114 protein-coding genes, 4 tRNA genes and 1 riboswitch (1 of these 119 only partly in view) are annotated in these 113,331 nt (G+C 63.1%); of the genes, 26 read left to right on the top strand and 92 right to left on the bottom strand.

Annotation, left to right across the window (positions count from 1 at the left end; genetic code table 11):
• Window positions 1-1,089: 1,089 nt before the first annotated feature.
• The 4 genes from CMASS_RS01980 to CMASS_RS01965 all read left to right on the top strand — a co-directional run bounded on the left by CMASS_RS01980 (window position 1,090) and on the right by CMASS_RS01965 (window position 8,575).
• Entirely contained in the window at window positions 1,090-1,395 is a 306-nt protein-coding gene (locus CMASS_RS01980) for a helix-turn-helix domain-containing protein (RefSeq protein WP_022862711.1), read from the top strand.
• Window positions 1,395-5,624 carry a DNA polymerase gene (locus CMASS_RS01975; protein WP_022862712.1) on the top strand — a complete coding sequence of 1,410 codons (4,230 nt, stop codon included), beginning with the start codon at window positions 1,395-1,397 and terminating at the stop codon, window positions 5,622-5,624. Before CMASS_RS01980 ends, CMASS_RS01975 begins: the two co-directional genes overlap by 1 nt.
• Before the next feature lie 92 nt (window positions 5,625-5,716).
• Window positions 5,717-5,998 carry a hypothetical protein gene (locus CMASS_RS01970; RefSeq protein ID WP_022862713.1) on the top strand — a complete coding sequence of 94 codons (282 nt, stop codon included), beginning with the start codon at window positions 5,717-5,719 and terminating at the stop codon, window positions 5,996-5,998.
• 903 nt (window positions 5,999-6,901) lie between these two features.
• Window positions 6,902-8,575: a hypothetical protein gene (locus tag CMASS_RS01965; RefSeq protein ID WP_240482764.1), complete on the top strand. Its 1,674-nt coding sequence runs from the start codon at window positions 6,902-6,904 to the stop codon at window positions 8,573-8,575.
• 258 nt (window positions 8,576-8,833) lie between these two features.
• Here CMASS_RS01965 and CMASS_RS01960 read toward each other — a convergent pair whose 3' ends face one another.
• The 13 genes from CMASS_RS01960 to CMASS_RS01900 form a co-directional block, all read right to left on the bottom strand.
• On the bottom strand, window positions 8,834-9,415 hold the full coding sequence (locus CMASS_RS01960; RefSeq protein WP_022862715.1) for an NADPH-dependent FMN reductase: 582 nt from the start codon (window positions 9,413-9,415) through the stop codon (window positions 8,834-8,836).
• 40 nt (window positions 9,416-9,455) lie between these two features.
• Window positions 9,456-9,725: a hypothetical protein gene (locus CMASS_RS01955; protein ID WP_156831771.1), complete on the bottom strand. Its 270-nt coding sequence runs from the start codon at window positions 9,723-9,725 to the stop codon at window positions 9,456-9,458.
• Window positions 9,709-10,734, bottom strand: coding sequence for a class 1b ribonucleoside-diphosphate reductase subunit beta (gene nrdF, locus CMASS_RS01950; protein ID WP_022862717.1), 1,026 nt, complete (start codon window positions 10,732-10,734; stop codon window positions 9,709-9,711). Before nrdF ends, CMASS_RS01955 begins: the two co-directional genes overlap by 17 nt.
• Window positions 10,735-10,785: 51 nt before the next feature.
• Entirely contained in the window at window positions 10,786-12,981 is a 2,196-nt protein-coding gene (gene nrdE, locus CMASS_RS01945) for a class 1b ribonucleoside-diphosphate reductase subunit alpha (protein WP_027018602.1), read from the bottom strand.
• A gap of 67 nt (window positions 12,982-13,048) precedes the next feature.
• Window positions 13,049-13,468, bottom strand: a complete 420-nt coding sequence (gene nrdI, locus CMASS_RS01940; protein ID WP_033399510.1) for a class Ib ribonucleoside-diphosphate reductase assembly flavoprotein NrdI — start codon at window positions 13,466-13,468, stop codon at window positions 13,049-13,051.
• Between the two features lie 146 nt (window positions 13,469-13,614).
• Window positions 13,615-14,295 carry a metal-dependent transcriptional regulator gene (locus CMASS_RS01935; RefSeq protein WP_022862719.1) on the bottom strand — a complete coding sequence of 227 codons (681 nt, stop codon included), beginning with the start codon at window positions 14,293-14,295 and terminating at the stop codon, window positions 13,615-13,617.
• A 369-nt stretch (window positions 14,296-14,664) separates the two neighbouring features.
• Window positions 14,665-15,084 carry a single-stranded DNA-binding protein gene (locus CMASS_RS01930; protein ID WP_022862720.1) on the bottom strand — a complete coding sequence of 140 codons (420 nt, stop codon included), beginning with the start codon at window positions 15,082-15,084 and terminating at the stop codon, window positions 14,665-14,667.
• An 85-nt stretch (window positions 15,085-15,169) separates the two neighbouring features.
• Window positions 15,170-15,313, bottom strand: a complete 144-nt coding sequence (locus tag CMASS_RS01925) for a hypothetical protein (protein ID WP_022862721.1) — start codon at window positions 15,311-15,313, stop codon at window positions 15,170-15,172.
• Window positions 15,314-15,477: 164 nt separating this feature from the next.
• Window positions 15,478-16,494: a DUF4192 family protein gene (locus tag CMASS_RS01920; protein ID WP_022862722.1), complete on the bottom strand. Its 1,017-nt coding sequence runs from the start codon at window positions 16,492-16,494 to the stop codon at window positions 15,478-15,480.
• A gap of 152 nt (window positions 16,495-16,646) precedes the next feature.
• Window positions 16,647-17,219 carry a recombinase family protein gene (locus CMASS_RS01915; RefSeq protein WP_022862723.1) on the bottom strand — a complete coding sequence of 191 codons (573 nt, stop codon included), beginning with the start codon at window positions 17,217-17,219 and terminating at the stop codon, window positions 16,647-16,649.
• Window positions 17,220-19,703: an N-6 DNA methylase gene (locus tag CMASS_RS01910; RefSeq protein WP_022862724.1), complete on the bottom strand. Its 2,484-nt coding sequence runs from the start codon at window positions 19,701-19,703 to the stop codon at window positions 17,220-17,222.
• A 326-nt stretch (window positions 19,704-20,029) separates the two neighbouring features.
• Window positions 20,030-21,505, bottom strand: a complete 1,476-nt coding sequence (locus tag CMASS_RS01905; RefSeq protein ID WP_022862725.1) for a recombinase family protein — start codon at window positions 21,503-21,505, stop codon at window positions 20,030-20,032.
• A 4-nt stretch (window positions 21,506-21,509) separates the two neighbouring features.
• Window positions 21,510-22,895: a hypothetical protein gene (locus CMASS_RS01900; protein WP_022862726.1), complete on the bottom strand. Its 1,386-nt coding sequence runs from the start codon at window positions 22,893-22,895 to the stop codon at window positions 21,510-21,512.
• Window positions 22,896-23,091: 196 nt separating this feature from the next.
• Between CMASS_RS01900 and eccD the strand changes: the two genes are divergently transcribed.
• Both eccD and CMASS_RS01890 read left to right on the top strand, forming a co-directional pair.
• Complete coding sequence (eccD, locus tag CMASS_RS01895) at window positions 23,092-24,522, top strand: type VII secretion integral membrane protein EccD (protein ID WP_169460798.1); 1,431 nt, start codon at window positions 23,092-23,094, stop codon at window positions 24,520-24,522.
• A gap of 6 nt (window positions 24,523-24,528) precedes the next feature.
• Window positions 24,529-25,872 (top strand): S8 family serine peptidase, encoded by a 1,344-nt coding sequence (locus CMASS_RS01890; protein WP_240482765.1) that lies wholly within the window; start codon window positions 24,529-24,531, stop codon window positions 25,870-25,872.
• On the opposite strand, the gene CMASS_RS01885 is transcribed toward CMASS_RS01890, so the two are convergent.
• From CMASS_RS01885 to rpsH, 18 genes are all read right to left on the bottom strand, one after another.
• Entirely contained in the window at window positions 25,835-26,263 is a 429-nt protein-coding gene (locus tag CMASS_RS01885) for a TIGR02611 family protein (protein WP_022862729.1), read from the bottom strand. The two genes, CMASS_RS01890 and CMASS_RS01885, sit on opposite strands and share 38 nt — an antisense overlap.
• A gap of 142 nt (window positions 26,264-26,405) precedes the next feature.
• Entirely contained in the window at window positions 26,406-27,689 is a 1,284-nt protein-coding gene (gene eccB, locus CMASS_RS01880; RefSeq protein ID WP_027018605.1) for a type VII secretion protein EccB, read from the bottom strand.
• Between the two features lie 78 nt (window positions 27,690-27,767).
• A complete protein-coding gene (gene truA / locus CMASS_RS01875; protein WP_022862732.1) occupies window positions 27,768-28,655 on the bottom strand; it encodes a tRNA pseudouridine(38-40) synthase TruA in 888 nt (295 codons plus the stop codon).
• A 123-nt stretch (window positions 28,656-28,778) separates the two neighbouring features.
• Window positions 28,779-29,348, bottom strand: a complete 570-nt coding sequence (gene rplQ / locus CMASS_RS01870; protein WP_022862733.1) for a 50S ribosomal protein L17 — start codon at window positions 29,346-29,348, stop codon at window positions 28,779-28,781.
• 103 nt (window positions 29,349-29,451) lie between these two features.
• On the bottom strand, window positions 29,452-30,462 hold the full coding sequence (locus CMASS_RS01865) for a DNA-directed RNA polymerase subunit alpha (RefSeq protein ID WP_022862734.1): 1,011 nt from the start codon (window positions 30,460-30,462) through the stop codon (window positions 29,452-29,454).
• Window positions 30,463-30,578: 116 nt separating this feature from the next.
• Window positions 30,579-31,184 carry a 30S ribosomal protein S4 gene (gene rpsD, locus CMASS_RS01860; protein ID WP_022862735.1) on the bottom strand — a complete coding sequence of 202 codons (606 nt, stop codon included), beginning with the start codon at window positions 31,182-31,184 and terminating at the stop codon, window positions 30,579-30,581.
• Between the two features lie 22 nt (window positions 31,185-31,206).
• Window positions 31,207-31,611, bottom strand: a complete 405-nt coding sequence (gene rpsK, locus CMASS_RS01855) for a 30S ribosomal protein S11 (RefSeq protein WP_022862736.1) — start codon at window positions 31,609-31,611, stop codon at window positions 31,207-31,209.
• Window positions 31,612-31,614: 3 nt separating this feature from the next.
• Window positions 31,615-31,983: a 30S ribosomal protein S13 gene (gene rpsM / locus CMASS_RS01850; RefSeq protein ID WP_022862737.1), complete on the bottom strand. Its 369-nt coding sequence runs from the start codon at window positions 31,981-31,983 to the stop codon at window positions 31,615-31,617.
• A 244-nt stretch (window positions 31,984-32,227) separates the two neighbouring features.
• Window positions 32,228-32,446: a translation initiation factor IF-1 gene (gene infA / locus CMASS_RS01845; protein WP_027018606.1), complete on the bottom strand. Its 219-nt coding sequence runs from the start codon at window positions 32,444-32,446 to the stop codon at window positions 32,228-32,230.
• 212 nt (window positions 32,447-32,658) lie between these two features.
• The gene (locus CMASS_RS01840) at window positions 32,659-33,504 is read right to left on the bottom strand and encodes a L,D-transpeptidase (RefSeq protein WP_022862739.1); all 846 of its coding nucleotides are present in this window, start codon (window positions 33,502-33,504) and stop codon (window positions 32,659-32,661) included.
• Between the two features lie 19 nt (window positions 33,505-33,523).
• A complete protein-coding gene (locus CMASS_RS01835) occupies window positions 33,524-34,069 on the bottom strand; it encodes an adenylate kinase (RefSeq protein WP_022862740.1) in 546 nt (181 codons plus the stop codon).
• Window positions 34,070-35,410, bottom strand: a complete 1,341-nt coding sequence (secY, locus tag CMASS_RS01830; RefSeq protein WP_022862741.1) for a preprotein translocase subunit SecY — start codon at window positions 35,408-35,410, stop codon at window positions 34,070-34,072.
• 289 nt (window positions 35,411-35,699) lie between these two features.
• Complete coding sequence (gene rplO, locus CMASS_RS01825; RefSeq protein ID WP_022862742.1) at window positions 35,700-36,161, bottom strand: 50S ribosomal protein L15; 462 nt, start codon at window positions 36,159-36,161, stop codon at window positions 35,700-35,702.
• A gap of 6 nt (window positions 36,162-36,167) precedes the next feature.
• Window positions 36,168-36,353 (bottom strand): 50S ribosomal protein L30, encoded by a 186-nt coding sequence (gene rpmD, locus CMASS_RS01820; protein WP_022862743.1) that lies wholly within the window; start codon window positions 36,351-36,353, stop codon window positions 36,168-36,170.
• 3 nt (window positions 36,354-36,356) lie between these two features.
• Window positions 36,357-36,968, bottom strand: coding sequence for a 30S ribosomal protein S5 (rpsE, locus tag CMASS_RS01815; RefSeq protein WP_022862744.1), 612 nt, complete (start codon window positions 36,966-36,968; stop codon window positions 36,357-36,359).
• Window positions 36,969-37,008: 40 nt separating this feature from the next.
• Entirely contained in the window at window positions 37,009-37,419 is a 411-nt protein-coding gene (gene rplR, locus CMASS_RS01810) for a 50S ribosomal protein L18 (protein ID WP_022862745.1), read from the bottom strand.
• Between the two features lie 3 nt (window positions 37,420-37,422).
• Window positions 37,423-37,959, bottom strand: a complete 537-nt coding sequence (rplF, locus tag CMASS_RS01805) for a 50S ribosomal protein L6 (RefSeq protein ID WP_022862746.1) — start codon at window positions 37,957-37,959, stop codon at window positions 37,423-37,425.
• 14 nt (window positions 37,960-37,973) lie between these two features.
• On the bottom strand, window positions 37,974-38,357 hold the full coding sequence (gene rpsH / locus CMASS_RS01800; protein WP_022862747.1) for a 30S ribosomal protein S8: 384 nt from the start codon (window positions 38,355-38,357) through the stop codon (window positions 37,974-37,976).
• Window positions 38,358-38,690: 333 nt separating this feature from the next.
• Here rpsH and CMASS_RS01795 point away from each other — a divergent pair, with 333 nt between their 5' ends.
• Window positions 38,691-39,026, top strand: coding sequence for a DUF6457 domain-containing protein (locus tag CMASS_RS01795; protein ID WP_022862748.1), 336 nt, complete (start codon window positions 38,691-38,693; stop codon window positions 39,024-39,026).
• The gene (gene fdhD, locus CMASS_RS01790) at window positions 39,027-39,866 is read left to right on the top strand and encodes a formate dehydrogenase accessory sulfurtransferase FdhD (protein ID WP_022862749.1); all 840 of its coding nucleotides are present in this window, start codon (window positions 39,027-39,029) and stop codon (window positions 39,864-39,866) included.
• A 2-nt stretch (window positions 39,867-39,868) separates the two neighbouring features.
• Here the strand turns inward: fdhD and CMASS_RS01785 are convergent, their stop codons facing one another.
• On the bottom strand, window positions 39,869-40,654 hold the full coding sequence (locus CMASS_RS01785; protein ID WP_022862750.1) for a formate/nitrite transporter family protein: 786 nt from the start codon (window positions 40,652-40,654) through the stop codon (window positions 39,869-39,871).
• 200 nt (window positions 40,655-40,854) lie between these two features.
• Here CMASS_RS01785 and CMASS_RS01780 point away from each other — a divergent pair, with 200 nt between their 5' ends.
• Together CMASS_RS01780 and fmdA are read left to right on the top strand one after the other, a co-directional pair.
• Complete coding sequence (locus CMASS_RS01780; protein ID WP_022862751.1) at window positions 40,855-41,142, top strand: FmdB family zinc ribbon protein; 288 nt, start codon at window positions 40,855-40,857, stop codon at window positions 41,140-41,142.
• A 10-nt stretch (window positions 41,143-41,152) separates the two neighbouring features.
• Entirely contained in the window at window positions 41,153-42,400 is a 1,248-nt protein-coding gene (gene fmdA, locus CMASS_RS01775) for a formamidase (protein ID WP_022862752.1), read from the top strand.
• Window positions 42,401-42,465: 65 nt separating this feature from the next.
• Here fmdA and rplE read toward each other — a convergent pair whose 3' ends face one another.
• The 3 genes from rplE to rplN are packed head-to-tail and all read right to left on the bottom strand — an operon-like array spanning window position 42,466 to window position 43,731.
• The gene (rplE, locus tag CMASS_RS01770) at window positions 42,466-43,044 is read right to left on the bottom strand and encodes a 50S ribosomal protein L5 (RefSeq protein ID WP_022862753.1); all 579 of its coding nucleotides are present in this window, start codon (window positions 43,042-43,044) and stop codon (window positions 42,466-42,468) included.
• Between the two features lie 3 nt (window positions 43,045-43,047).
• Window positions 43,048-43,362 (bottom strand): 50S ribosomal protein L24, encoded by a 315-nt coding sequence (gene rplX / locus CMASS_RS01765; protein ID WP_022862754.1) that lies wholly within the window; start codon window positions 43,360-43,362, stop codon window positions 43,048-43,050.
• The gene (gene rplN / locus CMASS_RS01760; RefSeq protein ID WP_022862755.1) at window positions 43,363-43,731 is read right to left on the bottom strand and encodes a 50S ribosomal protein L14; all 369 of its coding nucleotides are present in this window, start codon (window positions 43,729-43,731) and stop codon (window positions 43,363-43,365) included. It abuts the gene before it with no gap.
• Between the two features lie 441 nt (window positions 43,732-44,172).
• Here rplN and CMASS_RS01755 point away from each other — a divergent pair, with 441 nt between their 5' ends.
• Window positions 44,173-44,838, top strand: a complete 666-nt coding sequence (locus CMASS_RS01755; protein ID WP_169460799.1) for an ABC transporter ATP-binding protein — start codon at window positions 44,173-44,175, stop codon at window positions 44,836-44,838.
• 406 nt (window positions 44,839-45,244) lie between these two features.
• On the opposite strand, the gene CMASS_RS01750 is transcribed toward CMASS_RS01755, so the two are convergent.
• From CMASS_RS01750 to rpsJ, 13 genes are all read right to left on the bottom strand, one after another.
• Window positions 45,245-46,594, bottom strand: a complete 1,350-nt coding sequence (locus CMASS_RS01750) for an IS256 family transposase (RefSeq protein ID WP_273665896.1) — start codon at window positions 46,592-46,594, stop codon at window positions 45,245-45,247.
• 760 nt (window positions 46,595-47,354) lie between these two features.
• The gene (locus CMASS_RS01745) at window positions 47,355-48,116 is read right to left on the bottom strand and encodes a hypothetical protein (RefSeq protein WP_022863467.1); all 762 of its coding nucleotides are present in this window, start codon (window positions 48,114-48,116) and stop codon (window positions 47,355-47,357) included.
• A gap of 171 nt (window positions 48,117-48,287) precedes the next feature.
• Window positions 48,288-48,584, bottom strand: coding sequence for a 30S ribosomal protein S17 (rpsQ, locus tag CMASS_RS01740; protein ID WP_022863466.1), 297 nt, complete (start codon window positions 48,582-48,584; stop codon window positions 48,288-48,290).
• A gap of 2 nt (window positions 48,585-48,586) precedes the next feature.
• Window positions 48,587-48,817 (bottom strand): 50S ribosomal protein L29, encoded by a 231-nt coding sequence (gene rpmC / locus CMASS_RS01735; protein WP_022863465.1) that lies wholly within the window; start codon window positions 48,815-48,817, stop codon window positions 48,587-48,589.
• Window positions 48,817-49,233, bottom strand: coding sequence for a 50S ribosomal protein L16 (rplP, locus tag CMASS_RS01730; protein ID WP_022863464.1), 417 nt, complete (start codon window positions 49,231-49,233; stop codon window positions 48,817-48,819). The genes rpmC and rplP overlap by 1 nt, the downstream gene beginning before the upstream one ends.
• A 2-nt stretch (window positions 49,234-49,235) precedes the next feature.
• Window positions 49,236-49,982 carry a 30S ribosomal protein S3 gene (rpsC, locus tag CMASS_RS01725; protein ID WP_022863463.1) on the bottom strand — a complete coding sequence of 249 codons (747 nt, stop codon included), beginning with the start codon at window positions 49,980-49,982 and terminating at the stop codon, window positions 49,236-49,238.
• Window positions 49,982-50,344, bottom strand: coding sequence for a 50S ribosomal protein L22 (gene rplV, locus CMASS_RS01720; protein WP_022863462.1), 363 nt, complete (start codon window positions 50,342-50,344; stop codon window positions 49,982-49,984). Before rplV ends, rpsC begins: the two co-directional genes overlap by 1 nt.
• Before the next feature lie 3 nt (window positions 50,345-50,347).
• Window positions 50,348-50,626 (bottom strand): 30S ribosomal protein S19, encoded by a 279-nt coding sequence (gene rpsS, locus CMASS_RS01715; RefSeq protein WP_022863461.1) that lies wholly within the window; start codon window positions 50,624-50,626, stop codon window positions 50,348-50,350.
• 13 nt (window positions 50,627-50,639) lie between these two features.
• Entirely contained in the window at window positions 50,640-51,476 is an 837-nt protein-coding gene (rplB, locus tag CMASS_RS01710) for a 50S ribosomal protein L2 (protein ID WP_022863460.1), read from the bottom strand.
• Window positions 51,477-51,505: 29 nt separating this feature from the next.
• Entirely contained in the window at window positions 51,506-51,808 is a 303-nt protein-coding gene (rplW, locus tag CMASS_RS01705) for a 50S ribosomal protein L23 (RefSeq protein WP_022863459.1), read from the bottom strand.
• The gene (rplD, locus tag CMASS_RS01700; RefSeq protein WP_022863458.1) at window positions 51,801-52,460 is read right to left on the bottom strand and encodes a 50S ribosomal protein L4; all 660 of its coding nucleotides are present in this window, start codon (window positions 52,458-52,460) and stop codon (window positions 51,801-51,803) included. Before rplD ends, rplW begins: the two co-directional genes overlap by 8 nt.
• Entirely contained in the window at window positions 52,457-53,113 is a 657-nt protein-coding gene (gene rplC / locus CMASS_RS01695; protein ID WP_022863457.1) for a 50S ribosomal protein L3, read from the bottom strand. Before rplC ends, rplD begins: the two co-directional genes overlap by 4 nt.
• Window positions 53,114-53,145: 32 nt before the next feature.
• A complete protein-coding gene (gene rpsJ / locus CMASS_RS01690) occupies window positions 53,146-53,451 on the bottom strand; it encodes a 30S ribosomal protein S10 (RefSeq protein WP_022863456.1) in 306 nt (101 codons plus the stop codon).
• Between the two features lie 800 nt (window positions 53,452-54,251).
• Here rpsJ and CMASS_RS01685 point away from each other — a divergent pair.
• From CMASS_RS01685 to amaP, 6 genes are all read left to right on the top strand, one after another.
• Window positions 54,252-54,779 carry an Asp23/Gls24 family envelope stress response protein gene (locus tag CMASS_RS01685; RefSeq protein ID WP_022863455.1) on the top strand — a complete coding sequence of 176 codons (528 nt, stop codon included), beginning with the start codon at window positions 54,252-54,254 and terminating at the stop codon, window positions 54,777-54,779.
• 6 nt (window positions 54,780-54,785) lie between these two features.
• Window positions 54,786-55,136 (top strand): hypothetical protein, encoded by a 351-nt coding sequence (locus tag CMASS_RS01680; protein WP_022863454.1) that lies wholly within the window; start codon window positions 54,786-54,788, stop codon window positions 55,134-55,136.
• A 144-nt stretch (window positions 55,137-55,280) separates the two neighbouring features.
• Window positions 55,281-55,475 (top strand): DUF2273 domain-containing protein, encoded by a 195-nt coding sequence (locus CMASS_RS01675; protein ID WP_022863453.1) that lies wholly within the window; start codon window positions 55,281-55,283, stop codon window positions 55,473-55,475.
• On the top strand, window positions 55,475-56,794 hold the full coding sequence (locus CMASS_RS01670; RefSeq protein WP_022863452.1) for an Asp23/Gls24 family envelope stress response protein: 1,320 nt from the start codon (window positions 55,475-55,477) through the stop codon (window positions 56,792-56,794). Before CMASS_RS01675 ends, CMASS_RS01670 begins: the two co-directional genes overlap by 1 nt.
• Window positions 56,787-57,347 (top strand): DUF6286 domain-containing protein, encoded by a 561-nt coding sequence (locus CMASS_RS01665; protein ID WP_022863451.1) that lies wholly within the window; start codon window positions 56,787-56,789, stop codon window positions 57,345-57,347. The genes CMASS_RS01670 and CMASS_RS01665 overlap by 8 nt, the downstream gene beginning before the upstream one ends.
• Complete coding sequence (amaP, locus tag CMASS_RS01660; protein WP_022863450.1) at window positions 57,340-57,906, top strand: alkaline shock response membrane anchor protein AmaP; 567 nt, start codon at window positions 57,340-57,342, stop codon at window positions 57,904-57,906. The genes CMASS_RS01665 and amaP overlap by 8 nt, the downstream gene beginning before the upstream one ends.
• A gap of 9 nt (window positions 57,907-57,915) precedes the next feature.
• On the opposite strand, the gene CMASS_RS01655 is transcribed toward amaP, so the two are convergent.
• The 18 genes from CMASS_RS01655 to rplJ form a co-directional block, all read right to left on the bottom strand.
• Window positions 57,916-58,665: a hypothetical protein gene (locus CMASS_RS01655; protein ID WP_022863449.1), complete on the bottom strand. Its 750-nt coding sequence runs from the start codon at window positions 58,663-58,665 to the stop codon at window positions 57,916-57,918.
• 155 nt (window positions 58,666-58,820) lie between these two features.
• On the bottom strand, window positions 58,821-60,011 hold the full coding sequence (tuf, locus tag CMASS_RS01650) for an elongation factor Tu (protein ID WP_022863448.1): 1,191 nt from the start codon (window positions 60,009-60,011) through the stop codon (window positions 58,821-58,823).
• A gap of 388 nt (window positions 60,012-60,399) precedes the next feature.
• Window positions 60,400-62,529 (bottom strand): elongation factor G, encoded by a 2,130-nt coding sequence (fusA, locus tag CMASS_RS01645; RefSeq protein WP_027018760.1) that lies wholly within the window; start codon window positions 62,527-62,529, stop codon window positions 60,400-60,402.
• Window positions 62,530-62,989: 460 nt separating this feature from the next.
• Entirely contained in the window at window positions 62,990-63,457 is a 468-nt protein-coding gene (gene rpsG / locus CMASS_RS01640) for a 30S ribosomal protein S7 (RefSeq protein ID WP_022863445.1), read from the bottom strand.
• A 3-nt stretch (window positions 63,458-63,460) separates the two neighbouring features.
• Entirely contained in the window at window positions 63,461-63,832 is a 372-nt protein-coding gene (gene rpsL, locus CMASS_RS01635; protein ID WP_022863444.1) for a 30S ribosomal protein S12, read from the bottom strand.
• 323 nt (window positions 63,833-64,155) lie between these two features.
• Complete coding sequence (locus CMASS_RS01630) at window positions 64,156-64,605, bottom strand: DUF1801 domain-containing protein (protein WP_022863443.1); 450 nt, start codon at window positions 64,603-64,605, stop codon at window positions 64,156-64,158.
• A complete protein-coding gene (locus tag CMASS_RS01625; protein WP_022863442.1) occupies window positions 64,598-65,128 on the bottom strand; it encodes a nucleoside/nucleotide kinase family protein in 531 nt (176 codons plus the stop codon). The genes CMASS_RS01630 and CMASS_RS01625 overlap by 8 nt, the downstream gene beginning before the upstream one ends.
• Window positions 65,125-65,904, bottom strand: a complete 780-nt coding sequence (locus tag CMASS_RS01620) for an energy-coupling factor transporter transmembrane component T family protein (protein ID WP_022863441.1) — start codon at window positions 65,902-65,904, stop codon at window positions 65,125-65,127. The genes CMASS_RS01625 and CMASS_RS01620 overlap by 4 nt, the downstream gene beginning before the upstream one ends.
• A complete protein-coding gene (locus CMASS_RS01615; RefSeq protein ID WP_033399653.1) occupies window positions 65,901-67,349 on the bottom strand; it encodes an ABC transporter ATP-binding protein in 1,449 nt (482 codons plus the stop codon). Before CMASS_RS01615 ends, CMASS_RS01620 begins: the two co-directional genes overlap by 4 nt.
• Window positions 67,349-67,939 carry an ECF transporter S component gene (locus tag CMASS_RS01610; protein WP_022863439.1) on the bottom strand — a complete coding sequence of 197 codons (591 nt, stop codon included), beginning with the start codon at window positions 67,937-67,939 and terminating at the stop codon, window positions 67,349-67,351. Before CMASS_RS01610 ends, CMASS_RS01615 begins: the two co-directional genes overlap by 1 nt.
• Window positions 67,929-68,046, bottom strand: a riboswitch (TPP riboswitch). It overlaps the preceding gene by 11 nt.
• Before the next feature lie 29 nt (window positions 68,047-68,075).
• Window positions 68,076-68,447, bottom strand: coding sequence for a DUF202 domain-containing protein (locus tag CMASS_RS01605; RefSeq protein WP_022863438.1), 372 nt, complete (start codon window positions 68,445-68,447; stop codon window positions 68,076-68,078).
• Complete coding sequence (locus CMASS_RS01600; RefSeq protein WP_022863437.1) at window positions 68,444-68,818, bottom strand: YidH family protein; 375 nt, start codon at window positions 68,816-68,818, stop codon at window positions 68,444-68,446. Before CMASS_RS01600 ends, CMASS_RS01605 begins: the two co-directional genes overlap by 4 nt.
• Window positions 68,819-68,829: 11 nt before the next feature.
• On the bottom strand, window positions 68,830-70,062 hold the full coding sequence (locus tag CMASS_RS01595) for an ATP-binding protein (protein WP_027018759.1): 1,233 nt from the start codon (window positions 70,060-70,062) through the stop codon (window positions 68,830-68,832).
• Window positions 70,063-70,323: 261 nt separating this feature from the next.
• Window positions 70,324-74,322 carry a DNA-directed RNA polymerase subunit beta' gene (locus CMASS_RS01590; RefSeq protein ID WP_027018758.1) on the bottom strand — a complete coding sequence of 1,333 codons (3,999 nt, stop codon included), beginning with the start codon at window positions 74,320-74,322 and terminating at the stop codon, window positions 70,324-70,326.
• An 86-nt stretch (window positions 74,323-74,408) separates the two neighbouring features.
• Entirely contained in the window at window positions 74,409-77,906 is a 3,498-nt protein-coding gene (gene rpoB, locus CMASS_RS01585; protein ID WP_027018757.1) for a DNA-directed RNA polymerase subunit beta, read from the bottom strand.
• A 266-nt stretch (window positions 77,907-78,172) separates the two neighbouring features.
• Entirely contained in the window at window positions 78,173-79,570 is a 1,398-nt protein-coding gene (gene pgfA / locus CMASS_RS01580; RefSeq protein WP_022863433.1) for a cell envelope lipid trafficking protein PgfA, read from the bottom strand.
• A gap of 94 nt (window positions 79,571-79,664) precedes the next feature.
• Complete coding sequence (gene rplL, locus CMASS_RS01570) at window positions 79,665-80,054, bottom strand: 50S ribosomal protein L7/L12 (protein WP_022863432.1); 390 nt, start codon at window positions 80,052-80,054, stop codon at window positions 79,665-79,667.
• 81 nt (window positions 80,055-80,135) lie between these two features.
• Entirely contained in the window at window positions 80,136-80,657 is a 522-nt protein-coding gene (gene rplJ / locus CMASS_RS01565) for a 50S ribosomal protein L10 (RefSeq protein WP_022863431.1), read from the bottom strand.
• A 340-nt stretch (window positions 80,658-80,997) separates the two neighbouring features.
• Between rplJ and CMASS_RS01560 the strand changes: the two genes are divergently transcribed.
• The gene (locus CMASS_RS01560; protein WP_051126867.1) at window positions 80,998-82,446 is read left to right on the top strand and encodes a cryptochrome/photolyase family protein; all 1,449 of its coding nucleotides are present in this window, start codon (window positions 80,998-81,000) and stop codon (window positions 82,444-82,446) included.
• A gap of 39 nt (window positions 82,447-82,485) precedes the next feature.
• Here the strand turns inward: CMASS_RS01560 and CMASS_RS01555 are convergent, their stop codons facing one another.
• The 11 genes from CMASS_RS01555 to CMASS_RS01505 form a co-directional block, all read right to left on the bottom strand.
• Entirely contained in the window at window positions 82,486-84,018 is a 1,533-nt protein-coding gene (locus CMASS_RS01555; protein WP_022863429.1) for a phytoene desaturase family protein, read from the bottom strand.
• A 38-nt stretch (window positions 84,019-84,056) separates the two neighbouring features.
• Window positions 84,057-85,556, bottom strand: a complete 1,500-nt coding sequence (locus CMASS_RS01550) for a succinic semialdehyde dehydrogenase (RefSeq protein ID WP_033399651.1) — start codon at window positions 85,554-85,556, stop codon at window positions 84,057-84,059.
• Between the two features lie 161 nt (window positions 85,557-85,717).
• The gene (gene rplA / locus CMASS_RS01545; RefSeq protein WP_022863427.1) at window positions 85,718-86,422 is read right to left on the bottom strand and encodes a 50S ribosomal protein L1; all 705 of its coding nucleotides are present in this window, start codon (window positions 86,420-86,422) and stop codon (window positions 85,718-85,720) included.
• A gap of 107 nt (window positions 86,423-86,529) precedes the next feature.
• Complete coding sequence (rplK, locus tag CMASS_RS01540; protein WP_022863426.1) at window positions 86,530-86,967, bottom strand: 50S ribosomal protein L11; 438 nt, start codon at window positions 86,965-86,967, stop codon at window positions 86,530-86,532.
• 235 nt (window positions 86,968-87,202) lie between these two features.
• Window positions 87,203-88,207: a transcription termination/antitermination protein NusG gene (gene nusG / locus CMASS_RS01535; RefSeq protein ID WP_022863425.1), complete on the bottom strand. Its 1,005-nt coding sequence runs from the start codon at window positions 88,205-88,207 to the stop codon at window positions 87,203-87,205.
• Between the two features lie 158 nt (window positions 88,208-88,365).
• Window positions 88,366-88,701 carry a preprotein translocase subunit SecE gene (gene secE, locus CMASS_RS01530; protein ID WP_022863424.1) on the bottom strand — a complete coding sequence of 112 codons (336 nt, stop codon included), beginning with the start codon at window positions 88,699-88,701 and terminating at the stop codon, window positions 88,366-88,368.
• 26 nt (window positions 88,702-88,727) lie between these two features.
• Window positions 88,728-88,803: transfer RNA gene (locus CMASS_RS01525), tRNA-Trp, on the bottom strand.
• Between the two features lie 108 nt (window positions 88,804-88,911).
• Window positions 88,912-88,983 (bottom strand) — tRNA-Met (locus tag CMASS_RS01520).
• 44 nt (window positions 88,984-89,027) lie between these two features.
• Window positions 89,028-89,100: transfer RNA gene (locus CMASS_RS01515), tRNA-Thr, on the bottom strand.
• Between the two features lie 475 nt (window positions 89,101-89,575).
• Window positions 89,576-89,658 (bottom strand) — tRNA-Tyr (locus CMASS_RS01510).
• 76 nt (window positions 89,659-89,734) lie between these two features.
• Window positions 89,735-90,664: a polyprenyl synthetase family protein gene (locus tag CMASS_RS01505; protein ID WP_084684436.1), complete on the bottom strand. Its 930-nt coding sequence runs from the start codon at window positions 90,662-90,664 to the stop codon at window positions 89,735-89,737.
• Between the two features lie 218 nt (window positions 90,665-90,882).
• On the opposite strand from CMASS_RS01505, the gene CMASS_RS01500 reads away from it, so the two are divergent.
• Window positions 90,883-92,118, top strand: coding sequence for a geranylgeranyl reductase family protein (locus CMASS_RS01500; RefSeq protein WP_022863422.1), 1,236 nt, complete (start codon window positions 90,883-90,885; stop codon window positions 92,116-92,118).
• Here the strand turns inward: CMASS_RS01500 and CMASS_RS01495 are convergent.
• The 6 genes from CMASS_RS01495 to CMASS_RS01470 form a co-directional block, all read right to left on the bottom strand.
• Window positions 92,115-92,804, bottom strand: coding sequence for a demethylmenaquinone methyltransferase (locus tag CMASS_RS01495; RefSeq protein WP_022863421.1), 690 nt, complete (start codon window positions 92,802-92,804; stop codon window positions 92,115-92,117). The genes CMASS_RS01500 and CMASS_RS01495 overlap by 4 nt on opposite strands.
• Window positions 92,805-92,874: 70 nt before the next feature.
• On the bottom strand, window positions 92,875-94,074 hold the full coding sequence (locus tag CMASS_RS01490; protein WP_027018755.1) for a glycosyltransferase family 4 protein: 1,200 nt from the start codon (window positions 94,072-94,074) through the stop codon (window positions 92,875-92,877).
• Window positions 94,075-94,142: 68 nt separating this feature from the next.
• On the bottom strand, window positions 94,143-94,580 hold the full coding sequence (locus tag CMASS_RS01485) for a DUF3592 domain-containing protein (RefSeq protein ID WP_051126866.1): 438 nt from the start codon (window positions 94,578-94,580) through the stop codon (window positions 94,143-94,145).
• Window positions 94,581-94,648: 68 nt separating this feature from the next.
• Window positions 94,649-96,340 carry a 2-succinyl-5-enolpyruvyl-6-hydroxy-3-cyclohexene-1-carboxylic-acid synthase gene (gene menD / locus CMASS_RS01480; protein ID WP_022863418.1) on the bottom strand — a complete coding sequence of 564 codons (1,692 nt, stop codon included), beginning with the start codon at window positions 96,338-96,340 and terminating at the stop codon, window positions 94,649-94,651.
• A gap of 11 nt (window positions 96,341-96,351) precedes the next feature.
• Window positions 96,352-97,005 (bottom strand): hypothetical protein, encoded by a 654-nt coding sequence (locus CMASS_RS01475; protein WP_022863417.1) that lies wholly within the window; start codon window positions 97,003-97,005, stop codon window positions 96,352-96,354.
• 117 nt (window positions 97,006-97,122) lie between these two features.
• A complete protein-coding gene (locus tag CMASS_RS01470) occupies window positions 97,123-99,609 on the bottom strand; it encodes an excinuclease ABC subunit UvrA (RefSeq protein ID WP_022863416.1) in 2,487 nt (828 codons plus the stop codon).
• Between the two features lie 596 nt (window positions 99,610-100,205).
• Between CMASS_RS01470 and CMASS_RS01465 the strand changes: the two genes are divergently transcribed.
• Window positions 100,206-100,841, top strand: coding sequence for a hypothetical protein (locus CMASS_RS01465; protein ID WP_156831813.1), 636 nt, complete (start codon window positions 100,206-100,208; stop codon window positions 100,839-100,841).
• Window positions 100,842-100,857: 16 nt separating this feature from the next.
• Here the strand turns inward: CMASS_RS01465 and CMASS_RS01460 are convergent, their stop codons facing one another.
• On the bottom strand, window positions 100,858-101,877 hold the full coding sequence (locus tag CMASS_RS01460) for an o-succinylbenzoate synthase (protein WP_022863414.1): 1,020 nt from the start codon (window positions 101,875-101,877) through the stop codon (window positions 100,858-100,860).
• A gap of 11 nt (window positions 101,878-101,888) precedes the next feature.
• A complete protein-coding gene (locus CMASS_RS01455) occupies window positions 101,889-102,749 on the bottom strand; it encodes an endonuclease/exonuclease/phosphatase family protein (RefSeq protein WP_022863413.1) in 861 nt (286 codons plus the stop codon).
• Between the two features lie 126 nt (window positions 102,750-102,875).
• Here CMASS_RS01455 and CMASS_RS01450 point away from each other — a divergent pair, with 126 nt between their 5' ends.
• The 3 genes from CMASS_RS01450 to menE all read left to right on the top strand — a co-directional run bounded on the left by CMASS_RS01450 (window position 102,876) and on the right by menE (window position 105,502).
• Entirely contained in the window at window positions 102,876-103,835 is a 960-nt protein-coding gene (locus CMASS_RS01450; RefSeq protein ID WP_027018752.1) for a 1,4-dihydroxy-2-naphthoyl-CoA synthase, read from the top strand.
• 61 nt (window positions 103,836-103,896) lie between these two features.
• Entirely contained in the window at window positions 103,897-104,331 is a 435-nt protein-coding gene (locus CMASS_RS01445) for a DoxX family protein (protein WP_022863411.1), read from the top strand.
• A gap of 37 nt (window positions 104,332-104,368) precedes the next feature.
• Window positions 104,369-105,502 carry an o-succinylbenzoate--CoA ligase gene (gene menE, locus CMASS_RS01440; protein WP_027018751.1) on the top strand — a complete coding sequence of 378 codons (1,134 nt, stop codon included), beginning with the start codon at window positions 104,369-104,371 and terminating at the stop codon, window positions 105,500-105,502.
• Here the strand turns inward: menE and CMASS_RS01435 are convergent, their stop codons facing one another.
• Complete coding sequence (locus tag CMASS_RS01435) at window positions 105,503-106,471, bottom strand: aldo/keto reductase (protein WP_022863409.1); 969 nt, start codon at window positions 106,469-106,471, stop codon at window positions 105,503-105,505. It lies immediately after the preceding gene.
• Window positions 106,472-106,554: 83 nt separating this feature from the next.
• On the opposite strand from CMASS_RS01435, the gene CMASS_RS01430 reads away from it, so the two are divergent.
• A complete protein-coding gene (locus CMASS_RS01430; protein ID WP_027018750.1) occupies window positions 106,555-107,007 on the top strand; it encodes an SRPBCC family protein in 453 nt (150 codons plus the stop codon).
• Between the two features lie 86 nt (window positions 107,008-107,093).
• Window positions 107,094-108,017, top strand: coding sequence for a 1,4-dihydroxy-2-naphthoate polyprenyltransferase (locus CMASS_RS01425; RefSeq protein WP_022863407.1), 924 nt, complete (start codon window positions 107,094-107,096; stop codon window positions 108,015-108,017).
• A gap of 38 nt (window positions 108,018-108,055) precedes the next feature.
• Here the strand turns inward: CMASS_RS01425 and CMASS_RS01420 are convergent, their stop codons facing one another.
• Window positions 108,056-108,421, bottom strand: coding sequence for a DUF4229 domain-containing protein (locus CMASS_RS01420; RefSeq protein ID WP_022863406.1), 366 nt, complete (start codon window positions 108,419-108,421; stop codon window positions 108,056-108,058).
• Between the two features lie 39 nt (window positions 108,422-108,460).
• Between CMASS_RS01420 and CMASS_RS01415 the strand changes: the two genes are divergently transcribed.
• The gene (locus tag CMASS_RS01415) at window positions 108,461-108,793 is read left to right on the top strand and encodes a hypothetical protein (RefSeq protein ID WP_022863405.1); all 333 of its coding nucleotides are present in this window, start codon (window positions 108,461-108,463) and stop codon (window positions 108,791-108,793) included.
• Here CMASS_RS01415 and CMASS_RS01410 read toward each other — a convergent pair whose 3' ends face one another.
• The 5 genes from CMASS_RS01410 to CMASS_RS01390 form a co-directional block, all read right to left on the bottom strand.
• Complete coding sequence (locus tag CMASS_RS01410; protein ID WP_022863404.1) at window positions 108,794-109,048, bottom strand: helix-turn-helix domain-containing protein; 255 nt, start codon at window positions 109,046-109,048, stop codon at window positions 108,794-108,796. It abuts the gene before it with no gap.
• Window positions 109,049-109,059: 11 nt separating this feature from the next.
• A complete protein-coding gene (gene ccsB, locus CMASS_RS01405) occupies window positions 109,060-110,085 on the bottom strand; it encodes a c-type cytochrome biogenesis protein CcsB (protein WP_022863403.1) in 1,026 nt (341 codons plus the stop codon).
• Between the two features lie 121 nt (window positions 110,086-110,206).
• Window positions 110,207-111,805: a cytochrome c biogenesis protein ResB gene (locus CMASS_RS01400; RefSeq protein ID WP_022863402.1), complete on the bottom strand. Its 1,599-nt coding sequence runs from the start codon at window positions 111,803-111,805 to the stop codon at window positions 110,207-110,209.
• A gap of 91 nt (window positions 111,806-111,896) precedes the next feature.
• The gene (locus CMASS_RS01395; protein WP_022863401.1) at window positions 111,897-112,700 is read right to left on the bottom strand and encodes a cytochrome c biogenesis CcdA family protein; all 804 of its coding nucleotides are present in this window, start codon (window positions 112,698-112,700) and stop codon (window positions 111,897-111,899) included.
• A gap of 6 nt (window positions 112,701-112,706) precedes the next feature.
• Window positions 112,707-113,331, bottom strand: partial view of a TlpA disulfide reductase family protein gene (locus tag CMASS_RS01390; protein WP_027018748.1) — the 3' portion only. The gene runs 5 nt beyond the window's last position; only the last 625 of its 630 coding nucleotides appear in the window; its start codon lies off the right edge, out of view; the stop codon is at window positions 112,707-112,709.

Raw genomic sequence — 113,331 nt, 5'->3', positions numbered from 1 at the left:
GTCAGTGCCAAATTACGCACAAAACAACGAAACACGTTACTGCAGGTCAAAGAGTGTTTTTATGGGACGTTTCGTAAACACGGAAAAGTAAAGAAGCACATTACGAAACACAAAAACACGGCCCAAGCAGCACAGATGCAGTTTGTTTCGTTACTTTTCACTCTTTTGAAGAACATCTACATAAAGAGAGACGTTGCATCTCTCTTTGTGCGTCATGCCACACGGCGACTGTGTGTTCACACGCATGCTCCATAGAGTGCGCCTTTGTATGACGTACCTCACTACCTATGTGCCACGGCGGCAGCAGCTGTCATAAAACGGTAGGGGGAAGGGGGATAAGGGGGATGTATACCCCCACACGTAAGGAAAAAAGAAAAAAAGACATTAATTGGTATTTACCAACTAATACGTTTTTTTACTTTTCTAGGCTGTGGGGGCGGAATCATCCCCCGTTTCCCCCTTCCCCCTGTTTCAACATCACGCATGTGTGAGTGAGCCACGTCACTGAAAGTATCTATGTGTCTCTGTCTTGGAAGGGTTGGGTCGAAAAGTAGTGAAATTACGAAACATGTACGCATTCACGTCTATTCGTGCAGGTCACAGCCCTGTGGCGCGTTTCGTAGTTTAGTTCTTCGATTTTCGCGGTTTTACGAAACCGCAGGTCAGGGGTTTCGTAATTTTTTCGTTGTTTGAGCATCAAACAACGAAGCGTCGCGAAACTACGAAACGAATACTCGGTAACGATGCTGTAGCACATACACAGAGACCTGCTTCAACCCCGGACCACCGTGTCTTTGTGACGCATTTACTCTCACGAGACCCTTGTTTGAGCGTTCTACGTAGGGTAAAATCGACAGCGAACAAAGTGTTCAATCCCACCTTCCGGGCCGTGGGGTGGCCCGATCAAGGCGTAGATAGTCCCCAACCCACCTGCTGAGACTGACCAGCTGCAGTTGCTAGAAGCAGGATGGAGGTGTGCAGCTGCTGTAGGTGTCTCCCCACCTCGGACAAACGGGATAGCTTGCCGGATAACACACGGGCACGTGCCGGGCGAAAAGTGCGGGAACCTTCAATCTTTGAGGTTTCGTCATGCCTTCAACCTTTTCGCCCAGTCAAGAGCTTTTTACTACTAAGGAAGCAGCGCAGTACCTCCACTGCAGTCCTCGCACGCTAGAGAAACGCCGTACCAACGGCCAGGAGCCGGCTTTTATCAAGGACGGTTGGTCCGTTAAATACCGCCGTGCAGATCTGGATGCCTTCATTGCCAGCACTGGCAATTTCGTCCACGGCCCTATTACGGACGACGCTGTCGTCGCCAAGATCGTCGCAGCCGCTCCATCCTTCAGTGAAGAGCAGCGCCAGCAGCTGCTTACAGTGCTTGGGGGTGCGGCGTAATGAACCAAAAAGAAAGTACCCCCACCACCGCTGATGAGGGCACCAAAACCACTAACACCGATACTACTACTGTTGACGTTCAACCGTCAACCTCAAGTAAAGGTTTAGGGTTAGGTTCTCTGTCGGATGAACACCTCGCTGAGCTGCGTGCTTCCGGTATCTCTGACGAGGTCATTGCCAGCTGCGGCGCATATACGGCGTATACCGTTAAGGATCTGCCTGAGCCACTGCAGTGGATTGGTCGGTTCAATGGTGCGTTTCCAGTATTGGTCTATGAACTTCAAGAAGCAGGTCAAGGCACAACCTGGCAGGTAAAACCTCAGCCTGGTTCTGTGGTATTTGCTGACGGTCGCGCGCCCAAATACATCGGCCCTTCGAAGGACTCCGGCTACCCTGTGCCCCCGTTGATCATGCGACGCGCAGTCCATGCTGGCACGCGTCGTGTCCTGCTGGTCGAGGGCATGAAGCAAGCCCTTGCCGTGGTGTCGATCACGGATGATGACACTGCTGTGTACTGCCTGCCAGGCATTACGTCATGGCAGGGCGGTGACGCGGGTCCCTCCCCTGCATTCCAACTCGTCGGAGGTCTGCCGACTTTTATCATCGCTGACGCTGATGCAGCGAAGAACCGCTTGGTCTACGACGGTGCCCACGGTCTAGGCACACTGTGCCGTCAATGGGGTGCAAGCCCTGTTCGTTTCGTGAATGTCCCCGGCGGCGGCAAGCAAGGCATCGATGACGTGCTCGCAAACGTCCCTGCGGACCGTCGAGAAGAGATGCTTGAGCTGTGGATCAAGCAGGCTGGAGATAAGCCATCTCAGAAGCGTCCTCCGATGGCACAAGTGCCCACGCAGCCTGCATCGACTCCGCAGGCGGGCCGCATGAAACCCTCGGTCAACGCTGAGGTTGAGCCTTCTGTCTTTTATGACACCGTAGATAAGGCCGTTTACGACAAGCACGCAGGTACAACGCTGTTTCGGTCCAACGATAAGCTCGTGGCTTTGGATACAAGGGATAGCCGCAAAACGCTTGACGCGGTTGATATTCCGTATTTCATTGATATGGCTGCTCAGACCATTCGCGTCGAGCAGCACATGGCCAAGAAGGTAGTAACGCGGCCCCTCACTCTCACTGAGGCCTCCGTGATCTCAAACAAGAAGCGTTTATCGAAGTACCCGCCAATCGAGGGCATCGTTGAGACCCCTATTCTCTCCGAGAGCGGGAATATCATCTGTGAGCCTGGCTATAACACCGAAACACGCCGGTATGTAGACCTTTCGAAAGATCTTGAAGGGTTCTACATACCCGACGCTCCTACCGCCGATGATGCCCGGGAAGCGCTGGAGATGTCGTTGGAGCCATTTTGTGACTTCCCGTTTGCCTCTGAGGCGGATCGCACCCGTGCGGTGGCGATGGTATTGACGATACTTACCCGGGTTGTCTGCTCGACTGTTCCTTTGCATCTCGTCTCGGCGAATAATCAGGGTGTAGGCAAGAATAAGATCGTCGATGTCGCCAGCATTATTGCAACTGGTCGCGCTGCCCCGCCACAAAAGATTCCCTTTAACGATGAAGAGATGGACAAGGTGATCTTTTCTGCCCTTTTGGCAGGTCGCACCTTGTTGACTTTTGACGAGGCTAGTAGCGGTTTGGAGAGTGAGGCATTGGCCTCCATGATCACTGCCGAGGAGTATTCCGGCCGTACGTTGGGCAAATCGGAGCACCGGTCTGTGCCGAATAGTGCCTGTGTCATCGCTGTCGGTAAGAATGTTTCATCTCGTAAAGACATGTCTCGTCGAACCGTTCCTATCGAGCTGGCGACGGACTTGGTTAACCCCGAGGCGAGAGATGGTTTTAAGTACCCTCGGCTTCTGGAGTGGGTACAAGAGCACCGTAAGCCGCTCCTCGAAGCAGCGCATACGATGATTCGCGCGTGGATTGTCGCCGGTAAACCCGCACCTCCTTCCGGCTACGACACCGGTGGCTTCGAGGAATGGTACTTCACGGTTGGTGGCATTCTCGCCTTCGCAGGCCGTAGCGACCTCATGGAGGGTGTGCGCGAATGGCGCAAGCAAGCCGACGAGAGCGAGCTGGAAGACCTTGCCCATGTCGCGTGGCTACATCGCACCTTCGGTGACGAGCCGTTTCTCGCCTTCTCCGCGCAGAAGGCTATTGAGGAGGCAAACGTAGCACATGAGTTTGTACCTCTTCCTTCTGAACTCTGGACGGTGGAGAATGCCACGGCCCAGCGCCTTGGACGCATGTATACCCGTTTCCAAGACCGACCTTTCGACGGTTACGTGCTACGAAGCGCTGGAACGGTCAATCACACGAAGCGGTTCCAGGTCGTACGTGTCGATCCTGATGGTCCTGACGATGACCACGGTGATGCCGGCACTGGTGGTGACAGTGGCAACGGCGGTGGCGGTACTCCCCCACCAGCACCGGAGCCGACGCCAACACCTGCGGAAACAGTAGACGAGCCAGCAGACCCTGCAGCACCTGCCGACAGCACAACCGTCGTGTTCGACCTTGAGACTGGTGGCGCAGATGACCTGCAGGCCACGGATGATCCTGATTTCGTGCGTCTTGCCGCTTACTCCGTCAACGGTGCAGAACCTGTTGCCACTACTGACATCGCTGGTGAACTCATCCCGCTGCTAGAGCGTGCAGACAGGATTGTCGGCCATAATGTCGTGCAGTTTGACCTGCCCGCGCTTCGACGGCGTTTCGGCCTGGACGACAAGGCGCTTATCGAGGCTGGCAAGGTGCACGACACGCTGGTTCTCTCCCGATTGGCTGCTGAGGGCGCTGACCTTGAGCATGGCCTCGATGCTGTAGCCGAGCGCTGCGGAGTGGACGGCAAACTGCTGAAAGACGGCAAGTCTGCGCTAAAGGCCCTGAAGAAGCAATACGGCGGCTATGACAAGATCCCCGTCGACAACACCGAATACGTCGCGTACGCGCTGCAGGATGTGCGTGCGAACGTTGCCGTCTACAACCAGGTGCTCTCGGCCGCCTTGGAGGCTGTCAGTGAGGATTATCTGCAGCGTGAGCACGAGAAGATGCACGCACTGAGCGTTGTGGAATCTCGCGGCATCCGCGTAGACCTTGCTAAGGTCGAGCAATTCCTCGGAGAGGAAGCAGCTGTCAAGGCTGAGATCCGCGCATGGCTCGTGGCTAACGTGGGCATCCCCGACAAGGGTAAGGCACCCTGGACGACCAAGGAAGGCAAGCAGGCCTTCGCCGAGTACCTGGACCAGTTTGGCGCTGCGTTACCCCTCACAGACAAGGGCGAAATCAGTACCAGCTCCGAGGCGTTCAACGGGCTTGCAGAGCAGCGCGCTGACGTGCCTGAGATCGTCGAGCTGGCAGCTAAGATGGATAAGCTTCTTAAGTCCTCTACACCTGCCTCGACGATCAAAAAGTACTCACACGGAGACAAGGTGTACCCGAGTATTCAGGCAGGCCAAGTCACGGGCCGGTTAAGTACCACGAAACCTGGCATGACTGTCTTTGGGTCTCGTAATGAGCGTCTCCTCAGACAGCGTGAGATGATCCTCCCGGACAACGCTGGTGAAGCGTTGATCTCGGTTGATCTCTCCCAAATCGACGCGCGCTGCATGGCAGCAGGTAGCGGTGATGCTGCCTATGCTGCACTGTTTGCCCCCGGCCGCGACGCCCACACGGAAATGGCTATTCGCGTCTTCGGTGACGCTGAGCGCAGGGCTGACGCAAAGGCGCTCGGCCATGCTGCGAACTACGGTATGGGACCAAAGAGTTTTGCAGCCCACGCTGGCATCTCCGAGGTCGAGGCAAAGGGGCAGTTGGACCGTTTGCACTTCGAGTTCCCGCAACTCGAATACTTCAAAAACCACCTGCGCAAGCACGCCGAGGCACTCGGCTGGGTTGCAACCGGGTTTGGCCGTCGCGTGGCTGTAGGCCGCTCCACTGCGTACACCCAAGCCCCTGCGGCCTACGGGCAAGGCACGGCACGTGATGTGTTCCTGGAGGGCGTGATGAACCTCCCGCAGGAGGTGCTAGAGATGATCCGTATCTTCGTCCACGACGAGATTGTGCTGTCGGTGCCGCGTGACCGTGCAGAAGAGATCAAGCAGACAGTTATGGCTGCCTTCAACGCCGTCACGCTGCCCGGCAAGGACGGTGTGGAAGTCCCTGTCCTGTCTGACTCTGCAGGCCCTGCGGAGTCATGGGCTGGCTGTAAGTAGGGGTGCCACATGAGCGCCCTACTGCCCACGCGTGGTCCACCGCGTGTGAGTGACTTAGCCCTACAGATAGACCACAACCAAGGAGAAAAATCATGTCTTTTCGTGAAGACTACGAGGCCGCGATGCTTGAAGAACAGCGGGCCAAAGACGCCGTGAATGAAGCCCGCCGTGCACACAAGGCGGCGAAGGAACGGCTAGAGAAGATGCACGGGTATGCCAAAGAGTTCGAGAGGCTACTCAACAGCGACAAGTCTGCATCCACCGACGCCGACAAGGCGGCCAAGCCCACCGAGCCTGACGGTGAGAAGTCGTCTGGTACCGACAGCGGAGCGTCTGGCGAGCCGGATAACTCCGGCGAGTCTGTACAGAATTAGGCGCGAGACTGTGCGGCCGGACCCCGTGTCGCCGTACAGCCTGAGCGCGAAAACTGTACCGCTGTAGCGGTCACTCCCCCATCGAAACCCCGTCCTCGTGGCGGGGTTTTGTCGTGCCCAGAGTCACTGTCGTGGCCGTGCTGCAGGGCTGCAGCAACGCGAAAACAGTCCGGCTACGGCGGATATTCCGAAGGATATTTTGGCAACCGGTTACGAACCGGTTACACGCAAAAAACAATCGGTTCATAACCGATTTTTTACCGTCTGAGCTGCAGCGATGACGGATTTGATGTGTCAGAGCTGATTTTCAGCGCTGACACCGTAAACACAGTATAAGGGGGTGCGACGCCAGGACTTTTTTGAAAAGTCTTATTTTCACTGCATGACCAGGGAAAATGCACCGCTTACATACCGGCGTCAATTTTCGCGCCGAAAATGCGCACCGCTTCATAACCGGTACATTTTTAATGTGACGGTTATGTCGGGCTTCGTCAGAAGACTCTGGCAGGGTCGAACGGGGCGAATAGCGCCGTGAAGACACTGCCCTGCTACGGGGCCTGCGGAGATCGCCACAGCGTATCTTCGCAGGTCACGTAGCTTTTCGCACAAGGCGAAGCGGAAAAGCCGACCGAATAGGGAGGGTTTTCACGCGAGCAGATTGCCCGCTGCAGGCGCCCCCGTGAGACCTCAGTTATCCGAGCTTGTGAGGTGGCTAGACTGAGGTCTTTAGGGGGCTAAAGAACTTCAATTTTCTGGGGTAGAATCGTTTGGGACGGCAACGCAAGGGACCCGAACGATTCTTAGGGGACCCAGGAAATTGAAGTTCGCCATGTTGGCGCGCACTTGGAGGGGTCGAAGACAGAGGCTCCGAGTGCGCGCCAACATCTACAGGAGGTACGCGATATGTCGAAGACATCTACAGCGCAGAAGGGACGCGCAGCGTTCAATCTGCGCCATCTCCGCCGCGACAACTGCGGCGGAGACACGCGAGGAGACCGCAAGCGACTCCTCAAGGAGGCGATGCGAGAATTAGATCCGCAGGATCTCGCGCATCAGGCCGCGATGAATAGCAATATCGTCGTGGCCGATGCGCATTTGAACGTTCCGTTCGTCAACGACGGCAACGGCACGTTCCGACGCGCTGCGTCCGTCGAGGAGGTCTTGGCGTACCAAGACGCCCGGATGGACGGCGTGCGCGTACAGAAGAACAGTTTCGAGACGTCTCTGTTCGTCGTGCATCTGCCGAAGTCGATGTGTGTAGAGGTCCCCGACTTCTACACCAGCACTGTGGACGGCCGTGAGGTGAAGCGCGCACGGCTTGTCGCACGGAACTACGACGAAGCGAAGGAGTACCTCGAAGAGTCGATGCGCTGGCTCGCCGAGAACTTCATCCCCGGCGGCATCGATGCCGTAGCCGGTGGGGATATGAACTTCGACGAATCAACGCCACACATCCAGTTCCAGGCTGATACGTTCTCGCCGAAGCCGGATGATCCCGACAAGCTCCGCTGCCGGCCCGGCATCGCGTACAACACTGATGAGTCGGTGCGGTACATATCTGGCCCGAAGAAGGGCAAACAAATCTCCGGGAACCAGAAGTTCATCGACGCGCAGCGTGGACTTAGAGAGCACATGTACGCGTTGGGTTACCCGGTAGAGCTAGATGTGTCTGAACGTCACAATGAGTCGCTGAATCTTGACCGTTACGTCGAACAGCAGGACCGGGAGCGCGACCTTGCGAACCGTGAGGACGAGGTGGAACGGAAGCACAGCTCCGTACAGCGAGATGTCGATGCTGCAGCGAAAGACCGCAAGCAAGCTGCAGAAGAACTCGAACGGGCGCAGCAGGCCCGTGAAGAAGCCCAGCGTGTGCAGGAAAATGCTGAACAGCAGGCTCGCGAGGTTGCCGAGCGCGTACTCAAAGAAGCACGCGAGAAGGCCGAGCAGGACGCCGAAAAGATTCGTGGTGATGCACAGAAGGATGCTGAACAGGAGTTGGGTCTTGCCGAGGCACAGGCGGAAGAGTTGCTGGACCGTGCCAAGGAGGTTGAGAGCGCCGCCGAAGCCAAGCTCAAGCGTGTAGAGCAGGAAGCTGAACAGCTCCGCAGCGAAGCACGCGAAAAGGCCGAGCAAGAAGCCGAGCAGATCCGCAGTGACGCACGCAAAGAAGCTGAGCAGACGCTGGGTCTCGCTGAAGCTCAGGCAGATGAGCTGCTTGACCTTGCCGAAGAATTCGGCAGTGAAGAACATGATGAGGCCACACGTGACGCTGCAGTAACGCGCGAGGAAGCAGAGCAGGAAGCGAAGATCATCATCGAGGAAGCAACGCAGTCGTTGCAGGAGATTTCGCATGTTGATCAGGACTTTTTGCGGGTCGAGATTGACAGCAACCCAGAGATGAAGCAACGGTACCGCGAGATCGTCATCGACCGTACTCAGGAGGAAAGCGCTGCAGTACTGCGTCGCGCGCTGGAACGCATCGCTAAGCGCCGCCAGCAGGAGCAACAGCGCGACCACGACGGTGGCAAGGAGTCTCCCGACGGTGACAAGGAGTCCCCCGACGGCGGCAAGCCGTAGATGGGGGGTCTCCCCTGCCCTGTATGGCCCTGTAGCGGCCTAACAGGATGTCGCCAGGGTCAGTGTCCAGCGACAGCGCTAAAACCGCTCTAATTCAGCGAAAATCGAAGAATTAGAGCGGTGTTTTTTGAAGCGTCCTGGGTTCAGATTCAGGTAACTCAAGGATGAGTGTGAATCCGGGGTTTGTGTCTTTGAGAAGGCCCTTTAGAAGCCTTCAAGTACTTCGTAGAGGGCGGTGGCTAGGGTTAGTCGCCGTCGCTAGCTGTGCTTGGCTGTTAATGTCATGTCGACCAACTGCAGGAAGCGTATAACGTAGTCTTTGACAAAGCCTGCGGTGCCTTCATTGAGATGGCCGGAGTCTTCGAAGAGGGTGGGGGATTGGCCAAGGAATACCTCGGGCTGACCAGGAAGCGGCATATCGAAGTAGGACAGGGCGAGCCGGAGGTTCTTCTGTGAACTGTAGCCGCCCATGCGGCCTACAGAGTGACTGATGATACCTGCGGGAAGGTTCTTCCAAGCCACATCCGAGTTGGGCTTGGAACCGATGTCCACTGCATTCTTGAGACAGGCAGGGATAGTACGGTTATTTTCCGGGGTAACAAAGAGGACGCCGCTCGAGTTCTTGATGGTGTCGCGGAAAGTGGTGTACTCAGCTGGAATGGGCTTGTCCGTGACCGAGGGGTCATCGTAGTCGAAGTCATAGAGCGGCAAGTCACGGATTTCAACGATGTCTGCCTGGTAGTTTTCAGGGATCATTGTGAGCACTTCGTGTGCAATCTTGCGCGCAAATGAGCCGCGGCGCAGGCTGCCGACGATAACACTAATGCGTGGGGTGGTCATAGGAAGTCCTTTCTTCTTAGTTGGGCGTAGGTACGTGCGATCAAGGGAGAAAAGGCTTGCAGCCAAAGGCAGGCGGTGGCCCGGCGGCGTGGGCGGCAGTAAGAAAGTTATGCACTTTGTCTTCTTCATGGCGGAAGTACAGTTCGATGAGTCCTAACAGTCCCCCGAGGACGGCCTCCCGTGCGGCGGACGTATCCAAAAGCCGCATGGCTGCTGGTTGGTTTCCTTCGCGGATGGCTTCAAACAGCGCGATGGTCTCAAGCCAGCTTCCTTGGTCTGGTCGTGGAAACGGTTTAGAAATCCCAGTCATCATCACTCGTTTCTTCAGCGGTGCCAATGACATAGGAGGAACCGGAGCCGGAGAAGAAGTCATGGTTTTCATCTGCTCCAGGTGCTAGGGCAGCGAGGATTTCCGGGTTCACTTCCGTTTCTTCAGGTGGGAAGTAGTCCGGGTAGCCCAAATTCATGAGCGCCTTATTGGCGTTATAGCGAACGAATACAGCTACATCATCCATGAGCCCCAACGGCTCATATAGCTCGCCGGAATAATCCAGCTCTAGGGCATAAAGCTCTTCGAGCAAGGAAATAGTGAAATCATGCATCTCCTGTTGCCGTTGTGGAGAAGACGTTTCCAGTCCGCGCTGGTACTTGTAGCCTGAGTAGTAACCGTGCACTGCCTTGTCACGCAGAATGAGGCGAATCATGTCTGCCGTATTTGTCAGGGTGGCGTGGACGGAAAAATGCAGGGGAAGATAGAAACCCGCGTAGAGAAGCAGCGAGGAAAGCAGCGTCGATGACACTTTGCGCTTGAGTGGATCGGGTCCAAAATAATGAGTGAGCACTTTTTTGGCGCGTGCCTGGAGAAGGTCATTATTCACCGCCCAGCGGTATGCCTCATCAATTTCTTTCGTACTGCTCAAAGTAGAAAACACTGAAGAGTAAGAACGGGCATGGACTGATTGCATGAAGGCGATGTTGGTATACACGGCCTCCTCGTGCTCGGTGCGGGCATCTTGGATCTGACAGATTTCGCCCACAGTGGCCTGGACGGTGTCCAGGGTGGTGAGTCCCGTGAACACCCGCATGGTGAGGTTGCGTTCCTCCGGTGTCATCCTCTGCCACGCCGGGAGATCGTTTGAAAGTGGAACCTTTTCTGGCAACCAAAAGTTGGTGGTGAGGCGGTTCCACACTTCAAGATCCTTCTCATCGCTCACCCGATTCCAATTGATGGCGCGGATGCGGGCTGAAGGGTCATGCCGGTAACTTGGCGGCGTAACTGAGATGCTGGTTAGCTCAGCAGTGTTTGATGTTGAAGACATAGCTTCTTTCTTTCTTGATGGATGGTTGTGAATGAAGGAAGGACCGTGTTCCTACAGGGCACAGGAAACGCAGCCTTCGACCTCGGTTCCCTGGAGTGCAGGTTGGCGTAAACGGATGTAGTACAAGGTCTTGATTCCGGCTTTCCAGGCATAGATTTGTGCCTTGTTGATGTCCCGCGTAGTGGTGTCAGCGGTGAAGAACAAAGTCAGGGAAAGCCCTTGGTCCACGTGTTGGGTGGCCATAGCGTAGGTGTCGATGATTTTTTTGTACCCCACGGTGTAGGAGTCATCGAAATACTCCAAGTTGTCGTTGGTCATTTCCGGCGCGGGGTAGTACACGCGCCCCAAGCGGCCTTCCTTGCGTATTTCAATCTTGGAGGCAATCGGGTGTATGGACGCGGTGGAGTCATTGATGTAGGAAATTGATCCAGTGGGTGGAACTGCCTGCAAGTAGGCGTTGTAGATGCCGTCTTGCATCACTTGGTTCTTGAGCCGTAGCCAATCCTCGCGTTGAGGAATCTGCACGCCAGCCTCATGGAATAGCTGTTTTACGTGGTCAGTGGCCGGCGCCCAGTCTTGGTCGATGTACTTGTCGAAGTAGACGCCAGTGGCATAGGTGGATTCTTCAAAGCCAGTGAATCGTTGACCTTTCTCAACCGCTAGCGCATGGGATGCACGGAGCGCATGATAGGTCACGGTCAGGAAATAGATATTTGTAAAGTCCAGTGCTTCGGCGCAGCCATAAGGAATACGCTTGGAAGCCAGGAAACCGTGGAGATTCATTTGGCCCAACCCGATGGCATGCATGGATGCATTACCGTGAGCGATGGAAGGAACAGCTTCGATATTTGTTAGGTCTGAGACCTTCGTGAGAGCGCGCACCGCGGTTTCAACAGTTTCCCCAAAGTCCGGTGATTCAAAAGCTTTAGCGATGTTGAGCGACCCTAGATTGCAGGAAATGTCCTGGCCAACGGTGGTGTAGTTACCTGAGGCGCCGTAGGTGGATGGCGTGTTGACCTGGAGGATCTCACTACACAGATTGGACATATTGATATGTCCTTTGAGGGGATTAGCGCGGTTGACCGTATCCTCAAAGAGTATGTAGGGGTATCCAGATTCAAACTGAAGCTCAGCCAGCGTGGTGAAAAACTCGCGGGCCTTGATAGTCGTATGAGAAATTCGCGGATTGGAAACCAGCTCGTCGTAATACTCGGTGATAGACATGTCAGACATGGCTACGCCGTACTCGCGAGCGATGTCATACGGGCTAAAAAGATGCATATCCTTGTTCTCTTTGGCCAGCTGGAAGGTTATATCTGGAATAACAACTCCCAGCGAAAGAGTCTTAATGCGGACTTTCTCATCGGCATTTTCCCGCTTGGTATCCAGGAAACGAAGAATATCTGGATGGTGCGCATGTAGGTAGACGGCTCCAGCGCCCTGTCGAGCGCCCAATTGGTTGGCATAGCTGAAGCTATCTTCCAGAATTTTCATGACTGGGACTACGCCGGAAGCTTGGTTCTCAATCTTTTTGATTGGGGCTCCGGATTCGCGCAGATTGCTCAGTAACAAGGCCACACCACCGCCGCGTTTTGAAAGCTGCAGTGCAGAGTTCACGCTGCGGCCAATGCTTTCCAAATTGTCTTCGATGCGAAGGAGGAAGCAGGAGACCATTTCGCCACGCTGGGCTTTTCCTGCGTTGAGAAAAGTAGGGGTGGCGGGCTGGAAGCGTCCGGTCATGATGTCATCCACCAGCTTCTCCGCAAGCTCTTCATCGCCCTGTGCAAGGTACAAAGCTGTGGTGGCGACGCGTTCTTCGTAGCCTTCCAGAAATCGCGAGCCATCAAAGGTTTTCAGTGCGTATGAAGTAAAGAACTTAAATGCGCCGAGGAAAGTGCGGAACTGATGCTTGGCTCGGTGGGCTCTGTCGTACATAGTGCACAGAAAATCGTCATCATAAAGCTCAAGGAATTCCCGCTCGTAGTATTCGTTATCAACCAACCACTCCAAGCGCTGCTTGGTGGATTCAAACTGATGCATGCGGGGAGTGACATGGTGCGCTAAAAAGTCTTGTGTTGCCTCAATGTCCTTGTCGAACTGGATTCTTCCCGAATCGTCGAATAGGTTCAGCTGCGCGTTGAGTGCATGGTAGCTCTTGCGCTTACCGACACCGCCGGCATCGTCTGCTGAAGCGGTGCGGGGCGTAGGGCCAATGGACTGTGTGGGGGTGGCCTTAAGTGGCGGCATTGTGGTTTCCAATCTGTGTGTTGCGGATGTGGTCTTCATTTTGTGGGAAATCAATGGGGTGTAATTGTTAGTTGCTTTGCTGCTCCCAAAACTTGTGAAGGCCCTGCTTTACAGCGGCAACGTCCTTCTGCGTGCCGAGTAGCTCGAAGTGATACAGCTCTGGAACGTGGCACTTAGCGGAAATGATGCGGCCGGCGACGCAGTAAGCGCTTCCGAAGTTGGTATTGCCTGAGGTAATCACGCCCCGGATAAAGGAACGGTTGATTGGGTCATTGAGGAAGTCGATGACCTGTTTGGGGACTGCGCGTTTGAGCGAGCCACCGCCGTAGGTTGGAACGATGAGTACGTACGGGTGTGAAACCTGGATCATTCCGGTTTTCTTGGGCCGCAGTGGAATGCGCACTGCGGGTCTATCTAAGCGTTCGACGAATCTTTTTGTGTTTTCAGAAACGCTAGAAAAGTACACCAAATCTGGTGAGTCTGACATGACAATCCTGCTCATCCTGGCCTTAGCCATAAGTGGGATAGGTGATGATCGAAAAGTTTAACTACGTACTACCGTAGTTGCAAACTACGCCGCACCGTAGTCTTTAAAAGGGCAGGTAGGGACAGGATTAATGAGAAAGGGAAAGACTACAGGCTGTGGTGTGCTACAAACACTGCGTCCGTAGCTGGGCGCCCAAGTACTACCCACTGAGTACTGTCGGCTACCTGTACTTCGAGCGATTCTGAAAAGGGCGTTCCTTCGCGCGTGGTAAGAACAGCCCCAATGACGATGCCTTGCTCTTTAAGGAAGGCCAGCAGTTGTGGGTCGGAATCAGAAATGCGTTCCACGGTCACCTGCGGTTGTGCGCCGCTGTCGGTGAGACGGTGCGCACTGGGGATAGTGACCTGTCCATCAACCGTAGGGATAGGGTCGCCGTGTGGATCCCTAGTGGGGTAATTGAGGAACTTATCCACGCGCTCTATGAGCATGTCAGACACCGCGTGTTCAAGATTTTCGGCTTCATCATGGACCTCGTCCCACGTATAATCCAATGCTTGAACCAAAAAAGACTCAAGCAATCGGTGGCGGCGCACCATGACCAATGCGTACTGCCTGCCAAGTTCGGTTAACTCCACAGAGCCATAGGGCGTGTGTGACACGAGCCCTTGCTTCGACATTTTGCGCACTGCATCGGAGACCGAGGAGAGCTTGAGTCCCAGCTGTTTCGCTATAAGTGTGGCGGTAACGGGCTCGGATGACCATTCCTTTAGCCCCCAGATAGCTTTCAAATAGTTCTGGGTACTGGTGGACAGCTCAGAAACAGACATGAGTAAATGTTAACCCAGCTTCCGTATGCGCCTTAGGCGCTGTGCCCCAACGCTCATAGCGAACAGAGGCCAAGTTTGAGAGGAATGCCGGTAAGGTGGGGCCAGTTAAAGCATTCTTCACTTGAAGGAGAACCACTAATGTCTGAGAAGATTTCAATGAACTTGAAGTGCGCCAGCGTAGTGCGTAATGGAATGGCTAGTACACAGTGCAGTAAAACAGCGCATGTAATGGCTCATGTAATGCACTGTGTAGAGACAGAGCGTCTGGAGCAGGAGTATCAGCGCTCCCGTACTGGACGGCGACGGCGTTATGCGTGGTCTGTGCTGAAAAAATAACCCCGCAGGTTTCCCTGCGGGGTGTTGTTGCAACTAGAACGGCACTTCTTCAGAGTCATTAGCAGCAGCGTTATCTGCGCTGTTCTCGCGGCGTGCTGCTCGTGCCTCAGACTCCTTCTTGGAGTCGATCAGCTGCACAGTGTCGATGCGCGCTACCAGCGGATAGTGCTTGTTGCCGTCCTTATCGGTGTAGTTGGCAGTCTTCAGCGAGTAGCTCACTGCAACGCGATCACCAGCGCCGATGCATCCGAAGACGCCGAGGTTCTTGGCGTCAGCCACGTAGCCAGTGAGTTCGACAATCTCTGATTCCACCTTGCCTGTGGACTTGTTCTTGAACGTATTACGTGCGTAGACGTTGAGCTTCACCGTCGCACCGCCGTTTGCGTGCTCAAAGATCTTCGGCTCGCGTGCTGCGTTGCCAACGATGGTGCCATTGTTAAACGGGTTGGACATTGTGATTTCTCCTTATATGAGTGAGTGTGTGATTGTCTTTCAATTGTGTGTTTGAGCAGCGGCTTTGCTGCTGCTGTAAGTGCTGTTACAGCACTGCCCAGGGCAGATGTGCCCCTGCTGCTTCCAGGTCGCGTAGCTCTTGTGCGGCACCCGGATCGGCGTCTTCGCCATCCATGCCGTCAGACATGAGGTAGAGCAGCTCTAGGGCTTCGTGGGTGTAGTGGTACATGGCGTGCCTCCGTGTCGTGGATTGATTCTCAATCCGTTCTTTGAGACAGCTCTGCTGTCTAGAGACCTCTCCCCTGCTCGGTGGAGATTTCCTTCTTCCCTGGTCACGGCGTGGGTAGAAAAGAAAAACCCCGCTACAGCAACTGCTGCAACGGGGTGTGAATACTAGTTTTCGAACAACTGCACGCGAGCCTGAGCACCGCCCTCGTGAACCACTTCTGCGAGACGACTGCCCTCGCCAATGTCGATTAACTTCGCCACCAGCGACGGGAACGTCTCTTTGCTGCTGATCTCGGTGGCCCTGTGTGCGGCAACGCCAGCCAGACCCGTCTGGCCGGTTGCCTGGGCCAGCACGGCAACGGTAGCCGTGAGTTGTGCCCGCATCCCCGGCCAACTGGTCGGAACGGCACGCATCACCTGTTCTGCGAACTTGAAGCCTGCCTGCGGCTCTTCCAGCAGCGCTGCCAACAGCGGGTCACGCAGTCGCGGCGTCGTAAAGCACTTCAGTGCTGAGCGGATAGCGCGAGTGCTCGGCTGGGTTATCCCTGCCGCTGCCTGTTCGTATTCCCGCTGCAGTACGTCTCGGAAGATGGGTGGCACGTACGCCAGCGCGTCCTCGATGATGTCGTTGTGTTCTGCAGCGTCGATGTTGTGCGCAGTGCTGTTCAGGCGTTCTTCGATTTCCTCACGCGAGAGCGCTGGAAGATCGCCGGTGTGTTCAAGCATCTGCTGTAGCGCTGCTGAGGCGTGAATATCGCTGATACGGCCTGCTTGTGGCACGCCGGAGTTCGGATGTAGATACATCACACACCACGCAGTACCAGCGATGATCTCAGGGGCTTGGATGACCGCGAGCACTGTACTTGGCAGCGGTGAGTCCTCGCTGCACAGAAAGTGCGTGATGGCATCGGCCTCGATCAGGTCGTCGGTGATGACGTACGCCGCAACAGCGCTGAGATCCAGCGCCTCAGACCACGCAGCGAATTTGTCGCGATCCTCGGTGAGCCGTTGCGTTGCTCCGTCTAGATCGAACCGTGCGAGCGGACCGAGGCGGAGGCTGTTGGTGTCCTTGTCGCGCTCAAAGAACGCGAGTACCAGTGAGTTCTGCGGGTAGAAACCGAGGATGCCGGGGATGTTGGCGAGCAGGTCGCCATGAGACGAAAGTGTTTGTTGAGCAGGCATGACAGTTCTCCTTTGCCGGATACGGGATCAATATGGTCAATTCCGTATCCGGCACGGCCCTGCCGTGCTCGACGTCACCCCGCACACACAGGCGCCGGGAGCGCTGCTACGAGTCACGGACAGTAGGTAGGCGCTTCCGGCGCAGCGACCTATTACGAGACGTCTTTTAAGCGCTCGATGGCTCTGTAGATCGTCGGCCGCGACACGTTGAAGGTGCGCGCCACGGCACTGACGGACTTGCCGCCCTCGATGAGTTCCTTAGCCACCTCAGCCTGCTCAGCGCTGAGTTTCGGCTTGGGGCCGGCGACCCTGCCCTGTGCGCGGGCGTGCGCCACGCCTTCACGGGTGCGCTGGATCAGCAGGTCACGCTCCCACTCGGCGAGGCTGGCCATGACGTTGATGACTACTTTGTCGGTGGGTTTGGACGTGTCGAGTGCTGGCTCTAGCACCTTGACGTTGATATCACGTTTCGCGAGGTCAGTGATGGTATTGACCGTCTCAGCGAGGCTGCGACCAAGACGGTCGAGCCTGGTCACAACAAGCGTGTCATCGGGACGCATGTACGCCAGTGCGTCATCAAGGCCGGGGCGCTGCCATTTGGTGCCACTGATGGTGTCGGTGTAGATGTGCTTCGGGTCGCAGCCAGCGTCGATGAGCGCCTCGCGCTGGGTGTCGAGCGACTGCCCTTGCTTGGAGGTGGACACACGTGCATAACCGATGAGCATCTAGTCCACCTCAGTTTCCTCACACCCCTGTGGACGATTCAAAAACGCAGCATACTGGTGAAACTTATGGGATAAGAGCTTCCTGACATACTGTTCCATATACTCAAAATCAGGTTGTCCGTTAGAAGTCGTGGGCAGCATGATTTTGAGCACTTTCAGTCGCCGATCATTGATTTCACGGTTGAAGTTGAAGTTGGACTTCTGCTGCTCAATAGTTGTAGCCAGGAAAAGGTATAGAAACGGTGAAGCGCCAGTTCTTTTTAGCATCGTCACATGATCGCTCGCGACATAGGTGAAGGGTTCATAGAACGCTTTTCCGACAGAACCGCTGTTTGCCAAACTAATACAATCGGTAAAGACCCTGCATTTGGGCGCTATCTCGATAAAGGCATCGACTCCGTTGTTAAGAGCGCTTGAGGAAACATACGGAACATCACCAGGCACTTGATCAGCGGTTTTCAGGCGCTTGCCGCGCTGCATATCCGTAAAAATTTCTGGCAACTGGAAGTCAAGCCATTCTTTCTCTTCAAGCGGGGGCACATCGACAGGGAGGGAGCTGTCGATTAAATCGGATTCCTTCGCAAACAGATACTCGCGGTTTTGCATCACCATAAGGAATCTGAACGTTAGGTAATCACCAACCGTCTTCTCGAAGTCCGTAATCGAGGGCACGGCATCGTTGAAGTAGTAGAAGCTGTGGAGCCATTCATCGTCTGGAAGCACTTTTGAAGAAACGCAGAACTTGGAAGGTGCTTCGAGATTTCCGTTCCAAACCTCAAGGAGGTGCTGGCGTTTATCCTTAGCCGTATCCCCATCCATAAGGCCGATGTGTGGTCGAACTTCGTAACCATCATCACGGAAGTCGATGAATTTAGCCTCATGCTCGGGCGGATGAGGTACACCAGCAGTGAAGACAGCAATGCAGGCATGTGTACCAACGCCATAGAAGGTATTAGGGTTGCAGGTGATCACCCCCTCCAAGGTATGCCGTTCGAGGATACGCCGTTTAGTCTCTCTCTCAATCTTGGTCTTATTAGCGACACTGGATTGAGGAATGATCACCGCAACGCGGCCTTCTTCCGTCATAGAATCAAGAAGATGCTCAGTGAAGAGAATCTCGTACTGATTAGGGTCGTCCTTGCCCTGACTGTACGGCGGATTCATCAGCCCGACAGTGGCATGTTTCTGGAGTTGAAGGTCTGCCGGGTGCTGGGATAGAAAACCGGCTGCTTGAATGTTGGAATTGCCATCGTCACGAAGAATCATGTTCGTTGCTGCGATGGCAAACATGTTCGGCTGGATCTCGAAGCCATGTAGCTGCTTCTTCTTGATGCTTCGACGCTGCGAATCACTCTCCGCAGCGTGCAGCATTTTGTGCATTGCGGCGATGAGGAATCCAGCAGTACCACAGGTGGGGTCCAAGACGATGTCGTCAGGACGCACGTCGACGAGGTCGACCATGAGGTCAGTCATGTGCTTAGGCGTGAGAATAATGCCGAGAGATTGACCGTCGCCTCCCGAGTAGCTCATGAACTCGCCATAGAAGCGACCGATGAAATCTTCAGATGTTTGCTGGTATTTGATGGCCTGGAAGACCCGCTTGTTCAAAAACTCGGTGTAGTACTTCAGAGGAGTCTTCCCGAGCGTGGGGTTAACCTCGTTCAATCGCACGCTATCGGTAATGACGGCAAATTCACGCAGGAGCTTGTCGCGCTTAGCGTCGGGGCCGACGTTTGATCGGGTTAGGCGAGCCTTGATAGCGGCCATGATCTTGTCGCCATCGCGAGACCCGGCAAGTTTGTCACCCTGAAGTGAGGCAATGGAAAAGTTTCCGTATTCAACCTCATCGAGAGCGAGCAAAATACCCGAGACAACCAAGGGCTTGTCCTGGTCTTTGAGAGTGCCAAACGTTCGCAGCTTTTCGTGAAGCTCGGCCGCGTCTTTCAGAATCTCCTTGGTCGTCTTCTCGTAGTCGGTGACTTCTTCGAGCACATGACGGGTGTAGTACTCGTAGATGTTCGACTCATTGAACCAGATGAAGGATTCGATGTCATCGAGCTGTTTGAACTCACCCCGATCATCGACGTAGAAGGGCGTGATCCGGTGACGCTTTTCGCCACCGGAGACAGCGATGGCAAAGACTTTTGTAAACTCGCTCTTGGTAGAGATGTGGCGCGCGTAGTGAAGGGCGCCGTTAACAGCGTAGTCACGGACAGCCTTGATGTCGGATAGTTCTACAACTCCATCATCATTTAACTTGATGTGAAAATCCTGGTTGGCCTTGTTCTCAATCACGATGACGAAGTCCTTGACTACAGCAACATACTCTGGGTAGCCGGGACCCCCTTTGCCAGTTTTAGAGGCAGTCTTAAGCGCCTCGTTCAATTCGGGAATATCGCTTCCCTGCGGGTCATAATCTTTAATCTCAGCCTCATCGAGTTGCTTGGCAACCCACAGGTCTACTTTGACCTCTTGCTTCGCCATCAGTCATCACGCTCGTCATGTCAGTAATAAATCGGTCGAACTTGTACAGCCCAGAAGTGCAGTGCTGTTATGAACGCATAACAGCAAGACAAAGGTGTACGAGATCGGTATACGTAGTACCTAGTGTAACACAACTAACCAATTAGCGATAGCGTACAGGCAAATAATTTCTTTCCACCGCTCGACATGCGGGGTGGCAGCAGCCGTGTCATAATTCTTCCGGGAACGTCACGGTTGAGTAGAGTGCCACCCCCCGGCACAGAGGCAGGTCTCCCCCGAACTGTCCGCTCCCGTGGCGTTCCCCTATAGACGCGCCTCGCAGGCAACTACTGCCGCCAAGCGATCTGCACACGGTGTGGATCGAACTTCTTCGCACCAGCCTTGCCGGGCAGAATACGGATTTCCATGAGCAGCCGAGTAAGCCTGCGCTTGTCCTCGACAGAGGCACCGCTCCACCACTCAGCGAAGTCAGGGCCATTGGCAAGTTCTACAGCGAGAGGGTCAGCTTCACGGCTCGTGGTCAGCTCGCGCATCTTCTCGTCGATAGTGGAGATTTGATCTTCGATTTTCTTCGACACGCGCGCGAATGTGGACATGTCAACATCTGCAGCAATAATCGCTTCTTCGATCTGTTCTCGGCGCGCTAGCAGCACGTTTCGCTCGCCTGCAAGCTCCTGTAGCTGTTCGGTAAGACCGTCATCCTCCGGCGTTAAGGCGTTGCGTAGTGCATCCACGGCATCTGGCTGCGCCATGCGCTTGATGATGACTGCCTCGATAAGGTTGTCCACCTCAGCGCCGATGGACACGTGTGTACCACCAGGTTCAGACCGCTTGCACGTGTAGTACCGGCGCGGCTCACCCGCCTTGTTCCTTCGGCTGCGGGCGTACATAGGATCACCGCAGGTGCAGGTAAGCACTGATGCAAGAAAGTAGCGGGGCGCGTTGCCACTGTGTGACCGCCGCCGTGACGGGTCACGTAAGACAGCATCAAGCTTCTCGCCGGTGGCTTCGTCGATGATCGCAGGCCAGTTGCCCTTACCTACGATCCGACGGTCTTTGACAAGACGGTAGCCGGTGTCTGGGTCAGTGGGGTTGAAGGTACTCAAACCACGCACACGCGGATTGAGCAAAATGTCCCGCAGTGTCGGCGCCGTCATGGGTCGCCCGGTTGTAGCAGTCAGGCCTCGTGCATCAAAGATCTCTCGCACCGTTTCACGCAGAGTCTTGCCAGCAATGATCATTGCAGCAGCGTCGAGGATGGCCTGAGCCTCTTCGTCAATGACGGTTACGGCGTCAGCCTCGTAGCCAAACATCCTTCGTCCACCTGTCTTCGGCCGTCCTGTACGTGCGCGGTCCTCATAGGCGGCTCGGATACGTGCAGCACGGTCGATGGACTCCTGCTCAGCGATGAGACCGAGGATCACGATGGTAAGCCGCGATGCTGGGTCGCTGGGGTCAATGTTGTAGCCCCGGTTCGCCTTCACAGTGACGTTGTGCTTCTCGCATAGCTCAAAGAGAGCGAGCGTGTCTTTGGTACGGCGGGTAAGACGGTCAAGTGCGTACACGTACACAACGTCGATCTCACGGCTCTCGATAGCGTGGATCAGCTTGTCGTACTCAGGCCTGTACTCACCCGAGAACGCGGAGATGTTGTTGTCCACGTAGGTAGCGACCAGCTCAGCCTCGTCAGCCTCAGCCTGCTTAGTGGCAAGGTGTATCTGCCGCTTAATACCAGCTTCTTCCTGCTTATCAAGTGAAATACGTGCATAAATCGCCGCGCGCTGCGTTGTGGTGGTTGCCATGCGGTCATTGTAGCCCAAAGCCACATTCTGGATTGCCCGAACCGGTCGCCCCAATACACAGGCCGTGCGGGCCCATGCCACCCTCGGCGGATTCTTTGAGGTCAATGGATACCGCCTGCCCCTCCGGGGTGATACCTATAGGCACTTTTAACCGGCTGGCGCCAGTGCGCCCCTGCCCGGGCCACAGTCCACCGGCACGATGCAGGTCGGCGGCGTCTTCCATGCCCACCATGGGCAAAAGCTCCCCGTCGAACGTCCGCTCCGCCGCCACGGTTCCGGCGGGCCGGTGATAGCTGGCCATCCGCCGTGCGCACAGCGTGGCGTAGTCCGCCGTGACGGTGTCCGCCACGCCCAGGCGCTCATCGCCGGCCGCGGTGACGACGCGCAGATCCCCCTCGGCATCGACAAGCAGACTCAGCCCCTCCTGCTCCGCCCGCTGCCCCAGAGCGGTGGTGCGCTGCGATCCCACCTCGATGATGGTGGTGTACCCCGCGGTGAAGAATTCCTCGACGCCGGTGGTGGGCACGGAATCCACGATGAGCAGCCGGAAGTGCGCCTGCCGGGGACTGCGCGCGTGCGGCAGCCACTTCAGCCAGTCCCATCGCGCGCCCACCCCGAGGGCGCTGACGGAGACCGCCTCCGGGCCATGGAACGACACCAACTGCAGGATCACCGCGCGGACGAATGCCCGCGCCTGCGGGCCCGCCACCCCAACGAACGGGAAGGCCTGCAGCTGGATGACCACCGGCATGTCCGGCAGCGTTTCCACCGCCTGCAACGTGTGGCGGAGGCTCACCGCGCACACCGGATCCAGGTCCTCACTCGCGCCGGCGTCGGGCACGGTAATCGGCGTGCACAGCCGCGCCCTGCCGAGCCCCACGCGCGCTTCCAGGGCATCCGGATCCCCAGCGGCGCGCTCCCACATCCGCGGCGCGCCGATGATAGCCGCCAGTTCATCCGGCCCGGGGTGCCGGTGCGTTTCGTGGGCGCGCTGTTTGGCCCCGTTGTCCTCGGCCTTTTCCCGGAGTGCCTTGAGGTGTCGCAGGTAGGTCCGCCGGGTCTCATCCGGGTCGTTCGTGCCGCCTTGCGGGCTGAACATCATGAACACGCTCATGAGCATCATGACGGGAAACAGCAGCATCATCGGGCTGACCTGCCGCCCGTCCTTCGCCCCGCTGAGCAGGATGAGGGCGACCAACCCCACCATCGCGGCAATCATCACCACCGGCATCAGGATGCGCACCAGTGGAACCGGTTGTGGGCGCGCCGCCTCCGGCACGGCCTCCGCCGTGATGTTGCCCTGTGGCAACGGCGGTGCCGGCTCGCGCGACGACATGGCGACCGGCTCGACAGCACGGTCGGAATCTAGGCCCACGATCGCGTGGCTCATGTACTTCTCTCCCCGAAAGTCCCCGAATTATCCCCGAAAATGCCCCCCACCACTTTTCGCCCCGATGCGCTAGCGGTGGACACGGTGCCCACAGTAAGCCACAATTGTGCGCGTTGGGCAAGGGGAATGGCCCACACACTTTCATTTTCGGGGGACAATCATCGTGGCTGTAGCGACGCATACTATCCGTGCCACCGTGCGTATTCACGTGGGCACGTACCGCAAGGAACTGGACTTATCTCTGCCGGCGACATCGAGCGTGGGCGAGTGCGTGGACGAGATCATCGACTTCACCGGGGCGCCGCGGATCACGCGGCCGTGGCGGGTGTCCACGGCGGCAGGAAGGCGCATCGATCCGACGGTTGCGGTGCGCGACACGGCGCTTGTCGATGGTTCCGTGGTCGTCTTAAGCCCCGAAGAACACGCCCCCGCACCGGTGATCCGCGGCGCGGCGGAGGCGCTAGCCACCGACGCCGCCGAGGCAGCCCCGCGGGGCATCCCGGTCACTTGGTCCGTTATCGGCGCCATGTGCGCGGCCGCGGTTATCCACGCGGCTGCCCCACTGCCGGTCGCGCTCGTCGCGGTTGGCGCGTTAACGGGCGCCATCGGGGTGTGGTGCCGACGGCGCATCGATCCCACGCCCTTGAGCATCGTCGCCACCGTCGCGATGGTGCTCGCGGCTGCCTACTGGGTCGCCGACGACGTAGCACCCTCCTTATCGCTCGTTTGCGCGGCGATGGCGCTGGCCGGCGGATTTGCGTTATTTCTCGGCCACCTGGCGCGGCTACACGGCCCGCGCACCACGGCGGCGGTGTTGACGTGCGTGGTGATGGCCGCCCTTGCAGCCCTCGGGGCGCTGATGCCCGGGCCGACGTCCGCACTGGGAACCACGCGGGCACCGGCGACGGCCTCGGCGAGCATGGTGCTCGCGGCCGCGCTTATCACCGTGACCATCGCCCCGGGGCTGACCAGCCGGGCGGCGGGGTTGAAGGTGCCGCAGTTGCCCACCGCCGGCGAGGACCTAGGGGTCGCCGATACCCCGCCGGACGATGCCGGGGACAACGCCGCGCGTGCACTCAAGCTGTACTCCGGGGTGACCCTGGGGTTAACTTTCGCCTGCCTGCCCGCGTGCGCGGCGCTCGCCTTCGCCGGCAGCGGGGTGCGCTTTCCCCTGGGCTGGGCGGGCCTTCCGGGGGACTCGGTCGAACCCCTCGTGGGTACGCATGCGGACGGGGCGGGGTTTGCGCAAGCGTTGCTGTACATCATCTCCGGCGCAATGGCGCTGCACGCGGCCCGGCACCGCGAGCCGGTTGCGGAGTGGGCTCTCAACGCACTGACCGCGTCTGCCGCCGGCGCCGCGTGCCTGGCCGCCTGGGTGCGGTGGGCCGAATGGCCCGCCGGGGCCGGATCTAGCGCCGGCACCGAGCACCCCTGGGTGATGCTCGCGGTGGCAGCCATCCTTGCCGTGTGCGCACTCACGGTCCCGCTGTGGGCGCATGCCGTGCCATCCCTGGAACCGACCACGGTCCGGTGGGCAGAGCGGGCGGAATCCCTCGCCGTCGCGGCATGCTTGCCGCTGGCCGCACACCTGCTGGGACTGTTCGTGTTGCTGCGGGGACTGGGGTAAACCGCCATGGCTGCACCCCACTTCCACTCGCCGCGCCGGCGGCAACCCTCACTGGAGATAGCCCTTGTTTCCTGCCTGCTTGCGGTATTCCTCGCGGCGACGCCCGCCGTGCCTGTCCGTGCCGACGAAGCCGCAGAACCCAATGGGCCGGCGGAGTTTGCCCACTCCACCCCGCCCGACGTGGAGTGCGCAGTGCCCGCGCTTGCCGATGCCGCCGGAACCCCACCCGCTCCACCTGCCCTGGACGATCTCGGCATCGACCGCGAACAGTTGCGCGCGCACGCTACCGGCGGCGGGGTGAAGGTGGCGGTGATCGATACCGGGGTGGCCCCGCACGAACAATTCACCCACGTCGAGGCCGGGCCCGACTTTGTCACCCCGGAATCGCCGAATCCGCTGTGGGACTGCGACGGGCACGGCACCGCGGTCGCCGGCATCATCGCCGCACGCGACGCGGGGCTAGCGCCCGACGCCACGATCTTCGCGGTGCGGCAAACCAGCGCGCACTTCCGGAACCGACAAGGAGACGCGGACCAGGCACCGGGCCTGTCACCCGACGACGAGGGGTTCGCGGCCGCGGGCAACCTGGGCACTCTCGCCGAAGCCATCCGCGCGGCAGTCGAGGCCGGCGCGCACGTCATTAACATCTCGGTGGTCTCCTGCGTGCCGCGCGATGTCGCCGACCAGCTCGACACGGGCGTGCTGGACTCGGCGCTGGGTTTCGCCGAGGAACGCGGCGCGGTCGTCGTCGCCGCGGCGGGCAATGCCGGTCCCGGGTGCGAGCCGGGGGACGCGGTGTTCCCGGCGCACTCCCCGACGGTCCTGGCCGTCGGCGCTATCGACGTGCCCGACCCGCACCGCTTCGCCGACTACTCGCTGCCCGGCGCGCCGTCGCCGGAGCTACCCACGCTCTCCGCTCCCGGCGAGCACCCCGTCGCCCTGGCCGCGGCTCCCACGGGGTGGGCGACGGGAACGATCCAGCCGCAGGGCCGTGGCCAGGGGCGGGATTCGGTCGCGGGTTTCGTGGGCACCAGCTTCGCCGCCCCAGTGGTGGCTGGCACCGTCGCCTTGCTCAAGCAGCGCCACCCGGATGCCTCCGCGGCGGACCTGCGCGCGCTGGCCGTCCAGTCGGCGGAGCCGCACACCGGGTACCTCGACCCGCTTGCCGCGGTGACCGCCCGGCCGGCGAGCTACGACACGGCCGCCCGCGACAAGACCGTGGAGATCCAGCCGCGCGAAACACCTGCCGCGCCGCGGCGCGTGACACTTCTCGGCGGGCTCAGCGCCGGGCTGGTATTTATCGTGTTGGTCTTTATCGCTCTAATCCCACGGCCTCGAAGAAACCGGTGAGGAAGTCGAACTGCCCGGCGCGCCAGCTGGCGTAGGCCAGGCCGACGAATACCACCCAGATCACCGCGACGAGCAGGGCGATAAGCCCCCAGCGCACGGGCCGGGATTGGCGCTTGAACCAGTCGGTAAAGCGGTCGTATTGGTGCACGCCCCAGTCCAACAGGCCGCGGGCCCACCGCTGCTCGAGCGACAGGATGCCCACGCCGATAAAGGTGGTGAGCCAGCCTTGGCCGGGTAGCGGGATGGTGATGATCCCGACGATGAGCACGATCCACCCAACAACCAGCGTGGCGGGACGAACGAGAAAGCCGTATTTGCGGTCCTTCAATCCCGCGTGGAAGCCGCGCAGCTGGTCTACGCGGTGTTCTACCGCGTCGCGCATCGATGCCACAGCGAGGCCTTTCTGCCGCAGAATGTACAGGGTGGGGTACGAACCGAACGATTCAAACGATTCAAACGATTCGGACGATTCGAAGATTCTGCACAGTCTAGCGACCGCCCTGCCGTTTGTGGAAGCGGTGCGCACCCGGTAGTTAGTACGTCACACGCAGCGCACTGTCGCGGTCTAAGGAGCTGCCTTCCGGCAACAGCCGCACGATCTCCCACGGCGCGGTGCCGGAAATGGTAACGCCCAGCGCCTCCAGCGCGGCCGGTTCTGGGACGAGGTGGCGCTGGCCGGTCGGAGACACCAGGTGAAGGCTGTGCCCGGTGTCGACTACCACCGCGCCCTCATTCAATCCGGCGAAGCGATCGGCTATCGCGGTGCCGGACAGTTCCACCGCCCCGACCGCTGGGGAGAGCTCCGCACCGCCGTCCGCGGCAGCGCACAGCCAGCCCTCGGTAGTCCCCACCAGACGCGGGACGCGCGGCGGCAGGTGGGTGGGCGGCAACGGGACATCGCCAAGCGCGGCCACCTCCGTCGTCCGCGCCTCCCGCGTGGGGGCTCCGGCGGCCGCGAGGACCCGCGCCTCGGCGTCGCTGAGTTCCGCCACCCCGTCGACCGATCGCGCCCACTGGGTGCCGTCCTCGGCGTTCCAGACCTCCGGGAGCGGATCGGGCAGGGCGAACTCCGGCTGTTCCGCAAACGCGTTGAGGAACTCGCTGGGAACCTCCCACACCCCTGCCGCAGCTGCGCCGGGGGTGTCGATATCGAGACCGCGGCGCACCGCCCGGCCTAGAGGATCCTCCGCGCCCGGCAGGCGGGTACGGCCGCGGCTCGTAATCAGCCACTGATCACCACCCATTTCCTGAACGAGGGCCGCACGATCATCGCCAAGCGGAACGCTCGGCCGCTCCGGATCGCCGGCCCGCACCACGGTGGCTGCGGCACTGGGATCCTCCTCGCGGTGATCGCGGCAGACCGCCCACTCGGATGCCGCGCTGGAGTTAGCGTTGGCTGTCTCGGCGAGGAACCCGGGGGCATCGGCAATACCCAGCGGCGGGCCGAAGTTGGCCACCGCGAGCGCATCGCGGCCCACTGCCGCAGGCTGGCTCGGTTCCCCGGCAATAAGGCGGGCGGACGTCAGGTTCGCCACCGGGTGGTAGGTCCCGTCCACGCGGACCAGCAGCTGGTCGCCGGCCGTGCGCACGATGGGCGCGTCGCCGGGACGCGGGTTGGGTTGCAACCACGCCAGGACCCCGGCGCCGACCGCGACCATGACCACCGCCACCGTGCCGAAGATGAGCGCGCGTCGGCGCCCGACCAGCGGGTCGTGGATCATGCGAATATCTTTCATCACCAGGCCGTGCTCCACCCGCCGCCATAAGAACCGGTGGCCGGATACCTGTGCCTTCGTGGTAGGCCGAAAACGCCCCATGGAAGTGCTCCCCCTTGCACTGACAAAATTCCCCCGAATAAGTGCGGGTTTAACCGTAGCCGAGCCCGGCCCTCCCCGCTACTGCGGCGGGAGGGAACGCTTGTCGCGGGTGACCTCCGCCCGGGCGGCGAGCTCACCTGCGTCCGGGTAGTCCACTCCCGTCAGGCTCAAGCCCTTGGCGGGCGCGACCGGTATGGCGGAAGAGCGCTTAGTTTCCTCCAGCATGGCGGCGGCGAAATCGACGTCACGGCGCCCCTCCCCGACCGCGAGGCAGCAGCCCACCAGGGAGCGGACCATCGACCAGCAGAACGCGTCGGCGCTCACGCGGGCCTCATACAGCTGCGGCTCGGTCGGGGTGGAGATGTCGTGCCAGGTAAAGGATTCGAGCGAGCGGATCGTCGTGGCGTTCGGCTTCGCCTTGCAGAAGGCCGCGAAGTCGTGCAGCCCAGTCAGCACCGTTGCGGCTTCCGCCATCGCGTCGATGTCAACTGGTTTGGGCCAGCTGGCCGTGTCACGTTCCCGGGTGGGAAGCGGGCCGGCGGGATGCGTGGTCACCCGGTAGGTGTAATGGCGGCGCAGGGCGGAAAAGCGGGCATCGAAAACCGCGGGCGCGGCCGTACACCCGCTGACGCGCATATCGGCCGGAAGCAGGCGGGACAGGCGGCGCACCAGCCGCGTCGGATCGCCGTCGATGGAGCGCTGGTCCAGGCTGGCGGCTGAAACGTCCGCGTGCGCAACCTGGCCGGCGGCATGCACGCCGGCGTCGGTGCGCCCGGCCACGGTGAGGTTTACCGGCTCCCGCAGCACAAGCTCCAGGGTCTCCTCCAACGTCTGCTGTACGGTGCGCAGCGCGTCCTGACCGGGCTGGGGTTTCTGCCGCGCCCACCCGTGAAAGTCGGTGCCGTCGTAGGCGATGTCGAATCGCAGCCGGAGCTGGTCAGGCAAGCGGGCGTCCGTGGAGTCCATGCCCGCAGATTTTAGCGACGGGCAGATACAGAGAAAGCCGCGGCCCTTCCGTTCCCCTGCAAGCAGGGGTGGGAAGAACCGCGGCTAGAGTGAGGCCTCCTCAGTAGGAGGCCCGGGAGAGTGTTACTTCTCCTCGGACTCTGCCTCGGTGGCGTCAGCCTCAGCGGCATCGCCTGCGGCGGAGTCCTCGGCCGGCACGGCGTCAGCCGGCTCAGCCTCGGCCGGAGTGGCCTCCTCGGCGTCGGCCTTCACGGCCTCAGCCTCAGCAGCCTTCTCCTCTTCGGCCTTCTTGGAAGCAGCGGCGCGAGTAGCGCGGTCGGCTTCCTTGGAGACGGTCTCCTCGAGGACGAGGGAGATCTGGGACATCGGGGCGTTGTCGCCCGCACGGTTATCCAGGCGGATGGTGCGGGTGTAGCCACCGTCGCGGCCCTCGAACTTCGGTCCGAGATCGTCGAACAGGTGGGCAACGATGTCCTTGCGCGGAATGAGCTTCAGCACCTGGCGGCGGTCAGCGACGCTGCCGTGCTTCGCCTTGGTGATAATCTTCTCGGCGTAGGGGCGCAGAACCTTCGCCTTAGCATCGGTGGTCTTGATGGAGTGGTGCTCGAACAGGCTGGCAGCCAGGTTCGACAGCATGTGCCGCTGCTGGGCAGCGGAGCCACCAAGACGGGCACCCTTCTTCGGGGTTGGCATGTTGTACTCCTCGTGTGCGGATTTAAGTGAGCGCGCGACCTAGAAACGGTATGTGCACGGTGTGCGGGTAACTCCGGTACCGTGCTGTCGCTCGGCGTGCTTCTTACTCGGAATCCTCGGCGGCCGGATCCTTAAAGTCACCGGTTTCCTCGTCGTAGCCTTCGAGCTGGCTCGGATCGAAGTCCTCCGGAGCGTCCTTCAGGGTCAGCCCCAGGTTGGCCAGCTTGATCTTCACCTCGTTGATCGACTTCTGACCGAAGTTGCGGATATCCAGCAGGTCCGACTCGGTGCACTCGGCGAGCTCACCGACGGTGTGGATTTCCTGGCGCTTCAGGCAGTTGTAGGACCGCACGGAGAAGTCCAGATCCTCAATCGGCATGCTGTATGCCGCGATGTACTCGGTTTCCTGCGGCGACGGGCCGATCTCGATGCCCTCGGCCTGGTCGTTGAGCTCACGGGCCAAGCCGAAGAGCTCGACCAAGGTGCCGCCGGCCGAAGCCATAGCGTCCCGAGCCGAGATGGAGTTCTTGGTCTCCACGTCGATGGTCAGCTTGTCAAAGTCGGTGCGCTGGCCCACACGGGTGGCGTCGACCTTGTAGGAAACCTTCAACACCGGGGAGTAAATCTGATCGACCGGGATGCGGCCGATCTCGCCGGAGGTAGCGGCAGCCGGGACGTAGCCACGGCCGCGCTCGACGACGAACTCGATGTTGAGCTGCGCGGTGTCATTCAGGCTAGCCAGGTGCAAATCCGGGTTGTGGATCTCCACGCCGGCCGGCGGCTGGATGTCGCCCGCGGTGACATCGCCCGGGCCCTCCTTTTCCAGGTACATGACCACCGGCTCGTCGGAGTCAGACGACAGGACGAGGTTCTTGATGTTCAGGATGATCTCGGAGACATCTTCCTTCACACCGTTGATGGTCGTGAACTCGTGCAGCACGCCGTCGATCTTGATCGAGGTCACTGCGGCGCCCGGGATGGACGACAGCAGCGTGCGGCGCAGGGAGTTACCGAGGGTGTAACCGAAGCCCGGCTCGAGCGGTTCAATGACGAACTTTGAGCGCGAAGAATCGATGGGCTCCTCGGTGAGCTGAGGGCGCTGGGAAATGAGCATGGAACTTCTCCTTTTCGGCGACCGCTATTTGACGCCGGTAGAGGGATGAAAGATGAAGGCTGTCGAAGATTCCAGGGACAACCACGCGGCCCATAATAGACCGCGGATTGCGCTGTTTACTTCGAGTAAAGCTCGACGATGAGCTGCTCCTGCAGCGGAACGTCGATCTGAGCGCGCTCGGGCAGCTGGTGCACGAGGATGCGCAGGGTGTCCGGAACGACCTGGAGCCATGCCGGAACGTTGGCGTCAGCCAGCAGGTCCTGAGCCTCGTCGAACCATTCCATCTTCTTGGAACGCTCGCGGACATCGATGATGTCGTACTGGGTGACCTGGTAGGACGGCACGTTGATGTTCTTGCCGTTCACGGTGAAGTGACCGTGGGACACCAGCTGGCGAGCCTGGCGGCGGGTGCGTGCCAGACCAGCGCGGTAGACGACGTTGTCCAGGCGGGACTCGAGCAGGATGACCAGGTTGTCACCGGTCTTGCCCGGGCGGCGGTTCGCCTCCTTGTAGTAGCGGCGGAACTGACGCTCGAGAACACCGTAGGTGTACTTAGCCTTCTGCTTCTCCTGCAGCTGGAGCAGGTACTCAGATTCCTTGATGCGGTTGCGGCCAGCCTGTCCCGGGGGGTACGGGCGGCGCTCAAACGCCATATCTCCGCCGACAAGGTCGACGCGGAGACGGCGGGATACACGGGTAGCGGGGCCGGTATAACGAGCCATATCTAGTTACCTCTTCCTTCCCTTAAACGCGACGACGCTTCGGCGGACGGCAACCGTTGTGCGGCTGCGGGGTCACATCCGAGATCGAGGACACCTCGAGGCCAGCGGCCTGGAGGGAGCGGATTGCGGTTTCGCGGCCCGAACCCGGGCCCTTGACGAACACGTCAACCTTCTTCATGCCGTGCTCCATTGCCTTGCGGGCAGCGTTCTCAGCAGCCATCTGCGCAGCGAACGGAGTGGACTTGCGGGAGCCCTTGAAGCCGACGTGGCCGGCGGAGCCCCAAGAGATGACAGCACCGGACGGGTCCGTGATGGACACGATGGTGTTGTTGAAGGTGGACTTGATGTATGCGTGGCCGTTTGCCACGTTCTTCTTTACAGCGCGGCGGCCGGAACGACGCGCGCCGGAGCGAGTCTTCGTAGCCATAAGTTACTTCTTCTTTCCTGCGATCGTCTTCTTCGGGCCCTTACGGGTACGTGCGTTGGTCTTGGTGCGCTGGCCGCGGACCGGAAGACCGCGACGGTGACGCAGACCCTGGTAGGTGCCGATTTCAATCTTGCGGCGGATGTCAGCCTGCACCTGGCGGCGGAGGTCACCCTCCACCTGGTAGTCGGCCTCGATCGCGTCACGCAGCGCCGACAGCTGGCTATCGTCCAGGTTGTCGGTGCGCAGGTCAGGAGAAATGCCGGTCTTTTCCAGCAGGGCCTTAGCTCGCGTGGAGCCAATGCCGTAGATGTAGGTCAGAGCAACCTCCATGCGCTTGTTGCGCGGGAGGTCAACACCTGCGAGACGTGCCATAAGGCGTGTCCTTTCGGGTTGTGCGACGGTTTTCTCCATATCCGTCCCCAACGCACCACGGCCGCGATCCGCGAAATTTACGGATCGCGTTCGAGCACTGTGGTGTTTCCGGGGCTCCAGCCGCCGCGGCCGGAGGTGAAGCGGCATCGGCAAGCGGTGCTTTACGATGCACCGTTTCAAACGCCAACACCATTTAAGGCGCCGTTAGTGTGGCAGCGCCCTTGGGTATGGAGGCTTACAGTTTTTACTTGTAGCGGTAGACGATGCGTCCGCGGTCCAGGTCGTAAGGAGACAGCTCTACAACCACGCGATCCTCCGGGAGAATACGGATGTAGTGCTGACGCATCTTGCCGGAGATGTGCGCGAGCACCTTGTGCCCGTTATCCAGCTCGACACGGAACATTGCGTTCGGCAAGGGCTCGATGACACGGCCCTCGACCTCGATTGCGCCTTCCTTAGCCATAACCTCTACTTTTCTGGCGGGATCCTCCCCCACCTCGAGTTGTGTACGTCTACTGCTTCGCGGCTATACGCTCGGGCCGACACACGGCACGCGCGTACACGCCGAACAGAAACAATACGCGCTTGGCTCCGCTAATACAAAAAGCAGCGCTGATCCCCTACGTTGCAGGAGATCAGCGCTGCCCCAGTTCGGTAACGCTGTACGAGCGCTAACTAGTAGATAAAGACCTTGTCACCGATGTTCAGGTCGTTCCAGTAACGCTCGGACGCTTCCCACGGAAGGCGCACGCAGCCGGCGGAATCGAACGCCGGGTCGCCCATGTGGAAGGCGTGACCGTTATTGGTGAAGTAGATGGCGTTCGGCATGGCGGCGTCGCCGAACTCGTGGGAGATCTCGTCTTTCACCTTGCGGTTGACGTAGAAGGTACCGCGCGGAGTCTCTTCCTGCGGGTTGTTCTTGCCCGGCGCCATGCCCGGGGCAATGTAGGTGACCTCGCCGCCCTGCTGCAGCCAGGTGCGGCGTCCGTCGATGTCGACGCACACCGCGGCATCAGCCGGGCACGGGCCGGTATCGAAGCGGTTTTGTTCTTCTTCGCGGCGAGCCTGCTCGGCGGCGGCGCGAGCCTCTGCCTCGACGCGCTCGCGCTCCGCGGCCTCCGCGCGGTTCTTCTCCTCGCGAGCCTGGCGGGCCTCCTCAACCTTGCGGGCCGGCAGGCCCGGGAAGACGATGTCCAGCAGGCCATCCAGCGCGCCCCGCAGGACGTCGGCCGCCTGCGGGTTGATGGTTTCCATCTGATCCAGCAGCTGGTTGCGCACGTTCCATGCGTTATCCGGCGCCTGGCCTAAGAACTCATCGACGTTGAAGCCGCCGCCAAGAAGCTCCTCGGCCTGGGCGCGCAGGTCTTCTGCACCCGGCAGCTGAGAGCTCTGCGCGGTCTCGGCCTGCGCCGGCTGTGCGGTTGCGACGGGAGCAACCAGGGACGCGCCCACGACACCGGCGGTGGCGAGGGCTACAGGGGTACGGCGCAGCACGCGCGCCAGACGGGAATTTTTAGTCATGACGTGGAGTATAACCTCGCTACTTCTGCATTGCCCGGAGAGCGCGCTCGTTGATCTCGTCAACGTCACCCTCCGCGTCAATCGGGATAATCTGGTCGCCGTAGTGCTCGACCAACGGCTGGGTCTCGGTGCGGTAGACCTCCATGCGGGTGCGGATGGTCTCTTCGTTGTCATCGTCGCGGCCGCGGGCCAGCATACGCTCGACCACGACGTCGTCCGAGACCTTGAAGTTCAAAACACCATCGAGCTCGGTGTTCATATCCTTCAGCAGCTTGTCCAGGATCTCGGCCTGCTCCACCGTGCGCGGGAAACCGTCCAACAGGAAGCCATCCTGCGCGTCGTCCTGGCGCAGGCGGTCTTCCACCATGCGGGCGGTGACGTCGGTGGGCACCAGCTTGCCGGCGTCCATGTACTGCTTGGCCTCTTTACCGAGATCGGTGCCCTCGCCGATGTTGGCGCGGAACAGATCACCGGTGGAGATGTGCGGGATGTTCAGCTTTTCGCTGAGGAGCTTTGCCTGGGTGCCCTTGCCGGCACCGGGAGGGCCAAGGAGAACGTAACGCATTTACTTCAACAGTCCTTCGTAGTTGGATTGCAACAGCTGGGATTCAATTTGCTTCACGGTAGTCAGTGCCACGGACACCATAATGAGGATGGCCGTGCCGCCGAAGGCGGTCATGCCGCCGCCGGCACCGCCGCCGCGCGAGCCGCCGATACCAAGATCCAGTAGCAGGTTCGGCAGGATGGCGATGACGCCGAGGTAGGCCGCGCCGACGAACAGCAGGCGGTTCATCACGTAGCCCAGGTACTCCGCCGTCGGGCGCCCCGGGCGGATACCCGGGATGAAGCCGCCGTAGCGCTTCATGTTGTCCGCCTGCTCCGCCGGGTCGTACTGGACCGACGTGTAGAAGTAGGCGAAGAAGATGGTCAGTACGAAGAACAGCAGGATGTACTGCCAGGACGACGGCGATTGCAGCCAGGAGATGACGTTGCGCTGCCACCAGTTGTCGCCACCCTGGCCGCCGCGGCTGGACGTGACGATCTGGGTGATGAGCACCGGCATGTAGATAAGCGATGAGGCGAAGATGACCGGGATAACGCCGGCCTGATTGACCTTGAGCGGCAGGTAGGTGGAGGTGCCACCGTACTGCCGGCGGCCCACCATGCGCTTGGCGTACTGGACCGGGATGCGGCGCTGGCCCTGCTCGATGAAGGTGATGCCGGTAATCAGGATGATCATGCCGGCGAGCACCAGGGCGAAGACGAGGCCGCCGTGGTCCTGGAAGATCTTCACGCCGTCGGTGGGCAGGCGCGTGGCGATGCCGGCGAAGATAAGCAGCGACATGCCGTTGCCGATGCCCTTTTCGGTGATGAGCTCACCCATCCACATCACGAGGATGGCACCGGAGGTCATCGTCAGCACCAGCATGACAAGGGTGAAGATGTTGCGGTCTTCCTGCAGGACCTCAATACCCTGGCCCAGCAGCTGCTTGCGGTCCGCGAGCGCGACAATGCCCGACGACTGCAGCAGCGCCAGCGCCACCGTGAGGTAGCGGGTGTACTGCGTCATCTTCGTCTGACCGGACTGCCCCTCCTTCTTCAGCTGCTCGAAGTGCGGGATAACCACGGTGAGCAGCTGAACGATGATGGATGAGGTGATGTACGGCATGATGCCGATGGCGAAGATCGACAGCTGCAACAGCGCGCCACCGGAGAAGAGGTTGATGACCGAGTACAGGTCACCCGACTCCTCGGTCAGGTCGCGCAGACGACCGGCAATGGACGCGTAATCCACGCCGGGCGACGGGATCTGGGCGCCGATGCGGTACGCGATAACCATCAAGATGGTGAAGATGATTTTCTTGCGTAGGTCAGGGTCCTTAAAAGCCTGGATAATGGCGGACACTACACAATCCTCCTGGCGTGCCAGCGAGTGTTACAACACTGCTTCCGGCGCTGGATGCTCATCGGTGACAATCTCGTGCCCTACCGGCTCTTTCGTTGCAGGATATGGGCACCGACGGTCAGTGCGGACAATTACGACCTCATTACCCTACCAGCCGCCACAAATCGGCCACAATAAGCACCTCCGCTTCTGCCGAAAACGCGGAAAACCGCCGCCCGCGCGCCTCCCTAATTAGAGGAAACGCCCGAGCGGCGGCTTACCCAGTCGCCGTTGTGGAAAACCTGCGGTTTTAGCGCAGCTTGGTCTTGGCCTCGGCGGTGGAGCCGCCCGCGGCCTCGATCTTCTCCACGGCGGACTTGGAGAACTTGTCGGCGGTGACGTTGACCTTGACGTCGATGTCGCCATCGCCCAGCACCTTGACCGGCTGCTTCGCGCGGACCAGGCCAGCCTTCACCAGATCAGCAACCGCGAGGTCGCCGCCCTCCGGGAAGGCCTTGGCCAGATCCGACACGTTGACCACCTGGTAGGTGAACTTGTTCGGGTTCTTGAAACCGCGCAGCTTCGGCAGGCGCATCTGCAGCGGCATCTGGCCGCCCTCGAAGTTTGCCGGCACGTTCTTACGTGCGCCGGTGCCCTTGGTACCGCGGCCGGCGGTCTTGCCCTTGGAGGCTTCACCGCGGCCGACGCGGGTCTTGGGCTTGTTAGCGCCCTTGGTAGGGCGCAGATCGTGCAGCTTGATGATGTCTGCCATGGTTATCTACTCCCCTGCCACTTCTTCAACGGTGACCAGGTGACGCACCTTGTGAACCATGCCGCGGATGATCGGGGTGTCCTGCTTGACCACGGACTGGCCGATCTTGCGCAGCCCGAGGGACTGCATGTTCTTGCGGTGGTTCGGCTTGGTGTTCACCAGGCCCTTAACCTGGGTGATTTTCAGAGCCATTGTTTACGCCTCCTGACCTGCGCGCTTGCGCAACATGCGAGCCGGGGTGACCTCCTCGAGGTCCTTGCCGCGGCGGGCGGCAACCTCTTCGGGGCGAGCCAGCTGCTTGAGCGCAGCCACGGTCGCGCGCACAACGTTGATGTGGTTAGCGGAGCCCAGGGACTTGGACAGCACGTCCTGGACACCAGCGCACTCGAGAACCGGACGGACGGCACCGCCGGCGATGACACCGGTACCGGGAGCGGCCGGCTTCAGCAGGACGACGCCTGCGGAATCCTCGCCCTGGACCGGGTGGGTGATGGTGCCTGCGACCATCGGCACGCGGAAGAAGCTCTTGCGAGCCTCCTCGGCACCCTTCTGGATGGCCGCCGGAACTTCCTTGGCCTTGCCGTAGCCGACGCCGACCATGCCCTGGCCGTCACCGACGATGACGAGAGCGGTGAAGGACAGGTTGCGGCCGCCCTTAACGGTCTTGGAGACGCGGTTGATGGCGACAACGCGCTCGATGTACTTGTCGCGCTCGTTGTCTTGGTTGCGGCGGTTGTTGCGGCCGCCGCGGTTATTGTTCTTCTGATCGGCGGAGCGTCCGCCGTCACGCTGTTCGTTAGCCGACATTAGGCGTTCCTTCCGTAGGTGATTCCATTGAGGTTAAGCATTAGAACTGCAGGCCACCTTCACGGGCTGCGTCGGCCAGAGCGGCGACGCGGCCGTGGTACTTGTAGCCGGCGCGGTCGAAGACGACGCGCTCGATACCGGCAGCCTTGGCACGCTCTGCCACCAGCTGGCCCACCTTGGAAGCCTTCGCCTTCTTGTCGCCCTCCAGGGAGCGAACGTCCGGCTCCATGGAAGAAGCAGCGACGAGGGTGTGGCCGGCCAGGTCGTCGATGACCTGGACGTGCATGTGACGCGAGCTGCGGTGGATGACCATGCGCGGCGCCTCCGGGGTGCCCCGCAGGTTCTTGCGTACACGGAAGTGACGGCGGGCGCGTGCCTCGCGGCGACGGGAGGAGATGTCCTTGCCCACCGGGGTGCGCTTGTTGTTGTCTGCTGAGTTAGCGTTAGCCATTGCTTACTTACCCGCCTTTCCGACCTTGCGGCGGATCTGCTCGCCTTCGTAGCGAATACCCTTGCCGTTGTACGGATCGTCCTTACGCAGGCGACGGATGTTCGCGGCGACCTGTCCGACTGCTTGCTTGTCAATACCAGTGATGGACAACTTGGTGGGGCCATCGGTGGCGAAGGTGATGCCCTCCGGCGCCTCGATGAGGACCGGGTGGGAGTAGCCCAGGGAGAACTCCAGGTTGGAGCCCTTCTGCTGGACGCGGTAACCAACGCCGAAGATTTCCATGTTGATGGTGTAGCCCTCGGTCACGCCCACAACTGCGTTGTTGAGCAGGGAGCGGGACAGACCGTGCAGGGCACGGTGCTTGCGGTGATCGCTGGGACGAGCGACGCGCAGCTCGTTGTCCTCCACCGAAGCGGTGATCGGCTCGGGGATTTCCACAGTCATGGTGCCCTTCGGGCCCTTGACCTCAACGGTCTGACCGTTGATGTTGGTTTCTACGCCATCCTTCAGTGCGATGGGTGCAAGACCGACTCGTGACATGTGACAAACCTCCCTTACCAGACGTAAGCGAGGACTTCCCCGCCTACGCCTTTCTCCTTGGCCTGGCGGTCCGTCATGAGGCCGTGGGACGTGGAGATGATGGCCACGCCCAGGCCGCCGAGGACCTCCGGCAGCTCGGTGGACTTTGCGTACACACGCAGACCCGGCTTGGACACGCGGCGCAGACCGGACAGGGAACGCTCGCGGTTGTTGTACTTCAGGCCGAGCGACAGCTCGCGGCCGTCGACCTGGTAGTCAGAGATGTAGCCTTCTTGCTTCAAGATCTCGGCGATGTTGGCCTTAATCTTGGAGGTCGGCATCGCGACAGTGTCGTGGCGCGCATCGTTAGCGTTGCGCACGCGCGACAGCATGTCGGCAATAGGATCAGTCATGGTCATAAGAGACCGTCTACCTTTCTCGTTGCGGTTCCCGCTCCGCCCCGCACTCGCGTTACCGAAAGCTCGGGGCCCACCTGACGCGTTCGCCGTGTGACTTCGGGCTACTCCGCTCCCCGCGGTCAATACCACGGGGCGCTCGCCACCCGTTGATGCATGCACGGACCGCCTACAGGCGAGGGGCCTACAACAAAGTTGGGATGTGAAGTTCTTACAGGTGCACTAGGCACCACCGGTGCACAAAGCACCAGCCGATCACCTTATCCGGCACGCCCCCTAAAACCCAAATCCCGACCGGCATATGTTATACATTCCGCCCTGGCTACAGTGGACGGCATGACTGACACGACGGATAAAGACCGCACTACCGCGGCTGACGTGCAAAAGGCCGCCACTGACAAGAAGGACGCGGAGCGCCTGCAGTCCGCGCACGAGTGGCTCACCGAGGCCGCCCGCGTCTTGGGTTTGGACGAAAAAGAGGCGACCGTACTGACCCGCGAACTTTTGGATCTGACCAAGGACGTCGCCCACAACCGCTCCCGGCCGGCCGCTCCCCTTACCTCTTTCCTCGTCGGCCTCGCAGCGGGGGATATTGAGGAGGCGCGGGAGAACATCGCCAAGCTCCAGCGCGCGATTGCCGCCGACTCCCCCGCTACGGAGGGCGACCAGTAGATGGCCGGGCGGATCAACCAGACGTACCCTGTCACGCGGGTCAAGCTCGACGCCGACGGCAACGTTACGGAGCAAGACACGCGTGCCGATCTCGTCACGGCCGAGGAGCCATTACAGATCCGCGTCGACGGGCAGACCGTCACCACAACGATGCGCACCCCCGGCCATGACGTCGAGCTCGCCCACGGTTTTCTGCACGGCGAGGGCCACATCCGCACCGCCACGGACGTCACCACCGCACGCTATTGCGCCGGCGCGGTGGGCCCGGACGGGCGAAACCCGTACAACCTGCTCGATATCGAGATGGCGAAAAAGCACGCGTTGGGCCTGAGCGATCTGCGCCTGCACACCACCACGTCCGCGTGCGGGGTGTGCGGCACCACGTCTATCGAGGAGCTGTTCGCGCGCACCCACTACCCGATCCCCCAGGTCCCCCTGAACCCCCGCGTGGTCGCGGCGCTTCCCGATGCCCTGCGGACGCACCAGAAGCAGTTCCGCAAGACCGGCGGCATTCACGCCGCGGGCGCCTTCACCTTCGACGGCGAGCCCGTCGTGGTCCGCGAAGACATCGGCCGGCACAATGCCGCGGACAAGGTCATCGGCCACCTATTGCTCGAAGGGCGGCTGCCCGCCAACGACCTCATCCTGGTGATGAGCTCGCGGACCTCGTTCGAGTTAGTGCAAAAGGCCGCCATGGCAGGCTTCCCCGCGCTCGTTGCGGTCTCCGCGGCCAGCTCGCTTGCCGTCGACTTGGCCCGCAAGGCCGGTATGGGGCTAGTGGGCTTTAACCGCGGCAACCGGTTCAACCTCTACGCCGGCGAGCTGGCCCAGTCGCGGTAGGCCTAGTCGCGGTAGGCCTCGTTGCCGCGGTTGAGCCACGCGTAGACCCCGCCGATGAGGAAGCCGCCGCCGATGAGGTTGCCAATCCAGACGATCACCCAGTTGGTCAGGATGTGTGCGGCATCGACATGCGCGGGCAGGGTGTCGCTGGCGAACAGGGTGATGCTCACCAGGGAGAAGTTCGCAATAACGTGCTCGAGGCCCAGGACCACGAACATCGCGATGATGGGCACGATGGTCCAGAACTTGGACGCGAGATCCTTCGCAAACACGGCGCCGACGATGGCCATGTTGACCACGAAGTTCGCCAGCACGCCCTCGATGAGCATGCCCAGCGGGCTCTTCTGCATCTTCCCCTCGGTAAGATGCGGGATGAAGTGGTTGGCGTCCATGTCGGCGAACTTGCCGGCCTGGGCGACGAGGAAGGCAAACAGCAGCGCACCGACGAGGTTAAACAGCGTGGTGACGATGATGAGCTTGAACGCCTTCCCCCAGCTGATCTGGCCGGTCACTGCGCCGTAGACGCCGTACATCATGTTTCCGGTCGCCAGATCGGTGTTGAGAATGATGATGGAAAACAGTCCGAGGCCGAACAGGAAAGCAAAGACCAGCGAGCCGACACCTTCGGCGTGCTTGTCCACCACGTTGGCGGCCACGCCCGCGAACGCCGTGCCGATGGTGAGGTAGACACCCGCGAGGGTTGCGCGGGTGGCAAAGCGGGCGAAGTCGGTGTCGAGCGACGTCACCTTCTTATTGACGGCAGCGGCTGCCGATTCATTCAGCGACATGAGAAGCTTCTTCCTTTTCACTGGCCTTTTGATGTGCGTTTAACTCACGTCATCTTAGCGAGGCGCGGGTCTAACCAGCCGCGGCGGGCGACCGCGTGCGCGAAATTCTCGACCGCAGAATGAATTATCTATTGCCGGCCGTAGTGACCGCCCGTAGACTGGCAGCACTTCTGTGACCTCTACCACTAGGACGATGTTGGATGCCGATTTACGAGTTTCAGTGCAGCGACGGCCACCTTTCGGAAAAGCGCCTTCCGCTTACCAGCGAAGAGCGTGAGGCCGACTGCCCCGACTGCGGGTTAACCGCCCACCGTATTATCAGCGCACCCTTCACCCGGCGGGTGGATGCCGCGAAGGCGTCCGCCGTCGAGTCCACGCAGAAGTCCGCGTATGAACCCGAGGTGGTCCGTTCCGTTCCCGGCGGCGGGAAGAAGCGCGCCACCCCGGTGACGCGCGATCCCCAGCACGCCAAGCTGCCTAAGCCTTAGGAGTACTACAGTGCCCACCAACCTCTTTCCGCTCGATTCCTCCCGCCGTTTTGCCGACCAGGAAAAGGTCGGACACAACCGCTGGCACCCCGATATCCCGGCCGCCGTGACGGTCAAGCCCGGCGATACCTTCCGCGTGGATTGCCGCGAATGGTTCGACGGCTTCATCAAGAACGACGACAGCGCCGACGACATCCGCGACGCGCCGATGAATCGCGTCCACGCACTGTCCGGCCCGTTCCATATTGAGGGCGCCGAGCCGGGCGACCTGCTGGTCGTCGACATCCTCGATGTCGGCCCGATCCCGCAGGAAGAGGGCCCGCTCGCCGGCCAGGGATGGGGCTACACCGGCATCTTTGCCAAGAAGAACGGCGGTAGCTTCCTCACCGAGCAGTTCCCGGATGCCTACAAGGCCGTGTGGGACTTCACCGGCCAAACCGCGACCTCCCGCCACGTCCCGGGCGTGAGCTTCACCGGCATCATTCACCCGGGCCTGATGGGCACCGCCCCGTCCCAGCAGCTGCTCAACAAGTGGAACAAGCGCGAGGGCGAGCTCATCGCCACCGACCCGGATCGCCTGCCGCCGCTGGCACTGCCGCCGGAGCCGGATGAGGCCATCCTGGGCACCCTCGAGGGCGAAGACTTCGACCGCGTCGCCGCCGAGGGCGCTCGCACCGCCCCGCCGCGTGAGAACGGCGGTAACCAGGACATCAAGAACTTGTCCAAGGGCACCCGCGTCTTCTACCCCGTCTACGTCGACGGCGCGAAGTTCTCCGTGGGCGACCTGCACTTCTCGCAGGGTGACGGCGAGATCACCTTCTGCGGCGGCATCGAGATGTCCGGCTTCATCGACTTCCACGTCGACGTCATCAAGGGCGGCATGGAAAAGTACAACGTGACCGAGAACGCCATCTTCATGCCGGGCAATGTTGAGCCCCGCTACAGCGAGTGGCTGTCCTTCTCCGGCACGTCGGTCACTCTCGAGGGCGAGCAGCGCTACCTGGATTCCCAGCTGGCATACCAGCGGGCCTGCCTGCACGCCATTGACTACCTGACCACCTTCGGTTGGTCGCCGGAGCAGGCCTACCTGCTGCTGGGCGCGGCCCCCATCGAGGGTCGCTTCTCCGGTGTCGTGGACATCCCGAACGCCTGCGCAACCGTGTACCTGCCCACCGAAATCTTCGACATCGACATCCGCCCGTCTGCCGGCGAGACGCCGAAGATTGACCCGGGCATCGGAGCGCCGCACTCGGTATAGGAGCACAGATGCAAAAAGCCCGGCCACCGGAATTCAATCCGGGGTCGGGCTTTAACCGCGGCAGTTTATGCCTGCTGCATCTTGCCGTCCTTGTCCGCGAACGGGAAGCCGAGCTCGCGCAGGAGCTGGCGGCCTTCCTCGTCGTTGGTGGCGGTGGTGACGACGGTGATGTCCATACCGCGCTGACGATCGATCTTGTCGACGTCGATCTCGTAGAACATCGTCTGCTCGGACAGGCCGAAGGTGTAGTTACCGTGGCCGTCGAACTGGCGGTCGGAGAGACCGCGGAAGTCGCGAATACGCGGCAGAGCGATGGTCAGCAGGCGGTCGAGGAACTCCCACATGCGGTCGCCACGCAGGGTGACGCGGGCGCCAATCGGCATGCCCTCGCGGAGCTTGAAGTTCGCGATGGACTTGCGGGCACGACGCAGCTGCGGCTTCTGACCGGTGATAGCTGCGAGGTCCTCGAGCGCTCCGTTGATGACCTTGGAGTCACGGGCGGCGTCGCCGACACCCATGTTGACCACGATCTTGGTCACGCCCGGGATCTGCATGACGTTGTCGTAGTTGAACTTCTCGTTCAGGTTGTTCTTGATTTCCTCGCGGTAGCGAGCCTTGAGACGGGGGGTGTAGTTCTCGCTCATGTCTTAGATGTCCTTCCCGTTGCTACGCGCGATCCGGACCTTCTTGCCGTCTTCGTCGAAACGGTAGCCCACGCGGGTCGGATTACCTTCGGAGTCCACGAGCATGACGTTGGAGACGTGGATCGGAGCTTCCTGGGTGACAATCCCGCCGGACTCGGCACCGCGCTCGGTTGCGGAGTTGGCAACGTGCTTCTTGATGCGGTTCACGCCCTCGACGAGGACCTTGTCGCGCTTCGGGTAAGCCTCGATGACCTTGCCCTTAGCGCCCTTGTCCTTGCCGGAAATGACGAGAACCATATCGCCCTTGTGTACCTTCACCTAGATCACCTCCGGTGCGAGAGAAACAATCTTCATGAAGCGCTTGTCTCGCAGCTCGCGAGCGACCGGCCCGAAGATACGGGTGCCACGCGGCTCGCTGTCGTTCTTGATCAGAACGGCGGCGTTCTCATCGAACGCGATGTACGAGCCGTCCGGACGACGGGTTGCCTTCTTGGCGCGCACGATGACGGCCTTAACAACCTCGCCTTCCTTCACGTTGCCGCCGGGAACGGCTTCCTTGACGGTAGCGACCACAATGTCGCCGATTCCTGCAGAGCGTCGCACAGAACCGCCGAGAGGACGGATGACGAGGATCTCTCGTGCACCCGAGTTATCGGCGACCCGCAGACGCGATTCTTGCTGAATCACTTCTTGGTCTCCTGACCTGGATTAACGTACGTAAGATTTCCGTCCTTGACGTACCTGGTCTCTTGCTTGAAAGATGCAGCAGCTTTACGACGAACGTGTCGAAGGGTCTCGCCGCGGCGGTTCGGAACGCGCCGCACACGGCGACCGGCTTCTGCAACCTCAATATTCAACCACGCGAGCTGCAGCCAACTCAAATTGTCGCTGGAGCCAGTGCTTGCCCCCTGTGGGCAGGCCTTAATCGTCTGGAGAACCCCATTAAAATTTTGCGCCTTGCCTCCAGCCGGAGTTTATGTAAGGGTAACCAAGGTTTGGTCCATTCCATAGAAAAGAAAACATGACTTTCTGGGATCACGCGGAAGGCGGCGCTGCATCCATCCACTAACCAACCCGACTATTTCGGTTAGCGATCTTCATTACAGGCACGGTGCGAAACCTCCTGTCTTGAAGAGTGTTACGTTCAACCTAGCGGCGGGCTTCAATGTCATCCTCGGTTCTAACGGTGCCGGAAAAAGCACCTTGATGAGCCTTATCGCTGGTGAGAGAAAGCCGTCGCCGCATTCGGTTTCGATCCTGGGCGATGATGTCGCAACCACGGACCGTTGGAAAGAATTCACCGGCTGGGTCCCTCAACGTGCAACTGCGGATCCAGGTCAGCGGACTAGCTCATTCGTCCGCGACGTAGCGTGGCTCCGCGGATTGAATCGGTCTGAAGCCACCTTCGCCGCACGACAAGCGATCGAAACTGTTGGGCTCTCCGAAGTATCCAACCAACGCGTTCGGACCTTATCTGGCGGTATGCACAAGCGCATGATGATAGCGGCAGGTATCGTCCGTCAGCCGAAGGTTTTACTCCTTGATGAGCCTACCGCCGGTTTGGATCCGAATCACCGCAGCTCTATCGTCCAGCAACTCAAAGAGCTGGCGGTAACGGGAACGACGGTCTTGATGACTACGCATATCGCTGCAGACGTGGAAGAAGCCGACAGAGCCCTTTTCCTCGATGGGGGACATATCGCCGCCGATCACACTGTTTCTGCCTTACTAAGTCAGCACCATTCAATAGACGACGCTTTCCGGCGCTTTACCTCTAAGGAGTCGCCTGCGTGAGAGCTAGACGATTTGCCCCCTTGTTGGTCGCTACCGTGTGCTTGGCGGTTGCCTCGGCCCGCGGTACCGACGTCTCCGGATCATGGCCATTGGCTACCGAAATATTTTCAGCTTTAGGGATGTGCACTGGCATAGCCCTGAGCCCGCTCAGCGCGTGGCACGCTGCACGCCAAGATCTAGCTTTCCTACGCTCATCCTCTACTGGCTTATGGAACCCAGCTGTGATCTACGCGGGCGTACCGATTTTCTGGGGCCTTCTCTCGTTCACCGCTAGCAGTATCTCAATTGCGGTCTACACAGTTGCGTCTCATCCGGCCCCCGGTGGCGCACCTTGGTTTTCCGTATTTGCAGTGGATACGGCCTGGATAATCGAGAGTGTCCGATTCTTTGTGTGCGGGGGTTTGGTTTACAAGTAGTCCGCGAATCGGTCGGGGTAAGCCACGGCTAGTTGGTTGATGGCTTGTTTCCACCCGGTGGCTTTCGCTCCTTCAATATAGCCGTTGCATTCGATATCGCGCTTCGCTTTCTTGGCTCGCTGGGCGGCGCGCTTGTCTTCGATGTTGCAGATCATCAGCCACAGCGTTTTCAACGCCGCGGTATCGTTCGGGAACTGGCCGCGGTTACGGGTAGCTTTACGCAGTTCAGCATTCAGCGACTCGATCGAATTGGTGGTGTAGAGCACCCGGCGTGCCGCCGGCGGGAACTGTAGAAACGGCACGAACCGCTCCCAAGCGTCGCGCCAGACTTTGACCGATTGCGGGTATTTCCGGCCCAGTTCACTGGCTTCGAACGCATCCAAGGCGGCACGGGCGGTGTCCTCGTTTGCGGCCGTGTAGACCTCACGCAGCGCCCGGGAGACCCCTTTGCGGTCTTGGTAGGACACCCACCGGTTCGCAGCCCGAATCAGGTGCACGATACAGGTCTGCACCATGGAATTCGGCCAGGTGGCTTCCACGGCTTCCGGCAGGCCTTTGAGCCCGTCGCAGCAGACAATGAACACGTCCTGGACACCGCGGTTGGCCAGATCCGCGCAGACCGATGCCCAGAATGCGGCACCTTCATTTTCAGCGATCCACAATCCCAGGATGTGCTTGATGCCGTCCATGTCGACGCCAACCGCCATATAGCAGGACTTGTTGACCACGCGGTGGCCGTCACGGATTTTCACGCGTAGCGCGTCGAGGAAGATCACCGGGTAGAACTCGTCGAGCTGGCGGTTTTGCCAGATCATGACCTCGTCTAACACCGCATCGGTAATGGTGCTGATCGTATCCGGGCTCATATCCACCCCGAGCGTGGTCGCGAGGTGATGCTGGATATCGCGCACTGTCATCCCGCCGGCGTATAGCGAGACGATCATGTCGTCGAGTTCTGTGAGTCGGCGTGCGCCCTTGGGCACCATCCGGGGAGTAAAGGTGCCGGCACGGTCCCTGGGCACGGTCACTTCCACCGCGCCGTAGCCAGAATTGACGGTCTTGGTGTACGACCCATTGCGGTGATTGTTGCCCTGTGCGGATTCGACTTGGGCTTTGGTCTTGCGGTCAGAATGGCTATAGCCCAAATGCGCATCCATCTCCGCCTGCAGACCAGCGTTGATTGATGCCTGTAGCAGGCCTTTGACCAGCTCGCTTGCATCATCAGCGGAAGCCGACAGCTCGCTGATCAAGCTGGCGAGCTCAGGATTTTCCATCAGCTTCTCGCTGATCTCATTGACCTTTGCCGGGTCATGGTTTTTCTTCGGTGACACCGTAGTCATTATCGGTGAAACTCCTTCTAGATCAGAGCCTCACACACAAACTTCCTGACACCCTCATCATCTAGCCGGGCGTCCCGCTGAGGAACAAGCCGAGGCCATACGCCCCTATGTGGAAACCTTAAAAAGCTGCGAGCGATAGACCTCCGATCCCCCCTCATCGAAATAATCATGCTGAACCCTTATCTTCGCTTACGGCGTTGGCCTGAGTTCCTTATCACCGTGCTGCTCGGCATTGGCATGCAATTCATGGACAACTTTCCGTTCCTCAGCTATTCGGACCACCTCTCCACCGGCCCGTCTTTTTGTATAACTTGATGCCCATTCTCCTGCTCTTGTCTACCTTGAGCCTTATCACTGGGAAGTGGGATCAGCGCTTTGAAATCGCCGTACGTGCGCGCCACGTGCATGTCGAGCGACTCGCCCTCCTTGGAGCACTTCTCACTGCTTGGGGATCCATATTATTATTCGGGCTTTGGATCGGCGTTGTTGGTATACACGCTGAACTCGTAATCGGCCTTTGCTTGTGCACTACAGCAGTAACGATGCTCCTTAGTAACATCAGTTTAACGTCCCGTACTACTGGGGCTTTAACGTTGCCGCTCGCAATTTTCGCGTCATTCTTCCCGCTTTTCGTAGGCGAGAACACATTTTTGGGAACATCGGTGGGAGAAGGACTATCCCCAGCGTTCATTAGGGTAAGCGTCGCTATTTTTCTCCTCACAGGAGCCACGTGGGTAGGCGACTGCAGGCTGCTTCGTGTTTAGTTCACTACCCCATCAAGTAGTGACATATCTGATACGTCACTCCATTCGAGACGAGTGCCAGGCACTGGATCATCGTGCTCGATCACGTTGCTGCCTACCTCGGAAAGGCGCGAGCCGCTAAGAGTGTATTTGGTGATGGTCTGCTCTGGGCTCGTGCTCATACCTTCGTACTGATAGATACCGTTGCCATCCGGGTCCGCGGCCACTGCGCGCCGCGCCCCACCGGCAGTCGCGGCACCATCGAGAAGCACATCGTCCGTGCTAATTACCTCACCTGATGTGCCCTCCGCCGCGACAACCACCACCGGCTTGATGTCGCCGTCGCCAGCCCGCAGGAGCATTTCTGGTGTCCCATCACCATTGACGTCGGCGAGAGCGTACTCGAAAGCGCCCGGCGTGTAGTTGTCGTAGTTTACCGGCACTGATCCTGGGTTAGCGAGTACGCGTTGGTACGCGTCCTTCACCGATCCGTGGGACTTTCCTCCCCTGTTTCCCGCGCCGGTCGTAACGCCCGCGGCGTCCTTGTCGGGCTCCGGCCCGGATTCGGATTCATGGGCGGACGCCGCCTTGCCGGACTCTTCGCCCTCCTCACTCGGGGTCACAACCACCGTGGTCGTGCGCGGGCCAGACTCCGCGGCAGCATCCGACTCGCTGCCACCGCCCTGGCCGGGGAGGTTCATTCCACTGCAACCGGACACCGCCAAAACACCCGCCGCGCAGACGGTGCCGGCGGCGAAACGGAAGATGCGCGAGGTCATGGGAAGCGGTGTCCTTTCCGTGGCAAAAGTTAGAGACCCCCTCACGCTAACAGGGTGGTCCGGGTGGCGCATCGCCAAGCACGGCAGGCTGCGGGGCACCTACCGGAAAACGGCGAAACCCCCACACACTGGGTGCGGGGGTTTCGCGTCTGTGACGTCGAGGGCTAGAGCTTACTTAGCCTTCTCGACGATCTCGACGAGGCGGAAGTGCTTGTCCTTGGACAGCGGGCGGGTCTCGGCGATGCGAACGCGGTCGCCGATCCCTGCAATCTCTTCCTCGTCGTGCGCCTTAACCTTCTTGCTAAAGCGCTGGATCTTGCCGTAAAGGGCGTGCTGCTTGCGCTCCTCCAGCTCGACGACGATGGTCTTCGTCATCTTGTCGGAGACGACGTAGCCGGTGCGAACCTTGCGAGCGCCCTTTTCCTTCTTCTGAGCCTGATTGGTTTCAGTCACGTTTGCCTCACTCATGGTTAGCCCTCAGCTCCCGGGACGGTGGACAGACCAAGCTCACGCTCGCGCAGCACGGTGTAGATGCGAGCGATGTCGCGCTTGACCGTGCTGACTCGGCGGTTGTTGGTCAGCTGGCCAGTCGCCTTCTGGAAACGAAGGTTGAACAGCTCTTCCTTCGCATCGGCCAGGCGCTTCTCCAGATCGGCGTTGTCCAGTTCGCGGAACTCGTGGGCGGGGGTACCGGTAGCCATTAGTACTGGTCCTCCTTCTTGATGATGCGGAACTTGCACGGCAGCTTCTGGCCGGCGCGGCGAAGAGCCTCGATGGCAACTTCGTCGTTCGGGTAGCTCATCTCGAAGAGAATGCGACCCGGCTTAACGTTAGCCACCCACTTTTCCACGTTGCCCTTACCGGAACCCTGACGGACACCGAGCGGCTTCTGGGTCAGCGGGCGGTCCGGGAAGATGGTGATCCAGACCTTGCCGCCACGCTTGACGTGGCGGTTGATGGCAATACGGGCAGCCTCAATCTGACGGTTGGTGACGTACGCCGGCTCGAGGGCCTGGATGGCGTAGTCGCCGAAGTTGATTTTGGTGCCACCCTTGGAGACGCCACTGCGACCCGGGCGGTGCTGGCGGCGCCACTTCACGCGCTTGGGAACTAGCATGATTAGCCCTCCTGCTTCTGCTGTGCGCGCTGCCGGCGCTGACCACCGCGGCGGCGACCACCCTTGCGGTCGCGGCCACCGCGGCCGGCTGCCGGTGCGTTCAGTTCGGACTCGCGGACGCCGCCGACGACGTCGCCCTTGTAGATCCACACCTTGACGCCGATGCGACCGAAGGTCGTGTGCGCCTCAGCGGTGCCGTAGTCGATCTCCGCACGCAGGGTGTGCAGCGGAACGCGACCCTCGTGGTAGCGCTCGACACGACCCATCTCGGAGCCGCCCAGACGGCCGGAGCAGACAATCTTGATGCCCTTGACCTGCGGCTGACGCATCGCGCCCTGGATGGCGCGGCGCATCGCGCGGCGGAAAGCAACGCGGTTGACCAGCTGCTCAGCGATGGACTGAGCAACGAGGGTGGCGTTGGCATCGATCTGCTTGACCTCGAGAATGTTGAGCGCGACCATCTTGCCGGTCAGCTTCTCCAGGCCGCGACGGATGCGGTCTGCCTCTGCGCCGCGACGGCCGATGACGATGCCCGGGCGTGCGGTGTGGATGTCCACGCGGACCCGGTCACGGGTGCGCTCGATGACGACGTCGGCGATGCCGGCGCGCTCGAGACCCTTGGACAGGTACTCGCGGATCTTGATGTCCTCGGCTACGTAGCTGGCGTAGTCCTTGTCGGCGTACCAGTGGGTCTTCCAGTTGGAAGTGATACCCAAACGTAGGCCGTGAGGATGGATTTTCTGGCCCATTACTTGGCCCCTTCCTTCTGGCTCTCGACCACCACGGTGATGTGGCTGGTGCGCTTACGGATCATGAATGCACGGCCCTGAGCACGCGGCTGGAAGCGACGCATGGTCGGTCCCTCGTTCGCGTAAATCTCAGACACGAAGAGCGTGCGCGGGTCCAGGCCGAAGTTGTTCTCGGCGTTGGCGGCTGCGGAGGCGATGACCTTCGCAACCGGCTTGGAAGCGGCCTGCGGCGCGTACTTCAGAATGGCCAGAGCCTCGGACACGGTCTTGCCGCGAACCAGATCGATGACGCGGCGTGCCTTCATCGGGGTGACGCGGACGTAACGGGCCGTGGCGGATGCGCTAGTGATGGTGTCACTCATCGCTTATCGACGTCCCTTCTTGTCATCCTTAACGTGACCCTTAAAGGTCTTGGTCGGTACGAACTCGCCGAGCTTGTGACCAACCATGGAGTCCTCGATGAACACCGGCACATGCTTGCGGCCGTCGTGGACGGCGAAGGTGTGACCGATGAAGTCGGGGAGAATGGTGGAACGGCGAGACCAGGTCTTGATGACCTTCTTGGTGCCAGCGTCGTTTTGAGCATCCACCTTGTTGAGGAGGTGCTCATCGACGAACGGGCCCTTCTTTAGGCTGCGTGGCATTGGTTACCTCCTCTTAGCGCTTCTTGTTCGGGCGACGACGGCGGACGATCATGTTGTTGGAGTACCGGTTCGGGTTCCGGGTACGGCCTTCCTTCTGGCCCCACGGGGACACAGGGTGGCGGCCACCGGAGGTACGACCCTCACCACCACCGTGCGGGTGGTCGACCGGGTTCATAACAACACCACGGACGGTCGGGCGAACGCCCTTCCAACGCATACGGCCGGCCTTGCCCCAGCGGATGTTCATCTGGTCAGCGTTGCCGACCTCACCCACGGTGGCGCGGCAGCGGATGTCCACGCGGCGGATCTCGGAAGACGGCATACGCAGCACTGCGTACTTACCTTCCTTACCGAGCAGCTGGATGGACGCACCGGCGGAACGAGCCAGCTTGGCACCAGCGCCCGGCTTGAGCTCAACAGCGTGGATGGTGGTACCGGTTGGGATGTTGCGCAGCGGCAGGTTGTTACCCACCTTGATGTCAGCACCTCGACCGGACTCAACCGTCGCGTGCTGCTTCAGGCCCTTCGGGGCGATGATGTAGCGCTTCTCACCGTCCGCGTAGTGCAGCAGAGCGATGTTGGCGGTGCGGTTCGGGTCGTACTCGATGTGAGCGACCTTTGCCGGGATGCCGTCCTTGTCGTTGCGGCGGAAGTCGATGAGACGGTAGCGGCGCTTGTGGCCACCGCCGATGTGGCGGGTGGTGATGCGGCCGTAGTTGTTACGACCACCGGTCTTGCTCAGGGGACGCAGCAGGGACTTCTCCGGCTTGGAACGAGTGATTTCCTCGAACTTGGAGACGGAGGATGCGCGGCGACCCGGAGTTGTCGGCTTGTATTTACGAATAGCCATAATTCTTCCTTACTTCTCGACGTCTCGTCTTAGGCGCCAGCGCCAAAGATGTCGATGGAGTCGCTGCCCTCACGGAGCGTCACGTAGGCGCGCTTGGTGGACTTGCGACGACCCCAGCCGGTACGGGTGCGCTTGCGCTTACCCTCGCGGTTGACGGTGTTCACGGAGTCGACCTTCACGCCGAAGATCTGCTCCACGGCATTCTTGATCTGAGTCTTGTTGGAGTCCGTGGCCACGTAGAACGTGTAGGTGTTCTGCTCCATGAGGCCGTAGGACTTCTCGGACACAACCGGGGCAAGGATGATGTCCCGCGGGTTGGCAATCTTAGCCATTGTTGGCCTCCTTATCCGCGCCGGTGACGCGGTTGACGAAGGTGTGCAGGGCCTCCACGGAGAACACAACGTCATCCGAGTCAAGAACGTCGTAGGCGTTCAGCTGGCCGGCGTCGAGGATGCGGACGTTCGGCAGGTTGTTCGCGCTGCGACGAGCGTTGAGGTCCTCGCGGCCGATGACCAGCAGGATGTTCTTGCGCTCGGTGAGGCGCTCGAGGAAGGCCTTGGCCGCCTTGGTGGACGGCTGCTGGCCCGGGACGAGCTCCTCGATGACGTGGATGCGCTCGTTGCGGGCACGGTCAGACAGTGCGCCGTGGAGAGCAGCCTTGATCATCTTCTTCGGGGTGCGCTGCGCGTAGTTACGCGGCTGCGGACCGTGCACGGTGCCGCCGCCCACGTAGTGCGGAGCGCGGATGGAACCCTGACGGGCACGGCCGGTGCCCTTCTGACGGAAGGGCTTGCGGCCACCGCCGGACACCATGCCACGGGTCTTGGTGGCGTGGGTGCCCTGGCGGGCAGCGGCGAGCTGCGCGGTCACGACCTGGTGCAGCAGCGGGATCGACACCTCGGTGTCGAAGATGGCTGCCGGGAGTTCGACCTGGCCGTTGGTGCTGCCGTCAGCGGTGTGGACGTCTAGCTGGAGGTTGCTCATGCGTGTGCACCGCCCTTCACTGCGGTCTTAACGGTGACGAGTCCGCCGCGCACACCCGGGATAGCACCCTTGATGAGCAGCAGGTTGGACTCGGCATCGATCTTCTGAAGCTTCAGGTTCTGGGTGGTCACGCGGTCATTGCCCATGCGACCTGCCATGCGCTTGCCCTTGAAGACGCGGCCCGGGGTAGCAGCGCCACCGATGCCACCGACGCGGCGGTGAGCGGCCTGGTTACCGTGGGCAGCGCCCTGGCCGGCGAAGCCGTGGCGCTTCATAGCGCCGGCGTAGCCGTGGCCCTTGGAGGTGCCGGTGACGTCGACGAAGTCAACGCCGTCGAAGATGTCGACGGTGACGTCCTGGCCAACCTCGTAGCCGGAGACGTCGTCCATGCGGATCTCCGCGACGTGGCGGCGCGGGGTCACGCCGGCCTTCTTGAAGTGACCAGCCTGCGGCTTCTTGGTCTTGCGCGGGTCGATGTCGCCAAATGCGATCTGGATGGCGTTGTAGCCATCGGTTTCTGCGGTGCGAATCTGGGTAACCACGCACGGCCCAGCCTCCACGACGGTGACCGGCACAACGCGGTTCTCGTCGTCGAAGACCTGGGTCATGCCGAGCTTTTTGCCCAGAATGCCCTTGATCTCGTTTTCACTCATTAGTATTTCTCCACCAAAGATTTAGTCGTCGATCACTGGATGTTCACATCGACACTCGCCGGAAGATCGATACGCATGAGAGCGTCCACGGTCTTCGGGGTCGGGTCGAGGATGTCGATCAGGCGCTTGTGAGTGCGCATCTCGAAGTGCTCGCGCGAGTCCTTGTACTTGTGTGGAGAACGAATAACGGCGTACACGTTCTTTTCAGTCGGCAGCGGCACCGGACCAACGACGCGGACACCCGTGCGGGTGACAGTCTCGACGATCTTCTTTGCAGAAGCGTCGATCGCCTCGTGGTCGTAGGCCTTCAGCCGAATGCGGATTTTCTGTCCGGCCACGCTTATCCTCTTCCTCGCTTCCCCACGTTCACATTCCCGGCGTATCCGGGGCGTGCAGCGGTGGGTCTTGCTTGTCGTTCTCTATAACGTTGTCCGCCTTCGTGGAAGGCAACGGCACAACGCCAGTTGTCTGGACTTTCATGACGCCTCCTCGAGGTGCATTGGCAAACAAACGCCGAACGCAGTGCTCAAGTCCGCACCTTCCAGTACGGAAGCTGCTTCGTCATGTGCCAGACGAAGAGGACGGTTTTCACGCATTACACGTAGTCGAACCGAAATCTTCGTCTACTGCCGCTGTTTATTTGCCATGCCCCTTCTCGGGTCATACATCTCGGGATGTCTTCGCTCCATGGCGGACCTAGCCCGATCAGCTGACCCTCCCTCCGCACACTGGCGGACCCGAAGGCGTCATGTTCGCTTCACCAGCAACGACCCGCCCTACCAGAGGGCACGACAGGTCGCTGTGTTAAAGCAACCATTGCATTAAAGCATCGCCGCGGAGATGATCCAAATCATCCCGCAGGTGCTTGCCGATGATCGTGGGCAACATCACCCACTACCCGTCGCGCGCACTCGTCGCCCACGGTGTCGCAGGCCCGGGGCGTTTCGAAATGTAAAGGTTTGGTATCAAACCCCTTCCAGCCCGCCACGTTTCGCCGAACGCCGGTAGCGTCGTGGTGTCAGCCCCGGTTGGCCACAGGCATTGTCTTGGCCACAGGCACACAGTCGCTTCTTCCAGCGGCTAGCGGCCTGCCTTGGGTTCGATTTCGACACGCAACTTTGTGAAGGAGTGGTCCTTAATGGCCGACAACAACATCAAGAACAACGACGTCAAGAACGCTCCGGCCAAGTCCGGCAACAAGACCGAGGCCACCCCGGTCAGCAACGATGTCGCTGTTCAGGAGCAGCGCAACGAGAACCTGAGCACCGATCACGGCACCACCACCATCGACGACACCGTCGTGGCCAAGATCGCTGGTATCGCTGCCCGCGAGGTCTCCGGTGTGGACAGCCTCGGTGGTGGCGGCGCCCGCATGCTGGGTTCCATCCGCGAGTCCTTCGGCGGCTCCGAGGACGTCCGCCAGGGCGTGAACGTTGACGTTGATGAGGGCTCCGCCAACATCGACGTTGCTATCAACGCTGAGTACGGTGTCGCCATCCACGAGCTGGCGGAGGCAATCCGTCGCAACATCATCAACGCCGTTGAGCGCATGACCGGCCTGAACGTTGAGGCCGTCGACGTCACCGTCCACGACGTCAAGCTCCCGGGCGAGGATGACGACGACCAGGACGAGCAGCAGGCTATCTCCCAGAACCAGGGCCGCTAAGACGCTATGACCGAACCACGAGCACACTTCGAGCTCGGGGTCGATCAGGCGCAAGCCATTGTCGATGCCGTGGCGGCTGTCCGCGGTGTCGACTCCCTGGCCGGCGGTCAGTTCGGCGACGTCTCGTTGTTCTTCCCTAAGAAGCGCATCGAGGGGATCCGCCGCCCGTCGCCGCGGGATGATTCCCACATCGAAATCCACGTTGTTGCCAACGTCGGAGCGGGCGTACCGCTCGCCGACTTGGGTGACGCCGTGCGTGACGCTGCAGAACGGGCGTGCCCCGAACTGTCCCGCGTCGATGTTGAAATCGCCGACGTTACCGGCAGCTTCCGCGACGGAAACGGATTTGCCCGCTAGACGCCGAGCCCGCCAGACCTGGTTTACATAGCCCGAGCTCGCCACTAGCGCCCTGCTAGTGGCCTTTATTCTATATCCACCTTTGCCCGACGCTTTCCCGTTGCCGCTGAGCCGGCAACGCGGCGTCAGATCAAGGAAGCTCTTATGAAGAATTACACCACTTTAGGCATCATCTTCGGCTTGGTTCTCGCCTTCTTCCTCACCTACGGATTGTGGTGGGCACTGTTGGCGATTCTCCTGGCTGCTGTCGGCGGCGTCGTGGGCGCTCACTACGACGGCCGGATTGACTTGGGCGCAATCTGGGGCAGCATCGTCGGTAGCGACAAGGGTCGGGGTTAATGACCAACCCGAACGCTCAATCACCGGCGTCCGGCGCGGGCGCTTATCCAGCGGCCCCGCAGCAGCCGTCCCACGCCCAAGGGGACGAGCGGGCCGCCGTGGATCAGCGGGCTGCGTTTGCGCAGTCGGCCGATGACCGCGCCGCCGCCTTCGACCCGGATGCCCGCGACATCGCGGAGATGCGCGACTCCGGTTACCAGTCCGATCAGCCGGGAACCCACCGCGGCCACACGGACATTGCCCCGCGCGGCGTCGAGCGCGTCGTGGAAAAAGCCGTGCGCCAGATCCCGGGCATCGCGGATCTCGATGCCCGCCTGGCCGGCCTCGGCGGGCGCGGGTACCCGCGCATCAACGTCCAGCTGGACGGCGAGCGGCAGCTTGCCGCCGCTACGGCCGACATCGCCGTGACGTGGCCGTCCCCGGTCACCGCCGTGGCGGAGGAAACCCGTTACGTCATCGCGGAGGCCATTCGCGTCTACACCGGCTACACCGTCAGCCGCGTCAATGTCACCGTCGGCGAGTCGGTGCCCGGTGAGCGCGTAACGCGCCAGGATATTGCCCACCGACCGCTCATCGAGGCCATCGTTCCGCACTCCCACCACACTGACGTCACCTCCCCGGTCACGTCGGTCGGCCTTAAGGAACTGACCCCGATCGAGGTCACCTCCATCAAGGAACTGCGCGGGATCTCCCGCGGCGAGGAGCCGGAGGTCCGCTCGGTCGAGGCCCCGGAGCCGAAGGAGCTGCGTGCTATCGGCAGTGCCCGCGAGCACGAGGCCCGTTCCGTCTCCGCGCCCGAGCAGCGTCCGCTGCGCGCGGTGGGCGAGCCGCAGGAGCATGAGGCGCGCGTCGTCTCCACTCCCGAAGAGCGCCCGCTGCGTCGCATCTCGGCGCCGGAGGATCACACGCCGCGCCGCGTGACGGCGCCGGAAGATCACCGCCTGCGCCGTGTCGAGGCGCCGCGCCCGGCGAAGCTGCGCCCCATCGAGGTCCAGCCGCTCAACCGGATCACCAAGGTCCGGGTGCCGCAGCCGCAGCGCCTCAAGACCCCGAAGGCGGCCCCGGCGAAGCGCTTGAAGAAGATCAGCACGACGCCGAAGTTCCGCAAGAAGCCGGTCTCGCTGCCCACCCCGCAGCCGTTGCGCCACATCTCTGTGGACCCGGTGAAGGCACACCCGCTCCACGTGGAGGCGCCGAAACCGGCCATGCTGCGCGAGGTTGAGGTACGCGAGGTCGACGTCTGGCACCCGACGCTGCGCCCCGCCCGGTCGCACAAGCACAAGATTCACCTGAAGACGGAAGGAGACCGCCGTGGCTAATCCATTTCCCGGTTTCGGCCAGGAGCCGAAGGGATCGCCGGCCGCTCGCGGCTGGTCAATCCTCCTCGGACTCCTTCTGCTTGCCCTTGCGGTCGTGACCGGCCGCGAGGCGTGGCTGATGAGCTCCGGTGCCAAGGAGCAGTCGTGGGTCCAGCCGGTCCTCGACATCTTCGCCACCCCGCAGTTGGAGGACTGGATGGTCTGGGCCGGCGTAGCCGCCTCCATCCTCGGCATCATCCTGCTCATCGTCGCGCTGAAGCCGCGGCGCAGCACCCACCGCCAGGTGGCCTCCGACCACGCGTCGGTGTGGATGCGCCCGGTGGACATCGCGCGCGTAGCCAGCGCCGCCGCCCGCCGCGTCCCCGGCGTGGACGGCGCTCAGACGAAGGCGACGGGCCGTCGCGTCAACGTCAACGTGGCGTCGAACGGCGACAGCGCGGCACTCACGCAGAACGTCGAGCAGGCGGTCTCCCGCGCCCTCGTGGCGCTGCGCGAGAAGCCGGAAGTAAACGTCAACGTGCACAAGTCCGCGGAGGTGGGAAGCAATGTCTAAAGGTCTCGCGGCATTCGACCGCATCATCCTGTTCCTGCTCGGCCTGATTTTGTTGGCCTCGGGCCTGCTGCCGATACTCATGCATTTCGATGTCGACTTCGCCAACGAGGCGGCACGCTGGGTAGACCACGACACGTGGGGTAACCTGGCGCAGCAGCCGTGGTTCTTCTCGCTGCTTATCGCGTTGACCATCATCTCGGCTCTGCTGGGCCTGTGGTTCATCATCGCCAACTCGCGGCCACGGCACTTCAACCGCGTGGACTCGCCGGCATCGAACGAGGACGGTGACATCCGCATGCAGATGTCGAACCTCTCCGGCGGCATCGCCTCCTCCATGGAGGAGATCCCCGGTGTCCTCTCGGTGGACAAGAAAGTCTCTTACGACCGCGCTCGCCCGACCGCGGAGTTCACGGTCACCGCGAGCCCGGAGACCAACGTGGACAGCCTGCGCGAGCACATCGACCGTGCAGAGGCAGATTTCCGCGACGCATTCGAGAACCTCGACATCGACACCGTCTACCGCCTCCACTTCGAGCGCCTGCAGGCTGTCGAACAGTAGCAGCGCGCCTCACGCGCCGCCAGCGCTCAACGGTTCTGCCTCCGCGAGGTAGATCTCGCCCACCGTGCACACGGTGGTGCTCCTGCCGCCGGGCAACTGAACGACTAGTTCCGTGCCCCGGCGGCATTTGTGTATCTTCTCCCAGGAGTAATCCACCTGGCTCACGTCGCGGTTGAAGCGCGTGGTGACGTGCATCCCGTGGTCAAGAAGTACCGTCACCACGTTGCCGTCGGCGTTCGCGCCGCGCAGGAAGTACACCCTCTCCCCCAGCGTGCGGCGCTCCAGGCCGGCGAGATCCTCCAACGGCACGCCAGTGCTAGGGAGCCGGGTGAGGTAACGAACCACGCCAAGGCGGTGCTCGTTGCCGGCCGCGTCCCCGATGACGAGAGGGCCACCCGGCCGAACGGGGCGCAGGGCTGCGTACTCCCACGCCATCGCATGGCGCAGTGAGCCGTCCGCGTGCCGGGATCGCACCACGGCAACGGAACAGTCCACTGTCACGCGGTGGGTCGGTTCCTCCGTGACGATGAGCCAGCGCTGGCCGGCGGGGACGCGGCGGACATCGTCAAGCGTCAGCTGGCGCGGGTGTTCCGTCGCAATGTCACGCAGAATCTCCACCAGCGTGGCATCGTCCACGTTCCACCCGGCACCGCGATTTTGGGCGATGCCGAACAGGGTCGAAAGGGAAAGTTCGGGCTGACCCTCCCAGGCGGCGCGCAAGGCATCCAGGGTCGTGTCGATGCGCGTGGGATCCTGCATGCCCACCAACTGTAGTGGCCGTCTGCCCAAGACATGCGAAAAGGCCGCCCTCCCCAGCCACCTCACGAAAAGTGGGTGGCGCGGGGAAGACGGCCTCAAGCGCCAAGGAAGTTTATGCCCTTCGAAGAGGGCTTAACTTCCGGTCAATGAGTGAATTACTCGATGACCTTGGTGACGCGGCCAGCGCCGACGGTGCGGGAGCCCTCGCGGATAGCGAAGCGCAGGCCCTCGTCCATAGCGACCGGCTGGATGAGCTCGACGGTCATGTCGACGTTGTCGCCCGGCATAACCATCTCGGTGCCCTCCGGCAGCTTGATGACGCCGGTGACGTCGGTGGTGCGGAAGTAGAACTGCGGACGGTAGTTGTCCATGAACGGGGTGTGGCGGCCGCCCTCTTCCTTCTTCAGGACGTAGACGGAACCCTCGAACTTGGTGTGCGGGGTGTAAGCGCCCGGCTTGATAACAACCTGGCCACGCTCGACGTCCTCACGCTTGGTACCACGCAGAAGCAGGCCACAGTTGTCGCCAGCCTCGGTGTAGTCCATCATCTTGCGGAACATCTCGATACCGGTGACGGTGGTGTTCTGGGACTTCTCCTGGATGCCGATGATCTCGACGTCCTCGTTGAGCTCCAGACGGCCACGCTCGACACGGCCGGTAACGACGGTGCCACGGCCGGTAATGGTGAAAATGTCCTCGATCGGCATCAGGAACGGCTGGTCCAGAGCGCGCTCCGGATCCGGGATGGACTCATCGCAAGCGTCCATGAGCTCGACGATGGACTTGCCCCACTTCTCGTCGCCCTCAAGAGCCTTCAGAGCGGAGATGTGGACGATCGGAGCCTCTTCGTCGTAGTCCTGCTCGCCCAGCAGCTCGCGGATCTCCATCTCGACGAGCTCGATGATCTCTTCGTCATCGACCATGTCGCACTTGTTCAGAGCGACGAGGATGTACGGAACGCCAACCTGGCGAGCCAGCAGCACGTGCTCACGGGTCTGCGGCATCGGGCCGTCGGTAGCGGCGACGACGAGGATGGCGCCGTCCATCTGAGCCGCACCGGTGATCATGTTCTTGATGTAGTCGGCGTGGCCCGGGGCGTCAACGTGAGCGTAGTGACGCTTCGGGGTGGAGTACTCCACGTGGGAGATGTTGATCGTAATACCGCGCTCCTTCTCCTCAGGAGCCTTATCGATCGTGTCGAAGGCGAACGCGGTGTTCTCCTCCGGGTACGCGTCTGCGAGAACCTTGGTGATCGCTGCGGTGGTGGTGGTCTTGCCGTGGTCGACGTGTCCGATGGTGCCGATATTCAAATGCGGCTTTGTACGCTCGAACTTCTCCTTTGCCACTGTATGTCCTCCTGGACTATATGGTGGCTACGACCTTCGCAGCCACGTGGGTTGACAGTTGTCATAGGCACTTCGGATAGACCAAAAGCGCCTACGACGCTTCCTTTACGTGCCAGTTACACGATCCTAGAGTTGCGCCGCGGATTTTTCAAACCGCCATTTACGGAGGTGAGCCGCGGATTTTAGTGCGGTCGCTGCCCCACTAACGTGAATCCCTGAGGATCCCGGAAGGGTAACGGCCGGCAAAGACGACCCGGATGACTCCGATCGCCTTAGCGCGACCGCTACCCCACCGACCTCGCCCGACGGCGCTCCGCCCGCCACTGGCGGGGTGGGCGGGGCGCGTGCCTAAAGCTGTCGGGCTAGGAGGTGATGCGAACCGTAGCTCTTAGTTGGAGCCGCCGGTGCGCTCTTCGATGATCTCCTGAGCGACGTTCTGCGGAACCTCGCCGTAGGAGTCGAAGACCATCGAGTAGTTAGCACGGCCCTGCGTCTTGGAACGCAGGTCGCCGACGTAGCCGAACATCTCGGACAGCGGGACGACGGCCTTGACGACCTTGGCGCCCGCGCGATCGTCCATGGAGTTGACCTGGCCACGGCGAGCGTTGACGTCGCCGATGACGTCGCCCATGAACTCTTCCGGGGTGATGATCTCGACGGCCATGAGCGGCTCAAGCAGAACCGGCTTAGCCTTGGCCACGGCCTCCTTGAGGACCTGGGAGCCAGCGATCTTGAAGGCCATCTCGGAGGAGTCGACGTCGTGGTACTGACCGTCTTCCAGGGTGGCCTTGATGTTGACCAGCGGGAAGCCTGCCAGGTAGCCGTACTGCATGGCGTCCTGGATACCGGCGTCGACGGACGGGATGTATTCCTTCGGAACGCGGCCACCGGTGACCTCGTTGACGAAGGCGTACTGCGGGTTGTCGCCCTCTTCCAGCTCGTCCTCGGACGGGTTGTACGGCTCGATGGAGACGATGACCTTCGCGAACTGGCCGGAACCACCAGTCTGCTTCTTGTGGGTGTAGTCGAGGGACTTCACCGGCTTCTTGATGGTCTCGCGGTAGGCAACCTGCGGGTTACCGATGTTCGCCTCGACCTTGAATTCGCGCTTCATGCGGTCAACCAGCACGTCGAGGTGGAGCTCGCCCATGCCGCCGATAACGGTCTGGCCGGTCTCCTCGTCGAGCTCGACGGTGAAGGTCGGGTCCTCATCGGCAAGCTTCTGAATAGCGGTACCGAGCTTCTCCTGGTCGGCCTTGGTCTTCGGCTCGATGGAGACCTTGATGACCGGGTCCGGGAAGTCCATGGACTCCAGGATGATCTGCTCGTTCTTGTCGCAGAGGGTATCGCCGGTGGTGATGTCCTTCAGGCCGATGATGGCGTAGATGTTGCCCGCAGCGGCGTAATCGACCGGGTTCTCCTTGTTGGCGTGCATCTGGAAGATCTTGCCGATGCGCTCCTTCTTACCCTTGGTCGAGTTCATGACCTCGTCGCCCGGCTCAACGCGGCCGGAGTAGACGCGGACGAAGGTCAGCTGACCGAAGAACGGGTGCGCGGCGATCTTGAACGCCAGGCCGGAGAACGGCGACTCGGTGGACGGCTTACGAGTCATCTCCTCTTCCTCGTTGCCCACGGCGTGGCCGTGGACCTCGCCCACGTCGAGCGGGTTCGGGAGGTAGTCGATGACGGCATCGAGAAGCGGCTGCACACCCTTGTTGCGGTAGGCGGTACCGCAGTACACCGGGTAGATCTCCGAGTTCACGGTCATCTTGCGGATGGCCGCCTTGATCTCGTCGATGGTGAGCTCTTCGCCACCGAAGTACTTCTCCATGAGCTCCTCGTCGGACTCAGCGACGGCCTCGAGCAGCTTCTCGTGGTACTCGTCGGCCTTGTCCTTGAGGTCAGCCGGGATCTCCTCGATGGTCGGCTCAGCACCGACCTCAACCTTGCCGCGCCAGGTGATGGCCTCCATGTTGATGAGGTCGACAACGCCGTCGAAGTCATCCTCAGCGCCGATCGGCAGCTGCATAACCAGCGGCTTCGCGCCGAGGCGGTCAACGATGGTCTGGACGGTGTAGTAGAAGTCAGCGCCCAGCTTGTCCATCTTGTTGACGAAGCAGATGCGCGGGACGTCGTACTTGGCGGCCTGGCGCCAGACCTGCTCGGACTGCGGCTCCACGCCTTCCTTGCCGTCGAAGACCGCAACCGCACCATCGAGCACGCGGAGGGAACGCTCGACCTCAACGGTGAAGTCGACGTGGCCCGGGGTGTCGATGATGTTGATCTGGTGGCCCTCCCAGAAGCAGGTGACCGCGGCGGAGGTAATGGTGATGCCGCGCTCCTTCTCCTGGTCCATCCAGTCGGTGGTCGAACCGCCGTCGTGGGTCTCGCCCACCTTGCGGTTGATACCGGTGTAGTAGAGGATGCGCTCGGTCGTGGTGGTCTTACCGGCATCGATGTGGGCCATGATGCCGATGTTGCGGACCTTCTTCAGATCCTTAAGCACTTCTTGTGCCACAGTATTAACCCCAACTCGTTGATCGGTGGCGCATGGGCGAGGGAGCTCCGTGCGGAGTAAACCCTCCGCAATTGCCCCAGCCGTACGCCGTCATGGATAGTACTCGGATTAGTGTGCCACTGATTGGCCGCGCTGGCAGCGTGAAGACGACAGGCACATGGCGAGCTCTGCCGCTCACTTCACGTTCCAGATGCTACGTTACTGCTTCGCTCCCCTAGTCACTAGGGACTCCCTAACGCAAATCGCGCGGGGCCACCTAGCGCAAAAGCCCGCACGCACACTTTTCGGAAACTCCTCCGACAGAGCGCGTGAACTTGCTGAACGCGGCGAGTGGGTGGAACTGCCGCGGGAGCAAGCTATGCGCTTTTCGATGCCGACTGTGAAGTTGTCCGTAGTGTGAGTGCGGGCCACATTGCTCAAGGCGCTGGAGCCAGCCGTAGCGAGACAGCGAGGCGTGTAATTACCAGCGGTAGTGAGCGAAAGCGCGGTTGGCTTCCGCCATCTTGTGGGTATCCTCACGGCGCTTGACGGAAGCGCCGAGGCCGTTGGAGGCGTCCAGGATCTCGTTGGTGAGGCGCTCGACCATGCTCTTCTCGCGGCGCTGACGGGTGAAGGTCACCAGCCAACGCAGGGCGAGGGTGTTTGCACGGCCCGGCTTAACCTCGACCGGGACCTGGTAGGTAGCGCCACCAACGCGGCGGGAGCGGACCTCCAGATCCGGACGGATGTTGCCCAGAGCCTTCTCCAGGGTGCCCACCGGATCGGTACCGGTCTTCTCACGGCACGCCTCGAGGGCGCCGTAGACGATGCGCTCGGCGGTGGACTTCTTACCGTCCTGGAGCACCTTGTTGACCAGCTGGGTGACCTGCTCGGAGTTGTAAACCGGGTCCTTGACTACTGGACGCTTCGGAGCAGCATTCTTACGCATTGTTTACTGTCCCTTCTTTGCGCCGTAACGGGAACGTGCCTGCTTGCGGTCCTTAACGCCCTGGGTATCCAGTGCGCCACGGACGATCTTGTAACGAACACCCGGGAGGTCCTTCACACGACCGCCACGGACGAGCACCATGGAGTGCTCCTGGAGGTTGTGGCCCTCACCCGGGATGTACGCGGAAACCTCAATGCCGGTGGTAAGGCGCACACGGGCGACCTTACGCAGTGCGGAGTTCGGCTTCTTCGGCGTGGTGGTGTACACGCGAGTGCACACGCCGCGACGCTGCGGAGAACCCTTCAGACCAGCGGTCGAGATCTCCTTGGTCTTGGATTTGCGGCCCTTGCGGACCAGCTGCTGAATAGTTGGCATATATCTCTTCCTGTCTCGGGGTACGGGGTCGCGCACCCGTTGGTGCAGTAAAGTCTGTGAAAGCTACCCCCGCGCGGGAGTGCTCAAAGGTGGTCAAACATGCAAAAATCGGGGCTCTTTCCCGGGGCCCTGCCGCAAGTCGAACCACACGAGCGCGTCACGCACGGAGTTCTTTCAAAAGCTTTTCGCGGTGCACCTTAGCCCAATCGCCTGCATAGAGACGATCGCGCGGAAGATACACGCGAACCGAGAGTTAAAACTACTCGCGCTGGACGCAGAAAGGCAAATCAGCGCCGGCCCTGGCTGCGGCCGCGAGCTACTGGCTAATTCTCCGGCGCCGGCGCCGGCGCTGGCGCCGCCTGCCGCACCAGCTTGTGGATGCGGTCACGGACGACATCGTCAAGCGTGGTGATGGCGAAGGCGGTGGGCCACATGGTGCCCTCGTCCAGCTGGGCGGAATCGTTGAACCCGAGCGTGGAGTACCGCACGCCGAACTTGGAGGCGACCTGCAGGTAGATAACCACGCCTTGGTCGCTTTCGTAGGCCGGCATGCCGTACCAGGTGCGCGCGTCCAAGTGCGGCGCTTCCTGCGTGACGATGCCGTGCACCTCCGCCGCCAAGGCCTTGTCATCCTCCGGCATGTTCTGGATGAGTTCCTGAAGGGCCTCTAGGTTGCGGGCCTTTTTCTTCCCGCCCTTTTCGCGGCGCAGCTCTTCGGCGCGCTGCTTCATCGCCTCGCGCTCGGCGGCACTGAAACCTGTGTTCTCAGTCATGGTGCCGAATTTTACGCGCGGTGTCGGTGACAAAGTCGGGCACTATCCCCTCTTTTACCCATCGCCCAAAGTGCACGGCCTCCTGAGCCGCCCAACGTTCCCAGTACGGCGCGTAGTACGGGTCGCGTTCCAAGGCGCGGGCGCGGCGGATATGACGCGGGGCTGCCAGCACCCAGCTGACCACGCCGCCGCGCCGGCGGGCGGCCCGAAGCGTCTCGGTAGTGAGCGCACCGACGCCTTCGACGATGAGCGGCGCGTACGGATCCACCTCTACCCATTCGCCGCGGCAGTTCTCCTCCCAGTTCCAGCGGTAGTACCCCGCGGCTGAGATATCTGCCCCGGACGCCAGCACGCTCTCGGCGGTGATGCGGGATCCGGCAGCAAGCCCGTCCCAGCCGGGGTAATAGTCGTCCAGGTGCACCACCCGCCACCCGGTGTGGCGCCCCAGCGCGGCCGCGGCGGTGGTTTTGCCGGCGCCGGAGGGGCCATCGATAAGCACGGTGGGCGCAAAGCTACCCGTCATAGCCCGAGGAACCTCCAGGCGCCGACCGCCGCGGAGACCACCACGGGCACCGCGCCGAGCACGAGGCCCACCGCGATGGCCCACCAGTCCGCCGCGTGCAGGCGCGAGGGCCGCGCCCAGGTGCGCTCCCGCCCGCCGGGCGGGGTGCGCCCGAACCCGCGCGCCTCCATCGCGGTTGCCAGCTTGCCGCCGCGGCGCAGGGCCAAAACGAGCAGCCCGAACGCCATGGTGATGAAGTGGCGGATGCGGCCGCGGTCGGTAAGCCCCCGGGCCCTGCGCGAGCGGTTCATCGCGTCCCAGTCGTCCTTGAACAGGCTCACCATGCGCACCCCGGCCACCGCGCCGATGACGAAGCGTGCGGGCAGGTGCCACACCTGCGCGAGCGCGTCGCCCAGTTCCGTCGGGTCGATGCCGCGAGCCAGGATAATGACCGGCAGCGCGACGGCAAGCACACGGAGCATGATGGCCACGGCCAGCTCGATGGAGTTGTCACTGATGGTGACAAGCCCCCAGGAGAAATACTCCTGCCCGCCAGGTGCGCCGTAGAGCAACATCGACACGCCGGACAGGGGCGCGGCGACCAGCACCGGCCAGGCGATGCGCACGAGCCGCAGCCAGCCCACCCCGCACAGCGGCGCGGCGGCAAGCGTGATGGCCAGCGAGACCGACGCGGAGACCCAGTCCACGCTGGCGAGCAGCGGCGTGGTCACAAGGAAGGCGAGCAGCAGCTTGGTCACCGGGTTGAGGCGGCCGGTGAGGTTGAACGAATCGGTCACCGGTCATCCTCCTCCGGGGTGTCCAGGTGCACTCGGTGGTCCCCCAGCGCCTGGATGAACAGGTCGTCGTGGGTCACCGCGGCGAGGGTGACACCGGCGTCGGTGAGCTCGCGCAGCAGGTACACCAGCTCGGTGAAGGTCTGCGGGTCTTGGCCGAAGGTCGGCTCGTCTAACAGCACCACCTGCGGCGCGGTGACCAGCGCCGTGGCCACGGACAGGCGGCGCTTTTCCCCGCCCGACAGGGTAAACGGGTTGGCCTTTTCCAACCCGCGCAGCCGCAGCCGACCGAGAAGCTCGTCGATGCGCTCTTCCGGCACCGGCTCCCCCATGACCTTCGGGCCAACGCGCAGCTCTTCTGCCACGCTGCGGGCGACGAATTGGTGTTCCGGGTTCTGGAAGACGTAGCCGATGCGGTGCGCGAGCTGCTTCGAGGACCACCGCCACGGCGCGCCCTTCGCGCCGGCGCGCACCTCTTCGGACATGCCGATCTCCCCGCCACGGGCGGGCAAGAGCCCAGCCAGCGTCTCCAGCAACGTGGTCTTGCCGGTCCCGTTTGCGCCGGTGATCACCGTGCACCGCCCCTCGGGCAATTCGAGAGTCCGCGGCGGGCCGAAACGGGTGACCAGTCCCCAGGCCCACAGGGCGGGGCTTGCCGATGCCCCACAGGCCCTGCCGGGCAAGTCCTCCGACCGCAGCGCGCGGCGCTGCGTCACCGTCTGGAAGTCGGCGTCTTCGACTACTTCGCCGTCCTCTAAGACCACCGCCCGCGGAATGAGCTCTTCCCAGTGCGAATACTGGTGCTCCACCACGATGAGCGTCGCGCCGGTTTCCTCCACCACCGACCGCACCGCGGCGATGACCTCGCGGGCACCGGCCGGGTCCAGGTTGGCGGTGGGCTCATCGAGCAGAATGAGGCCGGCCCCCATAGCCAAGACCCCGGCGAGCGCCAAGCGCTGCTTCTGGCCTCCCGACAGGCGGGTCGTGGGGTGATCCAACGGGAGGTGCAATCCGACGGTATCTAGCGCGTGCTCGACGCGCCGCCAGATCTCTGCGCGTGGGATACCTAAGTTCTCGCAGCCGAACGCTACGTCGTCACCCACCCGCGACGAGATGACCTGTGAATCCGGGTCTTGCAGCACCAGCCCCACCGGGATATCGCGACCGGGTGGCTGGGGCGTGTTTATCCCGTCATTTAAGAGAATCTCGCCTTCTTGGGTGCCTTCATCTTCCCCGACGAGCACGCCCGCTAGCGCGGCGAGCAGCGTCGACTTGCCGGAACCGGAGTCGCCGCATAGCAGCACCCGCTCCCCCGGTTCGACGGCGAGGTCCACCCCGCGCAGCGCGTAGCCATCCCGCCCGGCATGCGCCCACCCGAAGCCGCGGGCGGTCACTCCGACGGGTGCCGGGTGCGGTACGGCGGCGGCACTACTACCGGCGACCGCCATTAACGGCGCAGTTCACGGCCGACTGCGAAGCGGTCCAAAGCCCCGGCCTTGGCCAGCGCCTGCACGGCGGCATACCCCAATGCGCCGGCCAGGATTGCGCCGGAGATGACTAAACACACCAGGTAGGTGATGTTGAAGCCGAGGCTCTTGCTCAGGTTCGGGGTCAAGAACAGCTCGAGGATGAACGCGCCCAGGGCAGAGCCGATGCCGGCGAGGATGGCCGTGGGCAGGTTGAAGCGCCGGAAAGCGAAGATGAGGAAGATGATTTCTACGCCCAACCCCTGCGCGAGGCCGGAGTAGATGGTCTCAAACCCCCACTGGCTGCCCAGCGCCGCGGACAGGCAGGCCGCCAAGGTTTCCACGTAGAGGGCTGCGCCCGGCTTGCGGATGACCAACGCGCCGATAACGCCGCCGATGAGCCAGACGCCGGTGACCAGGCCACCGAGCCCCGGGGTCAGCGCGTCCATGGCTTCGAACCATGCGCCACCCACGAAGTTCCAGATTAAGAAAATGAACCCGCAGGCCACCGCCAAGATTGAGGCGACGATGATATCGATGACGCGCCAGCCGCGCCGTGCAGTATTAGCCACTATTCCTCCCTCACGCCGGCATTATCCGGTTCAGGTTCAACGGTTCGCCGCCCTGCTGGCGGCATCTCAGCCCCACCGCTGACAGCGGAGCACCCGTAGCTTGTCGATGTACTTAGACAGACCTAAGTCTACAGCCCTACTCCAGGGCGACTAACACTGCGGTCAGCACCGACAGACCAGCAATGATGCCGGCCATGACCGCGAATTGCGCCGTCGCCGGGGCTACCCGTTCGTCCCGGATCCCGCGTACTTTCATCTCGTAGCGGTCGCGGTTACTCAAGTACAACCACGCGGCCAGCACCAACACGACGGCAAGAACCACGAAGACCGCGGCGGGATAGCCCGTGGCCCACCGCAGAATGACCAGGGAGCACACCACCATCGCCAGGATGGTGCGGGTCCAGCTCAGTGAGGTCCGTTCAGGTTGCAGGCCGTGATCGGAGTGGTGCGGGCGCTCGTGCGGGCGGGAACGCCTGCGCGGGTAGTAATAGCGCGGGGTGCGGCTCACGCGAAGATCACCACGACGGCCACGCACACCAGGACGACGAGCAGGGTCAACGGGAGCGCCAAAATGGGAACACTCAGGGGACGGTCGTCCCGCAGGGCGCGTTCGGTGCGCACCCACCGTGCGAAAGCCACGATGGCCACCAGGCTCGCCGCGCCACAGGCGGTGATAGACCCCGCCTTCTGGAGCGTCGGGCTCAAGCTCCCGAAGTCGAACGCACCGATGGTGATCCCGCCGGCCAACAACGCAAGCGAGGTGCGCACCCACGCCAGGAACGTCCGCTCGTTCGCCAGAGTAAACCGCGGATCGGGCTCCTCCCCGCCGGGAAGAAGCGTTCGGGTCAGCCAGCCACGTTGTTTGTCGTCAGTGCTCACACCGGATCACCTTAGTGCCCGCTCCAAAGGGCTGACACGGGCACAGCCCACAACCGGTCTCCGGCCTGTGCGGCGCGGCCAGTGTTGACTACGACTCCACCGAGGAACTCATCACCGAGGGAATCACGCAGCTGTTTGAGATGGCGGAAATGTGAGGTTTTCGGCGCAGAAGTCGTCTTCACCTCCACGGCGACAATTCCGTGCGGCAGTTCGACCACCGCGTCCACCTCGGAACCCTCCCGGCTACGGAAATGGCCCACGCGATAGTCATTTTTGGCCCAGTGAGACTGCTTAATGAGTTCGTTGACCACGAACGTTTCCAGGAGAGAGCCAAGCCGCTCACCGCCGCGCGGCCCCGCCAACATGTCTACGGAGTCGTGCGCCAGCGCCGCGGCTAATCCCGTATCGTTAAGCAGAATCTTCGGCCGGGAGACAACCCGTTTGAGTTGGTTGTGCGACCACACGGGGACTTCTCGGACGAGAAAGAGTGTCTTTAAGTGCTCTAGGTACCTCGCTACGGTGGGCCGCGATATGCCTAGAGTCTCAGCCATCTTCTCTTTTACGAGCTCCTCCGAGGTGGTCGCCCCTACCCATTCCAAGAGTTTGTACATATTGGCCACGTCGATGCGCGCGAGATCCAAGGCATCGCGCTCGACTAGGCGACGCGCATAGTCACGCAGCCAGGATGCCCGCACCTGGTGCGACATGTTTAACGGACGCGGGTAGCCTCCCCGCCCCAACATTTCCGCGAGCTGCCCGCGCGACAGGGTTTCACCGTCACCTAGCCCATCCCCGGCCAAGAACCTGTCGACCCACGTGGCCCGTGCCCCCTGTATTTCTGCTTCCGCCAATGGTTCCAGATCGACTGATACCGCTCGACCCGCGAGTGAGTCTTCCGCTCCCGGTATTCGCAGGAGGTTCGCGGATCCCGTCAGAATGAGTTGCCCAGGCCTATCGTGCCGATCGACGTGCCGTTTGATGGCCAGGATGAGCTCAGGAACGCGTTGGATTTCGTCAATCACCACACGCGGCGCGTCCTGAGAGAGAAAGGCGGCGGGATCATCCTCGACGAAGTGGCGGTCCAATTCGTCGTCCATGGTTACGAACTGCGTACCTACCGGATTATCCAACATCTGGGTGAGCGTCGACTTTCCCACCTGCCGCGCGCCTTGAATCATGACGACGGGGAAGTTCCTCAACAGTTCCTGGACCCAGGAACTCACAAAACGGTCGTAGCGTTCCACCCCGCCCACCATAGCACCCATCTGCACAGGTATTGTCTTTAATGTTCGTTTTGCGGTCGGATTTTGTTCGTTTTGCGGCCTGTTTTTGTTCGTTTTGCGGGCGAGTTTTGAACGATCAGCGCTCGCTTCGTGAACGGTTTGTCGGCGGCATCGTGAAGCAACCGCTCCCCGCACGAGAAAACGGACAACGCCCCGCCGACCACCCGTGGTGAGTGGAACGGCGGGGCGTTGCCCGTTACCGAATGCTAGGCGCGTGCCGGATTAGTTGAGGGTGAAGTCCTCATCCAGCGGAACGGAGGCACCGGTGTACTCACCGAAGCCCTCGTCGCCATAGATGGAATCCCCGTAGGTCGGGATGGAGTACGCGGAGTTGCGCGCCGCCTCGGTCGGCTTGACCGAGATGTTGCGGTACCGCGAGATACCCGTACCAGCCGGGATGAGCTTACCGATGATGACGTTCTCCTTCAGGCCGATGAGCTTATCGGAGCGCTTGTTGATGGCGGCATCGGTAAGAACGCGGGTGGTCTCCTGGAAGGAGGCCGCGGACAGCCAGGACTCGGTAGCCAGGGACGCCTTGGTAATACCCATGATCTCCGAGCGCAGCTGTGCCGGCTCGCCGCCCTCGGCGACCTGCGCGGCGTTGATCTGCTTCGCCTCGGACAGGTCCACCAGGGAGCCCGGCAGGAACTCCGTGGAGCCCGCCTCGATGACCGTGCCACGACGCAGCATCTGACGGATGATGATCTCGATGTGCTTGTCGTGAATGGCCACACCCTGGGTGCGGTAGACGGCCTGAACCTCGTCGATGAGGTGCTTTTCCACACCACGACGGCCAAGGACCTCGAGCACGTCGTGCGGATCCGCAGCGCCGCGCATGAGGCGCTCGCCCACCTCGACGTGGTCGCCGTCGCGCAGGGAACGCTCGATCATGGCGTCCGGGTTGGACTCCATCGGGCGGCGCACCTGAGCCAGGCCCTGCCGCTTGGACAGCTTCTCGTAGACCACGTTGTCTGAACCGTCGTCCGGGGTAATGGTCAGGGTCCAGAAGTTGCCCTCGTCCGACAGCGAGACGGTACCCGCCACGGACGCGATCGGGGCGCGGTTCTTCGGGTTACGGGCCTCGAAGAGTTCCTGGACACGCGGCAGACCACCAGTAATGTCGCCACCGACACCACCCTGGTGGAACGTACGCATGGTCAGCTGGGTACCCGGCTCACCAATGGACTGGGCGGCGACGATGCCGACAGCCTCGCCGATGTCCACCAGCTGGCCAGAGGCCATGGACTTGCCGTAGCACTTCGCGCAGACACCGGCCGGGGTCTGGCAGGTCAGCACGGAGCGGACCTTGATTTCGGTGACGCCAGCCGCGATGAGCTTGTCGGTCAGCTCATCGCTCAGCTCCGCGCCGGCCTCGGCAACCACGTTGCCCTCGCCGTCCTTGACGTCGGAGGCCACAACGCGGCCGGAAGCCGAAGTCTCCCACAGATCGTGGACCTGGAACTTGCCCTCGGAGACCTCCTCCGCGATCGGGACGCGCACACCCTGGCGGGTGCCACAGTCCTCTTCGCGGACGATGACGTCCTGGGCGACGTCGACCAGACGACGGGTGAGGTAACCCGAGTCGGCGGTACGCAGCGCGGTATCGGCCAGGCCCTTGCGGGAACCGTGCGAGTTGTTGAAGTACTCCAACACCGACAGACCTTCGCGGAAGGAGGTCTTAATCGGACGGGTGATGTAGTCACCCTTGGAGTTCACGACCATGCCCTTCATGCCGGCCAGCGTCCAGATCTGACGCATGTTACCGGCAGCACCGGACTTCACAATCATCGGAATCGGGTTGTCGTCCGGGTAGAGGTCCTCCACGGCCTGACCCACGGTGTCCGTGGCGTCCTTCCACAGCTCAACCAGGCGGTCGTAGCGCTCGCGCTCGGTCAGGGCACCCTGGTCCCAGTACTTGCGCTCGATGCGCTCGGCTTCCTTCTCGTAAGACTCGAGGATCTCCGTCTTGTTCGGCAGGACCAGAACGTCCGACATGGTGATGGTCACGCCCGAGCGGGTAGCCCAGTAGAAGCCGGCGTCCTTCATGTTGTCCAGCACCTGGGCCACGGTGATCATCGGGTACTTGACCGCCAGGTCGTTGATGACGTCACCGATGAGCACCTTGCCGTCGCCGCCGCCCTTACGGACCATTATGCCCTCGAGGTACGGGTAGTTCCACGGCAGCAGCTCGTTGAACATGATGCGGCCGAGCGTGGTGCGCGCGGTCCACTCCTGGCCGCGCTCCCAGCCGTCGGGGAACTGCTCCGCCTCGACATCCTTCGGCGGACGCAGGTGGGAGATGCGGACCTGGATCGGGGCCTGCAGGCCCAGTACGCCGCGGTCGCGCGCCATAATCGCCTCAGCGTAGGACGAGTAAATGCCCTGCGCCGGACGGTCCTCGGTGGCCTCCTGGTAGCGACCTTCGCCGCCGATCTCGTCCTCGGACTTGTCCATGGTGAGGTAGTACAGGCCGGTCACCATGTCCAGACGCGGCATAGCCAGCGGCTTACCGGACGCCGGGGACAGGATGTTGTTGGACGCGAGCATGAGCACGCGTGCCTCGGCCTGCGCCTCCGCCGACAGCGGGAGGTGAACAGCCATCTGGTCACCGTCGAAGTCGGCGTTGAACGCCTCACACGCCAGCGGGTGCAGCTGGATGGCCTTACCCTCGACCAGGATCGGCTCGAAGGCCTGGATGCCCAGACGGTGCAGGGTCGGCGCACGGTTCAGCAGAACCGGGTGCTCCGAAATTGCCTCTTCCAGAACGTCCCACACCTCGGAGCGCTGGCGCTCGACCATGCGCTTGGCGGACTTGATGTTCTGCGCGTAGTCGTTTTCCACCAGGCGCTTCATGACGAACGGCTTGAACAGCTCGAGCGCCATGAGCTTCGGCAGACCGCACTCGTGCAGCTTGAGCTGCGGGCCGGTAATAATGACCGAACGGCCGGAGTAGTCCACACGCTTACCCAGCAGGTTCTGGCGGAAGCGGCCCTGCTTGCCCTTGAGGAGGTCAGACAGGGACTTCAGCGGACGGTTGCCCGGGCCGGTGACCGGACGGCCGCGGCGGCCGTTGTCGAACAGCGCGTCCACCGACTCCTGCAGCATGCGCTTCTCGTTGTTGACGATGATCTCCGGCGCGCCGAGATCGATCATGCGCTTCAGGCGGTTGTTGCGGTTGATCACGCGGCGGTACAGGTCATTGAGATCCGAGGTGGCGAAACGGCCACCATCGAGCTGCACCATCGGGCGCAGCTCCGGCGGGATCACCGGGATCGCATCCAGGACCATGCCGGCCGGGTCGTTGCCGGAACGCAGGAAGGCAGCGACGACCTTGAGGCGCTTGAGCGCGCGCATCTTCTTCTGGCCCTTGCCGTTGTTGATGACCTCGCGCAGCTCCTCGGCCTCGGACTCGAGGTCGAAGTTGCGGATCAGCGTCTGCAGGGCTTCGGCGCCCATGCCGCCGGTGAAGTAGTCCTCGTAGCGGTCGACGAGCTCTTCGTAGATGGTCTCGTCGATGATCATCTGCTTCGGCTCGAGCTTGAGGAAGGTGTTCCAGATCTCGTCGAGGCGCTCGACCTCGCGCTCGCCGCGCTCGCGGATCTGCTGCATCTCCTTCTCAGCGGCACGCTTGACCTTGTTGCGTGCGTCCGCCTTGGCGCCGGACTCTTCCAGCTCCGCGAGATCCTGCTCGAGCTTGGACGCCCGCTCTTCGATCTCGGAGTTGGTGTCGTCCTCGACGTCCTTCTTCTCCAGCAGCATCTCTGCTTCCAGAGTGGACTGGTCGTTGTGGCGCGCCTCTTCGTCGACGGACGTGACGATGTTCGCCGCGAAGTAGATGATGCGCTCGAGGTCCTTCGGGGCGAGATCCAGCAGGTAGCCCAGACGGGACGGGACGCCCTTGAAGTACCAGATGTGGGTGACCGGGGCGGCCAGCTCGATGTGGCCCATGCGCTCACGGCGCACCTTGGACTTGGTCACCTCGACACCGCAGCGCTCACAGATGATGCCCTTGTAGCGCACGCGCTTGTACTTGCCGCAGGCGCACTCCCAGTCACGGGTCGGGCCGAAGATGCGCTCGCAGAACAGGCCGTCCTTCTCCGGCTTGAGGGTGCGGTAGTTGATGGTCTCAGGCTTCTTGACCTCGCCCTTGGACCACCGGCGGATGTCTTCGGCGGTGGCAAGGCCGATGCGGAGCTCGTCAAAGAGGTTTACGTCGAACACGTAAATTCTCCCTTTCATCCTCCGGGTGGAGGAAGTTGGTGGCGTTTTCAGTGGGAAATGAGTTGTGCCTTGTGGGGCGAGGCTAGCTAGGCGATGTCAGGAGCGGCGCCCTCATCGTGGGACAGGTTGATGCCCAACGAGGAACCGGATTCCATATCGTCATCGTCCGAGCCGGACAGCTCCATCGGCGTGCCGTCGGTGGACAAAACCTCCACGTTCAGGCACAGCGACTGCAGCTCCTTGAGCAACACCTTGAAGGACTCCGGGATGCCCGGATCCGGGATGTTGTCGCCCTTGACAATTGCTTCGTAGACCTTGACACGGCCGACCACGTCATCCGACTTGATGGTGAGCAGCTCCTGCAGGGTGTAGGCGGCGCCGTACGCCTGCATTGCCCACACCTCCATCTCGCCGAAGCGCTGGCCACCGAACTGCGCCTTACCACCCAGCGGCTGCTGGGTAATCATGGAGTACGGGCCGGTGGAACGGGCGTGGATCTTTTCGTCGATGAGGTGGTGCAGCTTGAGGATGTACATGTAGCCGACCGAAACCGGGTACATGTACGGCTCACCGGAGCGGCCATCGAAAAGCGTGGCCTTACCGTTTTCATCGACCAGCACGTCACCATCGCGGTTCGGCTTGGACGAACGCAGCAGCGCCGACAGCTCCTCGTTGGTCGCACCGTCGAAGACCGGCGTGGCAGCCAGGGAGTTCGGCGGAACGTCGTAGAGCTCCTCCGGCAGGGTCTTCAGGATCTCCTCGTTGCGGGGATCCTCGGTGTCGACCTTCCAGCCGGCCTTGGCCAGCCAGCCCAGGTGCAGCTCCAGAACCTGACCGATGTTCATACGACGCGGAACACCGTGGGTGTTCAGGATGACATCGACCGGGGTGCCGTCAGCCATGAACGGCATGTCCTCCGGCGGCAGGATCTTGCCCACAACACCCTTGTTGCCGTGGCGGCCGGCGAGCTTATCGCCGTCCTGGATCTTGCGCTTCTGCGCAACGTAGACGCGGATCATCTCGTTGACGCCCGGGGACAGATCGTCGTCGTCCTCGCGGGAGAAGCGGGCGACGCCGATGACCTTGCCGGTCTCGCCGTGCGGCACCTTCATGGAGGTATCGCGGACTTCGCGGGCCTTCTCGCCGAAGATGGCGCGCAGCAGGCGCTCCTCCGGGGTCAGCTCGGTCTCACCCTTCGGGGTGACCTTGCCCACGAGGATGTCGCCGGCACGCACGTCCGCGCCGATGCGGACGATGCCGCGCTCGTCGAGATCGCTGAGCACGTCCTCGGAGACGTTCGGGATCTCGCGCGTGATTTCCTCGGCACCCAGCTTGGTGTCGCGGGCGTCGATCTCGTGCTCCTCGATGTGGACGGACGTCAGGATGTCCTGCTCCACGATCGACTGGTTGACGATGATCGCGTCCTCGTAGTTGTGGCCTTCCCACGGCATGAACGCGACCAGCATGTTGCGGCCGAGCGACATCTCGCCGTTGTTGGTACCCGGACCATCGGCCAGCACCTGACCAGCCTCGACGCGCTCGCCCATGCTGACCAGCGGAGTCTGGTTGTAGTTGGTGCCCTGGTTGGTGCGCTCGAACTTGCGCAGCATGAAGGTGTCACGCTGGCCCTCGTCATCCATGATGGTGATGAAGTCAGCAGTGACGTTTTCCACCACACCGGCCTTCGGGGCGATAACCAGATCGCCGGCGTCGTAGGCGGCGCGGCGCTCCATGCCGGTACCGACGAACGGCGCCTCGGAGCGGACCAGCGGGACCGCCTGGCGCTGCATGTTCGCACCCATGAGCGCACGGTTCGCATCGTCGTGCTCCAGGAACGGAATCATCGCGGTTGCAACCGAGACCATCTGACGCGCGGACACGTCCACGTAGTCGACGCCGTTGGCGTCGGTCACTCCGATGTCACCGTCGCGGAGGCGAACCTCAATACGGTCGCCGGTGATGTTTCCCTCGGCGTCCTGCTCGACCTCAGCCTGGGCGATAGCGAAGCGATCCTCTTCATCAGCGCTCAGGTACTCGACCTGGTCAGTGATCTTGCCGTCCACGACCTTGCGGTACGGCGTTTCGATGAAGCCGAAGGAGTTCACGCGCGCGTAGGAGGCGAGGGAGCCGATCAGACCGATGTTCGGACCCTCCGGCGTCTCCACCGGGCACATGCGGCCGTAGTGCGACGGGTGGACGTCTCGGACCTCAATGCCGGCGCGCTCACGGGACAGGCCGCCCGGACCCAGCGCAGACAGGCGACGCTTGTGGGTCAGGCCGGACAGGGAGTTGTTCTGGTCCATAAACTGCGACAGCTGCGAGGTACCGAAGAACTCGCGGATGGACGCAGACACCGGACGCACGTTGATGAGGGAGGTCGGCGTGATGGACTCGGCGTCCTGGGTGGTCATGCGCTCGCGCACGACGCGCTCCATGCGGGACAGGCCGACGCGGACCTGGTTCTGCACCAGCTCGCCCACGGTACGCAGGCGGCGGTTGCCGAAGTGGTCGATGTCGTCGGTGGCCAGCGGGATCATCTCGCCGTTCGGCGCCTTCATCTCACGCTCGCCCTCGTGCAGGCGCACCAGGTACTCCAGGGTGACCGCGATGTCTTCCTCGGTCAGGGTGGACAGACCCTCGTGGTCGCCGCCCAGGCCGAGCTTGCGGTTCATCTTGTAACGGCCGACCTTGGCCAGGTCGTAGCGCTTTGCACGGAAGAAGGAGTTGTCCAGCAGCGACTGCGCGAGCTCGCGGGTCGGCTGCTCACCCGGGCGCTGCTTGCGGTAGATCTCCAGCAGGGCCTCATCGGTGCCGGCGATGCCGTCGTTGTCCAGGGTGGACATCATCAGCTCGGAGAAGCCGAAGCGATCGCGGATCTCCTCCTCGGTCCAACCCAGCGCCTTCAGCAGTACGGTGACCGGCTGGCGGCGCTTGCGGTCGATGCGGACGCCGACGGTATCGCGTTTGTCCACGTCGAACTCGAGCCATGCACCGCGGGACGGGATGACCTTCACGGAGTGCAGCGGGCGCTCGGTGGACTTATCGATGCTCTGGTCGAAGTACACGCCCGGCGAGCGGACCAGCTGGGAGACGATGACACGCTCGGTACCGTTAACGATGAAGGTGCCCCGGTCGGTCATGATCGGGAAGTCACCGATGAAGACCGTCTGGGACTTGATCTCCTGCGAGTCGTTGTTAATGAACTCCGCGGTGACGTAGAGGGGCGCGGAGTAGTTAATGTCCTTTTCTTTGCACTCGTCTACCGTGTACTTGACCGGCTCGAAGCGCGGCTCCGACAAGGACAGCGACATGTTGCCGGAGTAGTCCTCGATCGGGGAAAGCTCCTCGAGGATGTCCTCCAGGCCCGAGGTAACCGGCGTATCGTCGCCGCGCTCGGCCTGCTCTCGCTCGCGCCACTCCGGGTCGCCGACGAGCCATGCGAAAGAATCTAATTGAACGTTAAGAAGCCCCGGGACGGCGATGGGTTCGCTGATCTTGGCGAACGAGTAACGCTTCGGGGTTCCGGGGATGTCAGTTACTGCCTTGGTCTGGCGGGAGACTGCCAAGATGGGTCCTTCCAGCACCTCACGCGGATTGTGGACCATTTCGACGGGCGTTTGTCCACAAAACCGCTGGTAGATTTAGCATTCGGTCTGCTGTGGAACCACCGGCCGCAGATAGCACAAAATCACCTTGTCAAGTCGGCTTTCCCATCACCGCCCAACAAGGCTAAATGAGCAACCACAAACCGGGTTCCAGCGCAAAGAAACAGCCTATAGGACTTTCGGCCGCGTGTAAAGTGACGCCCTACCACACGGGCATTAGCGCTGTCGAACCCGGCGTCTTTTTCCTATCGCCGCACTGGTCGGGCGTTGCCTACCGACCGGGCATTTCCGGTCCGCCCGCCGTGGCCTGCCGCGCGATCCTGGCCTTTCCGCCCGGAAGAGTTTCCTCCCCGGCGACCGAATGCACCCAGCGCGCCGAGCAGCCCGAGGAGGGTCAGCAGACCGCCCAAGCCGCCTACGGCCCACCGAGCTATGCGCGCCGCGGTCTGGTCGGGGATATCCGCTGCCTGCTCGAGGAAGGCCGCGCGGTCTTCCTCGGAGGTGCTACCGGCAAACTGTAGCGCATCGTAGGCGCGCTCGCCGTCACCGGTCCCGTAGTAATCATCGATGTCGACGTCCATGCCGACCAGCATCCCGGTTTCCTGATCAACGAAGAAGTCGTTGCTGGCCCCGTGGAAGAGGAACCCTTGCTCGCTGCCGCCCTCCGGGGTGGGAAGCGAGGTGGTGTTCAACATCCCGGCATACAGCTTCGCCACGTTCTCCGGCTCGAACTCCTGGTGGTACCGGTACACGGTCCGCCCCTCGATCTCGGTCTCCTCCGCGAAGACGGCCTCCCGCGCTTGCCGCAACGTCGGATCAAAGACCGGGTAGTTGGTTTTTTCCGCGTGCGCCGGGAACTTCAGCCAGTAGCCGTCCACGTCCACCTCGGACTCGGGCATGGCGATGGTGTGGGTTAGCTTCGCCGGTTCCTCGGCCTCGCCCGTCTCGCGGTCGATGACGTACGACCACACCCGCGCGCTGTAAAGATTTTTCACGTCCTGCTTGGCACTCGGGTCATCGCCACGCACGGTGGTCTCTCCCACGCGCACCTGCGCGGTCTTCGCGTCGGACTGCTCTCCAATGTTCATGTGCAGCTGGTATGTCAGCGGGCCCTCGTAGATTTCTGGCCCCTTTGGCGCGGCCGGTTTATCACCCTCGGGCTTGTCACCCTCGGGCTTGTCTCCCTCAGGTTTGTCAGCCGCGGGCTGCTCGCCTTCCGGCTGCTCACTTTCCGGCTGCTCACCTTCTGGCTGCTCACCCTCCGGGGCATTGCCAGGCACCGCGTCACTACCCTCGTCGGCAAGGGCATCGTGCTCCCCGGCATCCTTCGACTCAGCCGGCGCTTCCGCGTCCTCCGGCGCTTCCGCCTCCTCCGGAGCCCCCTGCTCGTCCGGCGAATCCGGCCCCTCCGGGGAATGCGGCTCCGCGGGCTTGTCGGACGCGTCCGCGTCCGCGTTCTCCTCGCCACCACCGACGACGAGCGCCCGGCCCGAATCGTCGTGCAGGGTCCAGGTCGTCCGCTGCGCGTCGAGCGGGAGGCGGGGCGAGAAGTTGAGAAAGCTGCCCGCGCTGATCGCCGCGGCAAGCAGGGCGACGCCGAGGCCGAGGACCAGCACGGACCAGATTCGGGACTTGGGCAACATGGGGTCATAGTCTAACGGATCAAAAAAGCCCGCAGGCCTGGGGCGCACCCAGTGCCTGCGGGCGAAAATCCGCAGTTGTTATGCGGCGACGAGCTTACTTGAGCTCGACGGTAGCGCCAGCTTCCTCGAGCTTGGTCTTGGCAGCCTCGGCGTCTTCCTTGTTGGCGCCCTCGAGGATGGCCTTCGGGGTACCCTCGACCATTTCCTTGGCTTCCTTCAGGCCCAGGCCGGAGACGATCTCGCGGACGGCCTTAATGACGCCAATTTTCTTGCCGCCGACGTCGGTCAGGACGACGTCGAACTCGTCCTTCTCCTCAGCCGGAGCGCCACCCTCGGCGCCAGCAGCCGGAGCAGCGGCGACAGCAGCCGGTGCAGCAGCCTCAACGTCGAAGACCTCCTCGAACTCCTTAACGAAGTCGGAAAGCTCGATGAGGGTCATTTCCTTGAAAGCTTCAATGAGCTCGTCCTTGGAGAGCTTAGCCATGATAGGCATCCTTTCTTTTGTTGCTGTGTCTACCCCGCGACCAACCCGCGGAGTATGTAGTGCATTGAGTGAGTAGGCTTTTTAGCCTTCGTCCTGCTTCTTGTCCTCGAGCGCCTTGCCGAGGCGGGCCATCTTGGTAGCAGGTGCGTTGAATACGGCAGCAGCCTTTGCCAAGTTGCCCTTCATTGCGCCAGCCAGCTTTGCCAGCGTGGTCTCGCGGTTATCAAGATCGGCGATTGCCTTGACCTGGTCGGCAGACAGGGCGTCGCCGTCCATGTAGCCGCCCTTGACGATGAAGGCGTCGTTGTCCTCGCCGAACTTCTTCATGACCTTGGCGGCGTCGACTGCCTCGCCCTTAACAAAGGCGAAGGCGGACGGGCCGGTCAGGTAGTCGTCGAGACCCTCGATGCCAGCGTCGTTAGCAGCGATCTTGAAAAGGGTGTTCTTGGCGACGGAGTACTCAACGTCAAAACCGAGGTTGTGACGCAGCTCCTGCAGCTGGGGCACGGTCAGGCCGCGGTACTCGGTGACGAAGATGGAATCTGCGCCATCGATCTTCTCCCGCAGCAGTGCAAGCTCTGTTTCGTTCTTCGGGTTTGCCATGTTAAGCCTCTCGCCTCCTTCCACAACTTCTCTTTTGTTTTCCCCGCCGGAGCTTTCCCTGCCAGCGGCGTGCAGCCGCCCGACAAGCAAAAAGCCCCGTGCAAGAGCACAGGGCGCACAACTTCAAAAGAGGTGCACAAGTGTCTCCTGCGTGGGCCGTCCCTTACAAGATTGGGAACCTTCGATCCGATTATTCGGATGACCGACGGTCTTCGGTGAAACTTGAGCGCGGAAACCGGAGCCCGGCTTCCGTTCAAACTTCGACGATTACTGTAGCAGCGGCATAGCACAGCAACAAAATCCGCGATTCGCCCACCCCGCGGTTGCTATCGTGGCGCGCATGCCAGCCTTGATGTGGTTCCGTAATGACCTGCGGTTACACGACAATGCCGCGCTGACGTGGGCGGCCAAACGCGGTCCCGTAGTCGCGCTCCTCATCGACGAGCCCGCGCCCAGCCCCGCACGCCCCTTGGGGGCCGCGGCCACGTGGTGGCGCGAGCAGTCCATCCGGGCCCTAGCCGCCGATCTGGGGCGCCGCGGGGTGCCGCTTCTGCGCCGGCGTGGCGATGCCCGCACCGTCCTGCCCGAGCTCTGCGACTCTTTGGGCGTAGATGCCGTCAGCTGGTCGCGCCGCTACCACGAGCCGCTGCGCGATATCGACGCCGAGGTCAAAGCCACCCTGCGCGACCGCGGCATCGACGTCGCCTCCCACCCCGGGTTCACGCTCGTGGAGCCGTGGGAGGTCACCACCAAGGCGGGCGACCCGTTCCGTGTGTTCACCCCGTTTTCCGAGGCGGCGCGCCTGCAGGTGCGTGACGATGCCCCGCTGCCCATCCCCGATCTTTCCGGAGCGGACGTCGAGCCCGACGAGCTGGGCGAAGCCCCCTCCCCCGCGTGGGCGACGGGGCTTGCGGAACACTGGGCCCCGGGAGAGGCCGGCGCGCGCAAGCGGCTCGAGGAGTTTATGGGCGAGATTTCCTCCTACGGCGCGGACCGCGACGTCCCCGCCCAGGATGCGACCTCCCACCTGTCGCCGCACCTGGCCAGCGGCGACATTTCCCCGCGCGAGATCTGGGCAGCCGCGGAGGAAGCCCTCGACACGCCCGGCCCCGACGGGACGCTGCCGCCGGCCGATGACGTGGAGAAGTTCCGCGACGAACTCCTGTGGCGCGACTTCGCGTGGCACCGCCTCTTTTACAACCCCGAGCTGCACCGGGTGAACGTGCGCCGCCAGTTCGATCACTTCGACTGGGCCTGGCGGGACGGCGAGCTGGCGGAAGCAAGTGCCGGCGGCCGGGATCCGCGCCTGCCCCGCGACTCCTCTGAGCAATGGCTGGAGCACCTCGGCGCGTGGCGGAGCGGCACCACGGGCATTTCGCTTGTCGATGCCGGCATGCGCGAGCTCTGGCACACCGGGTACATGCACAACCGGGTGCGCATGGTCGTCGGTTCCTTCCTGACCAAGAACCTAGGCATCCACTGGCGCCACGGCGAGGAGTGGTTCTGGGACTGCCTGGTGGACGCCGACCCGGCCGCGAACGCGTTCAACTGGCAGTGGGTGGCCGGCTGCGGCGACGATGCCGCGCCCTACTTCCGCATCTTCAACCCCGAAGCTCAGGCCAAGCGCTTCGACCCGCACGGCGAGTACATCGCCACGTGGGTGCCACCGCTCGATCCCGCTATGCCGGCCGAGCCCATCGTGGATCTCAAGCACTCCCGCCGGGCGGCGTTGGACGCGTATGGGGAGGTCAAAGCACACAAAAACGAAACGCCGCCGGCAGGTACTTAAGGCACCGCCGCCCGCACGCGTGGCGGGACGGAAACGCGTCTAGAAAGACGGTGGGGTGAGTGCGGCACCGGCAAGCACGGCATCGGCAAGCACGGCGTGGGCCGCGTTCCATCCGCCCATGCCGTGGACTCCCCCGCCCGGCGGGGTAGCCGCCGAGCACAGGTAGACCGGCCCCACCCCGGGCGGCGTCCGGTCCGGCCCCGCCACCCGGTAGGGATCCAGGGTGAGGCCGGGCCGGGCGATCATCTGCAGGCCGCTCATCGCCCCGGCTGCAATATCCCCGCCCACCAGGTTCGCGTCCCACGCCTCCAGCTGCGCCGGCGTGGTGATCCGGCGCCGCCGAATGCGGTCGCGGAAGCCGGGAGCGAAGCGCTCAATCTGCTTCTCGATGAGCCCCGCCACCTCGCCAGGGTACGCCTCGCGGTACCCGTGGGGCACGTGCGCGTACGTCCACAGCACCGGGCCGCGGGACGGGTCAGCCGCCGCCTGCTGGCAGGCCATGACGAAGGGGCGCTGCGGCAGGTGCCTTGCGGCCACGTGGCGCTCGGCGCGGTCGATGTCGTCCGCTGTGCCTCCCACGTGGACCGTGCCGGCCTCACCGACCCGCGGGTCGGCCCACGGCACCGCACCATCCAGAAGATAATCCACCTTGTACACGCCGGGGCCGAAGCGCCAGCGACGAAACTGTCGCTTTACCCGCGGCGGGAGGTTCATCCCGCCCATGGTGAGTGCCCCACGGGGCGAGACGTCGAGGATGACCGCGTCCGCCGCGCCCACCTGCGCGATGTCGGTTACGCGCTGCCCGCAGTGGATGCTGCCGCCGTGCCTGGCGATGACGCGGCACAAAGCATCGACAATCGCCTGGGAGCCACCGCGGGCCACCGGCCACCCGGAGGCCATCCCCAGCGCGCCGAAGAGCACCCCGATGCTCGCCGTCAGCGCGCGCGACGGTGGGGTGATCGCGTGCGCCGCGGACCCCGCTAAAAGGGCCCTAGCCGCCTCGCCACGGAACGCGGCGCGCCCCAGTGCCCGCGCCGGCCAGGCCGCGCGGAGGCCGAACCGCACAAGCGCGGCGGCAGCAGCGGGATCTGCGAGTGCCTTCGCCGGGTTCTGCACTGCCGCGGATGGCGACAAAGCGGCAGGCAGGATGTCTTCCAGCGAGCGGGCGACCGGGGCGTGCAGGGCCGCGAACGCGCGCGAATCCCCACGCGCGGAAAACTGGGCGGCGGTCTCCTCGACCGTGCGGTGCAAGAAGGCGGCCCGGGCGCCACTGCCGAGTTCCCGGGCAATCGGATCCGGCAGTGGGTGGGCCAGCGCGTAGCGCGGGTGCAACCACTCCACTCCGTGGCGCTCCAGGTCGAGCGAGCGGAAGGCGGGGCTGACCACGCCGAAGGGGTGGGCGGCCGCGCCGTGGTCGACGATGGTCCCGGGGCCGAGCGCGTCGCGCGAGGATCGGGCCGCTCCCCCGGGCGTGGGCGCTGCCTCGAAGACCTCAACCTGCCAGCCGGCGCGGGCCAACCGCGCCGCCGCGGTCAGGCCGTTCGGCCCGGCGCCGACAATCGCCGCTTTCATCACACCACTTACCTCCCTTGACGCGGGCCGCGGGCTATCTAGCGCAGGAAACGCCGCCCGGCCTGCAACGCCGCGGCCATCGCATCCGCGTACTTCTGCCGGGGCAGCCGGTTAGCTAGCAGGTTGATAAACCGGGTCTGGGTGACGTTGCGCTGCTCGGTGTATTTCAGCAGGCCGTGCGCACCGTGGCGGCGGCCCAGCCCCGACTTCTTCCACCCACCCATCGGGGCGTCCAGTGCGGACCAGGCGGGTGCGTACCCCTCGTTGATGTTGACCGTCCCGGCGTGCAGACGCTCGGCCACCCCGCGCGCGGTCCGCGGCGCCGCCCACACCGACGCGTTCAGGCCGTACTCGGTGTCATTGGCCCGGTCGACGGCAGCATCGAGCGAGTCGACCACCTCGATATAAACCACGGGGCCGAAGACCTCTTGCGAGTACAGGTCGGCGGTGGGTGGGACATCGGCAAGCACGGTGGGAGCGAAGAAGGCATCGCCAAGCTCACGCAGCCGCCGCCCGCCGGTGAGTACCCGGGCGCCGTGGGCTACGGCATCGTCCACGAATGCCGCGATCTTGTCGGTGTGCTCCGGTGAAATCTGCGAGCCCATGTCGGTCTCCCAGTCGTGGCCCGGGCCCACCCGCATCTGCTCGACTCGGGCGACGAACCGGCGGGTGAATTCGTCCGCTACCTTGCGGTGGACGTAGATGCGCTCGATCGAGATGCACAGCTGCCCGGAGTTGCTAAAGCAGGCGGCCCACGCCCCCTCGACCGCCCGATCCAAATCCGCGTCGTCGGCGACGATCATCGGGTTCTTGCCGCCCAGCTCCATCGAGCAGCCGATAAGCCGTGCGCTGGCCTGCTGCGCGAGCTTCTCGCCCGTCGCGGTGGAGCCGGTGAACATGAGGTAGTCGCACTGGGCGACGATTTCTTGCCCCACCTCCGCACCGGCGCCGGTGACCACCTGGAGGACGCCTTCGGGCAGCCCGGCTTCGCGCAAAAGCTCCAGGCCGCGCAGCGCCGACAGGGGCGTCTGCGAATCGGGTTTGAGGACCACCGCATTGCCGGCCAGAAGCGCGGCGAGGGCATCGCTTAAAGCCAGCGAGAACGGGTAGTTGAACGGCGCGATGATCCCCACCACGCCACGGGGCGCGTACTGCTCGCGGGTGCGGGTAAACACCGGCACCGGGCCGCGCCGCCGCTTCTCTTTCAGCAGGCGCGGGCCGGCGTAGCCGTAGTAGCGGCAGGTGAGGACGACGTCGAGGACCTCCTCGAACGCGCTCAGCCGGCTCTTGCCGTTTTCGTCCTGGATGAGGTCCATGATCTCGTCTCGGTGCTCGAGCACGAGGTCGTGCAGGGCAAGTAGAACCTTGCGCCGCCGGCGCACGCTCACCTCAGCCCAGCTGCGCTGCGCCCGCCGCGCCGCCACGAACGCGGCACGGGTCTCAGCCCGGCTGTGCCGCGGCACTTCTCCGAGGCGACGCCCCGTCGCGGGGCTTGTAACCTCGATTGCCTTATCGGTTCCGGTTCCGGTCGTAGTCATCGCCACCCAGTATGGCTGAGGCGCGGGGGTAAGGGAGGCATCGACAAGCACGGGCGTTTAGGCCCCCGGCACGCTGGGGGCGGCCGGAAAACGGGAAAAGGCCCCGCCAGTTCGGCGAGGCCTTCTCAGAAAGTCACGGTGCCCAAGCACCGTCACCATTTTTAGGCGGTGTAGTCCTTCTGCACCGACGCATCGACCGGGATGCCCGGGCCGTTGGTGGTGGAGATGGTGGCCTTCTTGATGTAGACGCCCTTGGCTGCGGACGGCTTGAGACGCAGCAGCTCATCCATCAGCGCGCCGTAGTTCTCCGCCAGCTTGTCGGCGTCGAAGGAAGCCTTGCCGATGAGGGCGTGCAGGTTGCCTGCCTTGTCCACGCGGAAGGAGATCTTGCCGCCCTTGACCTCCTTGATGGCCTTCGCAACGTCAGCGGTGACGGTGCCGGTCTTCGGGTTCGGCATCAGACCACGCGGACCCAGCACGCGGGCGACGCGGCCGACCTTGGCCATCTGGTCCGGGGTGGCGATGGCAACGTCGAAGTCGAGGTTGCCGCCGTTGATGGCCTCGAGCAGCTGCTCGGTGCCGACGATGTCAGCGCCAGCCTGCTCCGCCTCGGTGGCCTTCTCGCCCTCGGCGAAGACGGCGACGCGGACGTCCTTACCGGTGCCGTTCGGCAGGGAGACGGTGCCGCGGACCAGCTGGTCAGCCTTGCGCGGGTCAACGCCCAAGCGGAAAGCAACGTCGACGGTGGCGTCGAAGTTCTTGGAGGAGGTCTCCTTGGCCAGCTGAGCCGCCTCGAGCGGGCGGTACTGGCGGGTGGAGTCGATCTTTTCTGCCGCGGCCTTGTAAGCCTTGGACTTGGTGCTCATAGTCTTAAATCCTTTTCTGTGAAGAATTGCTGTGGTGTTGGCGGGCCGCAGCTGGCCCTACCACATGTTTGTGCGTGCGCTCCGGAGTGCGCGAAGCCGTTGCCGGCTTACTTCTCCGGTGCGCCCTCGACCTCGAGGCCCATGGAACGAGCGGTGCCGGCGATGATGCGGGCGCCGTTCTCGATGTCACGAGCGGACAGGTCCTCGAACTTGGTCTCTGCGATCTCCTTGCACTGATCCCAGGTGACCTTGCCCACCTTGTCGGTGTGCGGAACGCCGGAGCCCTTCTTGATGCCAGCGGCCTTGAGCAGGAGCTTGGCTGCCGGCGGGGTCTTCAGCTTGAAGTCGAAGGAGCGGTCCTCGTAGACGGTGATCTCCACCGGCACGATGTTGCCGCGCTGGTTCTCCGTAGCCGCGTTGTAGGCCTTGGTGAACTCCATGATGTTGACACCATGGGCACCCAGTGCCGGGCCGACCGGCGGAGCCGGGTTGGCCTGGCCTGCCTCAATCTGCAGCTTGATGAAGCCGGTTACCTTCTTAGCCATCGTTTACCTCTTTTCCCTGTTGCCGGTATGCGCGCCACGATGGTGTCTGTGACAGGCTGCGCTACCGTCCGGATGCCCGCGAGGTGCCTGTGCGCCTCGCGTGGCCACCGGGGATGTACGTATGAAAAATGCCGCATGCCTTGTACCCAGCGCTGCGCGCTAGGCAAGACATACGGCTCAGTAGTCTAAGCGATAAGGCCCCGCGCTCCCAAAACGCGGCTGGCCAGCTCCCTGCTTAGTTGACGCGCTCGATCTCGTTCGGCTCGAGCTCGACCGGGGTCTCGCGGCCAAAGATGGACACCAGGCCCTGCATCTTGCCGGTCTCCGGGTCGATTTCGGAGATGGTCGCGGACACGGACGCGAGCGGGCCGGACAGGATCATCACGGCCTCGCCCACCTCGTAGTCGTGCGCGACCTTCTTCGGCTCCTCCTTCTCCGGCATGGCCACGACCTGCTCGCCTTCCTTGACGTTGGCCGCTGCGTCGCCGCCGGTCGGGGACTCCTTCGGCAGGAGGAACTTGGCCACCTCGCGCGCCTTGACGCGGGTCGCGTTGCCCTCGTTGCCCACGAAGCTGGTCACGCCCGGGGTTTCGCGCACGACCGACCACGCTGCGTCATTGATCTCCATGCGGACCAGGACGTAGCCCGGCAGCAGCTTGCGCTTGACGGTCTTCTTCTTGCCGTCCTTCTTCTCGATGACCTGCTCGATCGGAACGACAACCTCGAAGATGGAGTCCTCCACCCCGAGGGTCTGCGCGCGCATGTCGAGGTTGGTCTTCACCTTGTTCTCGTAGCCGGAGTAGCACTGGATGATGTACCAGTCGCCCGGCATCTTCTTCAGCTCACGGGTGTACTCGCGCAGGCGGCGGCGGTACTCGGCGTCGGCGGCCGCATTCGGGTCCTCCGCCTCGGCCTCGTCGCCGGTGTCCGCGGAGCCCTCAGCGTTGTCGCCTGCGCCGGCCGCGTTCTGCGCGGCCTCGGCGAACTCGGAGTAGTCGGCGCTGTCACCCTCCACGGCCTCGTCGCCGGAGGTGGCGGACTCGTACTCGTCGGTCTGGTTCTCGCCGCCATTGGCGTCCGCGCCGTCGACCTCGCCCGGGTTGGACAGGTTCTCGGTACCGTCCTGGTCTTCCGCCGCGCTTGCCGATGCCGCATCTTCCGCAGCACGCGACTGACGCTCCTGGATCGAGCTCAGGAACGCCTCTTCCACGGAATTGCCGAAACTCTGCTCGTCGCTCATTGTTCTTACTCCATCCGTCTCTGACGACTTTTCGTGGCGGGGATGCGTAAGGCGGGGTCTGGTTGTACTCCCCACCTGAGGGTGCATATGCCAATAAATTATCCCGCCGTTCCGGTCTGCGGAACAAGCGGGATTTCGTTTACGTGTACGGAGTATACCTAAGGCGTGAGGACGGCCTCAACTCCCAGGCCGGCGAGCGTGTCCACGCCCCACACCAGCGCGGTGGTGAAGATGAGGAAGCCGAAGACCACGAGCGTGTACTGCGCCATTTCCTTGGCGGACGGCCAGTGCACCTTCTTCATCTCGCTGACGACCTCAGGGATGTAAGAAGAAACGCCACCGCCCGGCTTCTCGTCGCGGGCCTTGTCGGTGGTCTGCACCGCGCGCTTGTTTTCGTAATCCGCGGTGGACGTAGTGGAGGTACCAGCGAGTTGACGCTTGCCGGTCGGGCGGGATGCTTCAGCGCCCTTGACGGGCCGCTTATCTTCGCTCACAGCTGGAATCCTCCTGGTTGAAAGAGTGGCAGGGGCGACAGGACTCGAACCTGCAACCTACGGTTTTGGAGACCGTTGCGCTACCAATTGCGCCACGCCCCTATTCATGCGTTTGCAGAAACAGCACGCATGACCATACCAGACTAGTTCTCCAGTCCGATTGGAGGGAGTCAAACACTCCCGACAGTTCAGCCGGGCGTTTTTGACCAGTAGCGATGGCGAGAATTGAACTCGCGACACAACGATTATGAGTCGTTTGCTCTACCACTGAGCTACACCGCCACAGCCCGCTTCTGGTTGAGGCATCTACCCCATGAAACGAACAGAGCCCCCTGACAGAATCGAACTGTCGACCTTTTCCTTACCATGGAAACGCTCTGCCGACTGAGCTAAGGGGGCACATCCTCTAACGGTTCCTGACCGATTTCCTCGGCCCGTCTCCGTTGCGGACTTCAAAAGAGTAACCCGAAACGATTCAACAACACAAATCGGCTGGTTAACCCGGGTTTCCCGGTTACTTCAACGCCCCGGTTTATGGCTTCTTTGCGCGCCCCTCCGCCCGGCCGCTCGCCGGCCTGACCGCTCGGCTGCTCGCCCGGCTGCTCGCTCGGCAGCTGGGGGTGCGCTCGTGCACGTTTCGAGATCATAAGCGGCCGTTTCGGCGCTCTACGGAGCCTTGCGATCACAAAACGTGCGCACAGCTAGGCGCGCTCCGGCACGACGGCACTCCGGAGCCAATTGGGGCTTGCGGCGCGGGCGGGATGCTGAAGGCGGGCCGGCACGGGCAGTGCGGGCAGGACACTGCCGGCGGGGCGGCAAATGCACAAAGCCCGCGGCGAGCATCTCACTGAAACTCGCCGCGGGCTTGCGACTGTGCCAGGTAGAAGATTCGAACTTCTGAAGGCAAATGCCGGCGGATTTACAGTCCGCTTCCTTTGGCCGCTCGGACAACCTGGCGAACGCACCTTTGCGGTGCGAGAAGATACTTTACTATGACGATGCCTGCCCAAAGCAAATCGGCAGGGCAACGCGGCTAACCAACGCGCTCCACGGTCGCGGAAGTCAACCGGCGCAGCGCCTCGTTCGCGGGCCCGGCGGGCAGGCGATCCAGCTCGGCGACGACTTGGCGTCGGTAGGAGTCGACATCGGCAAGCGCACGCTCCCGGCCGTCGGTCTGCTTGATGAGCTCGAGGGCCTTCTCCACGTCGGCGTCCGCCGTGAGCGCACCGCTGAGCATGCCACGCAGTTCCTGGGCGGCCGCACTGTCGTGCTCTAGTGCGTAGAGAACCGGCAGGGTAAACACGCCCTCCCGCAGGTCGGTCCCCGGGGTCTTTCCGGACTCGGTGGACTCGGAAAAGATGTCGATGATGTCGTCGATGATTTGGAAGATCATCCCCAGCGCACCACCGAGGCGCTCCAGCGACTCAGCGTGCTCGGCCGGGGCACCCGCGTGGGTGGCGCCCAAATACGACGGCAAGGCAATAAGAACCGCCGTCTTTTCCCAAATGACCTTCCGATAGTGTTCGACCGGGTTGGCCTCACCCGCGCCGATAGTCTCGCGCATCTGGCCAGTGACCAGCTCTTCGAACGTGTCGGAGAACTTGCGCACGGTGGACATCCCCAGCGTGCTCATCAGGCGAGTGGAGTGCGCGAGCAGGGCGTCGCCGGCGAGGATGGCCACGGAATTGCCCCACCGCGCGTTCGCCGAATCGACCCCGCGGCGCCGGTTGGCCTCGTCCATCACGTCGTCGTGGTAGAGGGTGGCCATGTGCACCATCTCGACCGCAGTGGCGGCGTTGATGACTTCCTCGTTCCCCGGGCGCTCGCCAAACTCAGAGGCCAGCAGAGCCATGAGCGGGCGGAAGCGCTTGCCGCCGGCGGCGGCGAGGTGCATCGCCTTTTCGTGCAGGAAGCGCTCACCCCGCTGAATTTCTTCGCGGAGGTTTTCTTCCACCCGCGACATTCCGTCGGCAATGCGCTGGTTAAGCTGCTCATCCCCCAGGTCCACGGCCTGCGAACCACCCCGGGGATTTGTCTGACCGGGTCTGCTCAATGACGTTCCTTGCACGATCGACGGGAAAAGGTAGATAACGGTAGTTACCGTAGTCTAAACCCGCTGCAAAGGTCTATTAAGCTCCGCGGACTTAAAGCCCCGCTTAGCCGCGTGCGACAATTGAGCCCATGGCGGAATCTTTTGACGTAGCGGTAGTTGGTGCCGGGCCGGCCGGAGCTGCGGCCGCTATCCACGCGGCCCGCGCGGGCAAGAGCGTGCTGCTTTGCGATGCCCAGTCGTTTCCCCGCGACAAAACCTGCGGCGACGGGCTCACCCCGCGGGCCATGCGCGAGCTGGACCTTTTGGGCATCGACCTGGGCACGAGCTACCGCAACCGCGGGCTCAAACTCCACGGTTACGGCGGGTCTGTCACCGCCCCGTGGCCGGATAGTTACCCCACCCACGAGGGCACCGCACTGCCCCGCCGCGTCTTCGACGACCTGCTGGTGCGCGCTGCGGTACAAGCCGGCGCCACCCTGTGGGAGGACGCCCCAGCGCATTCCCCGCAGCTGCGCGGGGGCGAGCTGGTGAGCTTTTCCGCCGGCGAGAAGGGCGAGGTCACCGCGCGCTGGGTCATCGTCGCCGATGGGGTGCGCTCCACCTTTGGCAAGGCACTGGGGCGCACATGGCACCGCGACGAGGTCTACGGCATCGCCGCCCGCGCGTACTGCGATACGCCGCACGCGGACGAGCCGTGGATGCACTCCCACGTAGAACTTGCCGATAGCACCGGCGACGTCCAGCCTGGCTACGGCTGGATCTTCCCGCTCGGCCGTGAGATAGGCGGGGTGAACCTGGGCTGCGGGGCGCTATCCACGAAGGCTCGCCCGGCCCGGCTCAACACGAAGAAGCTCCTGGGGGAATACGCCGCGCAGCAGCGCGCGGAGTGGCAGCTCGCCGCACCCCGCGAGGTGACCTCGGCGATGCTGCCGATGGGCGGCGCTGTGTCCACCGTGGCGGGCCGTAACTGGGCGCTGATTGGCGATGCCGCCGCCTGCGTCAACCCCTTAAACGGCGAGGGCATCGACTACGGGCTGGAGACCGCCCGGCTCGCCGTGGAGCTGCTCGGCGAGCGCGACTTCACCTTCCTGTGGCCGGACACGCTGCGCGCGCACTTCGGCGAGGCGTTCCTCCTCGCCCGCACCGCCGCCCGCCTTTTGACCTACCCGCAGTTCCTGCCGGCCGCCGGGCCGGTAGCCATGCGCGGGCCGATCGGCCGGTTGCTCATGCCCGCCGCAGCCCGCCTGATGGGCAACCTGGTCACCGAGGAGGACCGTGACCTGTTGGCCCGCGCGTGGCGGCTTGCTGGCGGCGGGGTCAGCGCGGCGCGGGCGGGCACGCCGCTGTGGGAAGTGGGAAGCTAAGACGGCTTCCGGGCCGAGTGCAGCGCGACGATACCCAGCGTGAGGTTCTGCCAGCCGGCGTCTTCCCAGCCGTTGGCGTTGATGGCACCCGCGAGCTCTTCCTGGTCAGGCCAGGCGCGGATCGACTCCGCGAGATAGACGTAGGCTTCCGGGTTCGAGGAGACCAGCTTGGCGATGGGCGGCAGAAGCCGCATCAGGTACTCCTTGTACACCGTGCCGAAGACCGGCACGATCGGGGTGGAAAACTCCGCGACCGTCAGCCGCCCGCCCGGCTTGGTCACGCGCGCCATTTCCCGCAGGCCCTGCTCGAAATCGTGGATGTTGCGCAGCCCGTAGGAAATGGTGACGGCATCAAAAGTGGCATCGGCAAACGGCAGGCGCATCCCATCGCCAGCGACCTTGGGCACCGGGCGATGCGCGCCCGCTGCCAGCATGCCGCGGGAAAAATCGCAGGCCACGCACCACGCGCCGGACTTGGACAGCTCCTCTGTGGACACCGCGGTACCCGCGGCCAAGTCGAGGACCTTCTCCCCCGGCTGCAGGTTGAGCCGCTCCCGGGTGCGGCGGCGCCACATCGCGTCCTGGTTGAACGACAGCACCGTGTTGGTCAGGTCGTAGTTCTTCCCCACGGCATCAAACATGGAGGCGACATCGACCGGCTGCTTATCCAAATCTGCCTTAGACACATCACACAGTCTAAGACGGGTAGCGTGACGCGGGCGATCGACCTCCGTGACGCGGGCGGTCACGCCCGCGTCACGCCACGCGCCCGCCGAGCGCGCGAGTGGCCCAGCGCGGCAGCTCGGGACGCTGACCGAAAATGGTCAGCGGCACCCGGCGGGTATCCTCCAAGACTTCCTCGTAGTAGCCAACAAGCTGGCGGCACAGCGCATCCCACGTCTTGTCCTGGATGGACGCGCGGGCCTGCGCCCGCAGCTCGTCATGGATCTCCGGGTTGAGTAGTGCGTCGACGGCGCCGGGGAGTTCCTCGACGAACGCGTCGACATCGAGAAGCAGCCCGTTGTACCCCTCGTCGATCAGGTCGAGTGGGCCGCCGGCGCGCGGGCCGATGGTGGGCACACCCGACGCCTGCGCCTCCTGGATCGCCTGGCAGAAGGTCTCAAACTCGCCGGCGTGCACGAACAGGTCCAGGGAGGCGTAGGCGTGGGCAAGCTCCTCGCCGCCCAAGGCACCGGTGAAATGCGCGGTGGGCAACTGCGCTTCGAGCAGCGGACGCTCCGGACCGTCGCCGACGATGACCAACTGGATATCGTCACGTCCGTTGAGCGCGGACAGGCGATGCACGCCCTTTTCCGCAGCGAGGCGGCCGACGAAGCCGACGATCTTCTTCTTTCCCGTCGGGTCCCACTGGCGGCGCAGCGTCTGCGACCGCTTCTCCGGATGGAAGCGCACCGCGTCCACGCCACGCCCCCAGTGGCGGACGTTGCGGATGCGGTGATCACGCAGGTCCTTGATCGTTGGCGAAGACGGCGCGAGCGTCATCTGGCACGAATTATGGATGGTGCGCAGCCACTCCCACACGCCGTAGGCCAGCGCGGAGGCGTGATACTTCGTGGCAAAGCCCGCGACATCGGTCTGGTAGAGCGCCACCGACGGGATGCGCAGCTGGCGCGCCGCGAAAGCCCCCGCCGCGCCGAGAACGAAGGGGCTGGCCAGGTGCACGATGTCCGGCTGGAATTCGCGCAGGGTGTCGTTGACCACCGTGGTGGGCACGCCGACCGGCAGCGAATCCACGCCGGGGACCTTCACGGTGGGCACGCGCACAATGGAAAACCCCAAGTAGTCGCCGATTTCCTCCTGGCCTGCGCGGGCGCCAGGGGCGATGACGATCGCTTCGTGGCCCGCGGCGTGGAAGTGCTCCAACACGCGCAGAACGGAGTTGGTCACCCCGTTGACGTTCGGGAGGAAAGACTCGGCGACGATGGCAATGCGCATGGGGTTCATCCTAAGAACTTCCTTTCGGCCAGAAAAGGGATCGGAGTAAAAGCGCCGCGAATTTTCAGTTAACACCGGTTAACAATTCGGTTCCGCTCCCCGCGGGACCGCTGCCCGCGGGACCGCTCCCCGCGAGCTCGCTCCCACACGGAGATGAGGCGCCACAGCCCGGCGGCCACCGCGCAGCTGACCACCGCCACCGACAACGCCGGGATGACCGAAAGAGTCCACTCGCGGCCTTCCACCTTGACCAGATCCGGGTTCGACTTCTGATAAGTCACCCACACCTGCTGCCCCTCGCCCAGGCCAGTCGGGTACAGCAGGCCGGTCGGCGGTGAGTGATAGATCCCATCCTCGTCCTGGTAGTCGATGGTGGTGCGCATCCACCCGGTGTCCGTGACCGTGGCCAGCGCCCTGCCAGGATCGCTGGCAATCGCGCGGTCGTTGAGCGCCGGGCCCACCACCATCGCGACTGTGCCCAGCATCCCGGCGGCCCACAGCGCCATGACCACCTGGTGCAGGCGGCGGGCGATGACGTGCGGCGGAAACCGCGGCTCCTTGCGGTCCGGCACGGCTACTTGCCCACGACCTCGGCGAGTTTCGCGTGCAGTGCACGCAGGGTGTCTCGTTTCGTGCGGGCCTCGACGATGGTGATGCCCGGCGACATCTCTTTGAGTTCCGCGAGCGTATCCAGCAGCTCCTGGGCGCTGTCCGCCCGGCGGTAGTCGTGCCCGTACGCCTCGGCGAGCGCCGCAATGTCCACCCCGTGCGGGGTGCCGAAGGCCTTGTCAAAGCCGGCGCGGAACGCCTCGCCGCCCTGCTCGAGGGTTTCGAAGATGCCGCCGCCGTTGTCGTTGGCCACCACGATGGTGAGGTTCTCCGGCCGCCGCTCGTCCGGCCCGATGAGCAGCCCGCCCACGTCGTGCAGGAAGGTGACGTCCCCTACAAGCGCGATGGTGCGCGGCGCCCGCGGCGCGTCCGGGTGCAGCGACTGCGTGGCCAAGGCAACGCCCACCGCCTGCGCGACACTCCCGTCGATGCCGGCCGCACCGCGCGGGCTGTAGGTGTCCACGCCGCCGAACGGAAGGCCCACCAGCGCGGCATCCCGGACGGGGTTGGAGGCGCCGACAAAGAAGGCATCGTCAAGCGCGAGCGTGTCCGCCACCGCGGCGGCGACGTGCAGGCCCGTGAAACCGAAACTGTCGTCCTCGAGCACCTCGCGCACCGCGTTCGCGCCCACAGACGACACGCCCTCGCAGATGCGCAGCCACTCCTTTGTGGGCTCACCGGTCACCTTCACGCGGGTGCCCCGGCGCGCGCTGGCGCCGCGGAAGTTAGTGAAGTCGGCGGTGCGCGAGAGCGTCACGAAGTCGATGTCCGGGTCGGTCACCAGCGCCATCACGTCGCGGTGCAGCGTTGGGTGGCCCACACAGATGACCTGCTCCACCTTGGTGTTGACCACGTAGTCGTTCGCGGAGACCTGCGCCTTGCGGAAGATGTGCGCGGCCGCTGGGTGCACCGGGTGGTACGGCGCGGGCGCGGTGGGTTCGGCGATGGTGGGCACGTCCTCGAGGCCTGCGACCTCCCAGGCCTCATCACCGGCGATGACGAGTGTGTTGCGGGAAAGGTCCACCTCCACCTCGCCGTAGTCTACCATCCCGGCGCGCTGCGTGGCGGGCACCACCGGCGGCAGCTGGTGCCGCTCCCCCGTCTGCTGCGGCAGCGCATCGCCCAGCAGCGGCGCGTCAAAGGCGACGTTGATGTGGACGGTGAAGTCCTGGGCAAAGCGCTTATCGATGCCTTCTTCATCCCCCACCGCAGCCACCTGCGTCGTGGCCGCGTATGCGCCGAAGATGCCCGGCTGCTCGATGGTCTGGGACGCACCCGTGCCCACGAGACGCTCCGGCCGGTCGGCACTGATGATGGCCAGCGGGGTGTGCGAGTAGCGGGACTCGACCACCGCGGGCCAGGTGTTGGCGACCGCGCTGCCGGAGGTGGTGACCACGCCGACGTGGCGATGGGTCACCCGTGCCATACCGAGCGCGGCGAAGGCGGCGGAACGCTCGTCGATGCGGGTGTGCACGCGAATGTCGTCCCGCGCGAGCAGCGCGAGGGACAGCGGCGCGTTGCGCGAACCGGGGCAGATGACCACGTCGGTGAGGTGGCGGGCGAGACGTTCTGCCACCACCTCTGCCAAGTGTTGGGCGGCCGACGATGCGGGCGCCGTGTTCTCAGAGACGTTTTCGGCGTTGTCGCTTCCAGACATGTCGCCTTATTCTAGTTCGCCGGCTCGCCGGCGCGATCGGCCGTATCCCGCAGGTTGCCCAGCAGATCGTCGAGCTCGTTGTGTAATTCATCCAGCTTTTCCTGATCCGGCATGAGCTCGTCCGGAACGTCGGACGGCAGCACGTCGCGCGGATCCACGGTGGACAAATCCGGCTGTTCGGTCTCCGTGACCGTTTCCTTTTCCGGCGTCTTCGTCTGCGTTTCCGTCACCGTCTCCGGCGCGGGCGCCGGCTTGTCGGCCTCGCTGGCCGCAGAGCGCCACAGGAAGGTCACGACTCCGAGCCCCAAAAGCGCGAGGACGAGCAGGGCGCCCAGCACGCCTGCCACCCCGGAGCCCTTCCCGCCATTGGCGGTCTCTGCCGGCGGTGTCGGCTGGGCGGGCTGCTGCGACTGCACCGGCTCCGGCTGCCGATACTGCGGCGCGGGTTGGTACTGCGTTTCTGGTTGGAACTGTGTTTCCGGCTGGGAGCCGTAACGGTAAGTGCCCCCGAAATCCTGCTGTCCCGCGTAGTCCCGCGGGGCATCCTCGCCCGGGAAGTACTGCCGCGGATGCGGCCGGGCATTCCGCTGGTCGGAACTTCCCTGGGTGGGGCCGATGTATCGGGGCTCATTATCCTCTGAGACGTTGTTGCATTGTGCTGCCATATGTTGTTCATAGCGCACCCGACGACCACTTTCCAGCCACCCACACGCCTCCGTACGCCGTTGACAATTCGTCGCCCCAACCGGCAGAGGAAGTGAACCCGGCATGCAGCGCGCTTACTAACGCGCTATTCGCTTGCGCAGCTCCCGGCCCGTAGCGGTATCGCGCTCGGCCAGCTCGGCGGGCGCGGCATCGGCAATAATGCGCCCGCCGTCGTCGCCGGCACCAGGCCCCATTTCGATGACGCGATCGGCCTGCGCAATCACGCGCATGTCGTGCTCGACGACGATGACGGTCTGGCCGGCATCGACAAGCCGGTTAAGCTCCTGAATAAGCAGCTGCGCGTCGGCCGGGTGCAGGCCGGTAGTGGGCTCATCGAGGAGGTAGACGGTGTGCCCACCGCGTGCGGTGCGGGAACGCTGCAGCTCCGTGGCCAGCTTGATGCGCTGAGCCTCGCCGCCCGAAAGCTCCGGCGCGCCCTGGCCGAGGCGCAGGTATCCCAGGCCGATGGCTTGCAGCGTCTCGATGGCCCGCGCCACCTTCTTTTCCGAGGACCCGCCGCCGGTAAACACCTCCGCGGCCTCGTCGACGGTGAGCGCGAGCACGTCCGCGATGGTGAGCCCGTGCCACGTCACCTCGAGCGTCTCGTCGTTGAAGCGCCTTCCCTCGCAATCCGGGCACGGGCGGTACGCTCCCGGCAGAAACACCAGCTCGACCTCGATCTGCCCCGCGCCGCCGCACGTCGGGCACTGGCCCTTCTTCACGTTGTACGAAAAGTGCGAGACCGTCCACTTCCGGCGCTTCGCCTCGTCGGTCTGGGCGAAGAGCTTGCGTACGGCATCGAAAAGCCCGGTGTAGGTCGCCAGGGTCGAGCGCGGCGTGCGCCCGATGGGCTTCTGGGTGATCTGCACCAGCCGGCTGATCTTCTCTGTGCCCGCCCGCTTGCCGATGCTCCACTCGCCATCCGCGTCGGCCTCCTCCTCGTCCGTGACCGATTTGGCCTCCCCGCGCAATAGCCCCGCCAGCACCGTGCTGACCAAGGTGGATTTGCCGGAACCGGACACACCCGCCACAACAGTGAACTGGCCGAGACCGAAGGTGGCGTCGAGCCCGTCGATGCTGCGCGCGTGGATATCGCGGAGTTCCAGCTCGCCGCTGGCCGAGCGCGGCTCGGAGTTGGGGTTGAGCGTGCGATGTGCCAGCGCCCGCACGGTCGGCGTGGAGCCGTCAGTCGCAAAGGTGCCGTTAGTCGTGGAGGCGGCGTTAGTCGTGGAGGCAGCGTACGCCGCCTCCACGGGTCCGGAGTAGAGAACCTCGCCGCCGCCCTCACCGGCGAGGGGGCCGACATCGACAAGCCAGTCGGCTTCGGCAATCAAGTCCATGTCGTGCTCGACCAGCAGCACGGAGTTGCCGGCGTCGATGAAGCGGCGGCAGATGTCCAGAACCGCGCCGCGCTCGGCCGGGTGGAGGCCCGCGGAGGGCTCGTCCAGCACATAGGCAACGCCGAAGAGCCCGGCGCGCAGCTGGGACGCCAGGCGCAGGCGCTGCAGCTCACCGCCGGATAGCGTGGCGGTCGGGCGATCCAAGCTGAGGTGGCCGAGGCCCAGGTCCAAGGCGGATTCGACCGTGGGGACGAGCTGGCGCAGCAGCAGGTCCTCCGCCGACTGGGCGGTGGGGTTTTGCTGGTGGAGGAGGCGGGCGACATCGGCAAGCGGCAGCGCGTTGAACTCGTCGATGGGGAGATCCGCGTACGTCACCTGGAGAGCCGTGGGGTTCAGGCGGCGGCCGTGGCACTCCTCGCACGGGCGGGTCTCCATGAAGCTCAAGGTGCGCTTGCGCAGTGTGTCCGATTCGGTCTCGGCGAGTGTTTTGCTGAGGTAGCTGGCCACCGAGCGCCACGTGCCTTTGTAGTTGCGCTGGATCTGATCCTCGCCGCGCAGGGGCTTGACGGTGACCACGGGACGCTCCTCGGTGAAGAGGATCCATTCGCGGTCCTTTTCCGGCAGGTCCTGCCAAGGCGAATCGAGGTCGAAGCCGAGGGTGGCGAGGATGTCGTGGAAGTTCTTCCCCGCCCACGCGCCGGGCCAGGCGGCGATGGCGCCGTCCTCGATGCTCTTGGTCTGGTCCGGGACCATGGAGTTCTCCGTGGGGATGTGGATGACGCCCTGGCCCTGGCAGGCCGGGCACATGCCCTCCGGGGTGTTGGGCGAGAAGGAGTCGGAGTAGAGGCCCTCCGGGTTGTCGCCCGCGCGCGAGTAGAGGAGGCGGACGGAGTTCGACATCGCGGAGACCGTTCCCACCGTGGAGCGGGCCCCGCCGCCGCTAGTGGACTGCTGGAGCGCAACCGTGGGCGGGAGGCCTTCGACCTGGTCGACCTGCGGGTCCACCGCGGATCCGATGAGCCGGCGCGCGAACGGCGCCACCGACTCGAAGTACCGGCGCTGCCCTTCGCCGTGGATGGTGCCGAACGCGAGCGACGACTTGCCCGAGCCGGACACGCCCGTCACCGCGACGAGCTGGCCGCGCGGGATGTCCACGTCCACGTCCTTCAGATTGTGCAGGTGCGCGCCGCGGACGGAGATCTGCGTAAGCTGCGAAGAAGCCATGCCCGCTAGCGTAACCGCGCGGCCGTATTCGTTCTGCGCCCGGAAGGCACTGCGATGCGACAACGTTTCGGTTGTACTATCCCCCGAAAAGCGCTCGAGAACATCGCAGTGCAACCCGATGACCCACTGAGCTCCAATTTGGTCACCTTTTCGGCCCTCTGTGGGTCAACGAGTTGCACGGGCACTGTGGCGCAGACCTCTCGATGTGCGGGAACCAGATAGGGCGGCGCGCAGTCAGATAGCGTGTGGGATTCTGGACTACTGAAAAGCTACATGAGATGGGGTACTCGAACTCGCGAATTTCGCGAGCCGCCCGCGACGGGAAAATTGTCCGCCTGGCTACAGGTCTTTACATTTCTCAGGAGGCAAGCGTCAGCGACATCGTGCGCGGGGTGGCTGCTCGGTACCCGCGAACGACAGTGACTGGCCTTGCTGCAATGGTCATAGAGCACCCTTCACTGACCAGATGGGGAATACTCAATTCAGCCGGTGTCGATACTGGGAAGCACTGCTTTTACCTACCCGTTTTGCTTAGGGCCCCGCGCAAGCACGGACGGTTACACAACGATGCAGTCCGGATTATTCGGACGGAGCGTGTGAGGCCGCGCGTGGTCAACGGGGTGCGGCTGGCCACGCCGGCGCAGATCTGTGCCGACGTGCTCGAATACGAAGAGGCACCGCCGCTGATGCTGAAGGAGTACCTCGCCGCCGCGTACCGGAACCTGCGCGGGCGGGAAGCATTCGCGCGGGACATCGCAGCGGTGCGAAGCAAGAAACGAGACGATCTCGAAGAGTTGGCGCGGTTGGCGCCGGTCGGGACGGCGTCGCAGTGGGAGCGGGATGTCATCGGCAGTATGCGGCGCGGCGGGCTCGAGCCGATTCCGAACTTCAAACTCGGTGCGTACTACTGGGATGTGGGCATTGAGGACGGCACGACGGTCATTGACCTCGACTCGATTAAGTTTCACGCGCCCACCACTGACAACCACGACACGTTCATCATCGGCGCGTGGAAGAGCAACCAAGCTGTGCAAATGGGGTGGGCGCCGCTGCGGTTTACCGATGACTGCACCCGCTACCACATGGACAAGGTCATTGAGGTGGTAGCGGCGACCGCGCGGCACCGCGCGCAGCGAAAGGGAACGAAGGCGCGGCCGAAGGCAGCGAGCGGGTATCAGCGGTCGCCCGTGTGGGGATTCCACGAGGGGATTAGTTTCGCGCAGCGGGACTAAGGAGCAGCGGGCGCCTTTAGCCCAGATGCTCCCAGCAGGCGCGGACGCGGTCGAACCACCAGTCGCGGCGATCGGCGGGCGCGGCGAGGGCGGACAGGCGGTCTGGGTCGGGGACGGCGGGGGCGGCGGGCAGGTGGCCGTCGACGAGCGGGCGTGGGGCGCAGACGTCCTCGGCAAACAGCGAGCCGGTGGCCAAGCCCGCGGCGGCGGGGGCGACGTCGATGTCCTCGTCGTCGTAAATCTTCGGCAGCGCCGCGATGGCCGCGAGCCCCATCGAAATGCCCACGGAAGTATCCAGCGCGGACGCCACCGTGATGTCCATGTGGCGCTCGCGCAGGTGGCGCGCCACCTCGAGCACTCGACGCACCCCGCCGAGCGGCGCCGGCTTCACCACCGCGACGTCGGCCGCCCCCAGCTCCGCGACGCGATAGGGGTCCTCGACCTTACGAATCGACTCGTCCGCCGCCACGCGCACGAACAACCCGCGGCGCATGAGCTCGCCGCGCACTTCCTTCAGCTCCTCCGCAGTCGCACACGGCTGCTCCATGTAATCCAGCGGCATCATCTGCTCCGCGGCGGCTAGCGCCTCGGCGACACTCCACCCACCATTGGCGTCGACGCGAATCACCGGCACGTGGCCCTGCGCGCTCACGGTGTCGCGGACGGCGCGGACGCGGGCGACGTCATCGGCAAGCACCTGCCCCTTCTCCGCGACCTTGACCTTGAAGGTCCGGCAGCCCGGGTAGCGCGCGATGACCTCGGGGACCTGCTCAGCCGGGACCGCGGGAACCGTCCCGTTGACCTCCACGACATCGCGCTGCGGCTCGGGAAAGCCCGCGTAGGCGGCCTCCAGCCCGGCGCGCAGCCACGCCGCCGACTCGCGCGGGCCGTACTCCAGGAAGGGGGCGAACTCGCCCCAACCGGCGGGGCCCTCGATAAGCAGGGCCTCCCGCGTGGTGATGCCCCGGAATTTCACCGCCATCGGCAACTGGACTACGTGGGCGCGGTCTAGGACATCGGCAAGCTCAGGCGTCATGGCTGCCCAGGTTAGTCCGCGGATTTGAAGGTCACGGCCACCGGGTAGTGGTCGGAGGCATCGTTGACCACGGGCCCGCCATCGACCGGTGCGAACGCCTCGGAGTAGAGCACGTAGTCGATGTGTTGCCCCTTGTCGTTCGTCGGGTCCTCGACCTCCAGCGTCTGCAGCGCGTCTTTGATTACCGCGCCGCCGAGGAGGGCGTTGACGGCGACATCGTCAGGCTCGGCGTTGAGATCCCCCATGACGATGCTGGGCATGTCGCGCTTGGCAATCGCCGTCGCCGCCGCATCCGCCTGCCGTTCCCGGAGGCTGTCCCACTTGTGCTCCCAGTGCGTGGAGTACAGGTCGACCTTCTCGCCGTTCCACTTCACCGTGGCGCGCAGCAGGCCGCGCTGCTCCGGCTTCGGGTTCTCCTCCGACGAGGTCTTGCCGTTGACGTCGAACGGCAGGTGGGTGTTTTCGGAGTCTTTGATCTTCATCTTGCTCAAGATGGCTAGGCCGTAGCCCTCCTCGTCGAGGCCTTGCTCGCCGGCGACGTCCTTCGGCTCGTTCGCGCCGAAGGTGTAGTGCATGTCCAGCTTGTCGGCCAGCTCCTTGGCCTGGTCATCGAAGTCGGAGCGGGCGTCGAAGTTGTTGTCCACCTCCTGCAGCGCGATGGCGTCGACATCGAGGTCTTCGATGGCTTCGGCGATGCGGTCGAGGTCGTAGTTGTCGGCGTCATCCCGGCCGGCATGGATGTTGAAGGTGGCGACCTTCAGCTCCTTGCCGCCCGCGCAGGCGGTCAGCGAGCTCGCCCCCACGGCGAGCGCGAGGCCTAAGGCGGTGGCGCGCAGGAAACGGGGGCCGGTGTGCAGGGAATAGGCGGGCACGGGCGGTCAACCTTTCTCGTTTCAGGGGTGCTTGAGCCTCCATGGTGCCATCACACCGTGCGTGACGATGCCGTGCTTTCCGATGCCGCGCCTAACCAGACCCCCGCGCGTTTAGAATTGCCCACCATGAGCCAGTACTCCACCGACAACCCGTTTGACCCCTCGCAGTGGAAGCCCGTCGACGGCTTTGCCGATCTCACCGACATCACCTACCACCGGCATATCGGCGCCGGCCGCGAGAACGGCATCGTACGCATCGCCTTCGATCGCCCGGAGGTGCGCAACGCGTTCCGCCCACACACTGTTGATGAGCTCTACCGTGCGCTCGACCACGCGCGCCGCACCCCGGACGTGGGCACGGTGCTCCTGACCGGCAACGGGCCGAGCAAGAAAGACGGTGGCTGGGCCTTTTGCTCCGGCGGCGACCAACGCATCCGCGGCCGCTCCGGGTACCGCTACGCCACGGAGCACCGCCACGACGACGCGACTGCCGATGCCTCCGGTGTCGACACCGCCCGCGAGAAGGTCGAGGGCGGGCGCCTCCATATCCTGGAGGTCCAGCGCCTGATCCGCACGATGCCGAAGGTGGTCATCGCCGTGGTCGGCGGCTGGGCCGCCGGCGGCGGGCACTCCCTGCACGTGGTGTGCGATCTCACCATTGCCTCCCGGCAGGAGGCGCGCTTTAAGCAGACCGACGCCGACGTCGGATCCTTCGACGCCGGCTACGGATCGGCGTACCTGGCCAAGATGGTCGGCCAGAAGTACGCCCGCGAGATCTTCTTCCTGGGGCGCACGTACGACGCCGAGCGCATGCAGCAGATGGGTGCGGTCAACATCATGGCGGATCACGGGGACATCGAAAAGGAAGCCATCCAGGCCGCGCGTGAAATCAACGGCAAGTCCCCCACCGCCCAGCGCATGCTCAAGTTCGCGTTCAACCTCACTGACGATGGCCTCATGGGCCAGCAGGTCTTCGCCGGCGAGGCCACCCGCCTGGCCTACATGACCGACGAGGCCGTGGAGGGCAAGGAGGCGTTTTTGGAAAAGCGCCCGCCGCAGTGGGACGAGTTCCCGTACTACTACTAGCGGCGGCCCACCAGCGAGCCACTTGTTGACGCGTCATTCTGCGCTACGTAGGCTCCCCCTCATGCGCAACGAATCCCTGACATCCATCGGCCTTTTACTCTCCCGCATCCTTTTAGGCTTCGTGCTCGCCGCCCACGGCTGGCAGAAATTCACGCAGTGGGGCATCGACGGCACCGCTGAGTCCTTCTCCGAAATCGGCATCCCGGCCGCCGGGCTCGCGGCCGTCGTCGCCGCCGCCATTGAGCTGGTCGGCGGCATTCTCCTCATCCTGGGGCTGGACACGCGCTTCGTCGCCGCCATCGAGATCGTGCAGATGGTCCTGGCTGGCGTACTCGCCGGCCACTTTGCCAACGGCGTGTTCATCAACGACGGCGGCTGGGAGCTCGTTGGCGTGATCATCGCCGGCTGCCTGGCCCTGTGCGCGGTCGGCGGAGGCGCGATCGCCCTGGATACCTTCTTCAAGCGCGGCCCGAGGTCCGCGACCGCCGAGGCGTAACCGTAAGCTCCTCCCGCCCCCGTTAAGATCTGTGGCCGTGAATCGCATCCTGGCCCCTCTCCCCGTCGACCCGACCGACCCCGCCGCCATCCTCCCCAACCTGGAGGAGGCGATTGCGGGGCGTTACACGTTTTTGCCCCTGCCTGCCGCTGACCCCACCCGCGCGCAGCTACTCAAGAACTCGCAGGCAGCCGGCAAGGCCATTGACCCCACCATTGCCCTGGTGGTCCCCACCTCCGGTTCGACGGGCACCCCGAAGGGCGCGCAGCTCACCGCGGCCAACCTGGTGGCCAGTGCGGATGCGACGCACCAGCGCCTGGGCGGGCCCGGGCAGTGGCTCTTGGCGATGCCCGCCCACTACATCGCCGGCCTCCAAGTCCTCATCCGCTCGCTCGTGGCCGGGGTGGAACCCGCCTGGATCGACCTGTCCAGCGGCTTCGACATCGATGCCTTTGCCGACGCGGCTGAAGAGCTGCACCGCACCGGCGACCGCGCGTACACCTCACTGACCCCAATGCAGCTGTCGAAGGCGATGGATTCCGATCGCGGCCGCGACGCGCTGCGCGGCTTCGACGCCATCCTGGTCGGCGGCGCGGCCACGCACCCGCACACTCTCGCCGCGGCAGACAAGGCGGGCATAAAACTTGTGACCACCTACGGGTCATCGGAAACCGCGGGCGGCTGCGTCTACGACGGCTACGCCCTGCCCGGCACGAAGGTGAAGATCACCGACGGGCGCATCATCTTGGGCGGGCCCACCATCGCCCACGGCTACCGCAGCGCCCCCGACCACGAAGCATTCGCCGAGCCCGGGTGGTTCATCACGTCCGATAGCGGCTACCTGGACGGCAACCGGCTGACCGTCACCGGCCGGTTGGACAACATCATCGACTCCGGCGGCCTCAAGCTGCACCCGGAAGTCCTTGAGCGAGAAATCCTCTCCGTGCCCGGAGTGGACACCGCGGCCGTCACCTCAATCCCCCACCCGCGCCTAGGCCAGGTGATTGTCGCCGCCTACGCCGGCACTGCCACCGTAGGCGACATCCTCGAAGGACTTGCCGATGCCGTCCCCCGCTGGCAGATCCCCAAAGACATTAAACGCGTCGACCGCCTGCCGATGACCAGCTCCGGCAAGGTCGATCGGCGTGCGGCCAGCGAACTCTTCCGATAATTACCCCGGGATATAGGACAAGTGCTTGTCTGTGTAGCGGTTGCCGTGGACGCGGTGCTGGGCGATAACGCGGTCAAGCTCAGCGACGGTCTCTTCGTCGAGGGGACGCGCCTCTGCGTTGGAGCGGATGCGCTCCAGGTTGGTTGAGCCCGGGATGGGCACGATGTTCTCGCTGCGCGCAAGGATCCACCCGAGTGCCAGCTGGGCGGGGGTCACCTCGCGGGCGGCGGCGAAATCTTTCACCGCGTCGCCGAGTGCTTTGTTGGCCGCAAAGTTTTCCGCATGCAGGCGCGGCGACGAGGAGTCGTCGTTGGGCTGCGCGCTGCCCGCCAGAAAGCCCTTACCCAGTGGCGAGTAGGCCGCAAAACCGATCCCCAGCTCGCGCGTGAGCGGCAGCAGTTCCTCCTCCGGCTCCCGGGACCACAGGGAGTACTCGTGCTCGATGACGGTGACCGGACACTCTGCGTGGGCGCGGCGGATAAGCTCCGGGGAAGCCTCGGACAGGCCGAAGTGGGTGACCTTGCCGGCATCGATAAGCTCGCCGACCGCGCCCGCCACCTCCTCGATGGGGACCTCCGGGTCGACGCGGTGCTGCATGTAGATATCCAGGTGGTCGCGGCCGAGGCGGCGCAGCGAACCCTCCGCGCTGCGGCGGATGACCTCCGGGCGGGAGTTGACCTTCCCCGTCGGCGTACCGGAGGCGTCAATGTCCCACCCGAACTTGGTGAGGATGGTGACGTCGGAGGTGGGCAGGGCATCGCCAAGCAACTGCTCCCCGGTGTACGGCCCCTGGATCTCGGAGGTGTCGAAGAAGTCGATGCCCGCGTCGACCGCGCCGCGCAGCACCTCAACCATCTCCGCGCGACGCGGCGAATCCGGATAGGAATGCGGGGTCATCGACGTGCAGCCGAGCCCCACCTGGGACACAGTGAGCGGGGTGCGACCGGCGGTGAAAGTGCGAGTATCCATGCCCGCCAGCCTAACCGCCGCTCAGGCCAGTCTCGGACTGAGTGTTACCCCGGGCTGGCGGTGAGATCTCTACGATGGGCGCCATGACTGAGACGACGACTACTGCAACCCGCACGATCGACGCAGCCGCAAACGACATCTTCGACATCCTGTCCAACCCGGACCGCCACCAGGAGACCGACGGATCCGGCATGGTGCGCAGCGCCGACAAGGGCGAGCGCCTGCAGAAGGTGGGCGACACCTTCACCATGAACATGCACAACGACGACGGCGACTACCAGACCGTCAACGAGGTCTACGCCTTCGAGGAAGGCCGCGTCATCGGCTGGAAGAACGTCCGCAACATCACCACCGACGTCGAGGTCGGCGCGAAGTGGCTCTACGAGCTCTCCCCGGAGGACGAGGGCCACACCAAGGTCACCCTGACCTACGACCGCAGCGACATTGAGAGCGACAAGGTGCGCGCGCTGTCCGAGAACTTCGACGAGAAGTTCCTGGAAAACTCCCTGTCCGACCTGGCTGAAGCGCTCGCCTAAATCCCTCACCGGTTCCGGACGTTGAGCAGTTCGGAGCCCTCAGCCAAGCTCTTGGCCGCGACGCTGGCCGTGGCACAATTGTGGGCATGTCCAACGCTCGGCCAAACTATTCCGCAACAGCCCACGACTGGTTGGAAGGCGCCCGCCCGCACACGTGGGCTAACGCCTTCGCGCCCGTCCTCGCAGGTACCGCCGCTGCTGCCGCATCGACGACCGGCGGCGCGCACTTGGGGCGGGCCTTTTTGGCGCTCATCGTCTCGTGGGCGCTCATCATCGGCGTCAACTACGCCAACGACTACTCCGACGGCGTCCGCGGCACCGACGAAGATCGCACCGGCCCGCAACGGCTCACCGGCGGCGGACTGGCCGCGCCGAAGGACGTCAAGCGCGCGGCGTTCATCTCCTTTGGGGTCGCGGCCGTGGCCGGCATCATCCTGTCGCTTGCCGCGGGCGCGTGGTGGTTCATCCTCTTAGGAGCGCTGTGCATCGCCGGGGCCTGGTTCTACACCGGCGGCCCGAAGCCCTACGGCTACATGGGTCTGGGTGAGGTCGCCGTCTTCATCTTCTTCGGGCTCATCGCCGTGCTGGGCACCCAATACACCCAGTCCCACGAGGTGACCTGGCTTGGCCTGTGGCTCGCCATCGGCATCGGCGCGATGAGCGCCGCGGTGAACCTGGCTAACAACATCCGGGACATCCCCTCCGACGCCCAGACCGGGAAGACGACCTTGGCCGTGCGGCTTGGCGATGCCCACTCCCGCCAGCTGTTCACCGCCCTTTTGGTGGCACCGTTCATCCTCACCATCTTTGCGGCCTTCACCGCGTGGCCCGCGCTGTTCGCGCTGGTGTACGCGCCCTTTGCGGTGGGCGCGGTGCGCATTGTCAACCGCGGCGCGCAGGGTAAGGAACTCATTCCGGTCCTCGCGCGCACCGGCCGCGCCATGCTCATCTGGGCGGTCGTGATGCTTGCCGCCCTCACCTTCTTCGACCAGCTGTACTGGGTGGCGTAGCTTCTGCGGCGTGGCGGAGGGACGCGAGAAGCGCGGTGTTAGCGGCCCGCCAGCTCGCGCTGGATCCACTCCTTGCGTTCCTTGCGCTGGCGCGAGTACTCCGCGAGTGACTCGGTGGCTTCCACGCGCCACTTGGTGAAGACGAGCATGGACAGCGGGAGCGCCACGAACAACGCGAGCATCGCGGCAACAAGCACCGGGACGTGGGCCCCAATGAGCAGCGCGAGGCCCTCAATAACCGCTGTCAGCACCAAGAACAACGCGATGCGGGCAAGCCCGTACTTCACCATGGCGATGCGCGACTTGCGGCGCAGCTCCGGATCCGGCTGCGGTGCCGACTCTGGCTCCGGCGCCGAACCCGGCTCCGGCGTGGTGGATCCGGTGATTGACTCTGACTCAGACACGTTATTTCCCTCCTTGACCTGCCCAGTAGAGTAACGCGTATGGGTAGGCTCATTCTATTTGCTCTGGTTGTTGTCGCCGTCGTGCTGGTGTGGAAGGCCTTCGGCCCCGGCACATGGGGGCAAGGCTCCGGGTCTGCTTCCGAGGCTCAAGCCAGCCTGCGCCGCGGCGGTCGCACGCGCGACGGCGCTGACACCGCCTACTCGTCCGTCAAAGGCCCGGACGATGACGAACAGTTCCTATGGGAGCTGGATAAGAAGCGCTTCAAGGAGCGCCGCGCGCAGGAGATGCGGGAAGAAAAGCTGCGCGAGAAGAAGCTGCGGGAAGAGGCGGCCGAGCGCCGACGCCGCGAGCAGGGCGGCGACGCTGGCTAGCTAGTTCTCGGTAAAGGTCATCCGCAAGCCCAGCGCGTCAGCGACCGCCGCTACTTTCTCCCACCGCACCCCGGTGCCACCGTGTTCGATGGTGTGGAGGGTGGAGCGGGAGACACCGGCGGCATCGGCAAGCGCCTGCTGGAGAATGCCCTGCTGGCGGCGGCGCTCGGCGAGCTGGCCGCCGAGGGCGACGAGCGCCTCGTTGTCGCCGGCGGGTTTACCTGGTTTGTTCCGGGTGCGATTGGTCTCCGACATGGGCTTCGACCCTAGTTGAGACCGGCGTAGGAGTGCAGGCCGGAAACAACCAGGTTGATGAAGAAAAGGTTGAAGATCATCGCGGCGGTGGCCAAGACGTTGATCCACGGCGCGGCCTTCCGGAAGGCCGGCGTCTGACGCGCGTGCAGGTACGCCGCGTAAAGAATCCAGGTGACGAAGGACATCGTCTCCTTCGGGTCCCAGCCCCAGAAGCGGTTCCAGGCGGACTCGGCCCAGATTGCGCCGAAGATGATGCCCAGGCCGAGCGTGGGCAGGGCGATAACGCCAATGCGGTAGGCGATCTGGTCGAGCTTTTTCGCCGTGGGCATCACGCTCATCACCACGCCCATAAAGCCATGCTCGTGGCCTTTCGGCTGCCAGCGGCGCAGCAGCGTGAGGATGGAGAACATGCCAGAAATGAGTCCCAGCGAACCGCCGAGGGAGACCACCGTGACGTGGACCGGCACCCAGTAGGACTGCAGCGCTGGGACCACCGGGGCGGACTCGGCATATAGCTCCGTGGCGCCGTAGAACATCAGCGCCAGAATTGGGGTCAGGATCCACGGCCACAGGGTGCGGCGCTCCTTGCGCTGCAGGGCCACCGAGGCGATAACCAGCGCGAAGAAGGTGATCCCCAGCATGTACTCGTAGAGGTTGCCCAGCGGGAAGCGGTGCGTGGCACACCCGCGCAAGACGATGGCTAAAAAGTGCAAGACCAGCGCGAGCCAGATGAGCGACTGCGTCATCCCGCCGAACTTGTCGGCGCGGCGTTCGAGGGTGGCGATCTTGTCTTCCTCGGCCTGCGCGTCCGGCCCCACGCCAGCTCCATCCGGGCTGTTTGCCCCATATGGGCTCGCGGAGCCGGCACGGCCTGCCTTGTCTGGACGGCCCTCTTCGGCGAGATCGCGGTGGGCCTGCACCACGCTGTGCATCCGGCCGTAGTAGACCAGCGACAGGATGAGCGCGAGGGCGTAGATGATAAACGCCGTCCGGAAGGACAGGTCGGAGAAGTGGGAAAGATTCTGGTTAACAGGCATAAACAACCTAGTTCGCTCAGGATAGATGTCGTACGCACTCTAGCACCGGGCCATCAGGCGTCCAACTTTAGGAGGACGGCGCCGGCGCTAAAGGTGGGAGATTGCGTGTCGTCGGTGCGTCCTAGTCGTTCTCGTCGACCCAGATGCGGTCTTCTTCCACCTCGTCCGGGTCGGGCAGCTCGAGGAGCTCACGGTGCATGCGCTCGAACTCCTCGCCCCAGCCGGCGCGGTCGGTGCGCGACAGGCCCGCCATTTCCACGTGGGTGCCGCCGCCTTCCAGCGGAGTCAGGCGCACCCACACGCGCCGGCGCTTGATGGCCAGCGAGACGATGAGACCGCCCAAGGTGAGCAGCGCGGACAAAAGGACCGCGAGCTTCATCGGGTTGTGCGAGACCTGGTAGTTCGCGTACTCGTTGGCGCCGTCGAAGGTGACGCGGGTGCCATCGTCCAGCGTGACCGTCTCCCCCAGCTGCATGTTGACGCGATCGATCTTTTGCAGCACGCCACTTTGCACCAGGGACTCATCCAGGCTGAACAGGGACTGCGAGGACCCGGTGTCCAGGCCGGCGTCACCGCGGTAGATATCGATGGCGAGCGCCGGGTCGGTCATCGCCGGGTACTTCGACTGCAGCAGCGCGCCGTTTTCCCCGGCCCACTCCGCGGTCGGGGCGAAAAGCCCCTGCAGCGCGATCTGGTTTTCGCGTCGCTTCTGCAGATCCGGGTACATGCCGGCGGGTGGGTCGAAGCGCATGACGCCGGAGGACAGGAAGTTGACCTGATCATCCGGGCGGAACTGCATGGTCTGGGTGCGCTTTTCCCCATCCGGCCACTCGATGGTCACCGTCGGGGCGAAGCCGTGGCCCTGCAGGAACACGCTGTTTTTGGCCAGGCGTAGCGGGTGGTTGACCCGCAGGGTGTAGTCCTTCCAGTCGGACTCGTCGGTGTAGATGTCGTCGCCCTCGGCGTAGGAGACGTGGGAGGTGAACATCTCCGCCTGCCCGTTGGGCAGGTAGTCGGCGGCGAAATCGTGCGCCTTCATGCAAAACGGGTGCATCTTCGTGCCGTCGACCAAGTTGCCGGCGCGGAAGGAGTCGAAGTTCGACGTGGAGGTGTTGCAGAACTCGGACTGCTGCGCAGGTGCCTCGCCCTCCGCGTACTTGCCGGAGCCGGTAACCACGATGACCTGGCCTTCGTAGAACAGCAGCTGGCCTACGGCTGCGGTGAGCAGGATGAGCACCAGGCCGATGTGGAAGACGAGGTTACCCAGCTCGCGGGTATAGCCACGCTCGGCGGCGAACGAGTACTGGCCCGCGCGGTCCTCCTCGGCGTCGAACTCCCGCACGCGCCACTTGGTGAACTGTCCGCGCACGCGCGTGGCGATGTCGTCGAAGTCCCGCTCCGTATCGCCCACGGCGTGCATCGGCATGCGCTGTAGGTAGCGCGGCGGGCGCACCGGCGGCGTCTTCCACGCCTTGTAGTGCTCCCACGTGCGCGGGATGATGCAGCCGATAAGCGAGATGGTCAGCAGGGTGAAGATGGCGATGAACCATCCGGACGAGAACACGTCGAAGAGATCGAGTTTGTCGTAGATCTCGGCCACCCGGCCGTGGGATGCGATGAACTCGTTGACGTTCTGCTCGTTTAAGTCACGCTGGGGCAACAGCGCGCCCGGGATGGCTCCGAGGGCGAGCAGGAAGAGAAGCACGAGGGCGGTGCGCATGCTGGTCAGCCAGTTCCAGGCCCGCCTAAGCCATCTCTTGAGTTGTTTCACTCGTCACTCCAATCGTTTCAGCTTGCCCAAAACCCTACGACTAGATGAGCGTGGTACCGAATTCGTACGTCCACTGGCGGATCCAGTCGATGAACGCGCCCCACAGCCCGGTGACCAGAGCCAGGCCCACCAGGATCATCGCGATGCCGCCTATCACCTGCACCGTACGGGAGTGCTTGCGCAGCCAGTCCACTGTGCGCATCGCGCGGGCGGAGCCGAAGGCAACGAGCAAGAACGGCAGGCCGAGCCCCAGGCAGTAGGCGATGATGAGCAGGGTTCCACGCGCGGCGGTGGTGCCCTCCGTGCCGGCGGCGACCGAGACGATCGCGGCCAGGGTCGGCCCCAAACACGGCGTCCAGCCCAGGGCGAAGACGCCGCCCAACAGCAGCGCGCCGAGCCAGGTGGTCCACCGCTTCGGCGCCATGCGGGTATCGCGCTGCAGGGCGGGCACCCAGCCCATGAACACGATGCCCATGAGGATGGTCACCGCGCCACCGATGCGCATGAGAACTTGCGCATTCGCGTTGAGCGCAGAGATCGCGCCGAACACGGAGACCGTCGCCAGCACGAACACGGCGGTGAACCCGAGGATGAACAGCGCGGCGGCGGCCACCACGGCCCACTGGCGCTTTTTGCCCACGCGCGCGCCGGTCTCATCAAAGGTGACTTCCCCGCCGACCACGCCAGCCAGGTACGAGATGTACCCCGGCACGAGCGGGATAACGCACGGGGAGGCAAACGAGACCAGGCCGGCCAGGGCGGCAGCCAGCAGGCCGAAGATGAGGGGGCCGGCCGCGGCGGCATCGGCAAGCGCGGCGCCTAGCCCGGTGTCAGAACCTGTCATAGGGATCTACGCGTCCTGTTCCTTTTCCAGGTCATCGATGACGGAGATGATGTCCTTGTCCTCGATGCCGCGCAAAAAGACCGCGGCCGGGCGGTGCTGCTTGTCCAGCACGATGGTGGTGGGCACCACCGAGGTGGGCACGCCGCCGAGCGCGCCGGCGGTCTTGAACGGCGGATCGTAGATGGACGGGTAGTTCACGCCGTTGTCTTTGACAAAGTCCTGGGAAATCTCACGGTTAAAATCGCGCACGTTGATTCCCAGCACGGTGCCCACGCCGCGGTCTTCCATCTCGTCTTGCACGCGCTGCAGGTCGTCGCTTTCCGCGCGGCAGGGCGCGCACCACTGGCCCCACGAGTTGAGCACGACGATCTGGTCGTCGAAATCGGAGAGGTTGATGGTCTTCCCCTCGTCCATCAGCGATTCGCCGCCGAATTCCTTCAGCGGCTTGCGCTCCGCCTCGTCGTAGCGGATTTCGGTCTGTCCGCCCGGGGAGACGAACTCGAAGGTGCCGCCGGAGGCCACCGCGTTGTGGGCGTTGTCTTCCTCCTGTGCGCAGCCGGTCAGACAGGCTGCGGGCAGAAGCAGCGCGGCCGTGGCTGCGGCGGCGGCTGCGCGGGAGGGCGAAAAATGG

Source organism: Corynebacterium massiliense DSM 45435 (assembly GCF_028609805.1).
Lineage (GTDB): Bacteria > Actinomycetota > Actinomycetes > Mycobacteriales > Mycobacteriaceae > Corynebacterium > Corynebacterium massiliense.
This window is presented reverse-complemented; position numbering and strand designations above follow the sequence as displayed.

Coding starts and splice junctions, on each gene's coding strand:
- CMASS_RS01980 (WP_022862711.1), top strand. CDS start 1,090: ATGCCTTCAACCTTTTCGCCCAGTCAAGAGCTTTTTACTACTAAGGAA.
- CMASS_RS01975 (WP_022862712.1), top strand. CDS start 1,395: ATGAACCAAAAAGAAAGTACCCCCACCACCGCTGATGAGGGCACCAAA.
- CMASS_RS01970 (WP_022862713.1), top strand. CDS start 5,717: ATGTCTTTTCGTGAAGACTACGAGGCCGCGATGCTTGAAGAACAGCGG.
- CMASS_RS01965 (WP_240482764.1), top strand. CDS start 6,902: ATGTCGAAGACATCTACAGCGCAGAAGGGACGCGCAGCGTTCAATCTG.
- CMASS_RS01960 (WP_022862715.1), bottom strand. CDS start 9,415: ATGACCACCCCACGCATTAGTGTTATCGTCGGCAGCCTGCGCCGCGGC.
- CMASS_RS01955 (WP_156831771.1), bottom strand. CDS start 9,725: ATGACTGGGATTTCTAAACCGTTTCCACGACCAGACCAAGGAAGCTGG.
- nrdF (WP_022862717.1), bottom strand. CDS start 10,734: ATGTCTTCAACATCAAACACTGCTGAGCTAACCAGCATCTCAGTTACG.
- nrdE (WP_027018602.1), bottom strand. CDS start 12,981: ATGCCGCCACTTAAGGCCACCCCCACACAGTCCATTGGCCCTACGCCC.
- nrdI (WP_033399510.1), bottom strand. CDS start 13,468: ATGTCAGACTCACCAGATTTGGTGTACTTTTCTAGCGTTTCTGAAAAC.
- CMASS_RS01935 (WP_022862719.1), bottom strand. CDS start 14,295: ATGTCTGTTTCTGAGCTGTCCACCAGTACCCAGAACTATTTGAAAGCT.
- CMASS_RS01930 (WP_022862720.1), bottom strand. CDS start 15,084: ATGTCCAACCCGTTTAACAATGGCACCATCGTTGGCAACGCAGCACGC.
- CMASS_RS01925 (WP_022862721.1), bottom strand. CDS start 15,313: ATGTACCACTACACCCACGAAGCCCTAGAGCTGCTCTACCTCATGTCT.
- CMASS_RS01920 (WP_022862722.1), bottom strand. CDS start 16,494: ATGCCTGCTCAACAAACACTTTCGTCTCATGGCGACCTGCTCGCCAAC.
- CMASS_RS01915 (WP_022862723.1), bottom strand. CDS start 17,219: ATGCTCATCGGTTATGCACGTGTGTCCACCTCCAAGCAAGGGCAGTCG.
- CMASS_RS01910 (WP_022862724.1), bottom strand. CDS start 19,703: ATGGCGAAGCAAGAGGTCAAAGTAGACCTGTGGGTTGCCAAGCAACTC.
- CMASS_RS01905 (WP_022862725.1), bottom strand. CDS start 21,505: ATGGCAACCACCACAACGCAGCGCGCGGCGATTTATGCACGTATTTCA.
- CMASS_RS01900 (WP_022862726.1), bottom strand. CDS start 22,895: ATGAGCCACGCGATCGTGGGCCTAGATTCCGACCGTGCTGTCGAGCCG.
- CMASS_RS01890 (WP_240482765.1), top strand. CDS start 24,529: ATGGCTGCACCCCACTTCCACTCGCCGCGCCGGCGGCAACCCTCACTG.
- eccB (WP_027018605.1), bottom strand. CDS start 27,689: ATGGGGCGTTTTCGGCCTACCACGAAGGCACAGGTATCCGGCCACCGG.
- truA (WP_022862732.1), bottom strand. CDS start 28,655: ATGGACTCCACGGACGCCCGCTTGCCTGACCAGCTCCGGCTGCGATTC.
- rplQ (WP_022862733.1), bottom strand. CDS start 29,348: ATGCCAACCCCGAAGAAGGGTGCCCGTCTTGGTGGCTCCGCTGCCCAG.
- CMASS_RS01865 (WP_022862734.1), bottom strand. CDS start 30,462: ATGCTCATTTCCCAGCGCCCTCAGCTCACCGAGGAGCCCATCGATTCT.
- rpsD (WP_022862735.1), bottom strand. CDS start 31,184: ATGGCTCGTTATACCGGCCCCGCTACCCGTGTATCCCGCCGTCTCCGC.
- rpsK (WP_022862736.1), bottom strand. CDS start 31,611: ATGGCTACGAAGACTCGCTCCGGCGCGCGTCGTTCCGGCCGCCGCGCT.
- rpsM (WP_022862737.1), bottom strand. CDS start 31,983: ATGGCACGTCTCGCAGGTGTTGACCTCCCGCGCAACAAGCGCATGGAG.
- infA (WP_027018606.1), bottom strand. CDS start 32,446: ATGGCTAAGGAAGGCGCAATCGAGGTCGAGGGCCGTGTCATCGAGCCC.
- CMASS_RS01840 (WP_022862739.1), bottom strand. CDS start 33,504: ATGACTAAAAATTCCCGTCTGGCGCGCGTGCTGCGCCGTACCCCTGTA.
- CMASS_RS01835 (WP_022862740.1), bottom strand. CDS start 34,069: ATGCGTTACGTTCTCCTTGGCCCTCCCGGTGCCGGCAAGGGCACCCAG.
- rplO (WP_022862742.1), bottom strand. CDS start 36,161: ATGGCAGACATCATCAAGCTGCACGATCTGCGCCCTACCAAGGGCGCT.
- rpmD (WP_022862743.1), bottom strand. CDS start 36,353: ATGGCTCTGAAAATCACCCAGGTTAAGGGCCTGGTGAACACCAAGCCG.
- rpsE (WP_022862744.1), bottom strand. CDS start 36,968: ATGTCGGCTAACGAACAGCGTGACGGCGGACGCTCCGCCGATCAGAAG.
- rplR (WP_022862745.1), bottom strand. CDS start 37,419: ATGGCTAACGCTAACTCAGCAGACAACAACAAGCGCACCCCGGTGGGC.
- rplF (WP_022862746.1), bottom strand. CDS start 37,959: ATGTCACGAGTCGGTCTTGCACCCATCGCACTGAAGGATGGCGTAGAA.
- rpsH (WP_022862747.1), bottom strand. CDS start 38,357: ATGACCATGACTGATCCTATTGCCGACATGCTGTCGCGCGTGCGCAAC.
- CMASS_RS01795 (WP_022862748.1), top strand. CDS start 38,691: ATGACTGACACGACGGATAAAGACCGCACTACCGCGGCTGACGTGCAA.
- fdhD (WP_022862749.1), top strand. CDS start 39,027: ATGGCCGGGCGGATCAACCAGACGTACCCTGTCACGCGGGTCAAGCTC.
- CMASS_RS01785 (WP_022862750.1), bottom strand. CDS start 40,654: ATGTCGCTGAATGAATCGGCAGCCGCTGCCGTCAATAAGAAGGTGACG.
- CMASS_RS01780 (WP_022862751.1), top strand. CDS start 40,855: ATGCCGATTTACGAGTTTCAGTGCAGCGACGGCCACCTTTCGGAAAAG.
- rplE (WP_022862753.1), bottom strand. CDS start 43,044: ATGAGCGAGAACTACACCCCCCGTCTCAAGGCTCGCTACCGCGAGGAA.
- CMASS_RS01750 (WP_273665896.1), bottom strand. CDS start 46,594: ATGACTACGGTGTCACCGAAGAAAAACCATGACCCGGCAAAGGTCAAT.
- CMASS_RS01745 (WP_022863467.1), bottom strand. CDS start 48,116: ATGACCTCGCGCATCTTCCGTTTCGCCGCCGGCACCGTCTGCGCGGCG.
- rpsQ (WP_022863466.1), bottom strand. CDS start 48,584: ATGAGTGAGGCAAACGTGACTGAAACCAATCAGGCTCAGAAGAAGGAA.
- rpmC (WP_022863465.1), bottom strand. CDS start 48,817: ATGGCTACCGGTACCCCCGCCCACGAGTTCCGCGAACTGGACAACGCC.
- rplP (WP_022863464.1), bottom strand. CDS start 49,233: ATGCTAGTTCCCAAGCGCGTGAAGTGGCGCCGCCAGCACCGCCCGGGT.
- rpsC (WP_022863463.1), bottom strand. CDS start 49,982: ATGGGCCAGAAAATCCATCCTCACGGCCTACGTTTGGGTATCACTTCC.
- rplV (WP_022863462.1), bottom strand. CDS start 50,344: ATGAGTGACACCATCACTAGCGCATCCGCCACGGCCCGTTACGTCCGC.
- rpsS (WP_022863461.1), bottom strand. CDS start 50,626: ATGCCACGCAGCCTAAAGAAGGGCCCGTTCGTCGATGAGCACCTCCTC.
- rplB (WP_022863460.1), bottom strand. CDS start 51,476: ATGGCTATTCGTAAATACAAGCCGACAACTCCGGGTCGCCGCGCATCC.
- rplW (WP_022863459.1), bottom strand. CDS start 51,808: ATGGCTAAGATTGCCAACCCGCGGGACATCATCCTTGCCCCGGTTGTG.
- rplD (WP_022863458.1), bottom strand. CDS start 52,460: ATGAGCAACCTCCAGCTAGACGTCCACACCGCTGACGGCAGCACCAAC.
- rplC (WP_022863457.1), bottom strand. CDS start 53,113: ATGAGTGAAAACGAGATCAAGGGCATTCTGGGCAAAAAGCTCGGCATG.
- CMASS_RS01685 (WP_022863455.1), top strand. CDS start 54,252: ATGGCCGACAACAACATCAAGAACAACGACGTCAAGAACGCTCCGGCC.
- CMASS_RS01680 (WP_022863454.1), top strand. CDS start 54,786: ATGACCGAACCACGAGCACACTTCGAGCTCGGGGTCGATCAGGCGCAA.
- CMASS_RS01675 (WP_022863453.1), top strand. CDS start 55,281: ATGAAGAATTACACCACTTTAGGCATCATCTTCGGCTTGGTTCTCGCC.
- CMASS_RS01670 (WP_022863452.1), top strand. CDS start 55,475: ATGACCAACCCGAACGCTCAATCACCGGCGTCCGGCGCGGGCGCTTAT.
- amaP (WP_022863450.1), top strand. CDS start 57,340: ATGTCTAAAGGTCTCGCGGCATTCGACCGCATCATCCTGTTCCTGCTC.
- CMASS_RS01655 (WP_022863449.1), bottom strand. CDS start 58,665: ATGCAGGATCCCACGCGCATCGACACGACCCTGGATGCCTTGCGCGCC.
- rpsG (WP_022863445.1), bottom strand. CDS start 63,457: ATGCGTAAGAATGCTGCTCCGAAGCGTCCAGTAGTCAAGGACCCGGTT.
- rpsL (WP_022863444.1), bottom strand. CDS start 63,832: ATGCCAACTATTCAGCAGCTGGTCCGCAAGGGCCGCAAATCCAAGACC.
- CMASS_RS01630 (WP_022863443.1), bottom strand. CDS start 64,605: ATGACTGAGAACACAGGTTTCAGTGCCGCCGAGCGCGAGGCGATGAAG.
- CMASS_RS01625 (WP_022863442.1), bottom strand. CDS start 65,128: ATGACGGGTAGCTTTGCGCCCACCGTGCTTATCGATGGCCCCTCCGGC.
- CMASS_RS01615 (WP_033399653.1), bottom strand. CDS start 67,349: ATGGCGGTCGCCGGTAGTAGTGCCGCCGCCGTACCGCACCCGGCACCC.
- pgfA (WP_022863433.1), bottom strand. CDS start 79,570: ATGTTGCCCAAGTCCCGAATCTGGTCCGTGCTGGTCCTCGGCCTCGGC.
- rplL (WP_022863432.1), bottom strand. CDS start 80,054: ATGGCTAAGCTCTCCAAGGACGAGCTCATTGAAGCTTTCAAGGAAATG.
- rplJ (WP_022863431.1), bottom strand. CDS start 80,657: ATGGCAAACCCGAAGAACGAAACAGAGCTTGCACTGCTGCGGGAGAAG.
- CMASS_RS01560 (WP_051126867.1), top strand. CDS start 80,998: ATGCCAGCCTTGATGTGGTTCCGTAATGACCTGCGGTTACACGACAAT.
- CMASS_RS01555 (WP_022863429.1), bottom strand. CDS start 84,018: ATGAAAGCGGCGATTGTCGGCGCCGGGCCGAACGGCCTGACCGCGGCG.
- CMASS_RS01550 (WP_033399651.1), bottom strand. CDS start 85,556: ATGACTACGACCGGAACCGGAACCGATAAGGCAATCGAGGTTACAAGC.
- rplA (WP_022863427.1), bottom strand. CDS start 86,422: ATGAGCACCAAGTCCAAGGCTTACAAGGCCGCGGCAGAAAAGATCGAC.
- rplK (WP_022863426.1), bottom strand. CDS start 86,967: ATGGCTAAGAAGGTAACCGGCTTCATCAAGCTGCAGATTGAGGCAGGC.
- nusG (WP_022863425.1), bottom strand. CDS start 88,207: ATGAGCGACGAGCAGAGTTTCGGCAATTCCGTGGAAGAGGCGTTCCTG.
- CMASS_RS01505 (WP_084684436.1), bottom strand. CDS start 90,664: ATGTCGCGGGTGGAAGAAAACCTCCGCGAAGAAATTCAGCGGGGTGAG.
- CMASS_RS01500 (WP_022863422.1), top strand. CDS start 90,883: ATGGCGGAATCTTTTGACGTAGCGGTAGTTGGTGCCGGGCCGGCCGGA.
- CMASS_RS01490 (WP_027018755.1), bottom strand. CDS start 94,074: ATGCGCATTGCCATCGTCGCCGAGTCTTTCCTCCCGAACGTCAACGGG.
- CMASS_RS01485 (WP_051126866.1), bottom strand. CDS start 94,580: ATGGCGCTGTGGGCCGCCGGGATGCTGGGCACAGTCGCGATGGTGGTG.
- menD (WP_022863418.1), bottom strand. CDS start 96,340: ATGTCTGGAAGCGACAACGCCGAAAACGTCTCTGAGAACACGGCGCCC.
- CMASS_RS01475 (WP_022863417.1), bottom strand. CDS start 97,005: ATGGCAGCACAATGCAACAACGTCTCAGAGGATAATGAGCCCCGATAC.
- CMASS_RS01470 (WP_022863416.1), bottom strand. CDS start 99,609: ATGGCTTCTTCGCAGCTTACGCAGATCTCCGTCCGCGGCGCGCACCTG.
- CMASS_RS01460 (WP_022863414.1), bottom strand. CDS start 101,877: ATGACGCCTGAGCTTGCCGATGTCCTAGACCGCGCCCACGTAGTCCAG.
- CMASS_RS01450 (WP_027018752.1), top strand. CDS start 102,876: ATGAGCCAGTACTCCACCGACAACCCGTTTGACCCCTCGCAGTGGAAG.
- CMASS_RS01445 (WP_022863411.1), top strand. CDS start 103,897: ATGCGCAACGAATCCCTGACATCCATCGGCCTTTTACTCTCCCGCATC.
- CMASS_RS01435 (WP_022863409.1), bottom strand. CDS start 106,471: ATGGATACTCGCACTTTCACCGCCGGTCGCACCCCGCTCACTGTGTCC.
- CMASS_RS01430 (WP_027018750.1), top strand. CDS start 106,555: ATGACTGAGACGACGACTACTGCAACCCGCACGATCGACGCAGCCGCA.
- CMASS_RS01425 (WP_022863407.1), top strand. CDS start 107,094: ATGTCCAACGCTCGGCCAAACTATTCCGCAACAGCCCACGACTGGTTG.
- CMASS_RS01415 (WP_022863405.1), top strand. CDS start 108,461: ATGGGTAGGCTCATTCTATTTGCTCTGGTTGTTGTCGCCGTCGTGCTG.
- CMASS_RS01410 (WP_022863404.1), bottom strand. CDS start 109,048: ATGTCGGAGACCAATCGCACCCGGAACAAACCAGGTAAACCCGCCGGC.
- ccsB (WP_022863403.1), bottom strand. CDS start 110,085: ATGCCTGTTAACCAGAATCTTTCCCACTTCTCCGACCTGTCCTTCCGG.
- CMASS_RS01400 (WP_022863402.1), bottom strand. CDS start 111,805: ATGCGCACCGCCCTCGTGCTTCTCTTCCTGCTCGCCCTCGGAGCCATC.
- CMASS_RS01395 (WP_022863401.1), bottom strand. CDS start 112,700: ATGACAGGTTCTGACACCGGGCTAGGCGCCGCGCTTGCCGATGCCGCC.